A 115,343-nucleotide genomic window follows, 5' to 3' on the forward strand; every position below is an offset into this window, starting at 1 on the left:
GATATTTTTTATAGCACCAGAATAATAGAAGAATACTACTAATAATAAAAATCAAGTTGATCCACCAATGCCCTCCCATTTTTCCAACTGAGAAAACAAACAAAGTTTCAGAAAATGATTTATGGTTGATAGTATTCGCTGTATAGATGATGTTTCCTAAAGAATAAACAGCCTTTGGAAGTAGAATCATCAGACACCAATAAACAATCCAAGTTAGTGGTCCAAAAATTATATTTCCTACCATTGCTCCAATAAAAGCGCTAGAACAAAACATTATTAGCAACAAACAGAAATTACTTAGAACGGAAATAAATAATTGTCCCAAGGTTGCATTCATATAAGGTGCTGGGATAAGGGTGTGAATTAAACAAGCATAGAGTGATTGACCAACTAATATCGAGAGTAGAAAAGGAATAGCCACATAGATAATTTTGCTCTTAAAAAAGTCTTTCCGCGAAAGCGGCAAAGAAAAGAGAAATTGATTGAAGCCTGTTTTTTGGTCAATAAAAAAGAGTAAAAAACCCAATAAAGGAACAATTAGTAATAAAGAAAGGCCGATATAGAACTGTCCTACACTTGAACTGTATGGAATCTTATTAGAATAGTTTTCAGCTTTTGACATCGTTTTGATGCTAAAGTCTGAGTATCCAGAATAGACATTATAAAAAAGTAGTGTAGCATCGTAATACTCTTTATAGGATTTGTATGGAACAAAATCCATTTCGCCTTCATCATAATACGTATACTCGTTTCGATTCGACTCAAAATCAATTCGAGAGGGAGGATTGTTATATAAATTTTTCCACTGATTATTTTGTACAAGAGCGGTACAAACACTCAAGCCAATTACTAGCAAACAAGCGGCAATTAAAGCCTTTTTATAGCGTTCAACAAAAATGGAACGAATCATTTCCTCATCCCCTTTCGATGTGAAGTTAGATTTGCTTCGAAGAGATCTTCTAAAGACAAGGGCAATTCTTCGTAAACCAGAGGGTCATAATATTTTATTGCTTGTTCAAGTTCTGCTGAAAAATTTTCGAAGATAACAGTAACGACACGACCTTGAAAGTCCAGCAGTTTAGAGTTTGTCTTTACTACTGCCGGAACTTTTTTTGTTTTAAAGACAAGCTGGAGCTTCTTGGCCTGTTCTCGCATTTTTTCCAGTCGATAGTCTTTAATGATCGTTTGATTTTTTAGCAGTAGTACGCGATCAATTAGACTTTCAAGTTCTAGTAAATTATGTGAGGAAATTAAAGCTGTACGTGAATGTTCACTTAAATGTTCCATCAACAATCCAATCATTTCCTTTTTTATAATGATATCCAATCCGTCAAAAGGTTCATCTAGCAACAGGTATCGTGCATTGGAGCAGACAGCTAAGATCATTTGGAATAAGCCCTGTTGTCCTTTTGATAGCTGACGGTAGTGTTTATTTAATGAAAATTCATGCTGTTTGATCAAATCCTTAAATAATGGCTGGTCGAATCTGGGATAGGCGAACTGATAGAATTTCGCAATTTTATTCAGGGAGTAGGTCTGTAAAAAGTTTTCTTTTTCGTCAATAAAAAAAATTTCCTGTTTTACTTCGGGATGTTGGTAAACCGATTTTTGATTAATGAGTATCTCTCCATTATCAGGGAGGTAGTGACTAGCAATTACACGAAATAGAGTCGTTTTTCCAGAGCCGTTTCGCCCAACTAAACCAACGATTTCATTATCAAATAATTGAAAGTCGATACTTTTAAGAATGGACTGACCCTCAATCGTTTTAGTTAAATTTTTAATCCTCATAGGGGTTAACCTCCCAAGTTTTTTTCTGATTCTTCAATCCAAGTCAATAATTCTTCTTGGGTAATCTGCAAATGTCGCGCTTCGATGACTAACTCATTCAGAGTGTCTTTCAATTCTTGGACACGGATTTCATCTCTAGGTGTCTCTTCAATCCCTCGTACAAAGGTGCCTTTGCCTTTGACTGTGACTAAAACTTTTTCCGTTTCCAATACCTTATAGGCTTTGCTGATGGTGTTCGGGTTCATTAATAGCTGCTTCGCCATTTCTCTGACAGATGGGATTTTATCTCCGGGCTGTAAAATACCATGTAAGATGTTTTCTTTGATTCCTAATACTAATTGCTCGTAATAAGCACGGCTGCTGTTTTTATCAATATGAACCATACACTCACCTCCATGTATCTACGTGTACTAGTATACATAGTACACTTTAGTTAGGCAATGACTTTTTTTCATTTTCTGGTATACTAAAGGGGAGCGTATGTTCGTTTTTTAAATTTGAAAATAGGAGTGATGCGGATGTATCGGTGTCAATGGTCAGGAAATAATGAAAATATGCAGGTGTATCATGATATGGTATGGGGAACGCCAGAATACGATGATCAACGTCTTTTTCGAAAGTTAGTTTTGGATATGAACCAAGCTGGATTAAGCTGGCAAACGATTTTAAATAAAATGGATAATTTTGACAACGCCTATGAACATTTTGAGATTAAAAAGGTTGCAGAATTTGATGAAGCAAAGATCGAATCGCTAATGCAGGATGCAGGAATTATTCGCAATCGTCGAAAAATCGAAGCGGCGATCAACAATGCGCAAAAGATACTAGCGATGCAAGCTGAGGGAGTCAGCTTTTCTGATTATTTATGGGGCTTTACCGACCATCAAGTGGTAGATAATAAGATAAAAAATGCTTCAGAAGTACCGGCGAGAACAGAGTTGTCTGACCGAATTGCCAAAGATTTAAAGAAACGCGGCTTTAAATTTGTCGGCAGTACAACGATTTATGCATTTTTACAGGCAGTTGGAATTGTAAACGATCATGAGACGGCATGTTTCCGATATGAAGAGCTGAACACTGGGATGAAGCAAAACGACTAAGATAGGCAATAAAGTTGAATTGGTCTTGCCACTTGATAAAATGAATAGAAGAAAGAGGTGGGATTAGATGGCACACGCAGTATTTTACGGAGCAATGAGTTTAGATGGGTATTTAGCGGACAAGGATGATAATTTAGACTGGTTATATCAGCAAGAAGGCGGGGAGCTTGTTCCGTACGAAGCTTTTTATCAGCTGATTGATTATACGATGATGGGGCGAAGAACCTATGAAGTCGTGAAGCGAGATGCGGCGTTAGAAACGATTTATCCAGAGAAGGAAAACTTTGTCTTTAGTCACACGGATTTAGACGTTGATGACAATCTTCAAGTGGTTAATGAAGATCCTATAACGTTTATTCAAAATCTACCATCAGAGAAAACGATTTGGGTTGTTGGCGGCGGTGCCTTGTTGCAGCCAGTGATTGAAGCAGGCTTAATTGAGGAATGGTGGATTCAAATCGTACCAATACTGCTAGGCGAGGGCGTTCCGCTCTTCTTGCCACAAACCAACCAACAAAAACTAAAGTTGATCGAAACAGAACAGTTCGGTCAGTTTGCACAGCTACATTTAAAGCAAGTTTGATCGAAATTTCTTTATAAAATAAAAACGAACGCTCCTATTCCTTTCCAATTGAACCGACCCCCAAAAGTTAGACCAAAAATCTAACTTTTTGGAGGTCGGTATTTTTATGACTGAATATGGCTTTGAAATCAAGCTGAAAGTTGTTCAAGATTATTTGGATGGAAAAGGTGGCTATCGCTATCTAGCGAAAAAGTATGGAGTTAAGAACGCGGATCAAGTAAGAAGCTGGATTAATTCCTATCAACAATTTGGTGAGGAAGGACTCTTTCGAAAACATTATGATAATACTTACTCTGTTCAATTCAAGATGGATGCGATAGAGTTATATCAAACGAGTGAGTTGTCCTATCGTGAAGTTGCCAATAGACTCGGTATGAGGAATCATGCTCTGATTGCCAGTTGGATGCGGAGTTTTCGAGATGATGGTATCAAGGGACTCTCAAAACCGAAAGGACGTCCACCTACCGTGCCTAAGAAAAAAGAAAAGCCAAAGAAAGATTTTGTTAAAGTAACATCGGAAGAACGCGACCGTATTAAAGAATTAGAAAAACAAGTCCGTTCACTTCAGATAGAAAATGCCTTTTTAAAAGAACTGAGGAAGCTGCGAAATCAGGAAGCCCAACAAAGACGAACGAATCAATCGCACGAATCATCCACAGCCTCCGAGGACCCTTCAAATTAGTTGAGCTTCTTGAGACCTTGGACTTTCCTAAAGCAACGTTTATGTACTGGCAAAAACGATTTGACAGAGAAAACCCTGATCAAGAAATTGAAGCCGAAATGCTTCGTATTCGTAAAGAACATAAAAATTATGGCTGTTTACGAATGACGAACGAACTAAAGAATCGTGGATTCCATGTTAATAAAAAGAAAGTCCAACGTTTGATTCGAAAACTAGGAATCGAAGTGCGTTCATACACGCGGAAATCACGGCGCTACAGTTCTTACCGAGGAAAAGTCGGGAAAGTGGCGAAACACCGGATTCGTCGTCACTTTTATACGACTATTTGTCACCAAAAAATTACGACAGATACAACAGAGTTCAAATATCTTGAAGTGGATACCAAAGGCGTGATCCGTCAGAGAAAGTTATATCTGGACCCGTTTATGGATATGTATAATAGCGAGATTCTTTCGTACCGCATCTCGGAAAAGCCAAATGCCTTGGCAATCATGGAAGGCTTAGAAGAAGCCATAGCGATCACGAATGATTGCCCGTATCGTCGCACTTTCCACTCGGATCAAGGCTGGGCCTATCAGATGAAAGCCTACCGTCGAAAACTAAAGAAACAGAAAATTTTTCAAAGTATGTCTCGTAAAGGAAATTGTTTAGATAATTCCATCATGGAGAATTTCTTCAGTCTTCTAAAACAAGAAATTTTTCATGGAGAAACCTATCACAGTTTTGATGAACTAAAAACGGCGATTGATGATTTTATCTATTACTACAACAATCACCGGATGAAACAGAAATTGAACTGGAAAAGCCCTGTTCAGTTTCGAGAAACAGCACAGAAAGCGGCATAATCGCTTAGCTTAAGAAACAAAAAACGGAGTAGATTTCTCTACTCCGAAAAAAGTCTAACATTTGGGGGTCACTTCAAATTGGAAAGAGTAGGAGCGTTTTGCCTTAATACTCATGTTCATCGATTTCGCTTGCAGCTGCTTCAAATTTTGCTTGACAAGGCAATACTTTCTTCTCTTTTTCAGGAAAGGTTTGTTCAAAAGCCTCTAATCCTTGGGGATCAGGATATAGCCCTTCTGAAAAGACAATATGGCCGCTAATAGCATCAAGCGCCCCATCCTTTAGCGGTAAGGCCATAATACCAGTATAAAATTTTCCATCCGGCATGGAGATGTTGTACTTCTTTGTGCCAATAAAACCATATGTATGGTAGTGATAAGGAAAGCCACCCAGTACGATTGCCTCATAGCCTAAGCGTTTTGCTTCATTGATGGAGTGTTCGATCAGCATTCGACCATAGCCTTGTCGATGATACTCTGGTGCGATACTAACGGGACCAAAGGAAATGACTGGATACTCGTTGTTATCAGCATCAACGATTTTAGCTTTACTATAAAAAATACTGCCAATAATGTTTTCATCTAGTTCAATGACAAAGGTCAGCTCTGGAATAAAATCCGGATGCTTGCGAAGTGTGTGTGCAAGGTAATGTTCCTCAGCTCCAGGTAAATATAAATTCCAAAAAGCTTCGCGAGTAATTTCTTCAACCCTGCGATAATCTCGTTCTTCTTCAAGTCTAATAGTAATAGTCAAATGATATCCTCCAATCTAATTCTAAATTGAGTATAGCATAATAAATGCATCAAAAAAGACTGTGGATATTGTTCATTTAATGAACAGTAACCGCAGTCTTCTGGTGAAATTATTTAACTAATTTATTGAAGAATTCGATATATTTATCTGTGATAGTTTTAAAGAATTCAACTGTGCCATCAGCGATATGTCCATCATTGTCCACTAAGTTCATAATGCCGCCGATGTAAGCTTCTGGTTGTTGCAAAGTAGGAACGTCTAAGAAAACTAATGATTGACGTAATGCGTGGTTTGCACCAAAGCCGCCAGGGCCACCAGGGGATACAGTCACGACTAAACCAGGTTTACCACCCCAAACGCTGCTGCCCATTGGACGAGAACCAACATCTAACGCATTTTTCAACGCTGCTGGAACAGAACGATTGTATTCTGGAGTGACGAAGAATAAACCATCGACACTATTTACGTCGTTTCGGAAACGTGTCCAAGCTTCTGGAACAGAGCCTTCCACTTCAAGATCTTCATTGTAAAATGGAAGATCGCCAATTTCAATAAATTTTGCCTCAAAGCCGTCAGGCAGTAATTCTGCAAATTGTTTTGCAACGATCTTATTGTAAGAATCCTTGCGCAGACTGCCGACTAAAATACCGATTGTTTTTGTCATAATAATTCCTCCTAATTCGATCATTACGATCGCTGTTGTTATCTACATTTATTATCTTACAAAAAATAAGTAAAATGCGCAAAGAATATGCTTTGAAAGAAAAATAGACCTGTAAAGAAAAAACTCTTTACAGCTAACTAAAAGCGTGTTAGACTACATCTTGTGATTAATTATATGGAGGTGTAGTTATACAATGGCAGTTAAAATTCGCTTGAAACGTATGGGTTCTAAAAAGAAACCTTTCTATCGTATCGTTGTTGCTGATTCTCGTTCTCCTCGTGATGGACGTTTTATCGAAACTGTGGGTACTTACAATCCTTTGAAAAACCCTGCAGAAGTCGTATTAAAAGAAGAAGATGTTTTAAACTGGTTACAAAAAGGTGCACAACCTTCTGATACCGTTCGTAACATTCTTTCTAAAGAAGGCATCATGCAAAAACACCACGAAGCTAAATTCGCTAAGAAGTAAGGTGATCAATTATGCAAGATTTAACTAACCTTGTGTTGACCATTGTTCACCCTTTGGTGACAAAGCCTGAAGAAGTGAAATTAGAGATTGAAGAATCTAAAGATTTCTTTGAGTATAACCTAGTCGTTGCACCTGAGGATATTGGCAGAATTATCGGAAAACAAGGTCGAGTAGCAAAAGCGATTCGTACGATCGTTTACAGTGTTCGAACGAATGGACCGAAAAAAATTCGTCTCAACATCGTGGATGGTAAATAAAGCAAGAACACTCGAGTCAGTTTGATTCGGGTGTTTTTTCTTTAGAAGTACGATAAACTAGGGATGGAGGTGTCCCATCATGAAAAAATATCTCATTTTATTAGGTACATTGTTTGTTTTATCGGCATGTAATTCTGGAAATAATGATTCAAAAGATAGCTCGACGAAATCAACGGCTGCTACGACTGAGAATACCAGCACAGTGAGTTCGAAAAAAAGTGATTCAAGTAAAAATTCGTCAACCATTTCCAGTACAAAGACAGCAACGAATTCTTCTGGTACAGATTCCACTCACGGCAATCATGGGATGGCGGCAATCGATGAATTAAAGGCAAATTATCCAAATGATAATTTTCCCGACTCGGAAACTGTCAGCAGCGGGAAGGAGATTGGAATCAGCGCTTCTGAAGAGCAAGGTATTTTGAAGATCAATTTTTATATTGTAAATGAAGCAACCCCCTTTAATGATCCATCGTTGAAGAATCAGACACCCGTGGCTTATTTCCAGCGCCAGTCCTTTGACTCAAAGGAAACTGCCAAAAATGAAGTTGGTCAGAATTATGATGCAAATGGTCAACAGGTTGATCTAGGTCATACTATCACAGGTTACCGAAGTGCTGGTGCCGGGTCTAGTTTTGTTATGTGGAAAGAAGGCAATTGGAGCTTGGCTGTACAGGCAAACAATCTTGAACAAGAAGATCCTGTTCCATTAGCCAAACAAACAGTTGAATATTTAGAGGAAGCTTTCTTGCCAGTTCCGTATGATGCTGGTCAAATCTCATTACGTGTGGCTAAAAGTGATTATCAATCCAATCGTGTGGTTTGGCAAAACAATCAAACAGTATATACAATCATGAATAACGATTCAATGAGTGCCTTGAAAATGGCTGTCTCAATGGCAAAATAGATGAAAAGAAAGAGGAAACTACGTGACTAATTATTACAAAGTTGGAAAAATCGTCAATACTCACGGAATTCGCGGTGAAGTCCGCGTGATTTCTACGACTGATTTTACGGAGGAACGTTACCAAGTAGGGGAGCAGCTTTTCTTATTTCGCGAGAAGCAAGATGTTCTTCCACTAACCATCGCAAGTTATCGCCGACATAAAAATTTTGATTTGCTTAGCTTTGAAGGCTATCCAAATATCAATGATGTTGAATCCTTTCGCGACGGCATTCTGAAAATCTCAGAAAAACAGCTGAGTGAATTGGATGAACATGAATATTACTACCATGAGATCATCGGATTAACGGTTGTAGATGAAGACGATAAGGAAATCGGCAAGATTACGGAAATTTTATCTCCTGGAGCCAATGATGTCTGGGTAGTTAAGCGTAAAGGGCAAAAAGATGCATTAATTCCTTACATCGAATCAGTCGTTAAAGACATTGATTTAACGGAAGGAATCGTCCATGTTGAAATACCAGAAGGGTTGTTGGATGATGCGAATTGATGTATTGACACTTTTTCCAAAAATGGTTGAAGGTCCGCTGGGAGAATCAATCATCGGCAAGGCCATTGAGAAAGGGTTACTGGAAATCAATGTCCATGATTTTCGAGCGTATTCGGGGAATAAACATATGCAAGTCGACGATTATCCATATGGCGGAGGCGCAGGTATGCTGCTGAAGGTACAGCCTATCTATGATAATTTAAAGGCGATTGAAGAGGAAACCGGTGAGCAGAAAAAAAGAGTTATTTTACTTGATCCTGCCGGAAAACCTTTCAATCAAAAAATGGCGGAGGAATTTTCACAGGAGGAGCAATTAGTCTTCATTTGCGGACATTATGAAGGCTATGATGAGCGGATTCGCTCGCTAGTAACTGATGAGGTTTCACTAGGCGATTATGTTTTAACCGGCGGTGAACTTGGTGCTGTTGTAATGATCGATGCAACTGTTCGCCTGTTACCAGAAGTGTTAGGCAATCAGATTTCGGCTAAAACAGATTCTCACTCTACAGGTTTGCTGGAGCATCCGCAATATACGCGACCAGCTGAATTTGCGGGGATGAAAGTTCCAGAAGTTTTAATGAACGGCAATCATCGTTTGATTGAGGCATGGCAATTAAAAGAATCACTGCGCCGTACCTATTTGCGTCGACCAGATATGTTGGAAAAATTAGAATTGACTCCTGAGATGGAAAAATTTTTAGCAGAGATTAAACAAGAAGAACAATAGTGTATGTCGAGCCCTTTTATATCAAGGGCTCTTTTAGTGGTTTGATTAAATGCGGTTAAATCAGCTTTGTTACGTTACGTAACTATTTTGCTACAAAGAGTTTCTTCCCATAACCGACTGATTAATTGTATGATTGAATCAGAAAAGGTAGTGGGGGGAAAGCAGATGCTTAGTGGAGAAAAAATTAGACGACTGCGATTAGAGCAAGAGTCATCGCAAAAGGATTTGGCAGAAAAACTAGAGGTATCAAGACAGGCGATTGCCAAATGGGAGACCAACCGCGGAATTCCAGATATCGATAATTTAAAGAGAATTGCCCAGCTTTTTCAAGTGAGCATTGATTATTTAGTTAACGATCAGGAACCAATTGATAATCACTTAATCAAACTAGCAATTGATCGCTCGAATTATACAAAGCCTAAAGGAAATGCTTTGTTGGAAGATCAAATCGTATTAGAAAAATTTCCGAACGCAGAAACAATCTGTGAGTTATACCGTAAAAGAAAAATGTCGAATAAAGAAAAGATTGTCGACTTCTTACTGCTTCCGGGTATCCATGAAGTGGAGGATCATTGGCGTGATCCTAGCAAATACTATTTAATTAAAGAAAAGGGAATCTATTATTTGATCAATATCACTCAAAATGAGCTTCTTACCCGCAGATTGACAATTGATGTTAGTGAAGACAGCTTTGATTTTGCGGAGAATCACTTCATCAAAACACGTCGGAAATTGAAATAATCATCTTCTGACAAGAATTTTATCTTTACAGATAGAAGTTCCTCTGTTAGAATATTCAGGTGAGTGTAAAGCTCATCTATTATACGATATTCCGCTGGGACAGGTGGTCCTATGAATGTTTGGAATAAGGAGAATGATAAAGATGAATCCATTGATTCAAGAACTAACTCAAGAACAATTACGTACTGATATCCCAGCATTCCGTCCTGGGGACACTGTTCGTGTTCACGCGAAAGTTGTCGAAGGAACTCGCGAACGTATTCAGTTATTCGAAGGCGTTGTTATCAAACGTCGTGGAGCTGGCATCAGCGAAACTTACACAGTACGTAAAATCTCTAACGGTGTTGGTGTGGAACGTACTTTCCCACTACACACTCCACGTGTTGCGAAAATCGAAGTTGTTCGTTATGGTAAAGTGCGTCGTGCAAAACTTTACTATCTACGTGCATTACACGGAAAAGCAGCTCGTATCAAAGAAATTAGAAGATAGTCCATTCAGAGATTGTCTGTCGAAGCAAAACTTGCGAAATCCCTTGTATATCAAGGGATTTTTCTTTTACCCTTTTGACTAAAAAATCGTTTTTTAGGTGCTTTTACCCTAGATTGCCTCAAATTGTCCCACTTTGACTACCTATGCAGTCAAAAATGGGGGATTTTTAGGTAGTCAGCTGACTACGAAAGTCATACCTAAAATACCAAAACGATGCTCGAATTGGTTAAGTTTGAAATCTGGTTTAACCAAACCGAGAAAAATACCAAAACAGGTAATGACTATAGTCAAAAGGTACAAAGTCGCAATTTCTATAAATACTTTTATGGAGAGTTTGTTATGACAGTTAAAGACAATCGAATTATGTGGAAGAAAAAAAGTAATCTATTTTTGTTGAACACAATCGAAAATTTCTTGACTAAATATGAAATTAAGACAGTTCGACAATATCAAAAAGAGCTTGGCGAACACCCAAAGGAAGCGCCTAGTCTTTGGTTCATCAACGATACTTTTGGTTCTTGGGACAAGTTGCAATTGGAGTTAGGAAAGAAGCCTTATGACAGATACAGATGGGATAGATTGCCTGACCAAGAACTTTTTAACTTGGTTGAAGATTTCATAATAGAAAATGATATTAAGTCCTATCGACAATATGAGAAATTGAAAGTAAATAGTGATTTACCCTCTATCTCTACTTTAAAAAAACGATTTTTGAATCTTGATATTTTCTTTAAAGCAAAGAGAGAAAAAGAAAATACCCGTAGCGATTTTGAATTGTTGTCAGCATTGAGAGATGAGATTATTCGATTGAAATTAGAGAGTAGCTTATCAAGAACGGCTTTTGAAAAATCTTTTAATCGAAACAATGTTCCAGCACCTCAAGTTCTCATGAGAAGAATGAACAAAACATGGGAGCAGCTATTAAAAGAAATAGGCTTTGATTATCGAGAGGTCAAACTCGATAAGTTATCTAAGAATCTTAAAAATCAAAATTGAATAGGTACTCTATTAAAGGATCAGAAAAACAATCTGGTCCTTTTTTTGTGTTTTGAAGGGAGTAGAGAAATATTCTAGTAAAAATTCGTTTTCCGCCTTAACGACATTTTAATATCAAGGATAAAAAATCGAGAGGAGAAAAAAATGAATACATCAAAAATAAAAAATTGGCGAGTAGCTGTGGTTGTGTTTACGATCATTCAACTACTCGCTTCTTTTGTTTCCCCGATACTTGCTCATGCGGATATTAATCATCCTGAACAAGTATCGATTGAATATGGCGTTGGAACCGACTATCGCTTCAAAGGAAAGAAAGCTAACGGTGAAAACTTTGAAACAATTTCTTCTCCATTAACGGCGGTCAGTGGAGGAAATCGAACACCTGTCTTTTGTATTGAACCAGGTGTTCCAATTAACGGACCATCGAGTGGTGGATACGTGAAGAATCCACTACCGAATATGTCGCAAAAGGCAAAATTAGTTTCTGCTTTATGGAATCAAGCGGGAAACAACACGGATTATCAAATGGCAGCCCAAGCAATGGTTTGGGAAGAAGTGAACCATTATACCACTGCGGAAATTACAGATTTGAGTTCAGGGCGTGTGATTGATTTAAGTGGCATTAAAGCGAAAATCAATCAAGCCATTGCGGATTACCAAAAGAAACCAAGCTTTGATCAAACCACTGCGGAAGTGACTTTAGGCAAATCTATTACATTAACTGACCAAAACAATAGCCAGTTAGCTAGCTTTGACCATGTGGTGAAGAATACTGCCAATGTGAACTATCAGCTAAATGGCAACAACCTCATCATCACACCAAAAGCGGATTCCAATGAAAGTGGCGAATTAGTTTTTGAGAAGTCCATTCATGCCGGTACACCAGTTGCCTATAAGAAAGCGGGTGAACAAACAGTAATGGCTGGTGCGATTGACCAGACGAATCTATACATCGTGAAAATCAAAGTTCAAAAGAATGGTGACTTGAAAATCGTGAAACGAGATAAGGAATCCGGAGCGTTAGTGCCAAACACTGTCTTCCAATTAGATTTTCAAGGAAAGTTGCCAAATAAAGAAGTGACGACAGGTAGTGATGGTTCGGCGACTTTAAAAACCATTCCTCATGGGACAGAAGTCATCATTACTGAAAAATCAGTACCGGCACCTTATGTCATTGATCAAACACCAATGAAAGCCACAATTAAGGCTGGTGAAACCATCGAAGTGACTTCACGAAACCTACGAGCGAAAGGACAAATTATCGTCGATAAAGTCGGCAAAGAGACGGGAACGAATCTCTGGAATGAACACTATTCCTTAGCAGGCAATCAGTTCGAGATTCATAAAGATAAATCAGATGGTGCGATTGTTCAAACGATTGTAACCAACGAAAAAGGTCATGCCGAAACACCCAAATCACAAGGGGAAGCCTTAGAGTTAGGCACCTATTATGTCATTGAAAGTAAAGCCAGTAATGGTTTTGTGAATACTTTTGAACCAATCAAAGTGGACTTAACTTATGAAAACCAAACCGTGCCATTGGTCATCCAATCTGTAAAAGGATCGAATCAAGAAGTAACAGGTGAAGCAATTCTAACTAAAGTCGATAAGGAGACTGAAGAAGAAACACAAGGTTCGGCGACGTTTGAAAGCGCAGAATACACGCTTTATTACGGTGAAGATATCGGAACTCACAAACTAGGTTCGCCAGTGAAATGGATGGATAACTTCAAGCCAACTGTAATAAAAGGAACGAAATCCAAAACGCCAGTTTCAAAAGATGCCGTGACCTTAGTGATTGATAAAAATCGGCAAGTGAGTGTGGGACATCTTGCCGTGGGAAAATATTTCTGGCTAGAAACCAAAGCACCAGTTGGTTATACAGAAGATCAAACCAAACACACCTTTGAAATTAAGAAAAAGGATGATGCCCCGTCAAATGCGATTGTAACCGAAGCTGTCACAGGCAACGAACAAGTCATTCGCTTTGGTTTTGATTTTTTCAAATTCGCTCAGTCAAGTAACGGTTCCGCAGGTAGTGGTTTCAATGACCTAGAGTTTAAGCTAACGCCATTAGAAGGCACGAAGGAAATCACTGGCGCAGAAGATACGGCAACCACTCATTACCATGAAGGACTTGGCTTTGATGGCTATGGGAAATTTGAACAGATTCCGATTGGGGATTATCTCTTTGAAGAAGTTGAAGCACCGAACGGCTTTCAAAAAATTCAACCGCTAGAAATTCATAGTCGCTTTGAGGAAAACAAATCGGATTATCGTAAGAGTCAGTATATCTTCACCATCACGGAAGTGGATCAAAAGGAACCGATTAAGACTGTCAAAGTCCCTTATGAAAAACTAACAGACAAAACCTTTACTGTCAGTCTGAACCGATTGCTGTTGTATGATCTGCCCGAAGAAAAAAATCAAATTACTTCCCTTGCCACATGGGAAGATGGCGAAAAAGTTTTGGAATCCTTGGATAAAACGAAAGCTATGGATACCGTCAGCTACAAGTTAACCCAAACAAAAAAAGATTGGTTCTTAGTTTCCCAAGTGGTAGATGTAGATGCCACACAGAAAGCTTTGGAGAAAGATAAAAAATCGGAACCAGTCCTAATTTCTGAACAATGCCATACACTAGAAAATGAAACCAAAGAAGGCAGTTGGGAAATCAAGCAGGAATTGGAGCCGTCAAAATTAAAAGGAAAAAATTTTGTGCTGTTCAATTTCCTTTATGCTTCTGAAAAAGCCTATAAAGATGGCGAAGACCCTGTCGCACTGGATAATCGTTTAGACAATCAAGCGCAAATGTTAAAGGTGGATTTGAAAAATTCAGTAGCGATTAAAACAAAAGCGCATTTGAAAGATGGGAGCAATACTTTTACCTATGGGGATGTCGTTGATATGTACGATGACGTGGAAATCACTCACAGTGAATTGGATGGCGCCAAAGAAGCATTTGAAACAATTCTAGTGGCGCTATTCCCTGATGGTAAGAGTGAAGAGATTTGGAAGTCTGGACTCATTGATTATGTGGTGGAGGATGACCTCTTCACCAAAACCATCGTGACGGAAAAGGTAGACACTGGAAAATATCCAAAAGGCACCAAGTTCACGTTTAAAGAAATCAATTACGATCAAGAAGGTGAAATCAATGCCAAGCACAACGAGGACTTACAAGAAAAAGATCAAACACTCTATCCCAAAGAAGTTGAACAACCGGAAACTCCCGAAACGCCAGATGTACCACAAGAGAAGTCGTTGCCGCAAACAGGGGAACAAGTAAACTCGTTATTCTTAGTGGTAGGAACGGTTCTGATTTTGGTAGCAGGAATGGTTTATCTGATGAAGAAACCTACTAAGTAAGTGAAGCCAATGAATCAAAATCAGCTGATACGAGCACCAACATGAAGAGTGGAAATCCAATCAACTAAAAAGAAAAGAGGAAATGAAATGGAACTAAAATATGTTGTCCCAAACATGAAAGAAACATTTGGCAATTTAGAATATGCTGGTGAAGGAAAAGTGACCCAACGCCGCATCAATGGTCGTTTAGCCGTGGTGAATCGCAGCTACAATCTCTATTCTGACAAACAGCGAGCAGATGATATCGTGGTGGTCTTACCAGAAAGTGCTGGTGAAAAACATTTCGATTCAGAAACACCTATCAAGTTGATTAATCCACGAATTACGGCAGAAGGCTATAAAATTGCCGAGCGTGGATTTACCAACTATATTCTAAACGCCGATGATATGGTGAAAGCCTAAGAAGGAGGAAATAAGAAATGAGATTAGCAGAAGGTATTGTGATTGATAAAGAGAAAACGTTTGGTGTTTTGAAGTTTTCAGCGCTACGTCGTGAGGTTCGTCAGACCAACGAGGATGGCACAGTCAGTGATATCGTTAAGGAACGAACCTATGATTTGAAATCATTGGGACAAGGGAGAATGATTCAAGTCAGTATTCCAGCCAATGTGCCACTACGAGAATTCGACTATAATGCCATAGTAGAAATCGTTAATCCAGTAGCGGATACAGTTGCCAATGCCACATTCCAAGGGGCAGATGTTGATTGGTATGTGAAGGCTGATGATTTGGTGTTGAAGAAAACAGGAAATCAACAACAAATGCCAAAGCAAAATAATCAACCAAAATAAAACGTCAAAACTGAAAACTAGATGGACTCAAAATCAGAAACCACGATTTTGAGTCTTTTTTTATTGGAGGAAACGTATGTTTAAAAACAAAGGACACCGAATTCGAGCGGGAGATAAACACTTAGTAGTGACCACTTATTCAAGCATCACAATTGGTTTATTCCTCATTCTTTTTTTTGGAATTTATGGGAAATCAATTTTTTATCAAAGCTTTAATGCCATTGTCTTGACTGACAAGAGCCTTTTAATCGCACCGTCCTTTTATCTCTTTCTATTCGTTTGGCTAGTAATCGCACTGTTCGTTTTTTACTGGTTGCGATTCAAACAGATGGATTTCTATAAGCAACTTCTTCATCGGCAAAAAATGGCGCAAATGATTTTAGAGAATCGCTGGTATGAATCTGAATCAGTTTCTGTAGAAGGTTTCTTTAAAGATCTTTCTCCTTCCAAGTCAAAAGAACGGATTCTGTATTTTCCTAAAATTTATTATCGTGTGGAAGATGGGCTGATTCATATCCTAGTGGAAATCTGTATGGGGCAATACCAAGACCAATTGTTAAAGCTAGAGAAAAAATTAGAGAGTGGTTTGTATTGTGAGTTGGTGGATAAGGAACTGAAAGAAGGTTTTGTGGAGTATGTCTTGTTCTACGATATGATTGCCAATCGGTTGTCTATTGAAGAATGCGAGTCTAAGCCAGGTGCCTTACAACTAATGAAAAATATTTGGTGGGCGTACGATCAATTACCTCATATGTTGATTGCTGGTGGGACCGGTAGTGGAAAGTCGTACTTCATTTTGACGTTGATCGAGCATCTTTTAAAAACGGAAGCCACTTTGCATATTCTTGACCCGAAGAACGCCGACTTAGCAGACCTTGCCACTGTCTTACCAGATGTGTATTCCAATAAAGAGGAAATCATGACGTGCATTGATTACTTTTACGAGCGCATGATGGCACGAAATGAAAGTATCAAACAATTACCCAATTATCGCACGGGTGAAAATTATGCCTATGTTGGATTGCATCCGGAGTTCTTGATTTTTGACGAATACGTGGCGTTTATGGAACTTTTGAATACAAAAGAAACCGTTGCAGTATTAAGCAAGCTGAAACAAATTGTCATGTTGGGTCGTCAGTCTGGTTTCTTTTTAATCTTAGCTTGTCAGCGACCGGATGCGAAATATCTTGGGGATGGAATCCGAGATCAATTCAATTTTCGGGTAGCACTAGGACGTATGAGTGAGCTTGGGTACACGATGATGTTTGGTGAGACCAACAAAGATTTTTTCTTAAAACGAATCAAAGGTCGTGGCTATGTGGACGTGGGGACAAGTGTGATTAGTGAGTTTTATACGCCACTTGTACCGAAAGGACATGATTTTTTAGCCGTGATTCATGCGTTGTATCAAGCGAGAAAAGAAGAACAATTCATTGAAATAAATGAAAAGGAAGAAGAACAATGACATTTTTAGATTTATTTGCGGGTATCGGTGGTTTTCGCTTAGGTTTGGAACAGGCAGGTCACGAGTGTCTTGGCTTTTGTGAGATTGATGCCTTTGCCAGAAAAAGCTATAAAGCCATCCATGATACCAGAGGGGAGGTGGAATGGCATGACATCACCACCGTTACAACTGACACTCTTCAACGAATGCGACAGCCCGATATACTCGTTGGTGGGTTTCCGTGCCAAAGTTTCAGCGTTGCGGGAAAAAGACGAGGTTTTGCCGATACTCGAGGAACTTTATTCTTTGAGATTGCACGCTTGGCATCTGTACTCCGACCTCGGCTTCTATTCCTTGAAAATGTCCGAGGACTCCTCCATCACAACCGAGGGGATACGTTCGAGACAATCTTGCGAACCTTGGATGGATTGGGGTATGACTTGGAATGGCAAGTGCTTAACTCTAAAGACTACCTTCCCCAAAATTGAGAGCGGGTTTTCATTATCGGACATGCTCGAGGAACAAGTTTCACCCAAGTATTTCCTTTCCAAAGAGAAGGCAGCAACTTTCTTGATTCAGAAAAAACAGCGTTAGGAATTCAAACGTTAGGAAATATCAATCCATCTGGAAATGGGATGAGTGGCAAAGTCTATCATCCAGAAGCGTTATCGCCAACGCTAATGACAGGCTCAGAAGTAAAAATTGCGATTCCTAATAAGCGTAGTGAGAATGGCTTAATCGTAGCCGGTAGTCTTGAAGGGAAATATGCGCAAAGCAATCGTGTATTTCGCAAAGAGGGGAATGCCCCAACACTAACCACCAAATCAGATGGGGTAAATATTTTAGTGAAGGAAGCCACCAGAAAAGGTTACCAAGAAGCTAAACCGGGGGACTCTATCAATCTTTCCCATCCAACTTCTGAAACTAGGCGAGGCCGCGTGGGAAAACAACTAGCCAATACATTATTAACCAGTGAAGAACAAGCCGTTGTTACAAAGGACCTTCAAATCAGAAGACTCACCGCAAAAGAATGTTGGCGTCTCCAAGGGTTTCCTGATTGGACCTATGAACGAGCAGCCAAAGTCAATTCAGAGCATCAACTATATAAAAAAGCTGGCAATTCTGTAACTGTTCCGGTTATTTATGACATTGCTAGACGTTTAAACTGAAAGAAGGGCTATTTTATGGCGTTTGATGAAGTCATTTACACGATTTCCTCGATCATTCGACAATCGAAGGACGAAGAATTAAAAGAGAATCTGATGACGTTAAATTGGGAAGTGAAAAAGAATGGGATTCCTACGTCTTCAGAGAATGAAACAGAAATCGCACGTTCTCTTTCAACGTTCATTCAAGACCTTGAACGATTGTCAGAACAAGCCAAAGATTATTCTGACCGCATTCATCTTAATGAGTTGAAAGAAGAGTTGTTGTCGGATGGCATCGAAGTATCTTAACACTCAATGGCTCCCTCCGCTGGCGGCTGCGGAGCTAATGCCGTCAGTGGAGGAGAAGCCGATTGGAAAGTGTTCTTTGCTTTCCAATCTTTTGTGCCCCCGTTATCTAACAGGGGGGCACAAAAACAGTAAAAACTACCCACTAAACCGCCTCGATACTAGATGAGAGTAAGGAAACAAGCAATAGAAACAACCTGTCAACTTTTTGTGAAAAGTTGACATCAGATTGGAGGGATAACTTTTGAGTGCAGTCTTTAACTACCAAAGACTAAAAGAAACACGAGTAGACTACGGCATTTCGCAAAATCAATTGGCTGTTACTTGTGGAATTTCACGACAATACCTCAATAGCATTGAAACAGGCCGCAAGATTCCTTCACAGTCTTTAGCGATTTATTTGTACGATACGCTGGAACGATTCAATCCTGATTTACCACTAACCTTACTGATTGACTATGTACGGATTCGTTTTCCAACCACCAACGCTAAGAAAATCATTGAGAAAATCTTGCGCTTGAAATTTAGCTACATGTTAAACGAAGAGTACGCTTTTTATGGCTACCAAGAACAATTTGTTATGGGAGACATTGTTGTGATGCTTTCCAATGATGAAGAGAAGGGAGTCTTGTTAGAACTGAAAGGGCGTGGCTGTCGTCAATTTGAAAGTTTTCTATTAGCACAATCTCGAAGCTGGTATGATTTTTTCATTGATTGTTTGGCGGTCGGTGGTGTGATGAAACGCTTGGACTTAGCCATTAATGATCGAACAGGAATTTTGGACATTCGAGAATTGACGAAAAAATGTCAAAATGAAGAATGTATTTCATTGTTTCGAAGCTTCAAAAGCTATGGCTCTGGTGAATTGGTTCGGAAACAGGAAAAGGAAGGCATGGGGGAAACCCTTTATATCGGAAGTGTGAAAAGCGAAGTGTACTTTTGCCTGTATCAGAAGGATTATGAACAACTGATGAAGTTAGGCATTCCACTAGAAGATGCCGAAATCAAGAATCGGTTCGAAATTCGTTTAAAAAATGAACGGGCGTTGTTTGCGGTACGAGATTTGATTCGTTATCGCGATGTGGAACGAACGGCATTTTCGATTATCAATCGTTACCTTCGCTTTGCGGAAAAAGATGAAACGAAGCGGCGAAGTCAGTGGAAGACCAATGAACGTTGGGCGTGGTTTATTGGAAAAAATCGACAAGAGCTACGCTTAACCACTGAACCAGAACCTTATGCGTTAGAACGAACGATTCGTTGGCTTGGTCGACAAGTCGCACCAACGTTGAAGATGGCGCAAATCTTAGACAAAATCAACGACACGACCATTATTAAGGACATTATCGAGCGAGCAGAATTAAGTAAACGGCACAAAAAAATTATTGAGCAACAAGTCGCAGGGATTGAGAATTTAATTGTTATACCTAACACAAGAGAGGATGGATGCACATGAATTTCGGACAGAATTTGTTTAACTGGTTTACCACCAATGCTCAGTCGCTTGTCTTATTAGCGATTGCGATTATTGGTGTTTTTCTTGGATTCAAACGAGAGTTTTCCAAGTTGATTGGCTTTTTGATTATTGCAGCGATTGCTGTTGGGTTGGTCTTTAATACGGCAGGGGTGAAAGATGTGTTACTACAACTGTTTAATCGGATTATTGGTGCCTAATAAAAAGGAAATTTAGTTATGATATACTCAGATAAAACGCTATCGGAGGGAAATCATGGCTAAATCCAAAAGAAAAAAAGCATCATCGGAAAAAATTATTCCTTTACTTTACAAGAGTATGCTGCAAGAAAAAAATGGTGGAAAATTCAAAAAGACCCTATTTCATATTCACACACCTGCTTCACATGATTATATCTTGATTGATGAGCATACTCAAAAAGAGTTAGGGATAAATAAAGTGGAGTGTTGGACTGAATTTTCTGATGACGAAATGTTAAAAATTCTCAATTATCAGAATGTATCAATTTTTGAAGATCATGATATAACTGATTTTAGTCAAATGCTTACCAAAAAGTTTTTTGACGTAAATGAATTGTTAGCATACCTGATTTTAGGACATTGTTTACTGAAAGAAAAAATTGAATTTTGTATCGTCACCGATCATAATTGTTTAGATGGATTTAATAAATTAGATGAAGCCATTAATATCCTTTTGAGACAACGAGCTGATTATGAAGTGAAAACAAGAATTGAATTAGGGATAGAAATATCTTGTTCGGATAAAAATCATATCGTTGCAATCCTGGATAAACGGAACAAGCAACAAATTAGAAAATTGTCATTCTGGATAGAAGATAATGTTTTGTCCTCAAAGGATGGTACGATGAGAACTTCATTCGATGTTTTCAAGAAAATGAAAGAAATCGGGGCTATTAGTTACATTGCTCACATTAATTCTTCAAATATTTTCGATAAAAATTACCTATCTGGCACCTATAAGAAAGAATTATTCAACTCGAATCTATTTAATATAATTGGAATCACCGATGTTAGGCAAATCGACTCAATTAAAAAGAACTTGACTACCTATACGAAAAGAAAGTTTGATTTCGTTATTGATAACGATGCGCATTGTATTAACGATATAAGAACTAAATTCTTCTATATAAAAGGAGATAAGCTCAATTTTACAACACTCCAATCAGCTTTAAAAGATTTTGCTTTATCTATTTGTTATGAATTGGTTGAAGAACCAAAACAATTTATTAAGGCTCTGTATGTTGATGGAAACGAGTTCCTCCGAGGTAAAGAACAGGATTATTTAATTGTCAATTTTTCGAGTCAAATGAATTCAATTATAGGTGGCAGAGGTACTGGTAAAAGTACTCTTTTGAATGTATTAGGTTTTCTAGCTTCTCAATATGCAGAAACTAAACTTGATTTAGAAAAAATTTTAGCTCAAGGAACAAGTTGTATGGTTTACCATTATGATTATACAGATTATTATGTTTTTCTTCATTCGACAAATGAAGAAAATAATAAAATTTTTGTGGAAAATTACTTTAACCAAACGCAAAATTATCTTCAAAACACAGAAGAGGATGAAGAAAAAACAAGAAAAACAGCGATTAGCGATAGAATTCAAGTATTCACTTATGACGGGAAAACTATCAGAATACCACGTAACCAAACGGAAATTTTGAAGAATATTCTCACTCGTAAATTTACTATTAATGATTTGGTCCGCATCGCTGGCAGTGAGTATGAGCTAACTGAATTTTTTAATAAAATGTTGTTCGAAAATAAGGATATCAGAAACCGACAAAATTATTATAAATATGGGAACGGATTTGAGGGGCTGTTTAAAAAATACTCTCAAAAGGAAGATATATTAACTAGAAGAAAAGAACAGGTCAATAATTTGATTTACCCTTTTAATAAGACTGAGTTAGGCAAATTGCGTGTAACCTTTTCACAAAAAAATATTGACGATAACTATTTTAATTGGACGGCTGCATTAGGCATTACAAGATATGCAAGAAGCAACTATTTTAAAAAGTATGCAGTTCTTTATAGTGATATAGTTGATTACTTGGCTTCTATATCAAAAAAAGTAGGCGGTTCTATTGAACTACTCCGTCTCTTTCATAATGAAGAGTTTGAAAAAATAATCAACATTGTTCCTATCAGAAAGCTTTTTGTTGAAGCAAGCAAAGAAACGACTGATTTAGAGTTGAAGTTCCTCAAAAATGGAGAAGAAATTTTGGAATTTTATCATATTTTGAGAAATGCTCTTATTACTAAAGCTTGTGAAAAATATGCGAAAGATTTTTTAACTAATTACTTCAGGAATAGTGAGAATTTCTCTTTAGAGTTCAATATCAATAATAAAGAATCTATTGAGACTAGAGCCGTTGATTATAGAGATATATCGACTCTCTCTTTGGGACAGAAAGTAGTAGCAGTTTTATCCTTTCTTTTATCTTATAGTGAATATACTAATGATTATTCGCCGTTCATTGTAGATCAACCTGAAGACAATCTAGATAATCCATATATTTACAAAAACTTAGTAACGGACCTCAGAAAACTGAAGGCAAAACGACAAATTATTCTAGCCACGCACAATTCTACAATTGTAATGAATAGTGGAACTGAACAGGTTATTGTTATGGAATCAAATAATAAAAATGGTTGGTGTGAAACGAGTGGCTACGTATCTAACCCAAGAATTGTAAATCATGTTTTAAATATCTTAGAAGGTGGGAAAAAAGCCTTCTCAGATAAATTCTATTTGTATAGAGAAAAACTTTCGAATAACTTACCAGAAATTACTTCTGATTACCTGCCTGCTAGGGATAATGAACAAAATATTTTAGATTGCATTCGTGAAATTCTGTACTCTAATGTTTCTTTGCAAGATCAAGATAAAATAAATGATATATTAGATGAACTAGGGAAATTACTGTGAGGGATAGTTAAAATTACTATCCTTTTTTATTTGGAGGTGAAAAAATGGCAGAAATGCGTGTCTATATCGCAAATCTCAAAAAATACAACGAAGGCGAACTCGTGGGCGCTTGGTTCACGCCACCTATTGATGAAGATGAAATGGCAGAACGAATTGGGCTGAATGAATCCTATGAAGAATATGCCATTCATGATGCAGAGTTACCTTTTGAGGTTAACGAATACACGTCCATTAGTGAACTTAACCGCTTATGTGAAATGGTCATGGAGCTAGAGGGTTCGCCTATCTATGATGAACTCAAAGAAATTCAAGGTATGTGGTTTAGTTCTCTTGAAGATTTACTTGAACATCAAGAGGATATCATCTGTTACTCGGATTGCGATTCGATGGAAGATGTCGCTCGTTATTTCGTAGAAGAAACTGGACAACTTGGAGAAATACCAAGTAATTTACAAAACTATATCGACTACCAAGCACTTGGTCGGGATAGGGAAATTGAGGGGAACTTCCTTGTAACTTCTCATGGGATATTTGAATATATTGGATAAGGAAATCAGGCAGATCAATCATGGTCTGCCTTTTTTCATTTTTAGGAGGAAAACATGTACAACTACATCATCAAAAATCTAGAACGTCTGGAAACAGAAATCGACAACATACTGTCCTTTCAAAATCAGAAAAACTTATTGAAACACACGCTGTTTACAAAAATCATAGAAGATGCCAAAGAAAATGTCGGACAAATCACGCCAGAAAATTTGTTTGACCCACAACGATATGGTGTGTGGTTTCATTCTAAGTCGTACCCAGCTTTTGCTTCAAATACAGCTCGTTACGACACCTATGTTGGCTATTTTTGCCAACTAGCAGATAACCGCAGAGATGTACTCATCACACTAGAATAGGAGGACCTATGAAAAAAATTAGAAGCTATACCAGTATTTGGAATGTAGAAAAAGTCATCTACGCCATTAATGATTTACAGTTACCTTTTCCGATTACCTTTACACAAATGACGTGGTTTGTGTTGACCTTGTTTCTCGTCATTTTCTTAGCCAATGTCCCCCCACTTTCTTTCATCAATGGTGCCTTATTGAAGTATTTAGGCATACCGGGGTTTATCGCGTGGTTTATGTCGCAAAAGTCTTTTGATGGAAAGAAACCAGTTGGCTTTGTCCGTTCGATTTATCGCTACTATACGGAACCAAAAGTCACTTATGCCGAGAAAAAAGTCAGTGAACAGCGAATAATTATCCAACCAAGCATCACGTATGTAAGGAGTGAAGTGCTGTGAAATACCCGATTAAATATATTGAAAACAACTTAGTCTTTAATGAGGACGGGGAATGTTGGGCGTATTACGAATTAATCCCTTACAACTATTCCTTTCTAAGCCCCGATGAAAAACTGAAAGTCCATGATAACTTTCGTCAGTTAGTCGCACAATATCGAGAGGGGAAAATTCATGCGCTACAACTAAGTACCGAATCCAGTATCAAAGAAGTCCAAGAGCGCTCCAAAGCAACCGTCAAAGGAAAATTAAAAGCAGCAGCCATCCAACATATTGACGGGCAGACGGAAGCTTTGGTCGAATTGATTGGCGAACATCAAGTGGATTACCGATTTTTCATTGGGTTTAAATTATTACTGACCGACCACGAAGTCAACTTAAAGACTATTTGGAATGAGTTTGTATTAGGCATTCAAGATTTTGTTCATGGCGTTAATACCAAACTCATGGGAGATTTTGTTCAACTTCCCGCCAGTGAAGTGTCTCGTTTTCAAAAATTGGAACAGCTACTGGAAAACAAATTATTGCGCCGTTTCAACTTCCGTCCATTAACCAAAGATGATTTTGGATATTTGCTCGAACATTTACATGGCAATGATGACATGGCGTATGAAGAGTATTCTTTTCATTTGCCAAGTGAAGAGGTGGAAGGTAATAAACGTATCAAACGCTACGACTTGATTAAACCCACTCGTTGTTTGATTGAACAAAAACAACGTTACTTGAAAATCACCAATGAAGACAAGGAACTCTTTGTGGCTTACTTTACGATTAACTCGATTGTCGGTGAGTTGGAATTCCCTCAAAGTGAACTCTTTTATTACCAGCAACAACAATTTTCTTTTCCTATTGATACCTCCATGAATATTGAAGTCGTCCCGAATCGGAAAGCTTTGACGACAGTTCGCAATAAGAAAAAGGAACTCAAAGATTTAGATAATCACGCATGGGAAAGCGAGAATGAAACGGCAAACAATGTGGTGGAAGCTTTGGATTCCGTCAATGAATTAGAGTCTACGTTAGATCAAACCAAAGAATCCATGTATAAATTAAGCTACGTTATTCGAGTGACAGCACCAAGTTTGGATGAATTGAAAAAGCGGTGCAATGAAGTTCGTGATTTCTACGATGATTTTAACGTGAAGTTGGTCCGTCCATTCGGTGATATGTTGGGATTGCATAGCGAGTTTATCCCTTCTGCCAAACGATTTATGAATGACTATGTTCAGTATGTGACCAGTGATTTTATTTCCTCTCTGGGTTTTGGCGCAACCCAAAATCTTGGCGAACGGGAAGGCATTTATGTCGGCTTCAATGTGGATACAGGGAGAAATGTTTTTATCAAACCCGATTTGGCAGCACAAGGTATCAAAGGTACCACTACCAATGCACTAGCGGCAGCCTTCTTAGGAAGTTTAGGTGGTGGGAAGTCCTTTTCCAATAATCTGTTGGTTTACTATGCGGTACTTTTCGGTGGAAAAGCAGTCATTCTTGATCCAAAGTCGGAGCGAGGAAATTGGCAAGAAGATTTGTTTCATATTGAAGAAGAGGTCAATATTATCAATCTAACTAGTGAGGAAAAGAATCGAGGCTTGCTTGATCCATTCGTCATTTTGAAAAATGTCAAAGATTCGGAAAGTTTAGCGATTGATACCTTAACTTTTCTAACAGGGATTTCTTCTCGTGATGGCGAGCGATTCCCGACTTTACGAAAAGCGATTCGAACCGTGGCGCAATCAGAACAACGAGGCTTACTGCGAGTGATTGATGAACTACGACTGGAAGATTCCGCAATTTCTAATTCTATCGCCGACCATATTGAATCATTTGTGGATTACGATTTCGCTCAACTATTGTTTAGTGATGGCCAAGTTGAGAATACCATCAGCTTGGATAAACTACTAAATGTGATTCAAGTGGCGGATTTAGTTTTGCCAGATGCCAATACCACGATGGAAGAATACACGACAATGGAAATGTTAAGTGTGTCCATGTTAATGGTCATTAGTACCTTCGCTTTGGATTTTATTCACTCAGATACGTCAATTTTTAAAATCGTTGACTTAGATGAAGCTTGGAGTTTCCTTCAAGTTGCGCAAGGAAAAACATTATCGATGAAGTTAGTTCGTGAAGGACGTGCCATGAATGCCGGTGTATACTTCGTGACGCAGAACGCCAATGACCTGTTAGACGAAAAGATGAAAAATAATATCGGCATGAAGTTTGCTTTTCGTTCCACGGATATTAATGAAATCAAAAATACATTGGAATTCTTTAGCTTGGATAAGGAAGATGAAGGGAATCAAAATCGCTTGCGTAATTTGGAAAATGGGCAAGCCCTATTCCAAGATATTTGGGGGCATACAGGAGTGATTCAATTTGATTATATTTTTGAACACTTATTTGAAGCTTTTGATACTCGACCACCGATTCATGCTGGGGGTGATTAAGTTGAATAAGAAGAAAGTCTTTAAGGTACTGATGATTTTAGTCGGTATCTTTTTTCTTTTGTCTGTGCTGTCTACTTCAGTGAATGCGGTGGGTTTGATTGATGAAACGATTGATGCCAGTAAGAACTATTCCAAGTATCCCGTTGATAATTATCAGTTGGACTATTTTGTGGATTCCAGTTGGGATTGGTTACCTTGGAATTGGGGTGATGGCATTGGAAAATCCGTGATGTATGGGATTTACGCCCTTACCAATTTACTCTGGTTGTTTAGTATTTATTTGTCCAACGCCACAGGTTATTTGGTTGGAGAAGCTTATTCCTTAGATTTCATCAGTGACACTACCGAAGCCATTGGGCGAAATATCCAAACACTAGCAGGGATTAATGAACATGGGTTTATGAATCAGGGATTCTATCCGGGTTTGTTGCTTTTGTTGGTTCTGGTCTTAGGAATTTATGTGGCGTACACAGGATTAGTGAAGCGAGAAACTACAAAAGCCGTCAGTGCCGTAGTTAGCTTCTTAACGATTTTTCTATTGTCGTCATCCTTTATTGCCTATTCCACCAGCTACGTTCGGCGAATCAATGAATTTAGTTCGGATATTAGTAATGCGGCATTAACAATTGGCTCAAAAATGACCGTGCAAGATTCAGGAAACAGTAGAAAAAGTAGTGTGGATGCGATTCGAGATTCCTTGTTTGAAATTCAAGTGAAGCAACCATGGATGATTTTACAGTATGGGGATTCTAATCTTGAAGCCGTGGGAAAAGAGAGGGTAGAAGAATTGGAAAAGACAAGTCCTTTTCAAAACAAAGGAAAAGATCGCACGGAAATCATCAAAAAGGAAATCAATGACCTAGAGAATGACAATATGACCATCACTAAGACCGTGACACGAATAGGCGTGACGATTTTTATCATCTTGTTTAATCTCTTCATTTCAATTTTCGTCTTTATTCTGACAGGCATCATGATTTTCTCGCAAGTCCTGTTTATTATCTTTGCGGTGTTTCTGCCGATAAGTTTTCTCTTATCCATGATTCCTACCTTCAATCATCTAATGAAAAAGACGATTATGCGTTTGTTTAATGTCATTATGATGCGAGCGGGAATCACCCTCGTATTGACCTTAGCTTTTTCGCTTTCTGCCATGGTTTATGGTTTAACGGCATCACAACCATTCTTTATCGTGGCGTTTATGCAAATTGTGATTTTCGCAGGTATCTTCTTTAGACTCAATGACTTAATGGGGATGATGGCGTTAACCAGTGCGGATTCACAAAATGTCGGTAGTCGTGTGATGCGCAGACCACGACGGATAGCTAATCGAGCAATGCGGAGAATGACTGTTGGTGGATTGTTGCTAAAAGGCTTGGGACATAATCGTAGTAACTCCAAGAAAACAGGAGGGGACGGTAAGAGTAATTCCGATAATAAACAGACAACCTCTTCAAGCAACCGTCAAAAACAGACGGAAACCAAAGAGGCTACTGAGAAGAATAAGCAGAAACATTTAGACAAACCAAAGGAGAAAAACAATCAGCTTGATCCAAGAAAATCTGATGAAAAGCAACAAAAAAAGAAGAACGAATCCAAACAAAAAAATCCTAGTCAAAAGAAATACGGAACACCTAAGAAAAAGGAAAAGAAACGAAGAGAAACTCGAAAACGAACATTAGGTCAACGGAAGCAATCGGTATTATCGCCAACACCAAAACGACCGAGCCATTCCAACCAAGGAAAGACTTTAAATCATCCACCTAAAAGGCTGATACCAAAAAATCATGAAAATCCTTCGTTCCATCGAAAACAAGAGCGCCAACTTCAAAATGGTGAAACCCTCAATCGAAAACTTTATGCAAAACGAACGATTGAAGAAAAACGACAAGAGAAAAGTAAAGAAGTTAAGGAACTACGTGGCAAAGGAATGAAGCGCCGATGAAGACAATGCTTAAGCTTTCAGCGCCAGTGATTGGCTTATTCGGATTGTTATTCTGTTTCTTATTCGGCGTCATCTTAACAGGAGAAGAAGATCAAAGTGCCTCTTCTTCTGTTGAGGTAGGATTAAATCTTTCCCCAGAAGTGTTGAAGCACCAAGCAATGGTAGAAAAATATTGCAAAGAGTTTGGCATTCCAGAGCATGTCAAAACCATTCTTGCCATTATACAAGTAGAAAGTGGTGGAACGGCAGAAGACGTGATGCAAAGTTCGGAGAGCTTAGGCTTGTCACCCAATTCACTAAGTACCGAAGCTTCCATTAAACAAGGTTGCAAATATTTTTCTGAGTTGATTCAAGGGATTAAGGCACATGGATGTGATGAAAATACTGCGATACAATCCTATAATTTTGGCGGCGGTTTCATCAATTATGTGGCAAGTCATGGCAAAAAATATTCTTATGAACTGGCCGAAAGTTTTTCCAAAGAAAAAGCGGGTGGGAAGAAAGCTGATTATCCCAATCCGATTGCCATTCCTATCAATGGCGGTTGGCGTTATGCTTATGGAAATCAATTTTACGTGAAACTAGTCGAACAATATTTAGCCAGCACACCAACTAAATTTGATGATGAAACTGTGCAAAAAATTATGGATGAAGCGCTGAAATATCAAGGTTTCCCTTATTGTTTTGGTGGCAGTTCGCCGCAGACTTCATTTGATTGTAGTGGGTTGATTCAATGGTGTTTTGCCAAAGTGGGGATTAATTTACCAAGAACAGCACAAGCACAATACAACGTGACCAAACACTTGTCATTAAGTGAAGCCAAACCAGGAGATCTGGTGTTTTTCCATTCCACCTATTCTACGGCGGATTTTGTGACACACATTGGGATTTATGTAGGGAATAATCGTATGTACCATGCCGGATCCCCGATTGGCTATACGGATTTAACCGATTCATATTGGCAAGCTCATTTGATTGGAGCAGGCAGAGTCAACTAACGAAAGGAAATGAGTAAAGAGATGAAAACAAAGAAGATTGGACTACGAAGAAAAACAACAATAGGATTATGGCTGCTTTTGATTGGTAGTGTCCTTTTTGGTGTGTATAAAAATTTTACTGCCATTGACCAACATACCATTCACGAAGAGAAAATCATTGAAACCAAAGTCGAAGATACGCATTTGATGACGAGCTTTGTGGAAGATTTTGTCAAAGTTTATTATAACTGGAAGCCGAATAAGGAACAGTTAGAGAAGCGCAACGAGCAGCTTAAAAACTATTTGCCCGAGCACCTACAACAATTGAACCAAGAGATGATTCGCTCAGATATTCCCACAACATCAACCGTAACTAGTATCAAAATTTTGAATGTAACACCGATTAATGAAACTGATTATTCCGTTGGTTATGCGTTGAAACAAACCATTGAAGAGGACACTGGTAAAAAGAAGGAGAATAGAGAAGTAGCTTCGGCGTTTTCAGTCAACGTACGAACCAATCACAACAATCAGATTAGCATTTTAAGTAATCCTGTGTTTGCGGTATTACCAAAAAAGATGGCGATTAAAGAAGAGCTTGTTCAAGATGATATGAGTATTGATCAAGAAACTAAGGGAGACATTAAAGAATTTCTAAGCACCTTCTTTAAAATCTATCCCACCGCTAAGAAAACGGAGTTGGGTTACTATGTGAAAGACCAAAATATCAAAGAAATCAATAAAGCTTACACCTTTTCGGAAATTCAAACCATTAACTACTTTAAGTCAAAAAATGGTGTCAAAGTCAAAGTCGTCGTGATTTACTTGGATAAAGAAACCAAAGCCATTTTACCACTAGAATATGAGTTGAAATTACAAAAGGTTGAAAATAAATGGCTGATTACGAATGAATTTTAGGCTTACAAAATCATCGTCTTGCGGTAGAATAAATGAACAATTAACAGAAGAAAAGGTGACGTTATGACGTTTCATTTCTATTTTGCATGGCTACTGACAGGACTCATCGCCAGCTTTTTTACCGAAGGCTCCACAAGACACCTAGATGGCTTCTTGCGCCATTGTATTTTGGGTTGTTTGTGCTTTTTGGAGGAATATTTTTGATTGGGTTATGTATTGTGTTTTATGAAATGGTATTGAATTAACTAAAAAAGTAAACCAAGTAGGGGAAGAGGCCAAACCTTTGCTTGGTTTACTTTTTAATAGAATATTACGCCTAGACTTCCATAATTTAAAACATGCTTTCCTAAAATTTTTTATAGGTTCTCAATTATAAAATTCTCACTGCGCATTTACCATTTGAAATTAGGAAAAACTTTAAATAATAAGGAGATTTTTACTTCTGAGTACAAACACCATAATTAAGATAAAATTACTTAGTTCACTATTTTTCTGATCTAACTCTCTATTAGTATAAATTGATTGTTTTTAGTATTAATGAGACTGTATAACAATTACATTGCTGAAATAGCCTTTAATGCCTCTGCTACCCCATCTTCATCATTTGAAGAAATCACATAGGTTGCCATATTCTTAATGGTTTGATGACCATTTCCCATAGCAAAACTAAAATCTGACATTTCAAATAAAGAAAGATCGTTCAAGCTATCACCAATTGCAAACTTTGTGACATTTTTTAATCCATAAATTTTTTCCAAATGACTATATACTAATCCTTTTGACACATTGTAGGGCACAATTTCAAGATTTACTTCTGATGATTCAGTAACAGTAATTCCATGTATTGATTCCAATTCTTTTTTGATCTTGCTTTTCATTTTTCTGTTAGGAATAAAAACAAAGAATTTGTATACCTTTACTCCATCAATGTCAAATATGTCATTAATGTTATTATAGGAAGTTGATTGGATAGATTTTTCGTATTCAAGTTCATAGTTTAATTCATCAATAGAAAATTCGTTTCCTATCTCACTAAAGATTTCTTTCAATCTAGCCTTGTATTCGTTTGATTCATAACTTCCATTATTTGTGTAGATTTTTGTTGGAAATTTTGAAGTCAAAGAACTTATTTTTTTAACACTGGAATGATTAAAATAAAATTCAAATAATTTTTTTTCATAGTCATATCCAACTGCACCGTTTAATCCTATAGCAGGGATAGACAGCTTGTTTTCTTTAAGTATATTTTTTATATCTTCTACCTCTCTTCCAGAACAAATGAAGGGAAAACACTTTTCTGAAATTTCTCCTAGAACTTCTACATTTTTTTTGCTTATTTTTTGTTGTGAGTTTAACAGGGTTCCATCCAAATCAATACCAATTAACTTCATAAATATATCCTCCTTATTTTTAATATATCAAATATTTTAATTGCACACTTATTTACAAATTACCTTCCATTGTTTTACGTCATAATCAGTTGTATTGGATTGAATAAATTCGTAGACATCGTCAGTTTCTACTTTTGAGCGAATATGGATAAAGCCTTTTTTAGAATGGCATTTTCCTCTTTCATGCTAGCCATTTCCTTTTTCATTGCAAGGATTTCTGCTTCAGTCATACCGGTTTCCTCATTTTTGGTGTAAAGCTTGTTCCAACGGTAAATGGTTTGTGTAGCGATCCCATATTCCTCAGCTAACTGTTCCACTGATTGACCAGACTGATAGAGCTCAACGATTGTCTTTTTGAATGGTTCATCCATTTTTTTCTTGGCTTTTGCCATTTTGGACACGTCCTTTTTTTAGTAGTTAAATTCTACCAAATCATGTCCATGAATTCATCCTAACATCAGAAAATCGTTTGCTTGGCGATTTAGAAAGAAAAATATGTTCAATGATAAGTTTGAAGCGAGAGTAAATATGATTTTCATATGTATGACATGGATAAACTCTTACTATACATGAAATTTGATAGAGTTATCCCTCAAATTTGATATGGAATGAAAATAAATACAAGAGTATTATTGATGAAAAGATTTCAGGAGGGATCCAATGTTTTTTAAAGATAAAACAAATAATAGCGTTCAACTTTATAATCCAGTAGATGGTCAAATTATTTTAATTGAAGAAGTAAATGATCCAGTTTTTTCTCAAAAAATGATGGGTGATGGTTTTGCTGTAAAACCATCAAATACTAACCTTTTCTCACCTGTGAAAGGAAAGATAGTATCTATTTTCCCTACCAAACATGCAATAGGTATTCGAACAAAAGAGGGCATAGAAGTATTAGTTCACATGGGAATAAATACTGTTGAATTAAATGGCAAAGGATTCGAAATATTTGTTCAAAAAGAAGAAATAGTAACGGAAGAAACCATGTTAGCCATGATTGATTTGGAATTTCTTAAAAAAGAAGGCTTTGACACTGATATTATTGTTATATCAACCAATTTAGAAGATAAAAAAGTAGTATTAAAGAAAAATGGAATCGTCGCTCACGGAGATCTCGTTGGAAAAATATCTATATAACAAAAAGTAGGAAGTAGGTACTGTCATTACATTAAAATTCAGAATAAAGCTATTAATCATTTCGCTATTGTTGAATAGTATAGGGAACGCTTTGGCAATTTCGGTAGATATGGGGTCAGTTATTTGGATGGCCTCTGGACAAGGGATTGCTGAAATATTAAATATGTCTATTGGCAATGCCTTAATACTATTTGGTTGTTTTGTAGCTATATTAGGATGTTTTTTGAATAAAAAAATCGACGTAAAAAGAAACGTTTATAATATCATTTTTATGATTTTATTCAGCTATCTTGTAGAATTTATGGTATATATATTAACATTTTTCAGAATATGTACTTTTCCTTTTTTAGCAAAATTTATCTTAATGATCTTGTCACTGGTACTTATTTCTATTGCAGTGGCATTATATCAGAAAGCAGATATTGTTTTACATCCTAATGACGAATTAATGCTAATCGTTAGAAACCAATTCACCAAAAATAATGCAACAAAAGCTCAAGCACTAGTTTATATTATCCCAATCGGAGCCAGTTTGCTTGCTCATGCCATTTCTGGCAAATGGATAGGTATCGGAGTAGGAACTGTTATGTCTATTCTATTTCAGGGTCCGATTATTGATTTATGTGATTGTTTACTTTTTTCAAAGAGAAGGCGAAGGAAAACAATCTATACTGACTGAATTGAAGACTACATGTAAAAGAACCGGTCCACTTCTTAAAATTGAAGTGAGTCGGTTCTTAAATTTTTTCTGTTTTCTGAGGGCATTTTCCCAAAGCGCTTTTTATATTTTTTATAAAAATAAGTGCTGTTTGTAAAGCCGCTTTCCTCAGCACATTGCTGAATTGATTTATCAGTATTTTGTAAAAGAGTTTCCACAAGTTCCAACTTTTTATCAAGCACGAGTTGACTAAAATTTTTCCCCGTTTCAGTTTTTAGTAACGTGCTAATATAACTAGAGGTGTAATTAAAATGTTTTGCCAGACTTGAAAGTGTTGTATCCATAAAATTCTTATCAATATATTCTAGGAGAGCAACAATTTGATTCTTACTTCTTTGTTCTTGTTTGTTAGTAACATATTCGAAGTTTCGAACAAGCAATGAGAAAAGTATAGATATAAAACTTTCGATAATTTTATCATTACCAATTTTATTTTCTAAATGTTCATACAAGATTTGATCCATAATCAAACGAAGTTGATCATATTCATTATTCTCAAATACAATGTATTGATTATGGCTTTGTTTTTCAGATAATGCATTCAGAATAAAATCAAAGACGATACTGGAACTATAAGAATTTTGACTAAGTTGCTTAATGAAGTATTCCTTTTTAACTAGAATATTAATAATAATATCTTGTTCAGTAGTATTTTCAATCGAATGGGGAACCGAAGTGTCAATTAAACAAATTTGTCCCTTTTGAAGGACTACTTTCTTATTATCAATAATTTGTGTACAAGAGCCAGAATATATATAGTTCAACTCAATAAAATTATGAATGTGAGGAGGAACTTTCACAAAACGAGTATGCTTCACAATATTGAAATTCCTACCAGAAGGAATCAAATCATCAAAGACATAGACATCTTGATTATTAATTCGTTTTGTAACTAGTTTTTGATAATAATCTTTGGATAATTCACTATTTTCTTTGTAATATTCTTCTCGCTTCGTTAACTGAAAAAGATTTTCGGCAATAAAATTGAAATCCATAATTAAGACCTCCTTTAGCAAAAAGTAGGCAAAGTATTTGAAAAATGCAAACGGTAACTATATAAAAATATGATAGAAAAGAAATCGCTTTCTGACATATTTTTTTTGTTCATTCTTAAGTATATTGTATACATAGCGGTTTAACAAATCAAATCAAAGTTTTAGGTGGAAGAAATGAAAAAGATTAATGAGTTACTAATCAATAAATATGATAATCATATCATGCCATTTCTATGGATGCATGGAGAAAATGAAGTAGTAATCAGAGAGTACATTGAAAAAATATTTGAAAGTGGTATTAAATCGGTATGCATCGAATCACGGCCACATAAGGAGTTTTTGGAAGAAAAATGGTGGAACGATGTTGCAATTATTCTTGACACTTGCGAAAAACTCGGTATGACAGTTTGGATATTAGATGATAAACATTTCCCTACAGGTTATGCGGCTGGTGAAATTAGTAAAAACTACCCCGATTTACAAAAAAAGTTTTTGGATTTTTATCAATTAGATGTAGTTGGACCACAAACTAACGTAGGAACATTAATTAAATGGACAATACAAAAGCGTCCTGACTTTATGAGTGTTGGAACTGAAAAAGCTATAACTGGAATCCAAGAAAATGATTGCGAAGGAAAGATAATTTCTGTTATTGCTTCACCAAAAATTGATTATGAAGTGATAGATGAACGACAGATGATTGATATCACTGAGTATTTGAAAGGGGACATGCTTTACTGGGATATTCCTAAAGGGGAATGGACAATTTTTGTTTGCTTTGAAACAAAAAATGGTGGTGAAGCTGCTACTGAAGGTTATTTAAATCCTTTAGTACCAGAGGCGACAGATATTTTAATAAACACAGTGTACGAAACACATTATGAAAAGTTTGGCAAAAAATTTGGTAATACTATTGAAGGTTTCTTTTCTGATGAACCCCGTTTTGGAAATACAAAAGGGTCGAATGCATCAATTGGAAGAGTTGACATGCCGATGCCATGGAAAAGTGGAATGGAAATTGAGTTGGCAAAACATATGAAAATTGGCGAGAAAGAATTATTAACCAAATTGCCACTTTTAATTAGGGGAGATTCACCTGAAGCACATCATTTCAGATTTAAGTACATGGATTTTATCACAAATCTTTATCGGAAGAATTTTTCTGAAAGAATTGGTACTTGGTGCTCGAAACATGATGTGAAATATATTGGCCACGTTATTGAAGATAACAATGCACATAGCCGTTTGGGATATGGGGCCGGCCACTTTTTCAAGTCAATGGCTGGACAAGATATGGCAGGAATTGATGTTGTTTTACATCAACTATTACCTAATCAAAAGCAGGGATATTTTAAATCAATGACTTCTAATGGTTGGGATGGAGAATTTTTCCATTTTGCCCTAGCTAAGTTAGGGACATCATTAGGCTATCTTGACTCTAACAAAGAAGGCAGAACGATGTGTGAAGTTTTTGGCGCATATGGTTGGGCAGAAGGAACCAAACTTATGAAATGGATAGCTGATCATATGTTGGTAAGAGGAGTAAATTATTTTGTTCCACATGCCTTTACGATGAGTGATTTCCCAGATACTGATTGTCCCCCTCATTTTTATGCTCATGGTAAAAATCCACAGTTTTTCGCCTTCAATATTCTAGTAGAGTATATGAACAAACTAAGTTCCTTGTTTAGCGGAGGAAAACATCGTGCGGATATTTCAGTATTGTATCATGGCGAAGCAGAGTGGTCAGGTAATTACATGCCTATTCAAAAAGTAACTAGAGTTCTTACTGAGAATCAATTTGAGTTTGATATCATTTCTTGTGAGCACTTGCTTGAAAGTATTTGTGATAATCAAATTTTTCAGATTAATGATTTAGCCTATAAGGTGTTAGTTGTTCCATATGCTCAAAGATTGCCAGAAAACATAATCAGAAAAATTCATTCTTTAAGTAATCATGGAATAAAGGTTTTTTTCATCGATGGACTTCCAATGGATGCAAGTGAATCAATAATAGATCAAACAGAATTGGATGTTCTGCTTCAAGAAACAATGCATTTGACCTTAGATAACTTGGTTCATAATTTAGAACTGCTTATGGTCGATCAGTTAAAAACAGATTCTTACAACGAAAATTTACGTTATTTTCATTATCTTCAAGAAGAAAAATCAATTTACATGTTATTTAACGAAAGTATGCTATCAGATTTATCTGTGAGATTTAAAGATCAAAAAGAATTGATTGCTTATGACCCTATGCGTAATCAATTACAAAAACTTGAACAAATTGACGGATTGTATCAAGTGGACTTAGATAAAGGAGAATCTGTGATACTTATCGAGAATGAAGGTACTTATTCGAAATTATCACACCGTTTATCGCGTCACATTGCTGCTGAGTATGAAAATTTAGAGCTTAAAAATTGGCGAATCAGTATTGATGGAGTTGGAGTAGCAAAAGAAAATTCATTCCCGAGAGTTGAGGAAAAATTACCACTTTTAGGTCTAGGAGATGAACTGGATAACTTTAGTGGTACGTTAATCTATGAAACCACTTTTGAAATGTCTGATATGAAAGATATTGCATGGTTGTCAATTGAAAATGCTAATGAGATTGTATCCATTTATTTAAACGATCATTTCATTGATACTCAGATTAGTTATCCTTATATGTTTGACTTATCTGAACAATTAAAAAGCGGGATAAACATATTAAGGATTGAAGTTGTGAACAACTTAGGACGCTATATACGAGATTTTCTGTCTCAATATATCAATTTTGAACCAATCGGATTAATTGGTAAAGCAAGTATCCATTATCACAGTAAAGAAAATTCAAAAAAAGATAGGAAGTAGGTTTTTGTAGTGAAAAAGGAAATTGTACTGGACGAGCCATGGTTTGATAATCATGGCGAGCGTATCCAAGCACATGGTGGTAGCGTTAAGTTTTTTGAGGGAAAATACTATTTTTTTGGTGAAAACAAAACTGATTCTAAAGCAAATTCTGGTATTTGGCATCAAGGTGTTAACTGCTATTCATCTGAGGATTTGATAAATTGGACATTTGAAAACACTATTCTAAAACCCTCTGATGATATTAGCAATCCACTTCATCCAACAAGAATTATGGATCGACCACACATTATCTACAATAAGAAAAATCAAGAATTTGTTATGTGGGTTAAGCTTGTGGGATCAGATGAGAATCCTAGAGATTGGAATCAACAGTTTATGGGAATTGCAACATCGAAATCCATTACTGGTGATTTTGAACTAGTTAATCGCATTGTGCCTTTGGAAATGAGTAGTGGAGATTTTGATTTATTTGTTGATGAGGATGAAAGAGCCTACCTCATTTTTGGGAAAGTTCATACTGAGATTGTTATTGCAGATTTAACTGAGGACTATAAAAATATTACAGGTAAATATTCCACACATTTACACTTTGCTGGCCCACCATTAGCACGAGAGGCCCCAGCAGTATTCAAAAGAGAAGGGGAATATTTCATGATTACCTCTGGAACAACTGCTTATTATCCAAATCCTTCCTTGACCGCTAAAGCAAATAATATTCACGGTCCTTGGTACATCATTGGTGATCCGTGTGTAGATGATTTGGAGAAGAATAGTTTTAATTCTCAAATCAGTAGTGTACTAAAGGTTGAAGGAAAAGATTTGTATATTGCGATTGGTGATCGTTGGGTAGTTGACTTATCCAAGCCTATCGAAAAAAGTTCATGGAAAATCAATACAAGTATTTCTGAATATGTTTGGCTTCCAATACATTTTGAAAAGGGGAATCCCTTGCTTAAATGGCAGAAAAAATGGAAACCAGATTTATTTTAAAAAAAATAAAAAGCAAAAGGAAAGGATAGTCTGATAAAAATTAGACTGAAGGTGAAGAAAAATGAATGATGAAAAACTTGCATCCTCTATTATTGAGAAGGTTGGTGGGAAAGGAAATATTGAGGCCGTTGTACATTGTGCGACTCGGTTAAGATTCACATTGAAAGATGAGTCAGTTGCTCAAGAAGAACAACTAAAAGCAATGAATAAGGTGTTAGGTGTTATCAAGGCTGGTGGACAATTTCAAGTAATTATTGGAAATGAAGTTAGCAAAGTTTATGATGACGTTGAGAGTATTTTACAAAAAACATCAACGACTAAAGTTGTTACTGATAACGGTGTTGAAATGGATGAAGATGTTGCAGAAATTAAAGGGAAATTGGATACGATTCGTAATAAGAATAAAGAAAAACTAATCAATAGAATTTCACGAATGTTAATGAACACGGTTTATCCTTTAGTGCCAACAATGGCAGCTGTAGGGGTGTTTAAAGGATTATTGGCATTATTAGTTTTAGCCGGACTTTTAAAAGAAACTGATGGCACTTATATTATTTTAGCAGCAGCAAATGATGGCTTTCTATATTTTATGCCGATCATGATTGCAATTTCTACAGCTAAATTTATGAAATCAAACCCTTATATTGCAGCAGCTATAGCATCTAGTATGGTTTTACCAGCAATTGCGACTGCATTGAGTGGTGAAGCAGAGGTATTAACTTTTCTAGGGATAACTGTCCCACAGGTTTCTTATGGAAATTCCTTGTTCCCTATGCTTATTGGAACATTGATTGCGGCAAAATTTGAGTTCTTTTTGGATAAATATATCCCACAATTTTTAGAATTTATTAAAATCATGATTGTAGTAGTAGTGATGATTCCTATAATGTTCTTAGCTCTTGGACCTGTATTTACTGAGGTTGGTAAACTTTTAGGGAATGTTGTTATGGGTATGTACGGTTTGAGTCCAATTTTAGCAGGATTATTCTTTGGCGCTTTCTGGCAAGTTTGTGTAATGTTTGGTATTCATTATGCCTTAATTCCAGTTCTGACCGATATCGTACTGAGAGAAGGATCAAGTGCATTTAATCCTATTTTAGGTATGGGTGTTTGGGCACTTGCCGGCGCTTCATTAGGGTTTGCATTGCGTTCAAAAGATAAATCAAAGAAAGCGTTAGGCTTTTCTACCATGACTTCTGCCTTATTCGGAATCACTGAACCAGCAATTTTTGGTGTAGCTTTAGCGTACAGAAAACCATTTATTGCTGCGATGATTTCAGGCGGACTAGCTGGAATGTTATGTACAGTATTAGGCGTGAATCAATACTCTCCAGCTACTGTTGGTGGTGTATTAACTTTTGGAGCTCATATGAATCCAAACGGCAATCCTTCTTCCTTGATTGGTTGGATTACCTGTTTTGTCGTCGCTTTTGGAATCGGTGCAATCTTAACTTTCCTCATAACAAAACCTGAGCAAATCAGTGAAGTTTCTGAGCAAGAGCTACCAAACGATTAGCATAATTATTTTTATTTAGGAAAGGTTTGACTGAAGTGAAGTATCAAGATATAACGTTGTCAAGTTTGGAACGAGCAAGAGATTTATTAGAACGAATGACACTGGCAGAAAAAATAGCACAATTACAATGCTATAATCCAAAAGATAAAAATGGTCCAAATTTGGCAAATGATTTTCCTGAAGGAGTAGGAGCTGTCGCTTTTTTAGCGGCAGCATGGGATGATAGCAAAGAAATAGTAACAAAAAAATTAGCTGATTATCAAAAGCAAGTAATGATGAAAAGTAGATTTGGTATTCCCGCTTTATTTCATATTGAAGCTTTGACTGGTGTGCTGATGCCCGATGCAACAAGCTTTCCTACAGGTATTGGACGTGGTGCAGCGTGGAATGTAAAGTTAGAAGAAAAAGCTGGCAAGATTATTGGACAAGAAATGAGTGCTGTTGGGATCAAACATGCTCTAGCACCAGTTTTAGATGTAAGTCGTGACGCTCGTTTTGGCCGATATGGTGAATGCTACGGTGAAGATCCAATGCTAGTATCTGCGTTAGGGACTGCCTACGTTTCTGGAATACAAAATTCTGGAAAAGAAGATTCTTATAATGTTATGGCGACAAGCAAGCATTTTGTTGGATATCAAGCTGGTCAGGGAGGAATTCATGCAGCAGCAACCAACTTACCAGAAAGAGAGTTACAAGAGACTTTTGCCAGACCTTTCCAAGCTGCGATTTCAAAAGGAAATTTACGTTCAGTCATGAATCACTATGGAGCGATCGATGGTGAACCTGTTGCTGGTTCAAAAAAACTATTGCAAGATTTACTACGAAAAGAAATGGGTTTTGACGGATTATTAGTTTCCGACTACGCATCATTAGAAGAATTATATACACGATTAAAAGTATGTAAGGATAAAGATGAAGCAGCAAAATTATCTCTAGAAGTTGGTTTCGATATGGAATTTCCAACACCTAATGTATTAGGGGATAATGTGATTGAATTGATTAACGAAGGAAACATAGATATTCATTTACTTGACCAAGCAGTTTTAAGAGTCTTAACTGAGAAATTCCAATTAGGTCTATTTGAAAAACCGTTTCCTGAGGATAGTAATGTAATTGATGACGTTTTTAGCTCCAATGAATCTAAGCAAACAAGTTTACAGTATGCAAGAGAATCAATCACACTTTTGAAAAATGATGGGATTTTGCCTGTTGATTTGAAAGGTAAAAAAGTTGCTGTCATAGGTCATTTAGCAAAATCTGTACGAAGTCTATTTGGTGGTTATTCTTATATGAGTGTTTTGGAATTGGCTATGGGCGGAAGGAATACAATGGCTGGAATAGAAAGTACACCAGAAAAGGCCTGGAAATATCAAGAAAAGGACAAGTACAAAGGTTCAATGATTGATATTGAGTTTCCAGAATTAGAACGTGTTGCTAGTTCAGCCTATGCTGATTGTAGAAACGTTTATGAAGAATTAACGAAACAATGTCCTACTGCAAAAATAATGTATGAATATGGCTTTCCATACGTAGGTACAGATGATAGTCATCATGAAGCTGCATTAAAGCTGGCACAAGAATCAGAAGTATCCATAGTAGTTGTTGGTGGTAAATACGGCTGGGGAACTTCTTGTAGTACGGGCGAAGGAATTGATTCAAGTAGCATCAATTTAGCACCTTGTCAGGAAAAATTATTGGAAAAAATGGGGAAAAAGGGGATTAAGTTTATTGTTGTCCATTTAGATGGTAAACCTATATCAAGTGATGCAGCTGATAAATATGCCTCAGCAATTATTGAAGCTTGGAACCCAGGAGAATACGGTAGTCAAGCCATTGTCGAGACACTGATAGGTAGTAATAATCCTAGCGGGAAATTACCAGTCAGCGTAGCGTACAGTTCTGCCCAATCACCACTATTTTACAATCACGGTCGTGGGTCAAGTTATCATGTAGGAACACAATCACCTTTTAGTTCCTACATTGATCTTCCACACGAACCAAGATACTACTTTGGTTTTGGTCTATCTTATGCAAATTTTGAATATAGCAATTTGAAATTAGTGAAAAAAGAGCTGAATGGATACGAAAAATTAGTATTTAGTTTTGACATTCAGAATAGTAGTTCAATTAAAGGTGAAGAAATTGCACAAGTTTATATCAGAGATAAGTATTCATCTGTGATTCGTCCTGAGAGAGAACTCATTGGTTTTTGTCGTGTTTTATTGGAACCTAGTGAAAAGAAAATAATCGAATTTGAAATTGACTTAAGTCAAATTGCCTTTCTTGATCGAGAATATAAATGGAAAATTGAATCTGGAGATTATGAACTTCTTGTGGGTAGCTCATGTAATGATATCCACTTGGAAGATACATTCAACATTTCCTCAAATGAATATGTAACTAGTACGAATCGAGAATTTTATCCTGTATATAAAATTGAATAACTAAAATAGCTGAGGGATTCCTCAGTTATTTTTTAGAAAGGAAAAGCACCATGCAACAAATAAAAAAATATGAGCTTTTTGAACTCTCACTTGATGCTCAAAGCTGTGACGAGTTAATTATATACTGTGGATGTTTTAATAAAGAAAATCGAAAGTTGAAAATTCCAGCATTTAAGAGTGGACCAAATATTTATAAAATTCATTTTATGCCTGATGAACTTGGCGCTTGGGAATATCAAATAATCTGGGAAGGACGAAAATTAAATGGCTTTTTTGAATGCATTGAGTCTGATGAAGATGTTCATGGCCCGGTAAGAGCAGACAGGCTAAACTTCTCCTATGTTGATGGTAAACGATTCATTCCAATTGGAACAACTTGTTATGCATGGACGAGTCAAACTGAGGAATTACAAGAACAAACAATAAAAACATTAGCTAATTCGCCGTTCAATAAGGTGAGGATGTGCATTTTTCCAAAATCATTAGTCTATAATCGTGAAGATCCTGAACTGTTTCCCTTTGAAAAAAATCAAAATGGAAATTGGAATGTTGAAGCTATCAATTATCACTTTTGGGATAACCTTGAAAAACGAATTGCTGCTTTGACAAAGCTAAATATTGAAGCTGACCTAATTTTATTTCATCCGTATGATCGTTGGGGATTTGCAAAGCTCAATCAGAGAGAGTCTATGAAGTATCTAGAATATGTTATTGTTAGATTTTCAGCTTATCGAAATATTTGGTGGAGCTTAGCTAATGAATATGAGATGCTTTACTATAAGACTTGGGAAGATTGGGATGAATACGGCGAGTTTATTCATCGTATGGATCCGTATCATCATTTAATCTCAGTTCATAATATACTGAAAGTATATCCTAAGAGACACTGGTTAACACATTGTTCTATTCAGTCAACAAACATCAACAATATATTAAATTGGCGAAAAGAATATCAGTTACCTATTGTTATGGATGAATGCGGCTATGAAGGAAATATTGATTATATTTGGGGAAATTTGTCGGCCTTTGAAATGGTTCATCGCTTTTGGTGGACAACTTGTCGTGGTGGTTATTGTACGCACGGAGAAACTTTTGATCGAGAAGATGAAGTATTATGGTGGTCCAAAGGCGGCATATTGCATGGTAATAGTCTAAAAAGAATTCAATTTTTAAAGGATATCTTGTATAGCTTACCTAGTGAAGGAGAACCAGTTTATAAAGATATAGTAGACAATCCCAATACCAAAAAGAAAGATAAAGAGCTAAGAGGATATCACCATACTTTTCGTGATGTTGTTGATGAATTACCAAAATGGCAACAAAAAGAGCTTGCTTTTACTGAACCTATGATTCTCAAAGGTGATTCCTACCTATTGCGTTACATGGGAAGAACGGCACAATCGTATGTTGATTTAGAATTGTCCAACGATAAAAACTATACTATTGAAATTTTGGATATTTGGGAAATGACTCGAACACTTGTTAATCAAAATAGTAGCGGAAAAGTGAGAGTAACACTTCCAGAAAAAGAGGGGATAGCAATTCTGGCAAGCGTTTGTGATGCATAATAATAGCAAATATAGAAGGAAACATTGTACGAGTTATACTACATTTATTCGAGATGAATATGAACAGATATTTGTATAGCCAAACTACGATTCCTTATGTCAATTACTTTTTCGATCAAACATATTATATTGTACAGTTTTTAAAATGATTCATCTCAAAAAAATCACTGATTAAGATGAGCTATTGACTTTAGTAATGAGGCATATGATTTACGAAGATATTAATCAGTTAATTCAAAAAAATTGTAATGACTTCTAAAGTGGCGATTCGGCGAATTGTCACTTTTTTATGTATTTTGGTTTCATTTCTATTTTACGAAGTTTACTTATTTATGAAGGTAAGCTATGAAAGGAGATATGAAATTGAACGTATGTGAAGAAAAAGAAATTATTTATAATTTGATGAAAGAAATCATCTCAGAAAGAAGGGAATTAAGTAAGCAATATTATGACCTAAAACATCTTTTAGATGATTTAAAGAAGCCACCTATGAGCTCGGCTATCAAATCCTCAAAGGAAGAAAATGGGAATTGTAAGAAAGAAAATTATACTCCAAGAAAAATTTCTACCCGAACGAAAAAAATGCCATTTGAAAGAATCGCTTTCTACATTATTGAGATACTTAGAAATTCAACGAAACCAGTAAACAATAAAGATATTATCAGTATTTTATCTAGTGAGTACGGAGTTTATTTAAAGTATTCAAATTTAGTTAATGCCTACTGAATAATTACCAAATATTCGTAAAATGTAAAATTCGATGACTTTGACCATGTTTTTCTGAAACTCAAAGACCAACTGAAAATTTGGCGTAAAAAATCTGCCGTCAATTTTGACAGATTCATGGCGATCACACTCAGAGCGATACTGGTAAGCGTCGTGTCCCTGCGTTTTGTTCGGATCAAACCCGCACTAAAACAGCGTTTCATTAGACTGAACCCGCGTTCCACTTCTACTCTGTCCGCGTTGTCTTGGTGTTCGATGGTTTTATCTCGACTCGCATTTTTCTTTGGACGCCCTAGAGCTGGCCCTGAAAGTCGGATCCCTCGGTCTTTACAATACGCCAGATTGTTCCGGTTTCGATAGATCTTATCCGCCAACACTCGTTTCGGATAACAGCCATGTCGATCATGATAGCGACGGATTGCCGATACGAGTACTTCTGATTCGTTATAGGCATCAAAGCTGGTGCACTCAAGTCGGGCGATCCCATTATCCACACTCATATCGAATTTCGCTCCGAACTCAACAGCGGATTTAGCTTTTCCCCGTACAATCGGGCGAATCCAAGGTTGATGGAAACTGACGATTCGATCCCCGACAGAATGGGTGCGGTGGTCATACATGAACTGTTGTTGCTCGTAGATTTTTTGGATCGTCCCCCACCAAATTTGATGCTTATTTGATAACACATAACCTTCATCAAGATACTCTTGAATCATACGGATATCACGTTTGACGAAACCTAACAATTTGCGTATTTGGGCACGCAGCCACTTTTTGTTTTTTTTCTTGCGGCGAACCACATTCAAATAAACCTTACGCGCCATTCTTCGATAAATGCGAGGTTTTTTCAATTGATTTTCTTCGCAGACGGCATCAATAATTATTTCCGAATGCGTACGGGCGTCGTTCAACAGTTCGGTATCTGTAGGGTACTTGATATTTTGTGGCGCACAAGTGGCATCTAAGATCAGTGTGCCAGAATTTGAACCATCGTCATCATGGTCATCTTTATTCGTGCTCATTTTTTCAGCCCTTGTGTTGAAAGCAATGATTTTTTCATTGATTTCAATCAAGGTTGTTTCGTCTAATCGTTTTCGGAAATGCACCATTGAACTCGCGTCAAAAGGTTTTTCGTCTTGATAACCGGGCAAACCGATGAAGAATTGCAGGTACGGATTTTCCTGAATTTGTAGGACAGTTTCTTCATCACTGTAGCCGTATTCCTTTTGAATAAGCAAAGCGCCCAACGCCATACGCAGAGGTTTCGCAACGTTTCCTTTTTTATTGCGAAAATTCTTGGCATAGCTCTTTTCAAGTTCTAGCCAAGGAATTCGTTCCGCTTTTTTGATCCAGCGGTTTTCAGGATTCATTTTTAGTCCGATCGGCTGATTAAAATCTTCGAACGAAAGTTGTGTATGAATGTGTGGTTTATACATCATAGCCCTCCAGAAATAATAAAAGTGCATGGATTTTAGTTTTTCATCGATAAAAGTCTTGCACTTATTTTATCAAAAAGAGACGGATTGTACTGGTATAATCACGAAATTGAACGATTCAGTAGACATTAGTTAGTAATATTTTGCCACGTATGGGCCAATCCAAAGATTTTAAAATTGAAAAAGTTTCAAGGGGTTATTGGCAATATAATGACGGAGGGCAAAAGTGATATGGTCGATGACAAAGGCATAAATTACCGTTTTATTAAATATATCTATCAAGCGATGTTGAATGAAAAGATGAATTATATTCGCTCCTCAAAGAAAAAGGGAATTGTTGTTGTTCATGATGAAACTCTTCTCGAAAATGCTCAGTATCAAAATGAACAGCTTTTAGAACAATTAACAGAAGACCAGGCCTCCAACTTGGAGGAATATGTAAATGATGTTGATTTATCCAACTCTATTGCTAAGCTCACGGATAGAGAAAAATACATTGTGTATAAAAGATTTATTGAAGGAGAAAAAGACCCTGCAATAGCCAAAACACTAGGTATTAGTAGTCAAGCTGTATCAAAACAGCGCAGAAAAATTATGAAAAAACTGAAAGTTTACTTCGAAATGGCTCCATAAAAGCTTTAACAAAAAATAGATCTCCTCCTTATGCTTCAGCCAAAAATAAGCATAGGGAGGAGAACGAATGGAAAACTATAATCTATTACCTTTAATTTCTAAAGCTAAGGATGGTGACAATGAAGCAATGGAAAAACTGCTCGAACAGTTTCAAGGAATGCTAATTAAGCTTTCCAAAAATTACTATGGCTTCATTGATGAAGATTGCTATCAAACGCTTGCTGAACGATTTGTCAAAGCTGTTAGGCAGTTTGATATCAATTACAAACCCCAGCCAAAGAATTAAATCATAATAGAATAGAGTAAGTTTTTTCGAGTAGCAGCTCGTAGAAACTTGCTTTATTTTTTCATAGTTTTCCAAACTCATTTTACTTCATATAGCGGAAAAGTCACGAAAATTCTCTATGTCTGCTAAGAATAGAATGAGCTTCCGTTTTCAAACTCATTTTTCCTTTTCGTTTCTTCTGTATCATATCTGAATTGACGAGCATAATTTTCAATATCGTTCTTCTAGTCAAACCTCCCAAAATTAGTAGTCGTACAACCTTACCACATTTTACAACAAATGAAAAAAATCAGAAGTAGGTTTCATTTTCTGAACCAAATGTTTATTTACTATACGAAAGCTACATCGTTCCTTGAAAACTGAATACAACCTGTTAGACACGTTTAATTCCAAATTGAGCAACAATCAGACTTACGCCACGAAGTTTAAAAAACTGAGCGAAAACTAAGTTACGATTATCTGCGGATTTGCTACCGTAGAAGCGATAACGTTTGGAATGATAATGATACTTCTGTAAAGCTCGGCGTAAATTGCGGAGAGGTGAAAGTCCTATGTTCCCATTTCAGCAGATGGGAAGTCTAGCAGTAGTAGAAACAAAAATGCTTTGTAAAGGAGAATGACTGAATTGTCAGTATTAACCGGCCTATTACTATTTTTCTTTGGAGGATTTATTGGCGTTTGCTTGATGTGCATTATTCAAGTTGGCGCTGCTTCAGAGAAAGAAATCTATGAAGAATCAAAGTTTCCAACAATAAAAAATGGAGAGTAGTTGGTCATAAACATGACACCTCTACTCTCTCCAAATTACAATCTCAGCAGATAAGTTCCTATTGGCATAATCTGTTAATTTGATTGCGTCGGTTAGATTCATTCGTTCGATTGAGCGTTCACCGCTCTTCCACTTTTTTATATTGCTAAGGCTTATTCCAGTATTAGTAGAAAGCTCTTTTGCTGTAGATTGTTCCAAAATTTGTTGAATTTTAGCAATATCTGCAACTCCTTTATTCATGGGCAATTGCACTCCCTCCTACTTTTTACTAATCATACCACTAGAGTGGCATTTTTAAAATAGGAGAGGGTACTAAAGTGGTTTTTTATGATTTTGAGAGATAGTAATAGATTTATGTGTTAGAAACAGTTTCAAAAGTATAGGCAATAAAAAAACAGTAACGTGACGGGAGGAAACCAAGATGAGTATTTTTGGAGGAATTATGCTCTTCTTTTTAGGTGGCCTATTTGGAGTAATAATAATGTGTTTACTTCAAGTCAGTTCCGCAACTGATGAGCAATATTATGAACTTGAACTAAAACGAATTCGAAGTGAAAAAAATGATGAATGAACAACTTGAATTATTTCTAAAAAATGAACTTTATCCCCTGCTTCAAGAGGGTTTAGACAACTACACTGAAAAAATCATTGCTATTCACAAGTTACCTTTAGTCTTAACCAACGAAGATTTAAAAAAGGAATTTCAAATCAGTGAAAGCACATTGAATCGTTTAATGAAGCTAACGGATTTTCCAGAATGTTGGTACGGGATTCGAGGTCACTATTCAAAGGAAAAAGTGTTGCAATGGTATCGAGAAATGAATTATCAAGAGTTTATTGAGAAAAAAAGAGGATTGCGTTCTTTGTAGCGTTTATTTTTCGAAGGGAGCGTATTATAATAGACAGTATAGAATTGCTTCGGCGTCATTTTTTAATGGATTCAGATTTCCTTCGGTAATATTAGGAGGGAAAAATGGAAAAAAAAACAAGATTCAAAAAACAAATAAACTCTTATGGGAAAGTCACATGGTCTTTTCAAGCATTTCGAACAACTAGAAGAGGTTTTAAAACAAAGCGTGAAGCTCAATTAGCTTATCTAGAATTGGAAAAGGTACACCGATCCAGAAAAAATTTGGTCGGCTTTCGAGAAAAATTTTCAGTAGTTGGCGAACAATGGTACAACTACTATCGACTTCTCGATGAACAAAAGGAATCCACATATATTAAGCGTTGGGAAATGCTCCAAATATTAAATAGGTGGATTGGTGATATGGAATTAATCGAACTATCACCAGATTATTTAGAAGAACTTTTTTTTCAACTGAAGAAAAAAGGAATTGACGGGTCTTCTCAAGGCTATGCAAAAAACACGCTTTATAGTATAAGGCAGACATTGAATATGGTTTTAAAGTATTGTCTCAAAAAGAATATGCTCAATGTAAATCCGTTAAGTGGATTGCCAATGCCTAAGTACAAAAAGAGTGTTGATGATTTAAAGCAATCCTTAGAAAGTCTTGATAGCAAGTATCTGACTATTGAAGAGCTACGAACTTTGCTGAATTATTCCACTGTTCATGAAGAATTGCCTTTATCCACTTTGTTTTATGTTCTTTTCTATACAGGCTGTCGGATTAGTGAGGCTTTGGCAATTCAGCCAGAGGATATCGATTTTGAAAAGAATGAAATACTTTTCTATAAGCAAACAGCCACTAAAGGAAAGCAAAGTGATTTCAAGATTTCAACAACTAAGACTGATAGTTCAGCAAGAAGAGTTGTTGTTACCCCTCTAGTTATGGAGAAACTAAAAATCTTGATTGATGCTTTAGAGGACATGAGGAAAAAGGTTAACTTTGATGTAGAGAGAACTTATCTATTTGTTTACTTGGAACCAAACAAAAGAGGGCTTCCTTTCCGAAAAGAGTACGTGAATGACCACATAAAGAATTGTGTAGAACGTTGTGGAATTTCAAAACCTTTTCACACTCATTTAGCAAGGCATACAATGGCTAGTTTAGTTGCACCTCATTGTAGTTGGGATGTGCTGAAAGCCAGATTGGGTCACGCTGATAAATCTACATCAGAAATTTATCGTCATTTGACTGCGGACGAGCGGCTTAAACCATTGAAAGCTTTTGCTGAATTGGAGAGCTAAAATAGCCGATTTTTGCAGTCAAAATGTAGTCAGCTAAATAAAAAGGTTGATATATCAGCCTTAAATCGATTTCGCAAGTATCAAAGAAATCAGAAGATAAGAAAGCAAAAATCTATCTATCGAATTTCGAATATGAAAAGTCCTTGTATATCAAGGGCTTTTTCTATTTCTCTGAATTCCTTAAATTCGTAAAAACAGGTGTTTTTGTCTGTATTTGTCCTAGATTGCCCCAGTTTGACGATACATGTAGTCAGAAGAGGGTTAAATTTACGGTTTAGGTTGACGACAAAAGTCATACGAAAATACCAATACGAAGCTCCCAATTTAGCAAGTCTTGAGGCTGGACTGCTCTTGGGAGAATTGAAGCCGTTGCGTACTTCACGATGGCTAAAAAGGTTGATAGAACTATATTCTCTATAATATAGTCGAAAGGATAGACTGTTATGAAATTAGATGATAAACGAGTAATATGGAAGCAGAAAAGTAATTTAATGTTGATGCAAGCTATACTTGATTTCATCGAAAAGCATCAAATTGAATCTGTTAGAGAATATCAACAAAAAATGAAGGAATATCCTAATGAGGTTCCCAGCGTATGGTTTATCAAAGAACGTTTCGAATCATGGGCTAATTTATTAATTCATTTAGGGAAAAATAGAGTTGAGAGATATTGTTGGTCCAAAATGAATGATAATGAAATCAAAGAAATTGTTGCCAATTTTATTGAATCAGAGTCAATTCGTTCACAAAGAGAATATGAAAGAAAATCCTCCGGAAAAGATGAGGTCCCTTCTTTATATACTTTGAAAAAGAGATTCGATGATGTTAAGCCACTTTTCAGAAGAAAATCGAAAGGCAATATTTCAGATTTTGAACTTCTTTTCGAGTTAAGAAAAGAAATCATTCGATTGGGGTTAGAAAATAATCTATCCATGACTGAATTTAGAAAAAAAGCTGAATCAAAAAAATTGCCATCTGTTGATACAATTATGCGCAGAACAGGTAAAACGTGGGAAGAATTAATGGAAGAAATAGGTTTTGATTATCGAACTATAAAGGTAGCAAAATTGACTAGAAATTTTAAATGAGTAAATAAGAATAAATATGATAGAGGATCAGTTAATTAAAGCTGGTTCTCTTTTTTGTTTACTCGAATAATTTAAATCAATAATAAGTAGGAAGAAGGAAAGAAATTGAAACTAACAAAATTAAAAGTTAAAAAAGAATGGGTAGGAAGAGTCTTCATTCTAGGTACACAATTTAAAGAAGCGCCAAAAGAAGTGAATGGCGTTCTTGGTAGTTATGTAAAATTCTATGGGGATTCTGAAAAACATGGTGCTTTACCAATTGTGGTTGATAAAAGTGCTGCGGCTTTCCCAGAAGGTGAAGTTGAGATTGAATTTGCTGAAGCATACTTGGTTCCTGATAAAGTTCGGATTTCAAGTCGAGAAACGAATGATGATGGTCGAGTGATCAACTCGGTAAATGGCTATTTAGATTTCTCGCTTTATTTATCAAATGCAACAGTAAAGGAAGGTGCGTAAACATGGTTTTAAAATTTAAAGACAATAACAACATTACAGAAGCCTTAGATGTTTCTAGTCTAGGGGCAATTCGCTTTAGTTCACTGGAAGACCCAGTGCTTGGTTTTGACGATGAAACAAGACAAAGCACAGGAGAGATCACGAAAAAGAGGGCTGAACTAGTCTTTGGTGATAAAAAGAAAATTTCAAGTCGGGTCACGTTCCCACCAACGGCTGAGATTGAAACATTTAAATGGCGTGATCCTGTTGAGTTAGTCGATCCAGAATTTCATCTAACTTATATTGCTGCTCAAGATGGAAATCGAGAGTATTATGAGTTAGATATCTACGCTGAGGGATTGAGAAATACTACTGAAAAAGGAACAATCTCAAGGCCAACACAATCGGATGTAAAAATTTCTAAAAGCGGCAAAAACTGATAGTACTTTCAGTTTTTGTCTTAACATATCTCTCAAAAGATCATAGCATGCTATAAGAAATTTGCTTTGATGTTTGAATGGAATACTATTATAATGAATAAGAGTTACTCAAGGGAGGTGTTTTTTATGGCTACTGCAGAACAAATAAAAAGTTTAGTTAAGGCCCATTTAGACGGCAACAATGACAAATTTAAAACTACAGTTTTACAAATTGCTGCTTATGAAGCCAGACAGAATCACACTAAGTTCGCCCGAGAGTTAAAAAAGTTGGTAGAGACACAAAAGGTACCTAAACAAAATGTGATATCTATGAATAAAGTCAATCCTATGTTACAAATGACTTTGCCTGAAAATCACTTAAATGACTTAATTTTGTCCGATGAAATCAAAGAACGAATTATTAGGATTTTGACCGAGTATAAAAATAAGACTAAATTGGAACAATTTGGATTAGAGAATAGAAGAAAAATTTTGATTGAGGGGCCACCAGGGACGGGGAAAACTTTTACAGCTTCTGTTATTGCCTCAGAGCTTTCATTACCCTTGTATACGGTACAGGTTGATAAATTGGTAACAAAATTTATGGGGGAAACCAGTGTAAAATTACGGCAAATTTTTGAATCAATAGAAAATAATGTTGGTGTATACTTTTTTGATGAATTTGATGCTATTGGCACGGATAGAAGTATGGACAATGAAGTTGGAGAAATGAGAAGAATATTGAACTCTTTTCTACAGTTTTTCGAACAGGATTCTTCTCAGAGTATAATAATAGCGGCAACAAATAATCATAAGTTGTTGGATCAAGCTTTATTCAGAAGATTTGATGATGTATTACATTATACATTGCCATCAGGAAGTGAAGTTGAAAGATTGTTCAAATACAGATTGTCTGTATTTCAAAAAGGATTTAAGCCAACGAAAAAGTTAATTGAAAAATCGAAGATACTAAGTCAAGCGGAACTAGTCAAAATTTGTGATGATGCGATTAAGGACTCTATTTTATATGATAGAAAAATCACCGAAGAACAGCTTTTGAACTTAGTAGATGAGAGACGTAGAATCTACTCAAATAAGGAGGCATAATTAGGTGGTTGAAAACAAGAATATTTTTTTAGTTAATACAAAAACCTCAATTGGTTATTCTAGTCGCCCAGGAAATGGAGGAGCTCACTATCCAGTAAGACCTGATAGTGAGAGGCACGCAAAATTTATCCAACAAAAACTTCAGGATAGCTACGAACGCTCTTCTGTCCAAAAGCAAGCAGCAGCCATTAGATATAAAACTGGAACATATTTGGAATTTAGTAGTTCTCCAGGATATGATTTGGCATTGAAAAATTTGGAGAATAATACACATGGAATCAAATTATTAAATGTTAGGGAAGAAACTCTTGTTAGTGACGAAACTGACATTTCAGATGATAATAAAATTGTTAAAGCTACTGTATATGTTCCTAAGGGGAAAGAACCTGTATTTTTAAAAAAGATTGAAGATTTTCTAGATCCTGAAAAAAGAACATCAGGTGGCAACCCTAAAAATAAAGACTTTGTTACAAGTATAGAAGAAATTCATTTAGCTCTGCTTGATTCTTTTTGGATTGGGAATATTGGTGACATGCCGGATGCGGAGCCTGAGTGGTGCGAAGTTTGGCTTAGATATCTAGCATCTAAGAATGAACTCCAAACGAAAGAAAATAAAACTGAAGTAGTTAATGATTTTAATATTTGTTGTGAATCATTGAACATAAAATTTGATGAAAAAGAAATTCTTTTTCCTGAGCGATTAGTAAAGTTGATTTATGTTAACAAAGCACAATTAAAAAATTTGATTGAAATGTGTGATTACATCGCAGAATTTCGTAGAGCACCTGAAAGAGTTCAGTTTTTTGAGGAGCTTTCTGGCGAGGACCAACAGGAATGGATAGATGATTTACTTGAACGTACATCTTTTAATGAAAGTACATCTACAGTTTGTCTTTTGGATACTGGATTAACGGTTAACCATCCGCTTATTTCTCCAGCGATTAGTGAACTTGATACAATTCAAACAGCTGATACGGAATGGGGAGCTAGTGACCATGCTGGACATGGAACTCAAATGGCTGGGGTGGCAATCTATAATGATCTAAAAGAGAAGTTAGTAAGTAATGATCCAATTCAAATTGATCATAAAATTGAATCAGTCAAAATTTTACCTCCTAATGGAGAAAATCAAGTTGAACTATATGGAGCAATTACTGAAAATGCAGTTTATCTTTCAGAAATTGAAAATCCAAAAGCTGATAGAGCAATTTGTATGGCTGTGACATCTTCGGATTATAATACTGAGGATGGGAGTCCCACATCATGGTCAGCAGCTGTGGATAATATTACTTCTGGTGCAGATGGTTCCAATACAAGACGTCTGTTTTTAGTTAGTGCTGGAAATGTTTTTACTGGTGAATTGCAAGATAATCATTATCCGGAGGGGACTATTTCACACAGTGTAGAAAACCCAGGTCAATCATGGAATGCTCTTACAGTTGGAGCGTACTGTAATAATGTTGATTTAGAAAGTCCATATTATCAAGATTATCAACCAATTGCTGACGTTGGAGAGCTGTCTCCATATAGTTCTACATCAGTTTATTGGGGAAATAAGTGGCCAATAAAACCAGAAATACTTCTTGATGGAGGTAATATGATTACTAATGGCGTTGACGTTTCAGAATGTGAAGATTTAGAATTGCTTACTACAAGCAAAGATTTCTTGATAAGACCGTTGACAACTATTGGTGGAACTAGCTCTGCAACTGCTCAGGCATCATGGTTTGCAGCACAAATTTATGGTGAATATCCTGGTGTATGGCCAGAAACAGTACGTGCATTGATGATACATTCAGCAACATGGACTAATAAAATGGTTAACCAATTCTGTATAGATGACAAGAAAACAAAAGGTAGAAATCAATTGTTACGTTCCTGCGGATATGGTATCCCAAATTTGGAAAAAGCAATTGAATGTAAGAATAATTCTGTGAATTTGGTTATTGAATCAGAAATTCAACCTTTTAATAATGCCAAAATGAATGAGATGCACATTCATGAGATTCCTTGGCCAAAAGAAGTTTTGCAGGAATTAGGAGAGATTGAAGCAAAATTGAAAGTGACACTTTCATATTTCATTGAGCCTGGTCCTGGAGAAGTTGGATGGAAAAATAAATATAGATATCCTTCAGCTGGTTTACGCTTTGACGTTATCAGTAGTGATGAAAGCTTAGAAGAATTTGAAAAGCGTATTAATTACAAGATGCGAGATGAAAATACCACTGTTGATACTAAAAGTAGGGATTGGTATCTTGGCACTAATAATCGTGATGTAGGTTCAATTCATTCTGATTTTTGTGAAGCGCCAGCTGTGGCTCTTTGTGACGCCAATTATATTGCAGTGTATCCAGTTATTGGATGGTGGAGAGAACGATCCTATTTAGGGAAAAACAATAGTAAAATGAGATATTCTTTAGTAGTTTCAATTGAGACACCTGAAACAGAGATTGACCTATACACGTCAATTATTACTCAGATTTCTTTAGAGCAAAGTATTGAGATTGATATAGATACGGGAATTTAAAAAGTAAGTTTCTTATTATAAATATTTATGTCGTAACAGCCTTTAATTAGGCTGTTATTTTTTATAGCTCAAATTTAAATGGATCATGCATAAGGATTAATCGAATATACTGTGATTACTGAAAAGTTTACATTGTTCATTAGTGATTGTGTATAGAAATAAAATTACTATAAAGGAGATGAGAAATTGAGAGGTATATTCTCCTATAAAGGAAAGAAAATCCAATTGTACTATCGGTATCTTAATATTTGGTACACGTTTTTCCTTTCGATTCCGACTTTGACTTTGGTAGTTTGGCTGTGTTGGAAAAATTGGACAAATATTGTTTCAGTGATCGCTGGAAATCAAAAGCTTCTGACACAAATAATCATGTTAGGAACACTAGTGTCAGGGCTGCTATTCTTAACGATTGTCTTTTCTCTTTTTCTTATGAAGCGATCCAAAGAAAACGGTGGCTACTTTAGCAGACTTCAACGCTGCCAATGGTTGTTGAAATACCTTATTGAAAATAAATTAGTAGAAATCAAAAAGAAAAAAACTGAAACTGGATCGAAAGAACTGATTCAATTACCAAAGGTGTACTATCAAAAAAAGGATTCGTTGGATTGTTTTACCTTTAAACTCGGAGGGAAAAATCATAAGGAATTTCTGATGATGGGATCGGTATTGGAGGAACTATTTCTTGGTGATCTAGTTGAAATTGATCGAAAGCCAATGCTAGTCACTTACAAGTTACTGCTTGATACCATTGAGCGCCGCTTATCTATCCAAGAGGTCAAAGCCCAAAATGGCTCAATTGAAATCATGGAAGGTGTTTCCTGGGAATACGATAAGATGCCGAACATGCTCATAAGTGGTGGGATTGGCGGTGGGAAAACGTATTTCATTTATACATTGATCAAGGTGTTTATGGAAATCGGCACGGTGAAAATTGCTGATCCGAAGAAATCCGACTTAGGTGTTCTGGCGGATTTGCCCGCGTTCAAAGGGCACGTAGTGATGGAAAAAGAAGAAATTTTTCGCTTGCTGGAAGATAGCTTTGAAATGATGATCAAACGCTACAAGTTTATGCGAGAACACGAAAATTATACAATGGGAAAAAACTATGCTTTTTATGAAATGCCGCCTTACGTTGTGATCATTGATGAATGGGCGGCATTTTTTAGTACCTTGGATTATAAAGAAACAGATCGTGTATTGAAAGTATTGATGCCGTTGATTCTTCAAGGTCGTCAAGCTGGGGTATATATGATCATTGCCTTGCAGCGGCCAGATGCTCAAAGTTTGCCGAATGGTATTCGAGACAATCTACTCGCAAAAGTGTCATTGGGAAGATTGTCTGAGTTGGGCTATAAAATGACCTTCGGCGACGACAACAAAAATAAAAGCTTCGTCAATAAGTCGGGAGTCGGTCGAGGCTATCTGGATATTGGAAAAGGCATTCCTCAAGAATTATACAGTCCTTTTGTTCCATCCGATTTTGACTTTTTAAAAGAGTTTGCCAAATTCGATCAGATGATCGAACTTGATTTTGAAGCTATTCGGATTACTGGAAAAGATCGAGAAATGATGGATGAATGGCATAGTGTGAACGACGAAATGCAGATCAGAAAAATGGTTTCGGAGGAATATCAGAGGAAGCGGCAAGAGAAATTGAATCAGGCTGGTGATATTACCATCGAATAATCTATTTAGCGAGTGAGGTGATGACATGTGAGTGAAAAATACTATCGAGTACGGACGGCCGCAAAATTAATTGATTCGGAATTCTCTTCAAGAACACTGTATTCGTGGATCGCTAAAATTGAAAAACGGACCACCTATCGCTTCTTGCGAAAGGATATTTTGAGGAATGGGATTCTTGTAAGTCAAATTTTACTGACAGAAGAAGATATTTTACTGTTAAAAAAGCTTTATCAATTGAGAAATAGGGAGAGGAAAGAGCTGATGGCTGCGATTTTCGCCACCTTTTTGTCACCGGAAGAGCTTGTGGAACGATTGATGATTGAAGAGAACATTTTTTAAGGAATGATCACCTAAAAATACTGGTGGGGTAACTATGCCCGCATAGCCATGCACTCAGTAGAGCGTGGCGTTTGCACTGGCAGCGGCGCCAGCCGCGTATGGCAAGGGCAAACGCACACGCCAAGTGTGTGCGTGGATGGTTTAGGGCAGGCGCTTGCGCCTGCCCTAAACCGTTACCCCCCAGTATCTAATAGGGGGGTAGAAATAAAATAACGAAACAAAAAAAGCTCAACAAAGATGACTATATAAGGCTTCATCGAAGATGGACTTTTGTGTCCTTTTCAACGATTTTGAAAGGACACAAAAATGAGAGGTCAATCATCCCAAGAGGTAGACGACTCTTTTTTAAGAGACGAAAAAAGTCGATTTCGTTATTTAATTGAGGTGTAGAAAAATTGGAGCCTAAAGAACTGCGAAACTATCGATACAAATTTGGGTTATCCAATGCGAAGACTGGAAAACAAAAGCCAGTTTCTCAACGAAAATTTGCACAAATACTGGACATCTCTTTGTCTTATTACAAAAAAATGGAACAAGGCAAGCGCTCGATTCCAGAAGAGGTGAAACAAAAACTCGAAGAGTATTTTCGTGTTTACATGAAACATGGGATAGAAATGCGCGTCATGATCGATTATTTGCGCTTGTCCTTTTTTGATGCAGCACCTAAAGATATTATCCAACGAGTGTTAGGCATGGATGAGTTAGAGTTTGAAACCCGTTCAACAGGACTCTACATGTTTGACCAAGTATCTGTACGAGGGAATATCTGGGTGTTTTGGCACACAAAAGAAACTACGAAAAATGTATTGATCCAGTTTTCAGGGCAAGGATGCCGTGAATATGAACTGGTATTGAAGGAACGAAAAACAGACTGGCAAGAATACCTATTGCACCTTTGGCAAAAACAAGGAATGCTAGAAAGTTGTTATAGTCGTATGCAATGCAGCAGGATTGATATTGCCATTGATGAAATGTGGATGCGAGAAGATGAAGAATACTTTGATTTGTTTTCCATTTTGGAAAAAGCACACAAAGGACTGATCGAAGACAGCTTTAAATTATTTGAAAACTATGGTGGATATTATACGGAATCAGGGGTAGCTAGAAATAAAGGACTATCCCTTTATTTTGGTTCAAGAAAATCACCAATGTTCTTCAACTTCTATGAAAAACGCTATGAGATCGCCAATCGTGAGCGGATTCCAGTGGAAGATGCCTTACTAAAATACGGCATCTACAACCGCTATGAATTGCGTTGTGCTGCGGAGAAAGCAACCGAGATCATTGATCGTTTTATTACCGGAACAAATTTAGGTGAGATAGGTGCTGGATTGATCAATGATAAATTGACGGTTTATGATTTGCTTGATTCTGAATCAAGAATTGTGAATGAGCGTTGGGCCAAAATGTTTCGGACAGTCAGAGAGTTGAACTTTTCCATGAAGGCAGAAAAGTTTTCAATTGAACGAGCGGAACGTTGGTTTGAAACCCAAGTAGCGCCCACGCTAAAATTGTTAAAAATTGTCGATGAACTTTCCGGCAGAGATTTTGTGAATGCGACGATTGAAAATGTGGAGTTGAGTGAAGATAAAGAAAGCTATCTTACTTGGTTCCAATCATCAGGAGGTGATTTAGTTGGAGGATAACAAGGACTACCTTTTTTCAGGAATTAATTATTGTCAAAAAAAAATCGAAGCGATTAATCAACGGATTCGAGCATTAAGTGTCTTCAATTATTCGATGGATTTGATTGAACGAATTCTCGAACGTGGTGAATTTCAGGATGATCCGGCATGGCGAGAGATTGCACGATTACTGGAAGTACGTAAAGGTTACGAACTCAAGTTTGAAGAGTTAAGTTGGCAGGTGAAGCCAAGTGATTTAAGTCAGATTGAATTTTATTCTTTCAGTGTCCCAAAAAGTGCTTTAATTGCTGTCAAAGTTGGTGTAAAGCCACTGATCGTTTATTCAACCTGTGTAACTGAAGTGTATAACAAAAAAGTCGAATACAGTTCTCTATCAGTTGATGACGTGCAGCAACTATTAAATCAATCTATTTGTGAGGATACTAAGCATGGTATGACGGAAGAGAGCATCCAAGAAGAATTACTTGATCTTGGTCGCTATGCCAATGAACCTTTTTATCAAGGATCGGTTTTACTGATAGAAAATATATTCGTTTAGGTGAGGAGTGTGTCTGATGGAAGCACAAATTTATATTGCCAATTTGTCTAAATATGTTGGTGGAACGATTCAGGGAGGCTGGTTTGATTTGCCAGTGGACTATTCTGATATTGCTACAAAACTAGGTCTAAATGAATCCGAAGAGGAAACCATTATTTTGGATTCAGATGCGCCATTTACTGTGACCCAATACGATAGTCTGGATCGTTTGAATGAATTGTATGAACAATATTCGGAATTACCCAGTGAGGTACGAGACCATGCCAAAGAATTAATTGGAGATTTATTTTCGTCAGAAGAAGACTTGTTGGAGAACGCTGAGGATGTCATGTTTTTTGCAGATGTTGATACAGACGAGAAACTTGGGAGTTACTGGATTGATCAAGGTTTGATTACTGTACCCAAGGAGTTAGAAAACTACATTGATGAAGAAGCTCTTGGGCGGGATATTCGATTGGATGGACAAGTTGTTTATGTTTCGGATGGCTGTTTCATGAAGTAGCTCTTTTTAGATTAGAAAGGTGTTTTTCATACGATGGAGTTGATCAAATATGCAGGTTCCTTTCACCTTGGGAATCAAGATATATTACAGAATATTGAGGAAGGAAAAGCCTTCTTTGGCGAAATTTATTACTGGTACAAAGCGAAATTGACTGAGTATCTTTTGACGATTCCATTTAAAGACTTGAGCTTTGATGATTTGTTCGAACAATTTAGGAATCTATTTTTACGAGAACTGAAATTGTTGAATAGCATAGACTATCCAGTCACTTTTGAGTGGTTAGATGGTCAGTTTAAACGAGTGGTCTATGATCCAGTCTTTGTTCAGATAATTAAGCGAATGGATGAGGCGAATCACGAGCGAACTTACTTTATGAACTATGTCAAAAAAAGACAATGGAATGTGACAGAACAATTTTGGTCATATCTTCAAGGATATGGTGAAGTACGCGTGACAGAAATCAATTCGGATTATGCAGAAAAGCTGATTCCAGACGATTTTGTGAAAAAGTGTCATTTGAAAGTTGTTAAATAGTGATTGTCTAAAATTGAATAAAGTATCGAAAGCAACGTTCTAAGAAGTCCCACTAATAGAACGTTGCTATTTTTTTGTCTAAAAAGGTGGTGAACGCCTTTCATCAGGTAAGAAATCGAAGTCCATAAGTGAACTCGAATGGAAAAATACCAACTATTATTGGAGGAAGTTTATGAAAACGAAAATCAGTAGAATCATAGTTTCACTCGTGCTGATTGTCACGCTGCTGACGCAACTCATTCCAATTCAAGCAATTACGGCTTATGCGGAAAGCACCAGTGCAACTCAAGTACAAAAGAATGAAGAGAAACCGAAGTCCACAGAAGACACGAAAGCTGATTCGGTTGAATCAACCAGTGAATCGAGTCAAGTAACCTCGGAAAGTACCAGCAGCACGGAGTCTTCTGAAAGTACAAAAGAAGAGGGGAATGTGGAATCTGAGGATAAAGAAGATAAACAAAGAGAAGTAGCCTTGGATGGGAGTGTCTATGGGTCTGGAGCTGGTGTTCCTGGTGATCCAGTTCTTTTCCGAAGTGCGAGAGCATTATCGGCAGATTTACCAACCTTTTTCGATATTTCTACAAAAGCAATTAACGCTGAATTGACTGCTCACCAAAATGATTCCTTCTATTTGGGTACTCCTTATCGTGGATTGTACTTAAATCCAGACGAAGGTTATTGTTTAAGTCCAAACGGGGCACCGACAAGCTACGGGCCTGGGATGAACTGTACAGGATTTGTGGCTACGGTTATTCGCAAGGCTGGAGGCGATATTTCACGAATTACGAATAATAGTACGGGATTTGGTGGTGCAGCGAACGCCTATAACTGGCGTGATGTTCTACGTGCGACAACTTATTCGGATACGTACAATACGGTTTCTGAAATGTTAGCGAGTGGCACCATGCGTAAAGGAGATATTATTTATTTTGAACCGGATGTGTCGGTAACTAACTACGATTGTCACATTGGCTTTTTCTGGGGAAATACTCCTAGTGATAATAAATTCTGGCATTCGTATTATCCTGATGGCAATATTATTTCTGATATTAAAACAAAGTCGCCTACTGAAAAAATCTATGTCTTCCATAATGCGAAGGAAGAAGGCTATATTTCACTGAAAAAAGTAAATGATAAAGGCGACAATATGGCTGGCGTTTCTTTCAAACTAACGGTTGATGGAAAATCAACCACCGTAAAAACAGACGCAAATGGGAATTTAAAATCACCAAATTATCCTATCGGTACAGTGGTGGAGTACGAAGAAACAGCAACGATCACTGGTCACTATATTGATTCTGCTACTTCCAAAGGGAAGATCACCATTAAGGAAGGTGCCAATGAAATCAAAGTGACTAATCCTCGATATGCGAACGTTACGCTGAACAAAAAAAATGATGTCGGACTTAATCTTGAAGGTGTTCAATTTAAATTGACTTATAACGGAAAAGATCATACCGTCAAGACCGACAAAAACGGTCAAATTCAAGTGACGAATGAATTGAAAAATAATACGAAAATTGATTGGGAAGAAACGGCAACGATTGCTGGTCACTACATTGATACAGCCAATGCGAAGGGATCGTTGGTGGTGAAATCTGGTTCTAATACGATTAATGTGAGCAATCCACGTTACGCCAATTTAACACTAATTAAACAAGATGATAAAGACGCAAATCTTGAAGGTGTAGAATTCAATCTTCACTACAACGGGAAAGATCATAAAGTGAAGACGGATAAAAATGGGACAATCAAGATCACCAATGACTTGAAGAACAACACAAAAGTCGACTGGGAAGAGCTTAAAACCATCAAAGGTCACTACATTGATCCAGAAAAAGCCAAAGGATCGATCGTAGTGAAATCTGGAGAAAACACGATTAACGTAAATAATCCAACGCTTAATTTTGGGTTGACTTCTCAAGCAAGTAACCAAGACGGGGCACAATTTGTGAATCCAATGATCGGACAAAAGTTGCGGGATGAAGTGATGATCCAGGCGAACCAAGCACCTGCAAATGCGAAACTACGTCTGACTTCTGATTTTGTCGAGTTTGGAACAGGTGAGCAGCTTGGCGAAGAATCCTTGAAACAAGTGAATGAATTCGAAGCGAAACAAGCGCAATTTGTAAAAAATGTGTATTTAGATTTTGATGCTACAGGAATGCATGGTAAAAAGGGTATTTGGATCAATGTCTTAGAATTCTACAATCCATCAACGAATGAGTGGGAAGAAGTCGCTCGTCATGATGATTTGACGAACGAGGCGGAAGCGATTCAATTTGTGACACCAGAAATCCATACGGAGTTTTTCTTCTATGATCAGAACGAAAATGAAACCAAACTCTCTGTTCCATTGGCAAAAGTGAAAGGATTCGATCGGGTATTCTATAAGAACCTTATCTCAGGACAAACCTACAAATTTGACTTAATCATGATGGATCGTGAATCTGAAAAAGAATTCAAAGACCTGAACGGAGACAACGTGACAGGATCAATCACTGTTGTTGCTGGGAAGGATGGCACCGTCACTTCTACTATCAATGCGAGAGAATACTATGAAAATCTCGCCAAAGAAGCGGCTGAAAAAGAAGAATCAAAAGAAAACGATAGCGACAAAGAAAAAGAAGCAACAAAAGATTCGGATCAATCAAAAGAACCGATTCAACCAAAAGCAGCCACGCAAGAAGTTGTTGATACCGAAGAACCAGTAGATGTGGAAGAACAAGAAGAAGCAACTGAATTTTCAACACTGAATGACGTTGAGTTGTTGGAAGGGCATATCGATGTTCCGTTTGAAGCCAATTTATCTGATGCGAAAGGAAAAGTCTTAGTTGCATACGAGCAGCTATCGACAAATGACACGCCGATTGCCGATGAAAAGGAACTTGAGAACGAGAAACAAACCGGGAAAGTAAGAAATCCTAAGATCGGTACGCAAGCTCTCGTGAATGGCAAAGTAGAAGTTACTTCTGATGGCAAAGTGACATTGACTGATAAGATCGCTTTTGAAGACTTAACGCCTAACGTTGAGTACGATCAAAAAGTCACTTGGATGGATACTCGGACAAAACTACCAGTCATGATCGATGGGAAAGAATTGACTTCAACCATCAAGTTCACACCAAAAGAAGAAACAGGAACGGTCACTGTGACAATTGAAGATGTCGCTGTTCAACAATTATTTGGTAAAGACAGTCAAATCCAATTGGTCGCTTTTGAAGAAACGACTTATAACGATGAGCCTGTAGCTTCTGAAAAAGACTTCAATAATAAAGGCCAAACCATTACAATCAATAAACCAGTAAAACCAACTACTTCATCAGGTACGTTGCCTCAAACATCAGGATCATTAGGAAGTCCCTATATTTGGATTCTCTTAGGTCTTGTGTTCGCCGCAAGTGCTCCTTTGATTGTTGTAAACAAGAAACGTCAAAATAAAAAATGAGATAGGTCAACGAAGCGTCCATACTAGGGCGCTTCTATTTTTAGAGGAGGTTGTCGTGAAAAAGCTATGGAAGAAGTTACCATTTCTATGGATCGTTTTAGGGATCGTCATTTCTTGTGCGAGTTACTACGGCTATTACTTGCTATTACAAGCCGATGACCATGCGGAACAAATGACACATCCGATTGAAATAAATCAGAGTAATCGGGACGAACAAAAAAAGAAGCTACAAAAAGCGACTTATTGTCCCCGTCAAATTAAGCCAGTCACACCAGCTGCTTATGCGAAAGCTCAATTGCGGTACACCGAGATCGTGAACCAGTGGGGCGTAGGGGCGTTGTATATTCCCAGCGCTGATATTCATTCGAAAATTCTTGCAGGAATCAACAATCAGAATCTAATGGTTGGGGTCGGAACGTACTATCAGGATCAGCAGTTAGGAAAAGGCAACTATGTTCTCTTGGCTCACAATTTGGTTCAAGGTGGCGGAACGCTAGAAAATTTGCCGAAAACAACCTTGCACCAAGTCTTTTATCTGACTGATTTCACCAATGTTTATGAATATGTGACGATTAAAAATGAGATCGTTGATCAAAGTCGTGGTGACTTGATGGCGATTCCTGCGGGTGATCAGACACCACTTGTGACACTTATTCGTTGTGAAGGTGGACTAAATACCTCCAATCGAGCGATTGTGCAAAGCGAGTTCTTGAAAGATTATCCGGCAAGTGAAGCCAGTAAAGAGGTGAAACTTGGTTTGGGGATAATTGAAGGGCGCTGGATCAATCATGAAAAAATTACGAACCAACAAAGTTCCAGCACTAGTGAAGAATCACCGATTCGAATACGAATGAGTTCGGTTGAAACGTCCAACGAACCGATTTACTCGCTATTCCAAATTGCCTGCATTTATTTGTTTACGCTCTTAAATGAGGTACCTGTTTTAATTGGGGTCGGTTATTTGATTGGGCTTCTAGCTTTGACGCATATAGCTACACGGAAACAGTTTGAATCTTAAAGTGAAAAGGGGAATTGTGTATGTTTTGGATCATCGTAGCCTTTATGATCGGTACGTTCTTTGGCGTGATCATTATGGCAATACTGAGCGCTGGGAAATATGACGATATGGTAAACAACAGAATTGAATGGGAGAGGATGGACTAGATGAAGAAATTTTCGAGAATGATTTCGGCATTGATTTTTACGCTACAAGCATTTCTTTCGACACCAATGGCAGTCTTGGCAAGTGACATGCCCTCAACCAAAGAAGCATCAGAACAAATCCAAAAAGTTACCGATACCACAGAAACAATAGAAAGCAGTACCGACTCTAAAGAAGAGTCTTCTACAAAAGAATCCACCGAAAGCAGCCCTTCAAGCAATGAATCTTCTACGGAATCCTCTAGTAGTGGCACGAAACCTTCGGAATCTTCGACACCGAGTGATCAAGAAATTCCGAAAAAGGAAGAACCAAAAAAAGAAACAGAGAAACCGACAGCGTCAAAAGAAGAATCCACGGCGGAACAATCCAACCAAGTTCTACAAGAAATCCCAGCACCAGAAACGAGTGTTGATCAAGAAGCGACTAGTGATCTCTCTCGAACGGTTCCCTCAAGCACTGTGACACAAGATGGATCGATTCATTTTGAAAAGGATGAATCCGTGGATAGCTTTATTCAAAAAATTGGCGAGTCGGCTCGAAAGATTGGAAAGGAAAAAGACCTGTATGCGTCTGTGATGATCGCTCAAGCAGTGTTGGAATCAGCATCGGGTCAAAGCCAATTAGCTCAGGAACCAAACTATAATCTGTTTGGGATCAAGGGGACGCACAATGGGAAATCTGTCTCACTAGCAACACAAGAAGACTTAGGGAATGGCACGCTTTATGCCACACAAGCAGGTTTTCGGGTGTACGAGAACTATGAAGATGGCTTCAATGATTATGCCACGCTGCTAAAAGAAGGAATCACTGGTGATACCAATTACTATTCAGGTGTTTGGAAATCGAATGCGAAGACATATCAAGAAGCAACAAAGTATTTAACAGGACGATATGCCACAGATACTCAGTACGATCAAAAACTGAATGGTCTTATTGAAACTTATGATTTAACAGACTATGACAAGGAGCTTCAAGGGCCAATTATTAGCAGTTCAGGCTATAAAATTCCTTTGCAAAATTACACCATTTCAAGTGTGTTTGGCAATCGCAATGGCGAGTTTCATCGTGGATTAGATATGGCGGCAGCTCAAGGCGAACGAATTTATGCGGTGAAGTCCGGTAGAGTGATCAAGGCAGAATTCCATACCTCTTGGGGGAATTACGTGGCGATCCAGCACGAAGATGGGACAACCGCTCTATATGCACATCAACAACAATCTATCGTCAAAGTAGGGAATACTGTCTCACAAAGTCAGATAATCGGTTATGTAGGAAACACTGGAAATAGTACAGGTAGCCATTTACATTTTGAGCTTTGTAAGGACAGCAGCCTTTCTCAAGGAATGTTGGTTGATCCGCAAAGCGTTTTGTTTGGGAACTAAAAGTAAATCACTTGAATCCAAGAGACTCGATGGAGCCTCTTTTTTGTGGAGGTGACGCATAAAAAATGGAATTTATTGGAGAACCAATTGTTGAAGAGGAGTTTATTGAGCATTACATGTATCTGTTTGAGTCTTCGATTCGTCAGCTATGTTCAATTGATGAATTCTTGCCAAAGGAAAAAGAATACCTGCAAGCAGAGTATCGTTGTGCTTGGTTGTTGTATCAAAAGTTTGAAGCGGAACAGAAACGTCCGCCGGACTATCGTTTCCTCAGTGATAGTGTGACGAATGCCGTGATCGCTCGTGAGTACCTATTCCAAGAGCGAGAAAAGAACATGATGAATTCGGAACACTTTGCGGAACGGTATATTGTCCTTCTGCGATCCGAGGGGTTACTCACACCAGTTGTATTTGGAGCGGTTGATTTTGCCTTTATCATGGAAAGTGAACGGCACCGAGCAATCAAACGTTATGACGAAGAAGACACCTTTACTGAGGGCTATAAAATGATGCGTATTCAGAATAATCGTTTCCTGCAAAACTATGTGATCCAGCAATTGGCGGATGGGTTTCTTGATCATTATTCGGTGTATATGAAGAAACGGCAGGAGGGATAAGAGAATGCTTCGATTGATCCTATATACAGTGATCGGATTTTTCATAGTAAGTTTTATTTGGCCGTTTTTGGGTGCCAAATTTGAATGGCTACAGAAGAAGGATCGTTTGGCTTGGAAGCAAGGATTTAAACGGAATCGGTATGAGCTATTCCTAACATTTGATGATGGTCGTTTTGCGTGTTACCAGCTATTTGCCAATTATGCAAAGTATCAAGCAGCCGACTTATTGCTCAAGCTTTTTGAAAGTAACCCATTTGTCGGGATTGAAGAGAATGGACGAGTCTTCTATTATCGCTATTCCCAAATTGAAAAGATAGAATCCGAAAAATATCCGCTAAAGCTGAGAAAGAAAGGTCTGTTTTGAGGTATCTGATTTTTTAAACTGGTATGAGCATGATCAGTTTTAAGAGTTTCATCAATTGATCGAGGCTGTTTTAACTACGCTGAAACCCAAAAATGAGCCATTCGTTGGTTTACCAAAAGAAATGAAGGCGAAGTATAAGAATGAACCAGCAATGTACCATCGTTATGTGAAGCAATGAGTACGTTATATCAATGAGAGGGAGCAGCAGCGGCAACGATTTATCAACTGGTGCAGCAAAGAAGTCATAGAACAGTTTACTCAACTCTATCCAGAGGTAGATCGGGTACAAGTCGTATCGGAAACCATTTTTGGATTAAATCAGTTATTTTTAGAACGCTATGAAAGCCTAACTACGTATTCTTTAGAAATAAATTTTTAATGAATGGAGAATGGAACATGAAAAAAAGAATGATCACAACTTTAGCAATTACCAGCGTAACCTTATATGGTCTACAGCTTGGAAGTTCATCAGTACAAGCTGGTGAATTGGATATACCAGTAGGTGAAAATGAGAAAAAAGTTGAACTAGTTTCTACGGCAGATGGCTTGAATGAAGAGTTACCTGGGGAATTACCAACAGACCCGGAGCTTCCGACTGATCCAGAATTACCCGAAACGCCGGAGGTTCCTGAAACACCAGAAGTACCGGAGACACCAGAGGTTCCCGAAACGCCAGAAGTACCGGAAACACCAGAGATTCCCGAAACACCGGAAGTCCCTGAAACGCCAGAGAAACCAGAACAGCCAGAAAAACCTAGTAAGCCAGAAATACCTGCTCGACCAGAACAACCACAGACACCCACACCATCCAATCCAGGGAGCCAACCAGGAACAGATGTTGTATTGAATCCAACAGTTGATGCGCCTGTGGAAACGGCGACTGGAGAACAGATTGTTTCAGTGAAAGACGGTGTCGCCTATAAGCAAACAGCAACTGGATTAAGTCCCATTGAAAGTGAAGTCACTCCATTACCAAATGGAAATATTTCTATAAAGGCAGCGGATGGATCGACAAAAGTTTTACCAAATACAGGGGAAGCGACTACCAGAAGTTTGTCTGCTTTAGGTCTAGGGTTGATTTCAATGGTTGGATTGATCTGGAAGTTTCGATTTTTCAAACGGTAAGATGGCTCAACTAATCAAAAGGAGCTGTCTGTAGGATGAAGGAGCGGCGAATTAGAAAGAAAGAAAAAACAACTAGTGAAAAAATACCGAAAGTACGAAGGATTCAAACTAAAGCAATGAGACGTTTGTTTTGGTTAGGAATTCTTTTTCTAAGTGTTTCAGGAGTATTTGCCTTTCTTCAAACCCAAGGCTTACGAATAAAAGTGAGTTCACTAAATAAAGAAGTCGTCACGATTCAAAAGAAAAATAAAGAAGAGGCAAGTAACTCGGTTGTGCTCACGCCTGAAATTGAATCGTTTATGAACCGCTTTGTCACATTGTACATGGCGGTTTCTGATGATAGTGAGACTCAAAAATTGAGACAAGAAACCCTAATGAACGATTACTTTGCACAAGGAATCAAGGAAAGCAATTCGATCTTTTCAGGAAAGCGGACATTAAAGTCAGCCGCTTTTATCTCGTTGAAAAAAGTATCAGGTGTTTCGACTGCTTCTTACAAAGTCACTTATATTATCGAAACAAAAGGAGAGGATGATCAACCAAAGGAAGTCACGGCCAGTCAGCTATTGAATATTCCTTTCCAAACTTCTAGAGCAGGAAGCCGAGTGATTTCTTATCCGTATTTCACTGCGTTAAAAGAAAACAAAGAGAAGGCGAAAATCTTAGATTTTGATCCGAATGATTTTGAGTCCGTTGATGGACATATCCGTAGAGGAATAATGACGTATATTGAGGAATTTTTAGAGAAGTACGCGAAAAGCTCTTCGAAAGATATGCGCTATATGATGGATGATCCAGAAGGGCTGCAAGGTTCAGCGAGCATTGATGAAGTATCAGGCCAGGTATTCAAAGAAAAAGACCATTTTGTAGTGAAAGCTGCGGTCAAATTTAGAGATAAAGGAACAGAATTGATTTGGCAAGAACATATGTCTTTTGAAGTGGTAAAAAAATCGGGCAAGTATTATGTTCAGAAATTAAACCATACATGGTAGAAATGAGGGAATCGAAAAATGGGATTAAAACAACTGTCTGATTTTATATTGGAACAAGGGAAATATGTGATTATCATGTTAGTTGTCTATTTGGCTTCCAAAAACTTTGCGAAGTCGAAAGTCGTTCAGATTATTTCGGCATTTGTAGGTGGAGCGATCGCTTATTTCTTCTTGAATGATCCAGAAAAAGTATTTGATGGCATGGGTACGATTATTGAGAAGTTGTTTGGTGGTTAATCATGAAATGGGAACCGTACAATTACTCAGCAGCATTTAAAGAACCGTATCGCATACAAGATTTAGGGAATTTAGGTCGTTTGCCTGCGCCAATTGCGGTGGTGAATATTGGCAGCTTCCTTTTTGTATTGGGTTTGATGTGGGGAGTATTTCATGAGCCAATCCAAAGAGGGGCAGAGATTCTACCTTTTTTACCAGCTCTATGTTATATAGGATTCCCTGTAGCAAGTGTGTTGTTGTTAAACAAGGTTCAACCGGACGGGAAGAAGATTCATTACTATATCTTTGATCTGATGATGTATGTTGTAACAATCCAATGGAGAGATGTAGTGTTTTTCCAGGGGAAAGTTTATAATCAATCAGAAGTCGATGAAGAGATCCGTTTTTATTAATAGAATGAAGAGCAAATGAATTCGCTGGATAAGAACCATCGGCAAACCATGAATATATATGTAGATATTTATCCCTCAAAATAAATAATTTGAGAAATGCATCTATTAAACTATAATTCGTTGAGTAACTATAATTGTAGTTAGATTTGTTTCAAAGACTCCTTTTGACATTTAACGCAATAGAATCCTTTTTAAGATTTAATGATTAAAAAACATATCCATATTTGTGGTATTGTGATAACATTAAATCATAAATAGTTTCATTTTGCTGTTAAAGTTGAAAGGAGGGAATCTGATGTCTTATAGATTTGATGAATTTGAGGATAAGGAGAACAGATTTTCAGATGAAGAATTGCGAGGACTTATCTCTCAACGAATTGAGAAATTATCTTCTAAACATTTATGCGAACTAATGAACTTTATTGAACCACTATGCGAAAAAGATATTTTAGAGCCTTATTTGCTAGGGTATGAAATGCCCAATCCAGATTCTCAAGAATATACGTTTCTAAAGTTAGCCAGTAAGTACAAGGGAAATATTATACGAACGCTTATGCTGAAAGAAGATATTAGTAGATACAACTTTCAGTCTTTTGTAGAAAAATATCAGTTGCAGGAAATTACAACAGGATCATACATTTATCCAAACAGTACAATAGATGCGCCATTTATGTTTCAACAAAAATATAGTAAGGCAACGATTGCGGTGGAATCAGCTCTGTACTATTATGGCTATTCTGATGTGATTCCAAAAGAAACGATTATGTATATGCCTAGAACGTACAATCTGAAACAAATTCATTTTGGAGAGCATTCTCTAGTAGAAGTAAAAGATATAACTACTTCTGAAACGAGACAACAACTCAAGATTTTTTACCCAGGCAATGATCCAATCCTGCTAATGAAAAATGTAAAGGCAACGATAAATCAAAGTACCCAAATGACTTTGGAAAATGGCCTACCTATCTTGATTACCCCTCTTGAGCAAACGTTGGTAGACATTGTTAAGCCACAATTTTCAGTAGAAGAAGAAGTTAAAGTTCAGGCATATAAAAAATATATCGAGAAAAATCAAAAAATGCTGCCAAAACTTCAACACCGTGCTTCAATCGATGGGGTTTTGAATAAAGTTAATTACTATTTAGAAAGAAGGTTGCATTGATTGAATTCCCAACGACTTAAAGATTTGATCAAGAACATGCCTGACAGTGTAAGTTTTGAAGAGTATTATGTTCGTTTTGCGACTGAACGATTTCTTGCTAGACTGCAAAAGACGGCATATCTAGATAAATTTGTTATCAAAGGTGGCTTTCTATTAGAAACGATTTATGATATTCAACAACGTACTACTCAAGATTTAGATACGTTAGTTCGGAATATCTCTAATGAAAAAGAAGAACTTTTGGTTATTCTAGAGACAATCGCTGCGGTTGATCTGAACGATAATGTTACGATTGAAGTATCAAGTATTGAAACCATCCAGGAGCAAAAGAAATACGCAGGGATCAGAACAAAGATGATTTTAAGATTTCTTGATGCGAACTCATTCTATAATTTTACCTTGGATATTGGAGTGGGCGATGTGATTACACCTAAGCCGTACTTGCGTGAGATTCCTTTGTTATTCAATGATACAAAGCATGAAAGTAAATCTATCAAGATTTATTCTTATCCAGTTGAAACGATCCTTGCTGAGAAGACGGAAACGATTCTCACATTAAGTACAAATAATTCTCGTATGAAGGATTTTTACGATATTTACCTAATTTTATCTGATTCAGGGCTTCCGTCAATCGAAGCCTGTTACTCAGCATTCTCGAATACATGGACTTATCGTAGTGGGTTGCCTTTAGATGCAGAACTATTTGAAGTATGGCTATTCGTTATTGATCAGATAAAACAGGATACACTTATCCAAAAAAAGTATTGGCCCAATTATGTAGCCAAACGTTCATACGCTAAAAGTTTGAAATTAGAAGATATTTTATTGTTGTTTGAAAGATATATCAAACAACTGCAACAAGAATATTTGAGACAGAATAGCTAAAGGAGTGACTAAGATGACAGAGGATGAATATCTTGCGCATATTGCTGAAATACTTAAACAAGAAAATGTAGAGCTACACGTGCAACGACAATTATTAGATGCAGTATCAGAATTATTGAAATATTATAGCTTAGAATATGTACGTGAATTGTTACCGTCGTTGTTGAAAACATAATTAGAGAGGATAGGCTTCTGTATGTCAATTGTAAAAAGTCCTATTTGGGCATTAAAAGGAAATCTATTGTTAACAAGTGATAACGACATTTGGGCATACTACCAAGTATCGCCAAAAACGATTTCGCAAAATAATCCCAAAGCGATTCAAGAAAACAAGGAACAGATGGCTAACTTGATGCAACTCTTGGCACCTTATGAAGATGTGGAATTGATCATGTTTCCTAGAACTATGAATTTATCCAGTCGATTCACAAAATTATCTGAAGGTTTTGATCAAAATAATTCTAAGTTGGGCGAATATTATTCCCTAGAAACAGTCAATTTATTGGAAAGAGAAGGTACGGTTTATCGACCTTCTTTTTTGTTGGGAATAAAGATAAAAGATCAATATATTACTGAAAGTTTGAAGGAGGCATTTAAGAAAATATCCAATGAATTAGCGGATGAAGTTTTAGGATTCGCTGGGTATGAACGAACTGACGGTGAAACGATCCTCGAACAAATTACCTCAGTTTCAAACGAAGTTTCTCAATTGTTGTATTCTTTTTCGATTCGTCCTTTAGCAAAAGAAGAAATGATTTACGTGAATCGTCTGCAATATATCAGAGGGATGCCTCATAAAATTGAAGATGAAAATCATTGGCAAGATATTGAAGATATTCAATCAGCGATCATTCGTCCGATAAAGCAAGGGAAAGGCATATTGAAGATCGAGGATGAACTTGGAGAAAGCTATTTATCCATTCTTCCGATCGGATCTTTTCCAGAAAATATGAGTAATATGAATATTTTTCAGTTTGCTCAAGATTTGAGTTTTCCCATAGAATTTCGGATGAAGCTTCATTATCCAGAACTGGGTGGCTCACAAGGACTTCAAATGCGAGTAGGTTGGTTAAACAATAGGTTCAAGGATGAACAAACTGATCAAGAAAAGCATGGAGATGAATCCACAGATCGTGTTTTGACCATTCGCTATTTGTTAAAACACATGCGAGAGCGTATGAACAACAATGAACCAATCATTGACTGGTTAGGTTGCTTTGTTGTGTATGGGAATACGAAAGAAGAAGTTCGGCATCGTAGTTTATCCATTATCAAATTATTGAGTCAAAGCGTCCGAGTCTGTCGTGGGAAGAATGACCAAGTGAAACTATTCTATAAATTACTCATGGGTCAGCCATTAGGAGGTCAGATGCATTGGAAGCAGCGTACAAATGTAGATGCCATTGCAGAATTACTTTTTGGAACGATCTCAGAATTAGGGATGGATTCGGGATGGTACATTGGTCGTCAAGATGTTGTTGGATTGAATGGTTCCAAAGGCGAAAAAACGGAGCTGGAAGAATTGATCTATGCTTCAAATAAGTATGTTTTTTTGAATCCTTTAGCGATTGCCGAAGGAATTAGAGGGGCTCTTTATGATGCGCCACACATGGCGGTAACGGGGAAAACTGGCAAAGGGAAAACCTTTCTTGTGGGATTAATTTTCCTCTATAGTTCTTTTTTAGAAGCTCAAAGTCTTTTTATCGATCCAAAAGGTGAAAAGAAAAAATGGTTCAAGAAGCTCGTGAATAATCCCTATTACCAACACAATTATCCATTATTTGTGCAGCACTTGAATAGCATTAACTACGTGACGTTGGATGTAAACAAAGAAGAAAACTATGGTGTGTTAGACCCATTTGTGTATCTGGATCGAATTGATGCTAAACAAGTAGCCCAAGATATGATCAATGAACTCAGTCCACTAGGAAAGGATCATAAGCTAAAAGGGGCAGTGCTCGAAGGCATTCAAAACGTATTGGCTAAACGAGAAGAAGGTGAGCTTGTGGGATTAATGCATGTGGTTGATTGGTTGGAAGAACATACGGATGAAAAAATTCATGAATATGGTCGATTCCTGCATTTAACGATCACTGATTCAATCTTGCGCTTAGGTTTTAGTTATGGCGAAAATAATGGACTGGATTTCAAAGAGAAAACAACCGTACTAGAAATCCAAGATTTGTCTCTACCTAAAGATGATATATCCCCTGAACTATACTCAGATGCCGATAGAAAAGCGTTATGCCTAATGATTAGTTTGGGACGTTTTTGTGAGATGTTTGGGAAACGTAACATTGAACAAAAAACAGCCGTCTACTTCACGGAAGCTTGGGTCTGTGCGAAACGTTTGTAGTTGAAAAGACTGCGCACGCTCTAGTAATTTGTCGCTTAGAAAACAATAAGCGAGAAAACTAATTTAAAAGAGCGGAGAACTCTTAACTTGAGAAGTGGAATGATAGAGTAACGTCTTGAAACGCTTCCTCTAATCCCCCGACATGCAATGATTTCGTGCAAAAAGTTATTGTATGAAGCTCGGTAAGGTCGGCAGAAGGTTACCGTAATGAAGACTTATCTTTATCGAAATTGTCCTAGAGGTAGGATATGTAACGGATATGCCGGGAGTCACAAAAAGTTGAATATGGTGAGAATGTCCCGTTCGGGACTGACGAACTGGCGAATGTACGCTCCAAACGCTAACGTATAGAAATATACGAACAATTGAATTGAGGATGAGTAAGAATAGATCCTATGAAAATCCTTGATGTGTTACAGGCACATGATAATTCAGTGGGGTAAAGTCAGCACCTAAGTTCAGCATTGATAGAGTTAAGGGAACGTTGAAAGCTAAAGACGTGGAGGGATGCACAACCAATGAAACGTAGAAAAGGAAATCATAACTTTTCATCATCTTTAGTGAGAGTAGTGGCATGACCAAAGAAGATTCTGTAATGGAATTGGAGGAATAGCCACAAGTCATTTATTTATTGAATAAAACTTAATCACTACTCATGGATTCTGGTAAGACTCAAAAGGTCACGAATCTGACGAGAGGAGTGATAAACCATGAAACAAACAGTAAGAGAAGAAGTTATCTTAAAAGATAACAAGCTGCGTTATGCAGAATATTACGGAATGACGGAGACTTTTGATGAATTATATGGAAAAAGTTGCAATGGAAATACTTTCCATCATCTTATGGATATTATTACCTCCGATGAAAATATTCAACTTGCTTATCGAACAATCAAAAGTAATAAAGGTAGCAGAACCAAAGGTATTGATGGTGTAACGATTAGAGATATCGAAAAACTCCGCTACGCAACTTTTCTGGATATTGTGAAAAAAAGATTCAAAAATTATTCACCAAGAAAAGTTCGTAGAGTAGAAATTCCGAAACCAAATGGTGGGAAACGCCCATTGGGGATCCCCTCAATTTGGGATCGAATTGCTCAACAATGTATTTTACAGGTAATAGAACCAATTTGCGAAGCAAAGTTTTACAAGCGTAGCTATGGATTTCGACCGCAACGTTCTACGGAGAACGCTCTAGCTATGTGTCTACATCGAATAAATAAAGTTCATATGAGTTATGTAGTAGATATTGATATTAAAGGATTCTTTGACCATGTTCATCATGGGAAACTAATGCGCCAAATTTGGACATTAGGTATCCGAGATAAACAATTATTGGTTATTCTTCGGAAAATGTTAAAAGCACCAATCGTTTTTCCTGATGGAAATATTAAAATTCCTACCCTCGGAACCCCCCAGGGAGGCATTCTAAGTCCATTGTTAGCAAATATCAATTTAAACGAATTTGATTGGTGGATTGGCAAGCAGTGGGAAGAACGTACGTGTCGGGAACTTAAACCTTATTTTAGCAAAGAGGGTCATTTAAACAAAGGGTATTGTTTTACTAAATTACGTAAAACAACTACTTTAAAGGAAATGTATATTGTTAGATATTGTGACGACTTCAAAATCTTTTGTAGAAACAGATCAGATGCACATAAAATATTCCACGCTGTTAAATTGTGGCTAAAGGAACGATTAAAGCTTTCTATCTCAGAAGAAAAATCGAAGATCACCAATCTAGAAAAAGAACCAAGTGAATTTCTTGGTTTCACACTTAAACTTGTTTCAAAAGGAGGCAGGAAAATCTGTCATTCCCATATTTCGCCAAAAGCACTAAAGCGTATTAAATTGGGCCTCAAGAAACAAATGAGAAAAATTGAAAAGGTTGGAACACGGTCATATATCGTCAAAGAAATTCAGAAATACAATTCTATGATAATTGGTATTCACCAATACTACAGCATGGCAACTCATATAAATATCGACGTTATGCCAATCAATTATCAATTAATGGTTAGCTTTTACAACCGTTTCCATCTCCATGGGCTAACAAAAATTGGTGTATATAAAGGTCATGACAAAGGAATCAAGAGATATCTAAAGTCAAAGCAAGTAAGATACCTACAAGAATATCCTATCTTACCTTTAGGCTATGTTCAAATGCGAATACCTATGCTAAAGAAACATGCCTACAATAAATATACGCCAGAAGGGCGACGTTCGATACACAAAGAACAACAGTCTGTTCCAGCTTGGAAAATACACTGGTTGCGTCAACATCCTGTGATAAATAAGAGAGCAAGTATTGAACTCAATGATAATCGCATTTCACTATTTGTCGCACAAAAAGGAAGATGCGCAATAACAGGAAAAGAACTGTTTCTGGATGACTTCCACTGTCATCATAAAAAAACTTGGAAAGAGACAAAAAACGATTCCTATCGGAACCTAGTTCTTGTAACAAAAGAAGTCCATATGCTTATTCATGCAACAAAAGGTGAAATAATCAGACGATTGTTGAAGCAATTAGCATTGCCATCAGACCAATTGGAAAGACTAAATAAGCTTCGCGAATTAGTAAATAATCCTGAAATACCAATACCCAATGAAATAGTAATGAGCAATTGACTCTTCTTTTAACTGATTCAAAGATTAAGAAAAATGAATTCAATAAATAAACGATAGAGCGCCGTATGAGGTGAGAGTCTCACGTACGGTGTGGAGCGGGGGAAAATCTGAAGATAACTTCAAAGGATTACCTATCGCTATTTAACAAATCAAATTCTGGCCGAGCAATTATTTCATCGATGGCTCGTGTGGGACGTTCTCAAATGAATCAATTAGTGTTAGATACTCAGTTTATTGATGATCTAGGTACTGAGGACGAAAAAGGAAACTATGGGATTGTCTTTGCTTTTGATGAAGATAGCGAACGAGACAAAATTCTCACTCACTTAGGTCTTGAATGCAATGAAGAGAATCGAAAAGAAATGAAACGCATGATCAAGGGCCAATGTTGGATGCGTGATATTTATGGTCGTGTTGGAAAATTAAATGTTCATAGTTTGTTTGAAGAATTCACGGAAGCATTGAAAACAACGGAGAAAACTAGTAACAGTGAAGCCGAAGAACAAATAAATTAGAATTACTATTAGACCATAGACAAACCAAAAGTTAAATTGTTATACTTTTAGTTATATTTTAACAAAAGGATGATGATAAATGAAAAGAATAAGTGTTGTTGGGATTTTGATTATGATGGGAATCGTTTTAAGTGGATGTAGCGGGAATAAACTTAGCGGAAAATGGGTTAGTTATTCAAGCCACTCTGAAAAATCTAAAATGGTCTGGGAGATTGACAAAGAACAAAAGAAAATAACCGAAACGGATTATTCTAATGGGGAAAAAGATGATGTTACAGTAGTTAATATTGAGGTTGATGATGAAAAAGAGCTGATGACTGTTTCCTTAGGTGGGTTAACTGAAACACTTCCTTACACGTTGAAAGATGATAAGTTAACAGTAGATGATGAAGAATTCTTCAAAGAAGGTTCGAAAGCAGAAGAACAAGCAAAAGAGAAAGCTAAAAATAGTCGCCTAGAATCTGAAAAAGAAGAAAGTGTAGAAAAAGCTAAAGAAGCAAAACTTGCGAAAAAGGAAAAGGCTTATAACAAAACGGTTGAAGCTCTGGAAAAAAGATTAAACGAAGAGTTCAAGAAAAACTATCAAGGTAATTGGTATTTAGGTGAAGGGATTGATACTGAGTCGTATTTCCCTTCAACAAGTGTTACCAAATTAACGTTTGCGGATGATAAGATATCTGAACAGAGTTCCCAAGTTAAAGCTCCAAAAGATGATCCTAGAGAAGTAAAAAAAGGTGATGTAACACACTATACTTTCTCAGGAATAAGATTACCGAAGAAGTCCGATTATACTGAGGACGATTCTGATTATGTTTCATACAACGAGTATGAACTTCCAGAAACAGAAAAGGAAATAGAAGCCATCAAGACACTCCAAGATTTTGCAAATTACGAAAAGGAACACAATGTTAGAAAAATCGTTTTCGTTTATCAATCGAATGGAGGAAGCATGTCCGATTCAGAAATGGTTCTGAATGTTAATGATTTATCGAACATTATCCCTGGCAGTAGCTTTTCTGATGACACTTACAAAAAAGAGTTACCTTCTGGTATTCAGGAGAACGATTTCGATATTTAATCAGAAAATCAATCCATGTTTTTTTAAGAGTCTGGAAACGGGCTCTTTTTTATGTTCAAAATTTAAAAGGGGGCTGATCTGGTATTGATGAAAAAGAACAAGCAAAGATCCATGTTTGCCTTACTCGCCATCCTTATGTTTCTATTTTTATCTATATCAGCTTATGCTAAGTCAGATAATAACGAACTCTATACGGTTGGGAAATATCATTTAGATACGTTTTCTTCATATATAAGTGATACAGACTATTCGCTTGGAAAAATGTTATTCGGAAAAAACGGTACGGACTTTATCCAGATGATTACCAACATGTCCTTTAGTTCGAATAAAATTGTCTGGCAAGTGTTTGATTTCATCATTGAAAAGCTTTATAAAGGTGCGGCAATGGATGGACTTATCCATACCTTTTTCCAATTTTCTAAAAATATTTACGATAAGCTTTTTAATGTAGTTGGATTAGGATTAACTGGAGGATATGTCGTTTATATTTTTTATTTGTATGTTTGTAAAAGTGGGAACCAAGCAAAACGAGCGTTGACCCGTTTTTTATGTGTGATTGGATTTTCAATTCTATGGTTTGGAAATGGCACAGTGGAAAGTCAGGGAGAAAAATTGACGAAGGATTTAAATACTTGGTCAACTGCTGTAGAAGGCTTGATCTTTGAAGCGACCAATGGAATTGATGGTCTGAGTGTTGCGACAACCAGCGAGGATGCGATCAAACAAATAAGAAAAATGTACTATCAAAAGACGGTTGTCGATCCGTATCTATTGTTGAATTATGGAACGACGGATATTGAAGAATTGGCGAAAGCGGGAATTGATCCGACAGAGTTTTTGTCCGAAAGCATCAAAAGTGAAAACTTGGAAAATATTTCGGATGTTGTGAGAGAGGCAGCAAAAGAAGATGATGAAAAAGCAGAATCTTATCGTGCGTTCATTCAACCAACAAAGAGTATTTATAAGATGATCGTTGGGTTAATGAGTCCAAGTTTAAATGTATCTGTTGGGATTCCTATCTTGATGATCGGAATGGTTCGTTTCTTGTTCCAGTTAGGCGTGCTGTTGATGCTGCTGGCAATCGCTTTTATGTTGATCGTTTCCTTTTTCCCAGGCATGGACTATATGATTTTTCGTGGGTTAAAAACGTTTGTCGGTTTTGTCTTTCAAAAATCGATTTATAGTGTGTTGATTCTAGTGGCTTTCCTTGTTTTCAATATTATTGATGATTTGATCCTAATGAATACCATTGCTGGGTTTATCGGTAATATGTTTGTTCGAGGGATTGTTTCACTGATTGTATTCGTAAAACGGAAAGATATTTTAGCAAAGCTGGGATTAGGACAAGCGGATCATACATTATCCAAGACAAAATCCAACGCAAAGAATACGACAAGAGAAGTTAGTAGAACCATTCATAGAGGAAAAGATTTAACGGAACGAGCGATTTTAAGAGGGGCGAATGTTGCTGGGAAGATCCATCCAGGCATATTAGCGGCAAGTCAGTTGTTTAAACGGACAAAACAGCAACAAACAACGCCAGTAAAACAATCGAATGCCAAGCCTTCGGAAATTGCTTATGGTAGAAGAAAGCAATTACCATTTGAAGGAGAGAAACTACTTGTAAACAACCAACCAATCATTGGAAGTCCGCCTGCAAAAATGCCACGTCCACGAAAAACGGTAGAACCAATGAATGTACAAGTACCAACTCCAATTGGTGATTCCATTCCATTACCTGTTTCTGCTTTGCAAATCGATCAATTGATTCATACTGGTAAAGTCGCTGGAAAACCCAACCGAAAAATGAGCTTGGCACAACCATCAAAAAACTATATTGGTCAGTCAGTACCGTTAACTCAGAAAACACCAAGGTTAATTGCGAATGATTCATTAACACAACAAATTGCTCAATTGAAGCAATCTCGATCAATGATTACTAATCAAAACTCGTTGCAATTGATGCAACAAATAAGTGGTCACACTCAAAATGATCGAACAACAAAAATGACGGGAAGCTCAAAAAAGCAGATTACTATCGATCCAGGTTCAAGTGACCACTCGAAACCAATTGTACCCGATCAAACGATTGAAGCAAAACTAGGGAAAGATTTTACTTTGCCGGAAGGCAGAAGCCCGCAAATTTAACATGTACGTTCAACCCTAGAGAAAATCAGTCTCTAGGGATTTTTCTTTTTGGAGAGGATTGCTGGGATGGAAGAAACCAGAAAAAAACGAGGCTGCGGATGCGGTTGCCTAGGCTGTCTGATTCCAGTATTGATCGTTGCCTTTTTGTTCATCTTAGGAATGTACATTATGGGTGTAGACGATGAAGACCTTTGTGAGGATAGACCTAGTGCAATATCTATTGATATTGATAATGCTGGATCAGAAGAAAATGCAAAAGCCATTTATGATTTTTTTATAACAGAATTGGAGGCAACACCACAAGGAGCGGCAGGACCAATGGGATGTATGGATTTTGAAAGCGGCGGATTCAATCCAGCCATTGAAAATCCATTAAGTGGCGCTTTCGGTTTAGCGCAATGGTTAGGTTCCCGGAAAGAAGCGTTACGATCGTTTGCGGCAGAAAAAGGGAAAGAAATGTCGAATCTGGGTATCCAGTTGGAATTTCTGAAAAAGGAACTAGAGAATCCCTATTATGCTAAAGCGAAAGCTGCATTACAATTAACCGATGTTCATGAAGCTCAACAACAATGGCTGCTTTGGTTTGAAGGACTCAGCCAGGATTCCTCTCAGTGGCATTCAGAAGAACGGAATGCTAGGGCAGACAAATGGTTTGCGAAGTTTGGTAGCAGTGATCCCATTTCTGGGGTGGCTATGGAAAATGCAGCGAAAGGTCAGTTGGAAAGTTTAGCGGCAGAATGTGCGTCAGTCAGCACAGGGGATGGCGGTGATATCCTTGAAACCGCAAAGGATTTATTGGGCTACTTCAGTTATTCTCAAGAAAGACGGACTCAATTTGGGACAGTCGAGAAACCTGATAAAAATGGTTTTACAGATTGTTCCAGCTTTGTTTGGTTTGTGCTGACGAAGGCTGGATATGAAACACCTCAAGTACCATGGGCAACACCTTCCATGACAACAGATGCACGAGGATCAAAACAATATCTTCAAGAAATCCAAGAAAGTAAAGCGAAAGCAGGGGACATTATTGTTGTGAACCTTGGAGGTGGATTCGGTAATGATGGACATACCGCAATTCTAGCTGAAAACTATCACGGTACGAGTACAAAGATCATTGAAATGGGTGGATACGGTGCCGATTCAGTCCATGAAGGGCAAATTGACACGTCATTCGGTTATCTTTTAGCAGGTGATATTTGTTTTACGAGAGTAGTGGATGAACCAAAAAATATTTGAGATAGAATTTTTACACAATGTAACTAACTAAATAAACTAACGATTTTCAAAAAAAATTTTGTTAGTGAAGGATACTAGAACTACTAAGAAGTATTCTGTATGAAATGGAGCCATTTATGAAAAAAAGTCGAATAATTGAGTTAATGCTATTAATAGTAATTCTTGGGATTGGTTATTGGAATGTGAAGCAGCAACAAAAAATACTTTATCTGAGAAATTCAGTAGAGAGTTTAGTAGATGATAACAAAAAGCTAAAAGTGAAGCAAAAAGGACTTATATCCGAAAAAGACCGATTAAAAAAAGCAGCGGAATCTTCCTCCAAATATCTGAAAAGAATTCAAAAGGAAATCACTAATACAGGTGTTAATATTGATTTAAATGATGAGTTCGTTGCATTCGTCTCAAAACTGTTCGAAGCTAATTTAAATTTTTCACCTAAGAACTATATTGACAAAAAGAAGACAGTTTCGAGCTATCTGTCTGATGAGTTAGTTAAGGAATACTTTGGTCAAGGTAGAAATACTTATCAAGAATTCAATCATACCACTTCAAAGCTAGAGTCAATAGAGGTTTACCCTAAAGAGATTAAAAATACTAAATTAAGCGGTTTAGTAGTGGTTTACTACAAAAGTAAGCAAGTTGATCAATATTGGATTAAGGGAATGAATATCTTTAAAGTGACATATGATAGTCATACTAAGAAGGTTACTGAAATAGAAAATTTAGGTAGTGGTTTTTCTGAAAAAGAGGAATGACAACTTATCTAGTCAATGATTTTCAAAATTGAAGACAAGAAAAGTTTCAAATTTCTTTATTTATAGTTAGGATAAATGGATCCTTACAAAGAAGATTTATAATATAAAAAAGAGGTTTAAGCTCATATTGCGAGATGAAACCTCTTTTTAACTTCCTCAATTCAACTTTTGAGAATCCATAACATGAATGGTAAATTCGAGTATTCATGGAAATAAAAGAGTTGGAATAATACTAAGAGCATTTTTCATATACAAGCTAGATAATTCTAATTTATACATTGAATATCCGCTTAATCTATTTGGACAAGCTAAGAATAAACCTGAGCCTGATGACTTGATAATAAAATAGAAAGAGCAGCTTCATTCTTCCATCATACTTTAATTTTATAGAAAAAGCAGTCTAATAAAGTAGAATTCTTCCAACAACTAACAATTATTATCACATAAAAATAGACCAATCGGTTGCTGAAGCCAATGGGTCTATTTTCTTTCTCATCAAAAAAAGTCTTTATTGTCTCTTTAAAAAAACTACATACGATTAATACTAGGCTTCGGGTGTTGTATAACCATACCCGAAAATTCTATAAGTAACTATCACATCATTTGTTTCTATTTTCCCATTAATATTATCAGGGTAGTCTTCGTAATTTTCCCAATAGCATATTCCAGTAAAAACCCCATCTTCACCAGGTGAAGCAATATAATCAACCAAAGTATCCTTATCATCATAAATAGTAAATCGCATCTTTGCAGGAAGAGAGTAGGATTCACCAATTTTGGTTGGGATAACAATATCATCTACTGGTTTTCCTTGATCATATCGTATGTCTTTGTAATCCAATTTCATATAATATTTTTCTAAATTTGGATAGAACGGATTGTAGGATCCATTATTTTCTGTCGTTAAATCAGGTAATACAAATGGTTCTCCATTTCCGTCTACAAATTTAATAGTAATAGTCGCTTCAATATTCTCTTTACAATAAATATAGTTGACTGTTTGCTTTTCTGAAGTAAATTTTCCAGAAGCATTTTCAGGAGTTACAGTCAATTTATAGCCTGGAATATCTTGAACGTTTGTTTGGTAATTTTCTCCAATAGTCCCTGTTAATATTATCGGATCAATCAATGCTGCTCCAGAATCATCCAGATAATTTACTATAACTTCACTTTTTTGAGGAATAACTTTGTAAATAAAGCTGACTGTTTGCTTCTTTTCAGTGAATTTTCCTTTAGAATTGATAGGTATCTCCGTTAATATATAACCGGGTATTTCTTTAGCCTCACTCTGATAGTTGTCCCCAATATTTCCACTAAGTTCTATTGCTGGACTAAGTTCTTTATTATTTTCATCTACATATGATACTTCGACAATTCCTTTGCTTTTAGTAGGAGGAGTATCTTTGTTTTTAGAGCCACGGATGTATCCAATATAGTCGTAATCCTTTATTGTTTGGAGTTGATTTGAGTAGGCGGAACCTAACTCAAGTGATTCGGTCTTACTAGGTAATAAGTCTACTGCACTTGCCTTCACTGTTTCAAGTAATCCTATATTCCCGATGATGATTGAAAATAAAAGAAACTTTTTTAAGAATCTTCTCTTGAATAGAAAAACTAATAAAATAGTTATAAATAATAGACAACCTACTAATGGAAAAACTATATTTGCTTGATCCCCAGTTTTTGGAAAAGTTTTTATTATTGTTGAAGGAGAACTTGTATAATTTTTAGAAGTTGATTTATCAGATGTTGATTTCAGCATATTTTGACTATCATCCTTTAGTAATGAAATAGGACGATAGACTAAAATGACTTCTTCTTGGTCATGCTGAATCTTAAAATTAGGTTTAGAATAAATTATTGTCTTTTGCTGATCAGATGTTAGATTATTTATATCTGTGTAGCTAGTTTTTACAGTACTTGTACTAGCAGCAAAACCAGTGATAGCGCTCATAAAAATAGCGTGAAAAAGAATAAATAAAAGAGAAATCGATTTAATAATATTTTTTTTAAAAGTGACCATCCGTACACACCTTTTGGTTAATTTTATTTTACATTTAGTATTATACTTAATTTCTATTGATAAATAAAGTGAAGATAGCATATATGTTATGTTATTTTTTTGTATCATAACGAAAAAAGTACTAAACAGCTATAAGAAGCTGATTAGTACTTAAGGTTGAATACGGTATTTTAAATCATCGGAACCGACCATCTACGTGCGATGATAAGTTAAGCCCATTTGGATACACACACGCAAATCATCCATTGGTAGTGGCTGAGTAGGATCAAGAATGATTGCTCTATTTTTAGAAAATTCTAAATCTCCTTGAAACATTTCGCGAAATTGTTCAATAAGATGAGTTTGGCAATGAAAGAAAAGGGCAATCTTATCCTCACCAAAAGTATCTAAGCGGATAGGTGTTCCCTTTTTCACGGCATAGGAAGGTTGATTCCACTTCAAACTTTCTATGATGCTTCCATCAGAGGATAGTTCTCTAACAATATCAAAAATCAACTGGCGGATTTCTAGTAAAGCTTCTCTTTTAACGGATGGGTATCCATCAAATTTTCTTTTTACGTTAAGGTCAGAAAAAGATTCCATTTGTGTTACCTCCTTTTGACAGGTATCCATAATTCACTTCGGTATGAGTCAGCAGTCATATCTCCTTGAAAATAAATTTCGAAACGAGGGAGTGGTAATTGCTGAAATTCAGAGTTTGGCAACCAGTTATAAATAATTTCTTTTTTTAAATCCATCATAGCATTCGGAATAGGACCTGTACACTCGAATTTAAGCCATTCAGCTTCAGGAAAATCAATGTGGTCCAATCCTTCTTGTGCATCTACCTTACTAGTTGTTCCAATAACGTAGTTAAAGTTTCCCTCCCCACATTCATCAGAAACACCTAAAAAGCCATTCACTTCACCGTCAGAAACGGATAGTAGCTGAGACATTTTTTCTGGAGTCAAAGCCGCCCACATAGAAGCGATCTCTTCAAAATTTTCTTTATTATCAATAACTGAAAATTGGTTTTTAAAACCGAGTACTTTAAATGCTGATCTTTTTTGTAAATGTCGATTCATTAAATATCGCCGCCTTTTCTTTTATATTGATAGTATGCACTATCAATAGTGACAGCTATATGTCATCATTTAGAGAATTATTTATTTTTTGTATGATTCGTGTGTATTCTTGCTTCAATTCATCTGGTTCTAAAATAACCACATTTCCATGGAATCGAAGAAGGTAGGTGGCAGTTTCTTCAATGGATGAAGAGGAGAAATGTACACGTATTTTATCTTCAAAAATTTGCAGTTCATCATCCAAATAGTAGTCATACAATTTGCCTAACATTACTTTTTTGAATTCCAACTTAATTTGAAATTCTTTGGAAGGAGTAAGGTCGACTTTGTCATCAATTCTCAGATTAAATTTTTCAGAGGTCAAAGCAAAGGATATAATTCTAGTTACTTTAAAAAAACGAAAAGCTTGTCGCTTCTCACAATAGGCGCGTAGAAACCAGCTTCCGTTGAAGAGTCCCAACTCGTGAGGTTCGACTGTCCGAGTTGTTTGTTCACCTTGTCCATCTATGTATGTGATTACTGCTTTTAGTTTTTGATTCATTGCTTGGCGAATTTGTTTATTTATAGCATAGATATGATGTTCAATCGCTGCGCGATGAACAGTGGGAGAGCCCAGCGACAATGACTGATCTTCTAGAGAAACATTTGCTAACAGTCGAACCTTTTCTTTCAAAACACTTGGTTCAATAGTTTCACCAATTATTTTTTCGTTGATCACTAAGGAATCTAAAATGAGTTTCTTTTCAACCTCGGTAAAGCTTAATGATCGTAGCTTGAAGGAATCAATAAGAGAGATGCCGCCATTTCGACCATAGCTGGAGCTGATCGGAAAGCCGGCATTTTCAATTGTTTGAATATCTCGAAAAATAGTTCTTTTAGATACATCGAATTTTTCCGCTAACTCCGAAGTAGTGATAACGTCATTTTCTAAAAGCAGCACAATAATTGCCAGTATTCGTTCTATTTTTTTCATTTAGTTCACCATTGTCCTGGAGTGAGAGTGCGATCCGTTATTATGAATTTGCATTCCTTTTGAATTTTCATAGATAGTCTTCAGCCATTCTGGAGAAACCGCTGACAAAATGATACTCCTGTTTTTAGTAGATTTTACGATCCAACCCTGTTGTAAAAAGGTTGAACAAATCTCTAAACCTAAAGGCCCCGCAAGATGGAATCTTCGTTCACTCCAATCCATACAAAGCTTTCCATTTAAGGATTCCGGCGCTTTTATACCAATCCTTCTGAAAAAGTCAGCGCCTGCTTCAGTCATACTAACCTCATGATTTTTCTTTTCTAAATAATGCTTTTCTAGCATGAAATCAAATAACCCTACTCCGAATTCACCTGCTAAATGAGAATAACAGGTGCGTGCTTCTTTTATTTCCAAGTACTCTTTCTTTTGATTATAGGAATTGATTTTTTTGGGTGCGGAGATTGTCATTAATAATTCTATGATGTTGGCAATAGAATCGTTAATCAGTCCATAGTAGACATTTTTTCCTTGCTTATAGGTGTCGATCCATCCCATGTTAGACAATTTTTTTAAATGGTAGGATGTCGTACTGAGAGAGACGTGCGTTCTTTTTGAAAGCTCAGTGACTGTATAATAGCGATTATCAATCAGAACTGTCAGTAATTCTATTCTTGTAGGATCACCAATAAGCTGGATTGTTTCGGGAAGATTTGGTGTGCCATCCATTCGTTTCATCTCTTTTCTATACTTCGACCGCCATCAAAGTATCTTTATGGTAATTTTTAATCATCATATCAGAAGAGAGAAGTGAATAGAATGATTATTACTCAAAATCAGAAAGACAAGGCAGCTCAATTTCAAGAAATGCACAAGCGAGAGGGAGTATTCGTGTTGCCAAATATTTGGGATACTGGTGGAGCGCGGATTTTTCAAGATAGGGGCTTTGAAGCCCTTGCGACTACTAGTGCGGGAATTGCTTTTGCGAATGGTTTTTCCGATGGTGAAGAATTACCACTTAACATTCTACTGGAAACTGTTAGGAGAATTACGAACAGAATTACCATTCCGCTATCTGTCGATTTTGAAAGAGGCTATGGGGAAAATGATAGCGAGATCTACGAAAACACGAAACAATTACTATTTGCCGGAGCGGTCGGCCTCAACATTGAAGACGGATTGCCCAATAAAAAAATTTCTGATACGCAAGTCATGAAGAATAAGCTTGATTGTATGAACGAATTGAAAAAAGAGCTAGGCCTTAATTTTTTGATCAATGGGCGAACAGATATCTATTGGAATGAGATTGGTGATCAAAGGAGACGATTAGCTGCGACGATCGAACGGGCGAATAATTATTTTTCTTGGGGAGCCGATTGCGTATTCGTTCCAGGAAATATTTCATTCAATGAGTTAGAAAAATTGGTGAAAGAGGTAAATGGACCAATAAATGTTTTATTAAGTAAGAATTTAAAAAATATAGCTCAATTACATGCGTTAGGAGTAAAAAGAGTGAGTTTAGGCTCTTCATTAAGCAGAAATAGTATCCATAACTTATTCAACGAAAGTGAAAAGATAAGAGAAAATGCGTTTGAGTCGTTGTTGACTGACACACTGTCTTATGACTTTGTGAACCAGTTCTACGAAATGAATGAAGGAGGAGAATAGATGAAATACCTAGCAAACTATAAATCTTCCTTTATCCTTCTGATAAGTATTGCTATAGGGGGAGCCGTTGGGGTTATTTATCCTGAGAGTTCAGTAATTACGTATCCAATAGGAAGCAGCTATCTCAATTATCTCTATGTTTTAGTGGCACCATTGATCTTCTTTAGTATTGTTTCAGCCATTATCTCAACTAAAACAATGAAAAAGGCGCAACATATTCTGTTTCTAGGTATGGGCACTTTTTTACTGCTATCTTTAGCAGCAAGTCTCATTGCATTACTACTAGGAATGTCGTTTCCCTCTATGATTGACACTGACAACAGCTTGATTTTAAAAACACTGCCGAAAGTAAATGATAACGTGGATTTTTCAGAAAAAATAATTGGTATGATTTCTGTTAAAAATCTCCCAGAACTGTTTCATTCAGAGAATATGATACCCTTGTTGCTTTTTTCAGCCTTGTTAGCCGTTTCAATTCGGAAACTGGGAAGCAAAGCTCAACCTATAAATGCCTTCTTTTCGTTAACTACCGACCTTTTATACACAATGATGTCAGTAGTAATGAAATTTGCTCCTATTGGTTTTGGTTGCTATTTTTCATATAGTCTTAGCCAAACTGGGGCAACAATAGTAAAGAGCTATGCGAAGATTTTTGTACTCTTTCTTTTGTTTTCTTTTTTGTTTTATGGCATTTTCTACAGTATAGTAATCTTTTTTTCGGGAGGTTTAACTAAGCTAAAGCAGTTTTGGCAATTTAGTACTGTACCAGTATTGACAGCTATCGCTACGGCATCAAGTTCAGCATGTATTCCAGCTAATCTAAAGGCCTGTGACCAATTGGAAATTGATCAGGATGTCTCTAGAACAATCATACCTTTAGGGGCGAATATCCATAAAGATGGTGCAACAGGGGCAAGTGTTTTAAAAATTTTGTTAGTTTTAAGTCTTTGCAATATTAATTATATGGACTTACCTACATTAGCCTTAGTAATTTTTACTGCAATCTTATCAGGAATCGTAATGGGTACTGTACCTGGTGGAGGGGTTTCTGCAGCACTATTGATGATCTCAATTTTCAATTTGCCTAATGAAATGATGGCGATCGTTATTCTATTAAGTACGGTGTTCGATATACCAGCAACAGTATTAAATTCTGTGGGTAACATTCCTAGTGCAATTATTGTTGACAGACTTCTATTAAACAGAAAGTGAAAATTATAAAGAGAGGTATATCATCAATTGATTTCAATAAAACAGTCTTTTGAAAACAACAGAGAGCATTGCATAGCAACTAAATCTGGAACAATTTAAAGAATAAAAGGCTACATTACCAAATGTAGTCTTTTATAATGCGGAAATTAACAATAAAGACTTTCAGATTTTTCAACAGTATAGATTAAAAATTCACTATTGGTTAATAATATTAATTGCTTAAATGAATTAACTTAAAAATGTAATTATTTGTGAAGTGACCAATTTTTTTATCGTAGGATTAAAAAAATGGACACGTACATTTAAAAAAATATACAATTAATACATGATATGATATTATTTTAAACTGTAGCAAGAAAATAAGTGATTCATATTATTATTATATTTAGTTTTAATTAAATTATGTTGAGGAGGAATTCTAATTATGGAAATTTTGCTACTAACAGAAAACATTCTTGCTGAGGAAAAATTACAAAGTAAAATACAATTATTAGGCCATGAAGTTTTTGTAAATAAAAGTTTTCTTACTAACGTTAATGATATTTTTCATATTAATTTTGATGTGTATATCGTAAGCAATACTATTCCGAAAAGCAAAGAGGAAGAAATAAAATCACATGCTACAAAAAGGGCGATAGGAATAATCTTTGTATGTGATTCTCTTTTAGGTAAAGAGAGCACCTCGCTTTTAGAAAAAATTTATATAACGAGAGACGAAGCTTTAGAAGATCTAAAAGAGAAGCTTGAAGTATCAAGTAAAGAAGCAAGGATTAGGATGCATCAAATGGATTCTAATAAAGAGAAAGAACATCATATGGTAAATACGGATCTTCAACTAAGTACAAATGAACAAAGAGTGTTTTCACTTCTAACTGAACATGAAGACGATGTTCTATCACGTGAGGAGATATGTAGATATGTTTGGGACAGTGACTATACGGATTCTCGTAAATCTCAACTTTCTTCACTTATTAAAAGAATTAACATCAAAATGAAAACCAGTTCAATGTCGTCACATGAAATTAAAACTTTGTGGGGAAGAGGGTACGCGTTTAGCAAGGTTAGTTAAACGGTGCCAAAAACAATAAATGAATAACTTAGGGAGGAACGAAAAAGATAATGAAAATTCTTATACTCACCAAAAATATTTTAGCTGAAAAGAGCAAACAACAAAAGCTCCAAACTCTAGGCCATGAAGTATTCGTTAGTAGCAAATACTTGAAGGATTATCTAGAACATGATCCTGATAGAAAAATAATCAACCAATTCAATGTATGCGTAATAAGTAAAACGATTTCTGATAGAGAAACAAATGAACTCTTTTCTAAGTTTCATGATCAAACATACAATTTTCTTCGTGAAGTAGAAGAAATACCTGAGGTACTAATAGGTGAGTCTCATAAATATGTTTTAGACAATGCTTCTTTGGTCGAACTGCGTGAAGCAATAGCCTATTTAGTGGAAAAAGTGGGTTGATTTATTTTCAAAATTTTATAGTTAAGGAGAGTTTAGATGAAGAAAAAATCAATTACAATTATAGGTACGGCAATAATTGCATTCAATCCTGTAATTCAGCCTGTAGTGGGACTTGCTGAACAAACACAAACATCAGTCGCTGATCAGGAGGATAATGAAACCGCTAAAACTAATCTTAAATCAGAACTTGAAACAGACATTCTCAATTCAACGAATCAACCTTTAAATGAAACTACCGATTCGGAAGAACCAGAAAATGAAGTTACTGAAGAGGAACAAGAAGCCGACTCTAACACTTCTATAGAAAAAGATACAGATTCAGAAACCGAAGGAAGTTCGATCGAAGAAGATCAAGAAAAAAAAGCAACGAAAGCTGAAAAAAGTTCTCTTCAAACAGATGGTATTAAGGTCGGAATCAATGCGCCTACAAAATTCCAAACTTATACGGATCCTGTTTCAGGGGTAAAACCAACAGAATTGACTGTCGCATTAGCAGTATCAATTAGCCAAGCAGGTGTTGAAGGTGCAACGATCGAAGTACCCTATGGTTTTACACCAGATAAATCAAATCCGACTTTTGAGCATTTCACAATGACAGATGCAATTTTTAGCTTTGTTGATCCTGGAACACCTAGTGAGGATTCAATTGTGGAGTCTTATGAAGAAAAATTAGATGAAAACAAATTAATTATTCATTTAAAGAAAACAACCACAACAGTTGAAACGTTGAATTTACGGTTTAAGTTCAATGAAGATTACAACGCGAAAATACCTGCTGATCAAGTTATTTGGGAAGGATTAAAGGCTACTACTTATGATTCAGAAAGAACAGAAATGGGCAGTACAAATGTAATAAATGTTGAATCAAACGCTGTGGATGGTTTTTCGGTTACAGTGGAAAGATTTAGTCCAACTGATGAAAAATATAATAGTGGACCAATTAGTACTCGTGGATACCTTTTCAATCGGTTTAATCAGTATAGTTTGTTAGATATGTCAAATGAGGATATCAATCAAATGTGGGTACAAGTACCTACAGGTTCAACTATGAATTCTGTTTACACTAATGTTTTTGGAAAAGATGGGAAAACATCTGCTGATAATCCAGATATTCCGACAGGGTATACACGTTATTCAACCAAAATGAAAGATAATTCTACTAGTTTCCCCGTATGGGCATATGCAGGAAACATCAATGACAACCGAAGAATGGTAGACGCCGAGTTTACACCACCAGCTAGTATTAATGAGGGTGACACCTTCAATATAACACTAGGAATGACCTACAAAAAAATAAACGGAAAAGTCACTACTGTAAAGGAAGCTAAAGAATATATAAAGTCAGACTTAGATGAGTGGAACTTATACATTCCTGCTACCAATAATACTGGTGGTAGTGCACAAGCATTAGTTGCACTTGGAGATCCTTTGTCTGTAAGTAGGTCGATGAATACGGGATATAACTATACTCATAATCAAACAACTAAAAATACTGGAAAAAAACCGATAAAAAATACAAAATTTACACTTTATCAAGATGAAACGGTTAGTCAAAAACTTAATTATGAATCAGTTGTATTAGCTGGTGTAATTGATCCGAATGATAGTGAGGCTGTACAGGGTCACTATCGAACCGAGGTTATTATAAAAAATGCAAAAACAGGCGATACCCGAACGGTTGACGGTGGGGCAGGTACTACAAAAGTAGAGATTGCCTTACCTAACCTGAACGAAAGCGAGTTTATCAGTGAAATTGTAGTAATACCCATGGGGACAGATGGAAATACGGAAGGGGAACTTCCTTCAAAAAACGGATTCAAAATCAGTTATACAGCAAAAAACTGGGATACAGATACATGGCCTGATGGAAAAAAAATAGCAACGAATACAGTTACCAAAACCACTACTTATTGGACATTAGATTATGACGATGAGAAGGATGGTAAGGCACCAATACCTACACAACAAAAATCTCAAATAGGAAATATCTATTATACACCTGCATTTATGACTGATGCAAAAGTAGCTGTGACTAGCAGTGACTCTACCGATAAAAAACCAGGTGAGACTGTTAACTATAATATTCTAGGATACAATCTAGCAAGTGCTGTAGGTGATTGGGTTAATCCAGAGATTCGAGTTAGTATCCCTAAAGAGCTACAACTTCAGGATCCAACCTCTTATAAAGACTATACTGATTTAATTTCTGGTACAAACTACTCTGATTCAGTAAAAGTATCATTAATTTCATCAGATGAAAAATATAATTATTATAAATTTGAGACAAATAATACTGCTAAACAAAATGGAAATACCCCTAGTTTTTCTATACCTTTAAAATTTAAAGTAGCACCGGGTACAAAAGTTGGAACATACAATGTTTTATATGCTACGGCTAGTCATAATATCCCTTCATTTGCACAATTTGGAGGAACTAATAATCTAAGTGACGCTGTAGCAAAATCTTTTGGCTTCGACAATTCAATTCCTAGTTCTTACACAGGTTTTAGTGGTAACACACCATTAACTGTCGTTTATGCAACAAAATTAAACGGTGGAACTGCCGGAAGAAAAGCTTCTTCTGACGATTGGTCAAATATCACCAATTTTGCTGTAGAAAAAGGTGGTTCTCCTCAGATGAAAGCCTCGGTTCAAAATACGGGGAATACGAACTTTAGCAGTGTTCGACTTTACGATATCTTGCCTTCTTCAGACGATGGGCGTGGCTCGACGGGGAATGTTTCCTTTGATGGTCTAGAAAGTGTCGATGGTGCGACTGTTTATTACACGACAAAACCTGTTTCTGATTTACCCAATTATGAGTCTAACTTACAGGAATGGGATGCAGCAAAAATTGCCTCTTATGGCTTTACTACATCAAAACCAGCGGAGGTATCTGATGTAACAGCAGTCTTCATTGATTTTGGTTCAAAAGTTGTTGCACCAAATAATAGTTTGGATACAGTTTTGAATTTCTTAATCCCTAATGCAGATAATCAAAAAGCGGTCAATCAATTCCAATATTCCGCAAAAGAGGAAGGCTCAGGAACAACATTAAATGCGAAGAGCGATTCAATTGTCTTTAGTACGGAAGTTGCACAAATTAATTTTGATCAAAACTTACCAGCTTATTTGCCTGAAGGCGTTGAGAATGCGACAGATATTCCTGAAAGTCAAAGTGATTTACTTGATGTCAATGGGGACGGTTCTGTAACAATTCCAGATACCATACCTACATTGACAGGATACGAATTCGTTAAATGGGTTGATAAGGATGATGCGAAGAAAGAATATCAACCCGGAACTACGATTAACTTTACAAGTAGTAGTTCAAAAACCACAATTGACTTGAAGGCTACTTGGAAAGCGAAAGCAGTCCATGTCACCTACAATGAAAACTTTGGCAGTAAGCCGAATGAAGTGAAAAAAGAGTATAGTTTTGGTGATACAGTAGATTTATCCGCAGTAACTACACCAAAACGTACCGGCTATGAATTTGTTGGATGGAGCAGTTCAAATGTAGCGACTGAAGAAGACTTTAAGGATGGTTCGAAAATCAGCTTTACTTCGGACAAAACAGTCTATGCTATTTGGAAAGCAAATACGTATACAATTTCATTTGATGCCAACGATGGTACTGGCACAATGGCTGATCTACCGATGACATATGATGTGGAGAAGACACTTCCTGAGAATACATTTAGTCGAAAGAACTACATTTTCCAAGGCTGGTCAACGAAGGATTCCGGTGCAGTAGAAGTTAAGAACAAAGCGGCTGTCAAAAATCTGACAGACAAGGCAAAAGGCTCTGTAACACTTTATGCCGTTTGGAAGCTTGATCAAACAGAAATTCTTGTTAAAGATTCAACGATTTACTTAGGAAATACTTGGAATCCTGAAGACAACTTTGTAAGTGCAAAGGATGAAGACGGAAAACCAGTCACGTTTGATAAAGTAACGGCACCGACTGCTGATAAAGTGAATACTGCGGTAGCAGGGGATTACGAAGTTACTTACAGCTATAACGGAAAAGAAGCCAAAGCGACGATTCATGTAGTAATTAGTCAAGAAACATTAAAGGCAAAAGATGTAACAATCTACGAAGGCGATTCATGGACTGCTGAGGACAATTTTGTTTCGGCAACGGATAAAGATGGTAAATCAATAGCATTTTCTTCAGTAAAAGTTTCTGGGGTTGATGACGTAGACACTACAAAAGAAGGAACCTACAAAGTAACCTACACTTACGGAAAACAAACGGCTGTCGGAAATGTAATTGTTCTAAAAAATCAAACAAGTATTACAACGAAAGATTCAACGATTTATGTTGGAAGTACATGGAATCCTGAAGATAACTTTGTTTCGGCAACAGATAAAGATGGATCACCAGTAGATTTCAGTAAAATTACCGCACCTGCCAAAAATGCTGTGGATGTTTCTAAAGTTGATGATTACGAAGTGACGTACTCGTTTAACGGCAAAACAACGAAGGCCACGATTCATGTAGTAGCGAATCAAGAGACCTTAGTGGTTAAGGACGTGACAATTTATGAAGGAGAGACTTGGACTGCGACAGATAACTTTGTGAGTGCAACGACGAAAGATGGCTCAAAGGTAGAATACAAAGATATCACTGTAACTGGAGATAACGCGGTAAACGTAAATCAAGAAGGTAATTACAACGTGACTTACGTTTATGGCGATCAAACAGCTATTGGAAAAGTAACGGTTCTGAAAAATCAAACAAGTATTGTTGTGAAAGATTCAACGATTTATATCAACAGCTCATGGAAGCCAGAAGATAATTTTGTCAGTGCAACAGATAAGACTGGCGCATCTGTTGAATTCAGTCAAGTGACCGGACCAGCTAGTAATGCAGTTGATGTGGCAAAAGTTGGTGATTATGAAGTTACTTATAAATACAACGGAAAAGAAGCAAAAGCAACAATCCATGTAGTTGCCAACCAAGAAACCCTAACCGTGAAAGATATTACAATTTATGAAGGTGAAACTTGGAAAGCAGAGGACAACTTTGTAAATGCTACAACGAAAGATGGCGATGCGGTTGACTTTAAAGATGTCAAAGTAACGAATACTGATACAGTAAACACAGCGGCAGCTGGAGTCTATGAAGTAACGTATGCTTATGGCGATCAAACAACGATTGGGAAAGTTACCGTATTGAAGAACCATACAAGTATTGTTGCAAAGGATTCAACGATTTATGAAGGCAGCACATGGAACCCAGAAGACAACTTTGTCAGTGCAACAGACAAAACTGGTGCTTCGGTAGATTTCAGTCAAGTAACATCGCCTACTAGTGATGCCGTCAATGTATCAAAGATTGGGAAATACGAAATCACCTACAGCTATAATGGAAAAGAAACGAAAGTTACTGTTCATGTGGTGAAAAATCAGGAAACATTAACTGTTAAGGATGTCACAATTTATGAAGGTGATGCTTGGAAGGTCGAGGACAATTTCGTTAATGCGACTGGAAAAGATGGAGCTACGATTGATTTTTCAGATGTTAAAACTACGGGAGATGACACAGTAGATGCTTCAAAAGAAGGTATCTATGAAGTGATCTATGAATATGGTAATCAACAAGTTATTGGTAAAGTGACTGTCTTAAAAAATCAATCAAGTATAGCGGCGAAAGATTCTACAATCTACGTAGGCGGCAAATGGAAGCCAGAAGATAACTTTGTTGGAGCAACAGATAAAGCAGGAACAGCAGTAGCCTTTGATCAAGTGACTGGTCCATCAGCTGATGCAGTCAACGTGAGTGAAATTGGAGATTACGATATTACTTATAGTTTCAACGGGAAAGAAGCAAAGGTGACAGTCCATGTGATTGAGAATCAGGAAACATTGACAGTCAAAGATGTCACCATCTATGAAGGCGATGCTTGGAAAGCAGAAGATAACTTTATCAGCGCAACAACAAAAGACGGCGATGAAGTTGCTTTTAAGGATATCAAAGTAACTGGCGTAGAGAACGTCGATACGAAAAAAGCAGGCACTTACAAATTGATCTTTACACAAGGAGAAGTTAGTCAAACAGCCAATGTTATTGTCTTGAAAGATAAAGCAAGTATTACAGTAAAAGACACAGTTGTTTATATCGGAGAAACTTGGGAAGCAAAAGATAATTTTGTATCTGCAACAGATCGCTACGGAAATGGCTTAGAACTCAGTGATTTAACTGTTTCTGGTAAAGTCGATATGAACAAAGTTGGAACCTATGAAGTCACCTATTCATTGGAAACACCGAAAAAAGAAAGTCGAACTGGCGGGACGGAATTGCCTAGCTCATTAGCAGCAATTGCCAAAATTCAGGTGTTAGATAAGAAAAAAGATACATCAACTGACACTTCGAACAGTTCAACTCCTAATAAGACAACAGGTAAATCGGGAAATACAGGATCATACATTAGAACAAATACACTACCAGATACAACAAGTCGTACAGTAACTTCAAGTCAAAAGAGCTATCCTCAAACAGGTGAGAAAAATTCACTTGTGCCAATTGTTTCAGGCGCTTCACTCATTAGTGTAGCTTCGATAATTGCTTGGTTCAGAAGTAAACGAAGAAGAGGATAATCTGAAGTTGTAAGAAACTGTGCCAAGATTTTTTGGCACAGTTTTTCTGAGTAAGAAGATAGGAGCATCTCTCATGAAAGGGAAAAAATTTTTAAAAGTATTATTTACATTATCTTTCCTAATTCTGATTCTAGAAAGTACTGAAAATCAAGTATTTGCTATTGATGAGAACCCTGCTCAAGGAAAAGCTAGAATTATTGTCAAAAAAGATTTATCTCAAATAAATGTAAGAGATATAAAAATCGATACTCATTCAAAGTGGGAGGCAAAAGATTGTTTTATTGATGCTTTTGACCGAGATGGATATCCACTTGATTTTGAAGAGATTACGGTTTCCTCTGATGTAGATGTAAACAAAGCTGGAACCTATCAAGTACATTTTGAATATAAAAATAGAATCGCAATTGCAACAGTTAAAGTAGAAGATTCTCCTATGCAAAAACTTGAATCCAAAATATTGTCCGAAAAATCCAGATATCAATATGCTCCAATTGTTTTAAATGAAGATTTATTTAAAAAGCCAGAACCAGAATTTGAACCAGAAAAATTAGCCAGCGGGGGAGCTAGGCATCTTAACAGAATGGTTTTAGGTTACTATTTGTCGGGCACTTTACTATTTGGACAAAGGAGAATAGAAAAATGTTAGACAAGCTTATTAGTGAAAGAAGTCAGTCAAAACTAATTCTATTCCGATATTTAGAAAAACATCTAGGGGCCACTATTAAACTTGTTAAGCTTGAAAAGGATTTAGGATACACTAATTACTTGATTAAAAGTCTTATTGGAGAATTAAATGAGGATGCTCTTCACCTTCCGATGGATAATAGTTTTCATATAACAATTGACAAGGATCAAGTAGAGTTTCAGCAACAGTATTATGTAAGTTCGAACATATTAGAAGAAGAATATTTGAGTCAGTCTCAAGAATTCTTACTGCTGAAAAGTATTTTCTTCAATAAATTTGGTTCAAAAAAATCTTACTCTGAAAAAAACTATCTTAGTCGAACGAGTGTTCATCGGTTGTTTGATCGAGTCAATCAGCAGCTAAAGGAATTTGACCTTTCACTTGATAGCAAGGGAAATATCCAGGGAGATGAGATGCTGATTCGTCAGTTTTTCTCAGCATTGTTTTATAAGGTATGTAAGGACAACTTTTCCATTTATTCGTTTGCTTCTCAGACTGATTTGGTACATTTAGAAACGGAATTAAAAAAATCTATTCCTCACTATTCAAGTTCAAGTCGATTTAAACACTATGTTTTTGTGAGCCTTGTTCGCATTCAATGTAGTAGAAAATATTTACTAAGTAAAACGTATTACCCTATAAGTATTAATAATGACCAATTGGTAGAAATCTGTACTGATTGGTTGAATAAAGTGGGGGTAGCAATAGACGATGAAGAACAAGAAATCGTTGGATTAATCGGAAACATTCGAGAGATTGACTGTAAAACCTATGGAATAATGAGAGATTTCGAACAGTGTAAAAAGTATGGGGATGCTTTATATAAGGAACTTCAGTCGTCAATTAGTTCACCACTTAATAGTGAACTGATTGGCAACGAGAAGCTGTATAATACAATCTTTGATTATTTATATATCGATAAATTCAAAGATATTTTTGTAAGGGATATTGATCTGACTTATTTCCAAGAAAATTTTCCGGAATATTTTTATAGCTGCCTTACTTTTATAAAAAAAAATATAGCGGAAGAACAGTTTATTAGATATAACAAGGTCTCGTTTTTCTTTGATTTACTGTTGTCAATTGTGAACATTATGCCTTATAGCACAATTGGATCGGAGATAAATATTTTCGTGAATTTTATTCACGGCGATGAGTACAACGAATTCATCAAACAAAACATCGCCACTTTCTCTAATTTTAACTTTAAGTTTCATACTCATTTAAGACCAGATACGGATCTAATTCTTTCAGATCACATAGTGAGTCAAGAATCACTGGATAAAACGATCATTTGGTTATCGCCACCACGAGCAAAAGATTGGGAGATATTCGGCGATCATGTGATTACTATCTCGCATAGTAAATATGACGCTCAAAAGAAAAAATAACAGCATTAAAAAATCTATTTTATGTCGGGAGATCATGTATGAAGAAAAAATATTTTGTTAGATTAGCAACTACCGTTGTACTAAGCAGCCTTTTAGTAGATTCGGTTCCCAGTATCGCTATTGCGGAACAAGTAGAAGAATCTTCCAGTGTTTCTCAAGAGCTTCCAACAACTAGCTCTTCTTTTGAAAATCTTCAAACAAAAAATACACTAGAAGTTGATGAAAACGAAACGACACAAGAGAGCTCAACAGTCTCAAGTGAAGCAACGCAAGAATCACAAGAACCAGCTGAGACAACTTCTTCTAGTCAAGAACAAACGAAAGCGCCAATGGCAGCAACCAATATTGATTCGTGGATGCCGGACAAAGCGTTGCAGCAGGCTATTTCTGACAGATTAGGAATCATTGTCGCAGATTTGAAGCAAGAAGATCTTGTGAACTTGAAGACCTTGAATGCAGGGTATAAAGGTATTAACTCCCTTGAAGGGATTCAGTACGCAACAAACTTAATCGAATTAATTATTGGTGGTAATAATGTAGTTGATATTACACCTTTAACTGGGTTAACAAAATTAGAAGATTTGAATATTTCTTCGAATAAAGTCAAAGACATAAGTGTGATTTCAACGCTGCCGAAGTTAAAAATTATTTCCGCTGCGAGTAATCAAATTACTGTTCTACCTGATTTGTCAAACTGTTCTAATCTGGTTGGAATGGTATTATCAAGAAATTATATTTCTGATATCTCTCCGGTAATGACGTTAGGCCATGCCGCTAGTTTTAATTTCGACAATCAGTTATTAGGGAATTCTGGGACTTTTGTTGTAGGCTTTGATCAGTTACCTGTTTCTGTTCCTTTACCTGTTACAGGTTTAGATGGAAATAAGTTAGGCCCATCTGGCGGATATGACAAAGAAGCGATTGAATTTACAAATACTGATATGATTCTAAAAAAAGAGGGAACATTCGTAGTGGATTTCAATCCCTCTAATATCCCAGAACATCCTGGAGCATACCCCTTGTATAATATTTCAGGGAACATTGTTTTAACCTATGTTGTCAAACAAACTTATAACAATGTAAAGGTTCAATATTTAGATGAAAACAATAATCCAGTACATGAACCAAAGAATATTCCTGGTTTTGATGGAGATGCTTTTGATGCGACAACATCAGAATATAAATTAGATATTCCTGATTATTATATTGATGAAACAAGATTACCTACTAATGCAGTTGGAACCATTGATAAGGACACTCCGCAAACGATTACCTACTATTATAAGAAGAATCAATCGGCTATCAATGTTCATGATTCGACGATTTATGTGGGGGATTCATGGAATGCAAAAGATAATTTTGACGAATTATTGGATAAGGCCGGTGTGGCGACTAATTATGCTGATTTTATCGCCAAAGGCGGAGTTGTAACTGGTTCGGTAAACACCTCGAAGTCAGGAATTTATAAGGTAGATTATGAAGTAGATGGTTTGAAAGCGACGGCAACGATTACGGTGAAGGATCGTCAAACAGCAGTCAATGTTCATGATTCGACGATTTATGTAGGCGATGCTTGGACAGCTGAAGACAATTTTGATAGCGCCTTGGATAAAGATGGAAAATCTGTTGCTTTTGACAAGATAATCGTTGATGACAGCAAAATGAACAATAAAAAAGCCGGTATTTATACTGTTACTTATACAAATGATGGAGTAACAGCGACAGCGACAATTACGGTGAAGGATCGTCTGACAGCGGTCAACGTTCATGATTCTACAATTTATGTAGGCGATGCTTGGATAGCTGAAGACAATTTTGATAGTGCCTTAGATAAGAATGGAAAGTCCCTCACTTTTGATCAGCTCACCATTGATGATAGTAAAATGAATAACCAAAAGGCTGGCGTTTATCAAGTACTTTACACGTATGACGGTGTGACAGCAACAGCAACGATTACCGTTAAACCAAGATTGACAGCAGTCAATGTACACGATTCAACGATCTATGTCAATGATCCATGGCAAGCAAAAGACAATTTTGACAGTGCCTTGGATAAGGATGGGAACTCGGTTTCTTTTGATAAACTGACCGTTGATGCTAGCAAAATGAATAATACAACTCCTGGTGTGTATGAAGTAAATTATACGAATGATGGAGTGACGGCAACAGCAAAAATCACAGTAAAGGCAAAACAAACAGGTGTGAATGTGCATGATTCTACAATTTATGTAGGCGATGCTTGGACAGCTGAAGACAATTTTGATAGTGCGATGGATATTGATGGAAATCCTGTTGCTTTCGATAAAATCACTGTTGACGATAGTAAGATGAATAATAAAAAAGCCGGCACATATGAAGTTACCTATACGAACGATGGTATCAAAGCTATCGCAACAATTACCGTCAAAGAACGCAAAACAGCGATCAATGTTCATGACTCAACGATTTATGTAAATGACCCATGGGATGCTAAAGATAATTTTGACAGTGCGTTAGATAAGGCCGGTAATTCAGTTTCTTTCAAAGAAATCACCGTTGACGATAGTCAAATGAACAATAAAAAGGCTGGCGTCTATGAAGTTGTTTATACGAATGACGGTGTAACAGCCATTGCGAAAATCACAGTCAAAGATCGTAAGACAGCAATCAACGTTCACGACTCAACGATCTATGTCGGAGATACTTGGACAGCAAAAGATAACTTCGATACAGCTTTAGATAAAGCTGGAAACCCAGTGACTTTTGATAAGATTACTGTCGATGATAGCAAAATGGATAATCAAAAAGCTGGAATATACGAAGTGATCTACACAAATGATGGTGTATCTGCTATCGCAAAAATTACCGTCAAAGCCAAACAAACAGCAGTGACTGTTCATGATTCGACCATCTATGTCGAAGATGCTTGGACAGCTGAGGATAATTTTGATGGCGCGGTAGACATTGATGGAAACATTGTTGATTTTGATAAAATCACAGTGGATGACAGCAAAATGGACAACAAAAAAGCTGGTGTCTATGAAGTTACTTACACGAATGATGGTGTAACAGCGACGGCAAAAATTACAGTCAAAGATCGAATGACAGCAGTCAACGTCCATGATTCGACCATCTATGTTGGAGATACTTGGACAGCGGAAGATAACTTTGATAGTGCTCTAGATAAAAGTGGTAGCTTAGTAAGCTTCGATAAGATAACCGTCGATGACAGTAAAATGGACAACATGAAACCAGGTATTTACGAAGTAACCTATACGAATGATGGCTTAACCGCAGTTGCGAAAATTACAGTTAAGGAAAAACAGACTGGCGTCAATGTCCATGACTCGACCATCTATGTCGGAGATGCTTGGACAGCTGAGGATAATTTTGATAGTGCAGTAGACATTGATGGAAACATTGTTGATTTTGATAAAATCACAGTGGATGACAGTAAAATGGACAACAAAAAAGCTGGTGTCTACGAAGTTACCTACACGAATGAGGATGTAACAGCAACAGCAAAAATTACGGTCAAAGATCGAATGACAGCAGTCAATGTTCATGATTCGACCATCTATGTCGGAGATGCTTGGACAGCGGAAGATAACTTTGATAGTGCAGTAGATAAGGATGGAAATGAAGTAAGTTTTGATCAGCTAACAGTGGATGACAGTAAAATGGATAATACTAAAGTTGGCGTATATGAAGTGACGTATTCGTATGATGCCTCAGCAGAATCTGCTGCTGTAACCGTGAAGAATCGGTTAAGTGTCAATGATGAAGGAACCGTGAGTATTAGTTACTTAGATACTGACAATAAAGAAATCAGTAAATCTGAGCAATTGACTGGTAAAATTGGCGAAACGTATGAAACTAAGGCCAAAACCATCGAAAATTATGAGCTAATCGAAACACCGAAGAACGAAAAAGGAAAATTTGAAAAAGAAAATATTCAAGTAACCTACAAATATAAAAAGACAGCAAAAAATGTTCTTTTAGATAAAACAACTTCGGGAAATGGAACAAACTTCAGAAATTCTGGAACAACTTCCTATGGCTCTAGCCAGAGGAAGAAATCACTTCCAAAAACGAATGATTCGGTTAATCCATTCTTAAATTTAGCCGGGATGATGCTACTACTTGCCAGCCTTACATTGGGTTATCGAAAGAAAAAGAAGGATCAAAGTAATCATATTTAGCAAATAAAAAAGAGAATTGTAGCTGGTGCTGCTAGTACAAGTGCATTATTGCAGCATCAGTTTCTTTTGTACCAAATCATTTGAATAAGTAGATGAAAGTGAGGGAATCTATGAACTATAGTTTTTTTGATAAGATTAAGTTTATTTTTCAATATAACGATAGTTTTTTTCATAACCTATTTCTGACATTACTAATACTTGTTTTCATTTTCTGCGTAGTCAGTATTTTGAAAAATTTTCTACTTAAAAACAAAGTTTTACCAAACCGCAAAGCTGGAAAATCGGTCTTGGTTATACTTCCTTCGTTTTTATTTCCAGCCATCCTCTATACAGTTATTTCATTTGCGTTAATGGATGCTAGCTCGGTTGGAATCGTTGATCAACTAGTAGTAGGAAACGATTTTTATTCCTTACAAACTGTTAGTGATGCAATAAGTACAGGAGAAATAAATAGAGTTAGAATAAGTACCCACATCAGTAAGATATCTTTAACTAATCCAAAAGAAAATTGGCGAAAGAAGATTCATAGTGGGTCGAGCGTATCGGGACTATTTTTAGGAGAAACAGAGACAGGTGTGTATTACCGATCGGCAGATGAGTTAGAAGGGATAGACAAAAAGACGGGAGAAAAGATCTTAACCTCCGAGAGTTTAGTCAAGAAAAATCCCCAACTAAAAGGTGCTCTTTCTTCAGATGGGACAAAGTATCGTTTATTTCCAGAGAAAAATCAATTGACCTTTGAAACGAATATCGGTGATCAGTATCGGCTTGATTTAAAAAATCTAAAGGCACAAAAACTAGCAGATGATAGTATTAATTTTAATGATCAAAAGGGTTCAGCAGTTAATCAGGCAATGCTAGCAGCTAACATGACCCCGTCATTAGAGTATACAACGACTGTAGCTTCTGCGGACCAACGTTTCCCTTATTTGAGCTTTCTTTCAAGTAAAACCATCAAGGAAGCAAAAACAATCAAAGATTTTTCTACTACAGGCCCCGAATTGGACAGTATGGATTTTTTTGAGAAAACGCCAAAATATTTGTACGGATTTGGTTACTCGGATGAGACATCACAACTTTCTTTTACCAAAATAGGAAATCAAAAATGGATTGATCCGAAATTTATTTTAGTCGATGCATCCAATCAAGAAACAAATAGGTACTCGATTACCGAGCCCTTATCAAAGAAAGGTGGGCTTGACAAGACCAGTGAACAAATCATTTCGGTTCCGCAAGATGACTTCTTTGGTTCTATGGCCTATTCTTTTGCTGCAAACCTTTTATCGATGAAGGTTCCGACGAATCCCTTGTTATTAGATGACAAAAATTTGTTTATTCTTCATTCTGAAACAGTTGAACGAGACAGTAACCAATTGATCAGCATGTGGGATACAAAAAAAAATGAAGCGAGATGGACAATAAAGACTAATAGTTCGACATTGAATGATTATTCTTTTTCTGATAACTTGTTGATCTTTACGGTTAACAGTGAACACGGGTCTGATCAGATCATTATGATAGATATTAAAACTGGAAGTGGAACAGGTTACGACTTGAAATACAATGATGTTTTTGAAGTAACTAAAGTATAAATAGGTGAGCAAAGGAGAACCCTAAGGTATTGATAGTACGAATTGAACTGCTGAACAGATTAAAAGAATTTTATGGAGAAGCGGATATGCTCTGCTGCTATGCACAGTCACAAGGAGTTTCGGCAATTACACAAAATGTGGTTTTGTTAGTGAATCGTGAAAAAGTCGTGATTTTGTTCGTTAGCTTTTTTAGGAATCACTTCGTTCATAAAATTGAGTTTGCTAAAAATGAGCTTTCGGATCGTAAGATAAAATTCGGTAGGTTACTTGATGATATTTGGCAATTTACTGCTAGGGGGCAGAAATGGTCTTTTAGAATTCAGCGGAAAATTTTTACTTTAGGAAACAGACAGGGTGAATTTTTGGATTATTTAAAAGAAAATCAATTTGATTGTTAGTCAAATGAACAATCGTTTAAGGAGAGAAAAAAAATGAGTAGAGTGTTAGCAAGAATAGTAACAAAATATGGATTTGGAACGTTAATTTTTTGGGGAATAATAATCGTTGGGGGTATCATAGGAGCAATTGCTTTGTATTGGGTTTATTACAAATTGGTATTAGAAAAGAAATTTGATCAATTTGGCGAACAAAACCTAGCGCCGGAAAAAAAGCAAAAATACTTAGCGGCAACCGCTGTGTATTCAGTTGATCCCTATTCAACAATGTTTTGTTTGAAATCTTATGCACTGCGAAGCAAAAGTGCGGTTGAACAGCAGAAGCAGATTTTCCTGCAAGATTGGAATATTTATAATAATGACTCTGCCATCCATAAACTAGAACACTTGATAAAATCGGGACATCGAGAAGAATTAGATGCTGTTCTTAGTCTAGATCAACTGCATTCCAGAGAGGTTAGCGATCCTAGACTCTTGAAATTAGTTGAGAATGCTAAGAGAATCACTGTCCTGAATCAAAATGGAGACGAAGTCGAAATAGATGAAAATGCGATCTACAAGTGTCCTGGTATCCAAGCGTGGGATTATTTCCGTGGTGCTCATGTGGCTCGAGTATGTTACAACTTAGGTTTTTTATCAGAAGAAGAAACCTGGCACTATTTAGAATATTTTTCTAAACAATTGAAATCAGAGTTCCGAAATTGGGAAGAAGCCAGTTTCTCCTTTTTACTAGGGCGTTATCTTTGGTCTGGAGATGAAGATCAAGAAATCTTTATTGATCGAATCAAACGTCAATTCACGAATTACACTAAGAAAGAACGATCAAAAGGAAAAGTTACCTTGTGGCAAAAATTCTCCTTGAACTCAATGTAAATTAGTAGAGGCTTTAACCAAATCGTAAACATAATAGAAATTTCAAATACTGGTAATTAGAGGGAGAAATATGATTTTATTTTTAATTGGCTTGCTGCTCGGTGGCATCCTAAGTACAGTTTTAATGGCCTGCCTAGTAGCAGGAAAATACGATGATATGAGCTCTGGAAGATATTAGAGAGGTTCAGTGATTAATGGATACTCTATTACTGATAGCTTTTTCAATCTTTTTAGTGGGGGCTATTTATCTTTTTTCTTGGATGACAATAGATGGAAATTACCTAAATTTTATTGATAAGAAAAGCAAAATTTATGATGGCATATTAACAGATTTTGAAGGGGCTGCTAACACGTCGAGAGGCGGTCAAGTAATTCTTCTATATGTCAAAGTGTCTATAGATGATTCCATGAAAAGGTTAGTCCTCCGAGAATCCCATGATATCACCTACATTTCGAAATTATATATTGGAAAATCCGTACGGGTGAGATATTCGCCAAAATTTGGGATAGCTAGTACCGTACGCAACAGTCTGTAAAAGTGAGTGTCGATGAAAATGGTGGTGGGGATTCTTTGAATCAGCGTGGGAAAGACTCCAATAATTTAAAAGCCATTGCCTTCTTAGTAGAGCTCCTTAAATTTTTTCCCACATACAATAAAAATATACAGATATATGTGTGAAGCTGAGAAGCATGTATGGTCAAGTCCTTCATGATTGTGACTACAATGTATTTGTCCGTTCTATTGTAAAAATACGCTTCAGCTACCTTCGATAGATTTTGAAATTTTAAAGAGAATAAGGAGGCACATGTATGAGTGAATTTAGTTCATTTTATTTGCAAGTAAAGATTAAGAAAGAAGATTTGGACATAGCATTTTCAGAAAAAACCAATAATATCGAGGACTATCTAGACTGGAAAGAATGGTTTTTAATGAATCAAAGAATGATTGGAGATCCAATCAAATTACTCGAAAACTTTGGATATCGTTTTACAGATACTATTAATAATAGATTAGATAAGATGATTGCACATGTAACATATAATGAAGAGCAACAGTTGCTTATTTTAGATAATATTAATATAGGATCAAGCTTTGAAGTTTTTATGCAATATCTGATTGTCTTTCGAGGCCTTGCGAAATATGTTATTCCTAAAACAGTAGGAAATTTTATGGTAATTTATCCTTATTGGTGGGGTGACAGGGAAGAAGTGAATAATTTTGCAAATGCCTATTGTGAGTTTGTTGAAGAAGAAAGCTACTTAAAAAATGAGATCAATGCTCAGAATATTAATACAGCGACAGAATATTTTGATGCACATGCAGATGAATTCGCTAGAGAGCATTATGAAAAATACGGTTGTTTTTAAGATAGAGTATTAGTATTTTATTTTAAGCTGTATGCTGTTAATTAAATGAATTGATAAGAAATATTGGTTAAAAAATCAAATAGAAAGACTTTTAAGGACATTGATAGCGAAAATAAGATATTAAAATGAATCTTTCCCCACTGATTAAATGCATCCAATCTGCAATCAAAAAAACATTACGAAAGGATGCTACTAGTTGACTGATTTCCAAAATCTATGGCTCTGATCTCAGCCCATACTGAGTATTTTCATCTAAACCATGAAAGAGGCCTCTATCATGAGTAAAACTTTTAAGATTGGTATTCGAAACACTTCTTTGTGATCGTTCGATGATTCTCATAAACTGTTAACACTGGCTTAAAGTATAGGATTTTTGAAAAGCCGAAAAGTAAGCGTCGATTAAAAATGGGGGGCAATCTTTGGATTTGAGCGGGAAAATGTCAAAAAAGCCTTAAGGTTCTCAAAAAATTTTAGGTATTTTTAGATTGTCAGCTCGCTTTTTTCTGAAGGTTATTTATAAAGCGTGATAATATAATGTAACTGAAATTCAAAAAACGATTAAGTAGGATCAAAGTCTATTCTTTGCACCTGCTTAATCGTTTTTTTATCAACTTCTTTTACTAAACTGAATAATTAAGTTTAGTAGATGTAGAAAACAAATTGAGACAGAATCCGAGAGATAATACACCAGTTTCAAAAGGATCATCTATTAACTCTAACACTCAGTAATATACCTATTGGATTAGAAAAGTCAAATTATTTTTTCTTGTTTTTAGTAGAAACAAGAATTGTATAAAAAAACGGCAAATTATTTTCAATTTTCCGTTAACAATTTCATTATAAAGAACGTTATATGAAAAATCAATCTTTTTTTATATTGGGTTTCAAAACTGATTCCATTAATTTTCTTACGGTTTCTATACCCGTCAAAATAATCGTCAGAATAAAAAAATAAAGGGGCATTTCATAATGAGTCGTCGAGGAGAAAATATATACAAAAGAAAAGATGGTCGTTGGGAAGGTAGATACATAAAATCTCGGACCACTAGTGGTAAAATTAAGTATGGCTATATTTACGATAAGACCTATCGAGAAGTTAAGAAAAAGCTTTACGAAAAACAAGTTGCTTATCAACACACGAGAAAAATCACTTCAACTAAAATGATGTCTCTTCAGCAGTGGGGCCAACAATGTATAGCTAAATTAAAGAATGAACTATCGATAGCCACTCAGTCTTCGTATATTTACAAGTTAGAAAAATATATCTATCCTTTTTTAGGTTGGATTCCTTTAAATGAAATAACTAAGGAGATTGGCAAAGAGTTTGTTGATTATTTAATTGGATTAGGATTATCCGAGTCATCTATTCGTATCATTTTCAAATTATTTAATCGACTAATAAACTTAGCAGTGAAAGAAGAATTACTTGATAGAAATCCTTTAACAAAGGTCAATCTACCTAAAATTAAAAAGCAAAGAGTTCGTTCCTTATCAAGAAAAGAACAACTACTGCTAGAAGCAACGGCATTGGAGACAACTAATCCCTTGATTATTATTCCTTTGTTTCTTTCTTTACACGCGGGTTTAAGAATTGGGGAAGTAGCGGCATTGACTTGGGACAACATAGACTTTGAGAAGAAGGTGATTGAAGTAACCGGGACGCTACAACGAATACGAACAAACTCTTCCCATAATAAAACGGCCATCATTCACTCAAAAACAAAATCTGTCAATTCTACACGAATGATACCTATGACCACAGAAATAAATCGTCTATTGTCTAAATACTACAAACAAAAGGAATCAGACTATGTTCTTTCTAAGAATAACAAGCCTTATGAACCAAGAAATATTACGTATTCCTTTCACAAATTATTAAAATTATCTGGGCTAGAGTCGATACATTTTCATCAGTTGAGACATACTTTCGCAACAAGGTGTATTGAAACGAATGGGGACATATCTTCAGTTAGTGCACTACTCGGTCATGCCTCTACTCAAATGACCCTAGATATCTATGCAGATACAATGATGGAGCAGCGCTCGCAGGTTATTTTAAACATGGAGAAAGCATTAAGTTTGTGAAAAAACAATAGATATCAAATTAATATTTTTTAAGGAATGAAATTTTTTCATTCCTTTTTTTTGACCGTCAAACTCCGTCAGTGCCTCCGATAAAAGCTTAATAAATCAATACTTTTATACAATTCTTGTTTCTACTAAAAACAAGAAAATTTTCAAACAGGTGGTGGTTCATGGGGAATTCTACAAAAGCAATTTATCACGGCAAAAGAGCAATGATGACTAAGGAGGGTTAAAGTTGAAAAAGAGGGTTACCTCTATTATTACTGGGATATTTATCATGGCAACCATTTTTTCTTCTCTCAGCTTAACAATTAGGCCTATAAGAGCAGAAGAGTCTTCCTCCTCTGAAGAAACGTCAGATCTATTTTTTTCAAAAATTTCAGAGGATTTTCCTATTAACACACCCATTACAAGCGAATTAAATGAATCTATTTCGTTGGCTATCAATAGAACAAATAATTCTTTTAAAGAAGCACAGTTCCAGATTTCACCAGATATGGAACTGGATATGGCTGGAACAAAAAAATTGATAAATGAAATGTACCCAAGTCTCGACGATCCTGGAGCAGTACTTAGACAAAAACAGGATCAAATCATGGTCGATTTCGATCTCGGAAAAAATCTTCTTAATAAAGTTCCGTTTATTATTGTACCAAAAAAAGAAGGAGAAATGAAATTCAATGCATTCTCGAACGTAAATAATCATATTTACAAATCTGCGAGTCTATCAATTCGTATCAAGGAGAATCAACTTGAAGATATCGAAAACAAAGATACAGTTTCCTCTACTACAGAAGAAACCACAAAAATAAGTCCACGATCAGGAACTATTGCTGCTGACTTAGATATCTCTCCTGTAAATGAAAATGTTTTGAGTGGAGATGATGCATTATATAAATTAGTGTTCAAAGTCACTGGTGCATCAACTAGATATAAAAATGGAGTCATTTCAGTACAAATTCCAACAGATTATCAATTATCCTCGGAATTATCGGATTTGAAAATCATGGACATTGTGCCAACTTTAGAACCTGGAAATACTTTGATTTATAAGATAGGCGATGTAGAACCGGGAAAAACTTATGAAACGATCATTAAAGTGAAGACAGAAAATGGAACGACGATAAACGGCACAAAAGTTACATTAAATTCAGAATTTACAGCTGATCAATTTGAAGGGAAGGCTAAAGATGATGCCACTGTAAATATTATCTCATCAACAACGTTATCGAGTTCAAAAAGTTATATGAAAACACAAGACAAATCTGGAAGCACAATTGACACAATTCCTACAGCAACAAATATAGGGATATGGCAAGTTAAAGTTTCTGCACAAAACAAGTTGTCTGGTTTGGCATTTTTGAAACCTGGACAAAAAATAAAAATTATAGACACAATTCCATCTGGTTTGACTTATATAGATGATGACTCAGGCGGTGTCTATGATTCGAAAACGAGGACCATAACTTGGGAGATAGATACACCAACTCTTGCAATGCAAAAGAACGCTGTAGATTCTTTGTTTGATCAAACTATTAATATTCGCTTGCAATTCGATTCTGATATTTCAAATTTCGCATCGTTTACGAATACAATTCATTCAGAAACGATTAATATTAGTGATCAAACTATAAGTAGTGATGCAGAAAGTACTGTAACTACTGGAATAAGCGATCCATCAGGTGTCGATGAATCTCCTGGCTATGTTTGGTCACCAAACCACTCAGGACCAATAAATGGTCGAGGACAAACTGGTATTGGCAACGCAGATCCTCTAGTGTATGACTCTGCAGATTTATCCTTTGGAGTCTATGTTGTTCCATTTGTTGCAGCAAGTTTGACCAAAGATTTTACTAAATATGAGTTAACATATAATGTTGATCCTAACATGAACGTAGAAACAATCAATGTGCCTAATTTTAAATACAGTCCATTATCTACTATTGATAACGGACGTTTTCCAGAAGATAAACAACCTAAATTAGATGTTTATTTAACAATAAATGGATTGGAGAAAAAGTATATAACAAATGCTAAACCAGGAAAACATTATGACAAAAAAGACCTTGGTTTGACTGATGGGACACACGTGCAAAAAATCCGGATCAATTTTACGTATGCTCCCGCAGGAATGTTAGCCGAAAATGGTGGTTTTTTCTTCCATTTCTCAATAAAGAAAGGTTTTGTCGGGACAGTAAAAAACACAGTGGAATATGACGTTTCAGGTTATAAATTAAATGGAGAAGTATCACAATGGAATAATTATTCAGATATGAACGAGGTCACTAAATATACTGGTTATCGGACAGCTGAAGTTGTGGCTACTCCACCGGACACCATTCCAATCGCACGGACAACAATCGGGTTAGATAAAGCTCCTGGGGGGATTGTCCAACAGGGTGAAAATAGGATAACCGGTAAATTTGGAGCAGTCTCAAGTTCTATAACAGCTTTAAATAAACCTTTCGAAGGAGCTATCTTACTTCCTAAAGACATCAAAGTAAACGAATCTAATCCAGAATATCAATTAAAAAATATCTATGAGTGGGATAGTAAAACAATTGATGGCAACAATGAAAACGGAACAATTAGAATTGTATCTAATAATTTTAATAATACAGGAAGACAGTTGGTTAGAATTGCATGGGATGACAGCATAAATCCACCTGGAAAAGTGATGTCTTATGCTTTTAATGTGATTATTGGTAGTTCAGTGTCTAACCCTATTCAATTAGATACCTATGGCTATTCTGGAAATCCTAAAATTGGAGTTCCTTCTGGTGCAGGAACTCTCACCGATTCTTATATTGAAAAAGATACCAATGACTTAAACCAGAATGGAAAGACAGACGACTTACGCGTGAAATCGTCTAATAAGTATACACTACTTAAAAATAATATGTTGGAAACGAAAAAACAAGTCAAAGGCTCTTTAGACAGCACCTTTTCGGACTTTGGCCACACAACTCCTGGTGGAGAAATAACGTACAATGTGGAACTTACCAAACGTAATGCTGAAGATACAATTAACAAGTTCACTTTGATCGATGTTTTACCATCTATCAACGATTTAGGTATAACAGATGGTGTCTCCCGAGGTTCTCAATTTGAACCTGTACTAACAGGACCGTTAGTACTTTCTTGGCAAACAGATGTAGATATTCTTTATTCAGAAAGCAGAAATCCTTCTCGTGAAGATTTAACAAAAAACGTTGTTTATCCAGAAACGACTACCCATTTGGTTGACCCTAAAGATGCAGAAAATCCTAATTGGAAAACAGAGGAACAGATTACAGATTGGACTAAGATTCATAGCTACATGATCAGGTTAAAGGATGGAGTCGAATGGAAGGGCCTAAGTAATTTAGTTTATAGTTTCAAAATGCAGGCTCCGCTAAAAGATCAAATAACAGATCCTAATCTATTGGATCCAACTGTTAACGATTATGACCGTGCTGCTTGGAATTCATTTGCTTACCAGGAGAACACGTCTCAAGTAATTGAACCGCTTAAAGTTGGGGTTGTTATGACGGATACTTATAAGTTGGAGCTAAAAAAAGTAGATCAAGACAATCAAAAAACAGGACTAGCTGGAGCGGAGTATCAATTGATGGACAGTGAAGGTAAAGAAATAGCAAGAAAATTGACCAATGAAAGTGGAGAAATCAATTTCGGAACAATCTTACCAGGTAAATATACGCTAAAAGAAACAAAAGCACCAACAGGATATCAACTAGCAACAAAAGTGTATGAACTCACAATTGATGGCTTAGGAAACTTATATGTAATGAATAAAGATGGGTCCGTGATTTCTCAAGGAAAAGCAGATGCATCGGGTATCATCCAATTAGTGTTAGGCGATAGGAGAAAAAATATGTTGCCAGAAACTGGTAGCAAACTTCTAATCAGCTTTATTAGTATTGGTGGTTTACTTATCCTGACAAGTTTAGGATATGTTGGCTATAAAAAAAGAGATGAACGAGGAGTGTAAAAAAGTGATGAAGAATAACACAAAAACAAGCAAGTATAAAAAAATGATGGTGACATTAGCAGCGACTGCTGCTTTAGCACCATTGGCAGTGTTACCAAGTAGTTTCCATCAGGAAATTGCTTCTGCGTATGCAGCGGAACAGGCAGCACCGGCAACATCTAATTTAATTGTTCATAAAGTTCAATACACGGGGGAGAAACCACAAATTACGAATGATGGTAGTGAA

General features: G+C 36.5%; 102 protein-coding genes and 1 pseudogene (2 of these 103 only partly in view). 88 read left to right on the forward strand and 15 right to left on the reverse strand.

Annotated features, from left to right (window positions below):
- The 3 genes in view from IGI52_RS01460 to IGI52_RS01470 are tightly spaced (at most 5 nt apart) and all read right to left on the reverse strand, a layout consistent with a single transcriptional unit that may run on beyond the window.
- Nucleotides 1-910, reverse strand: partial view of an ABC transporter permease gene (locus tag IGI52_RS01460; RefSeq protein WP_438780201.1) — the 5' portion only. 302 nt of this gene lie to the left of the window's left edge; only the first 910 of its 1,212 coding nucleotides appear in the window; the start codon lies at nt 908-910; the stop codon falls past the left edge of the window.
- Nucleotides 907-1,791, reverse strand: coding sequence for an ATP-binding cassette domain-containing protein (locus tag IGI52_RS01465; RefSeq protein ID WP_438780202.1), 885 nt, complete (start codon nt 1,789-1,791; stop codon nt 907-909). Before IGI52_RS01465 ends, IGI52_RS01460 begins: the two co-directional genes overlap by 4 nt.
- 5 nt (nt 1,792-1,796) lie before the next feature.
- Nucleotides 1,797-2,174, reverse strand: a complete 378-nt coding sequence (locus IGI52_RS01470; RefSeq protein WP_438780203.1) for a GntR family transcriptional regulator — start codon at nt 2,172-2,174, stop codon at nt 1,797-1,799.
- A 135-nt stretch (nt 2,175-2,309) separates the two neighbouring features.
- Here IGI52_RS01470 and IGI52_RS01475 point away from each other — a divergent pair, with 135 nt between their 5' ends.
- The 3 genes from IGI52_RS01475 (at nt 2,310) to IGI52_RS01485 (ending at nt 5,001) form a co-directional block, all read left to right on the forward strand.
- On the forward strand, nt 2,310-2,891 hold the full coding sequence (locus tag IGI52_RS01475) for a DNA-3-methyladenine glycosylase I (protein ID WP_438780204.1): 582 nt from the start codon (nt 2,310-2,312) through the stop codon (nt 2,889-2,891).
- Between the two features lie 67 nt (nt 2,892-2,958).
- Nucleotides 2,959-3,474 carry a dihydrofolate reductase family protein gene (locus IGI52_RS01480; protein WP_438780205.1) on the forward strand — a complete coding sequence of 172 codons (516 nt, stop codon included), beginning with the start codon at nt 2,959-2,961 and terminating at the stop codon, nt 3,472-3,474.
- A gap of 106 nt (nt 3,475-3,580) precedes the next feature.
- Nucleotides 3,581-5,001, forward strand: a protein-coding gene (locus IGI52_RS01485; RefSeq protein WP_225844229.1) for an IS3 family transposase whose coding sequence is annotated in 2 segments (ribosomal slippage) — nt 3,581-4,058 and nt 4,058-5,001 — 1,422 coding nt in all. Because the reading frame shifts where the segments join, the coding sequence is not laid out codon by codon here.
- Nucleotides 5,002-5,104: 103 nt separating this feature from the next.
- Here the strand turns inward: IGI52_RS01485 and IGI52_RS01490 are convergent.
- Entirely contained in the window at nt 5,105-5,752 is a 648-nt protein-coding gene (locus tag IGI52_RS01490) for a GNAT family N-acetyltransferase (RefSeq protein ID WP_438780206.1), read from the reverse strand.
- A gap of 109 nt (nt 5,753-5,861) precedes the next feature.
- Nucleotides 5,862-6,416: an NADPH-dependent FMN reductase gene (locus IGI52_RS01495; RefSeq protein WP_016180740.1), complete on the reverse strand. Its 555-nt coding sequence runs from the start codon at nt 6,414-6,416 to the stop codon at nt 5,862-5,864.
- 193 nt (nt 6,417-6,609) lie between these two features.
- Here IGI52_RS01495 and rpsP point away from each other — a divergent pair, with 193 nt between their 5' ends.
- The 24 genes and pseudogenes from rpsP to IGI52_RS01615 all read left to right on the forward strand — a co-directional run bounded on the left by rpsP (nt 6,610) and on the right by IGI52_RS01615 (nt 30,615).
- Nucleotides 6,610-6,885 carry a 30S ribosomal protein S16 gene (gene rpsP, locus IGI52_RS01500; RefSeq protein ID WP_016180741.1) on the forward strand — a complete coding sequence of 92 codons (276 nt, stop codon included), beginning with the start codon at nt 6,610-6,612 and terminating at the stop codon, nt 6,883-6,885.
- 11 nt (nt 6,886-6,896) lie between these two features.
- Nucleotides 6,897-7,142, forward strand: coding sequence for a KH domain-containing protein (locus IGI52_RS01505; protein ID WP_438780207.1), 246 nt, complete (start codon nt 6,897-6,899; stop codon nt 7,140-7,142).
- 79 nt (nt 7,143-7,221) lie between these two features.
- Nucleotides 7,222-8,049, forward strand: coding sequence for a membrane lipoprotein lipid attachment site-containing protein (locus tag IGI52_RS01510; RefSeq protein WP_438780208.1), 828 nt, complete (start codon nt 7,222-7,224; stop codon nt 8,047-8,049).
- Nucleotides 8,050-8,071: 22 nt separating this feature from the next.
- Nucleotides 8,072-8,596: a ribosome maturation factor RimM gene (gene rimM, locus IGI52_RS01515; RefSeq protein WP_271817799.1), complete on the forward strand. Its 525-nt coding sequence runs from the start codon at nt 8,072-8,074 to the stop codon at nt 8,594-8,596.
- Entirely contained in the window at nt 8,583-9,323 is a 741-nt protein-coding gene (gene trmD / locus IGI52_RS01520; protein ID WP_102872674.1) for a tRNA (guanosine(37)-N1)-methyltransferase TrmD, read from the forward strand. The genes rimM and trmD overlap by 14 nt, the downstream gene beginning before the upstream one ends.
- Before the next feature lie 165 nt (nt 9,324-9,488).
- Nucleotides 9,489-10,064: a helix-turn-helix domain-containing protein gene (locus IGI52_RS01525; protein WP_438780209.1), complete on the forward strand. Its 576-nt coding sequence runs from the start codon at nt 9,489-9,491 to the stop codon at nt 10,062-10,064.
- Between the two features lie 142 nt (nt 10,065-10,206).
- On the forward strand, nt 10,207-10,554 hold the full coding sequence (gene rplS / locus IGI52_RS01530; protein WP_010746105.1) for a 50S ribosomal protein L19: 348 nt from the start codon (nt 10,207-10,209) through the stop codon (nt 10,552-10,554).
- 339 nt (nt 10,555-10,893) lie between these two features.
- Complete coding sequence (locus IGI52_RS01535) at nt 10,894-11,550, forward strand: hypothetical protein (protein ID WP_438780210.1); 657 nt, start codon at nt 10,894-10,896, stop codon at nt 11,548-11,550.
- 144 nt (nt 11,551-11,694) lie between these two features.
- Nucleotides 11,695-14,919 carry an MSCRAMM family collagen-binding adhesin EcbA gene (ecbA, locus tag IGI52_RS01540; RefSeq protein WP_438780211.1) on the forward strand — a complete coding sequence of 1,075 codons (3,225 nt, stop codon included), beginning with the start codon at nt 11,695-11,697 and terminating at the stop codon, nt 14,917-14,919.
- Nucleotides 14,920-15,006: 87 nt separating this feature from the next.
- Complete coding sequence (locus tag IGI52_RS01545; protein ID WP_438780212.1) at nt 15,007-15,321, forward strand: YdcP family protein; 315 nt, start codon at nt 15,007-15,009, stop codon at nt 15,319-15,321.
- A 17-nt stretch (nt 15,322-15,338) separates the two neighbouring features.
- A complete protein-coding gene (locus tag IGI52_RS01550; protein WP_438780213.1) occupies nt 15,339-15,710 on the forward strand; it encodes a YdcP family protein in 372 nt (123 codons plus the stop codon).
- Between the two features lie 76 nt (nt 15,711-15,786).
- A complete protein-coding gene (locus IGI52_RS01555) occupies nt 15,787-17,175 on the forward strand; it encodes an FtsK/SpoIIIE domain-containing protein (RefSeq protein WP_438780214.1) in 1,389 nt (462 codons plus the stop codon).
- Nucleotides 17,172-18,323: pseudogene (locus tag IGI52_RS01560) on the forward strand (DNA cytosine methyltransferase). Before IGI52_RS01555 ends, IGI52_RS01560 begins: the two are co-directional and overlap by 4 nt.
- A 15-nt stretch (nt 18,324-18,338) precedes the next feature.
- Nucleotides 18,339-18,611: a hypothetical protein gene (locus IGI52_RS01565; RefSeq protein ID WP_438780215.1), complete on the forward strand. Its 273-nt coding sequence runs from the start codon at nt 18,339-18,341 to the stop codon at nt 18,609-18,611.
- A 241-nt stretch (nt 18,612-18,852) separates the two neighbouring features.
- On the forward strand, nt 18,853-20,064 hold the full coding sequence (gene mobT / locus IGI52_RS01570) for a MobT family relaxase (protein ID WP_438780216.1): 1,212 nt from the start codon (nt 18,853-18,855) through the stop codon (nt 20,062-20,064).
- Nucleotides 20,061-20,282 (forward strand): hypothetical protein, encoded by a 222-nt coding sequence (locus tag IGI52_RS01575; protein WP_002333934.1) that lies wholly within the window; start codon nt 20,061-20,063, stop codon nt 20,280-20,282. The genes mobT and IGI52_RS01575 overlap by 4 nt, the downstream gene beginning before the upstream one ends.
- A gap of 55 nt (nt 20,283-20,337) precedes the next feature.
- Nucleotides 20,338-23,034 carry a Spaf_1101 family AAA-like ATPase gene (locus IGI52_RS01580; RefSeq protein WP_438780217.1) on the forward strand — a complete coding sequence of 899 codons (2,697 nt, stop codon included), beginning with the start codon at nt 20,338-20,340 and terminating at the stop codon, nt 23,032-23,034.
- A 44-nt stretch (nt 23,035-23,078) separates the two neighbouring features.
- Nucleotides 23,079-23,582: an antirestriction protein ArdA gene (locus IGI52_RS01585; protein ID WP_438780218.1), complete on the forward strand. Its 504-nt coding sequence runs from the start codon at nt 23,079-23,081 to the stop codon at nt 23,580-23,582.
- 54 nt (nt 23,583-23,636) lie between these two features.
- Nucleotides 23,637-23,939 (forward strand): hypothetical protein, encoded by a 303-nt coding sequence (locus tag IGI52_RS01590; RefSeq protein WP_438780219.1) that lies wholly within the window; start codon nt 23,637-23,639, stop codon nt 23,937-23,939.
- Between the two features lie 8 nt (nt 23,940-23,947).
- A complete protein-coding gene (locus IGI52_RS01595) occupies nt 23,948-24,328 on the forward strand; it encodes a conjugal transfer protein (protein ID WP_438780220.1) in 381 nt (126 codons plus the stop codon).
- Entirely contained in the window at nt 24,325-26,775 is a 2,451-nt protein-coding gene (locus tag IGI52_RS01600; protein WP_438780221.1) for an ATP-binding protein, read from the forward strand. The genes IGI52_RS01595 and IGI52_RS01600 overlap by 4 nt, the downstream gene beginning before the upstream one ends.
- Nucleotides 26,768-28,720: a CD3337/EF1877 family mobilome membrane protein gene (locus IGI52_RS01605; protein WP_438782208.1), complete on the forward strand. Its 1,953-nt coding sequence runs from the start codon at nt 26,768-26,770 to the stop codon at nt 28,718-28,720. Before IGI52_RS01600 ends, IGI52_RS01605 begins: the two co-directional genes overlap by 8 nt.
- The gene (locus tag IGI52_RS01610) at nt 28,717-29,718 is read left to right on the forward strand and encodes a bifunctional lytic transglycosylase/C40 family peptidase (RefSeq protein WP_438780222.1); all 1,002 of its coding nucleotides are present in this window, start codon (nt 28,717-28,719) and stop codon (nt 29,716-29,718) included. The genes IGI52_RS01605 and IGI52_RS01610 overlap by 4 nt, the downstream gene beginning before the upstream one ends.
- A gap of 21 nt (nt 29,719-29,739) precedes the next feature.
- Nucleotides 29,740-30,615, forward strand: a complete 876-nt coding sequence (locus IGI52_RS01615) for a conjugal transfer protein (protein ID WP_438780223.1) — start codon at nt 29,740-29,742, stop codon at nt 30,613-30,615.
- 554 nt (nt 30,616-31,169) lie between these two features.
- On the opposite strand, the gene IGI52_RS01620 is transcribed toward IGI52_RS01615, so the two are convergent.
- Nucleotides 31,170-32,006, reverse strand: coding sequence for an HAD family hydrolase (locus IGI52_RS01620; RefSeq protein WP_438780224.1), 837 nt, complete (start codon nt 32,004-32,006; stop codon nt 31,170-31,172).
- 128 nt (nt 32,007-32,134) lie between these two features.
- The gene (locus IGI52_RS01625; RefSeq protein WP_438780225.1) at nt 32,135-32,398 is read right to left on the reverse strand and encodes a transposase; all 264 of its coding nucleotides are present in this window, start codon (nt 32,396-32,398) and stop codon (nt 32,135-32,137) included.
- Between the two features lie 268 nt (nt 32,399-32,666).
- Between IGI52_RS01625 and IGI52_RS01630 the strand changes: the two genes are divergently transcribed.
- Complete coding sequence (locus tag IGI52_RS01630) at nt 32,667-33,143, forward strand: PTS sugar transporter subunit IIA (RefSeq protein ID WP_438780226.1); 477 nt, start codon at nt 32,667-32,669, stop codon at nt 33,141-33,143.
- Nucleotides 33,144-33,234: 91 nt separating this feature from the next.
- Nucleotides 33,235-33,822 (forward strand): hypothetical protein, encoded by a 588-nt coding sequence (locus tag IGI52_RS01635; protein ID WP_438780227.1) that lies wholly within the window; start codon nt 33,235-33,237, stop codon nt 33,820-33,822.
- 35 nt (nt 33,823-33,857) lie between these two features.
- On the opposite strand, the gene IGI52_RS01640 is transcribed toward IGI52_RS01635, so the two are convergent.
- Complete coding sequence (locus IGI52_RS01640) at nt 33,858-34,856, reverse strand: AraC family transcriptional regulator (RefSeq protein WP_438780228.1); 999 nt, start codon at nt 34,854-34,856, stop codon at nt 33,858-33,860.
- A 174-nt stretch (nt 34,857-35,030) separates the two neighbouring features.
- On the opposite strand from IGI52_RS01640, the gene IGI52_RS01645 reads away from it, so the two are divergent.
- The 6 genes from IGI52_RS01645 (at nt 35,031) to IGI52_RS01670 (ending at nt 44,956) form a co-directional block, all read left to right on the forward strand.
- Nucleotides 35,031-37,712, forward strand: a complete 2,682-nt coding sequence (locus IGI52_RS01645; RefSeq protein WP_438780229.1) for a glycosyl hydrolase — start codon at nt 35,031-35,033, stop codon at nt 37,710-37,712.
- Between the two features lie 9 nt (nt 37,713-37,721).
- Nucleotides 37,722-38,702: a family 43 glycosylhydrolase gene (locus tag IGI52_RS01650; protein WP_438780230.1), complete on the forward strand. Its 981-nt coding sequence runs from the start codon at nt 37,722-37,724 to the stop codon at nt 38,700-38,702.
- A 61-nt stretch (nt 38,703-38,763) separates the two neighbouring features.
- Complete coding sequence (locus tag IGI52_RS01655; protein WP_438780231.1) at nt 38,764-40,218, forward strand: PTS transporter subunit EIIC; 1,455 nt, start codon at nt 38,764-38,766, stop codon at nt 40,216-40,218.
- A gap of 35 nt (nt 40,219-40,253) precedes the next feature.
- Nucleotides 40,254-42,662: a glycoside hydrolase family 3 N-terminal domain-containing protein gene (locus tag IGI52_RS01660; protein WP_438780232.1), complete on the forward strand. Its 2,409-nt coding sequence runs from the start codon at nt 40,254-40,256 to the stop codon at nt 42,660-42,662.
- Between the two features lie 50 nt (nt 42,663-42,712).
- Nucleotides 42,713-44,230, forward strand: a complete 1,518-nt coding sequence (locus tag IGI52_RS01665; protein ID WP_438780233.1) for a DUF5605 domain-containing protein — start codon at nt 42,713-42,715, stop codon at nt 44,228-44,230.
- A gap of 345 nt (nt 44,231-44,575) precedes the next feature.
- Complete coding sequence (locus IGI52_RS01670) at nt 44,576-44,956, forward strand: hypothetical protein (RefSeq protein WP_438780234.1); 381 nt, start codon at nt 44,576-44,578, stop codon at nt 44,954-44,956.
- Here IGI52_RS01670 and IGI52_RS01675 read toward each other — a convergent pair.
- A complete protein-coding gene (locus IGI52_RS01675; protein ID WP_438780235.1) occupies nt 44,950-46,392 on the reverse strand; it encodes an IS5 family transposase in 1,443 nt (480 codons plus the stop codon). The two genes, IGI52_RS01670 and IGI52_RS01675, sit on opposite strands and share 7 nt — an antisense overlap.
- A gap of 177 nt (nt 46,393-46,569) precedes the next feature.
- Between IGI52_RS01675 and IGI52_RS01680 the strand changes: the two genes are divergently transcribed.
- From IGI52_RS01680 to IGI52_RS01690, 3 genes are all read left to right on the forward strand, one after another.
- Nucleotides 46,570-47,025 carry a sigma-70 family RNA polymerase sigma factor gene (locus tag IGI52_RS01680; RefSeq protein ID WP_438780236.1) on the forward strand — a complete coding sequence of 152 codons (456 nt, stop codon included), beginning with the start codon at nt 46,570-46,572 and terminating at the stop codon, nt 47,023-47,025.
- A 67-nt stretch (nt 47,026-47,092) separates the two neighbouring features.
- Entirely contained in the window at nt 47,093-47,311 is a 219-nt protein-coding gene (locus IGI52_RS01685) for a helix-turn-helix domain-containing protein (RefSeq protein ID WP_438780237.1), read from the forward strand.
- A 616-nt stretch (nt 47,312-47,927) separates the two neighbouring features.
- Nucleotides 47,928-48,080, forward strand: coding sequence for a DUF3789 domain-containing protein (locus tag IGI52_RS01690; protein ID WP_438780238.1), 153 nt, complete (start codon nt 47,928-47,930; stop codon nt 48,078-48,080).
- Between the two features lie 21 nt (nt 48,081-48,101).
- On the opposite strand, the gene IGI52_RS01695 is transcribed toward IGI52_RS01690, so the two are convergent.
- Nucleotides 48,102-48,320 carry a hypothetical protein gene (locus tag IGI52_RS01695; RefSeq protein WP_438780239.1) on the reverse strand — a complete coding sequence of 73 codons (219 nt, stop codon included), beginning with the start codon at nt 48,318-48,320 and terminating at the stop codon, nt 48,102-48,104.
- A gap of 181 nt (nt 48,321-48,501) precedes the next feature.
- Between IGI52_RS01695 and IGI52_RS01700 the strand changes: the two genes are divergently transcribed.
- The 35 genes from IGI52_RS01700 to IGI52_RS01870 all read left to right on the forward strand — a co-directional run bounded on the left by IGI52_RS01700 (nt 48,502) and on the right by IGI52_RS01870 (nt 83,537).
- Nucleotides 48,502-48,651: a DUF3789 domain-containing protein gene (locus tag IGI52_RS01700; protein ID WP_123874666.1), complete on the forward strand. Its 150-nt coding sequence runs from the start codon at nt 48,502-48,504 to the stop codon at nt 48,649-48,651.
- Entirely contained in the window at nt 48,641-48,949 is a 309-nt protein-coding gene (locus tag IGI52_RS01705; RefSeq protein ID WP_438780240.1) for a DNA-binding protein, read from the forward strand. The genes IGI52_RS01700 and IGI52_RS01705 overlap by 11 nt, the downstream gene beginning before the upstream one ends.
- Before the next feature lie 104 nt (nt 48,950-49,053).
- Nucleotides 49,054-50,232, forward strand: coding sequence for a tyrosine-type recombinase/integrase (locus IGI52_RS01710; protein ID WP_438780241.1), 1,179 nt, complete (start codon nt 49,054-49,056; stop codon nt 50,230-50,232).
- A gap of 443 nt (nt 50,233-50,675) precedes the next feature.
- On the forward strand, nt 50,676-51,320 hold the full coding sequence (locus tag IGI52_RS01715; RefSeq protein WP_438780242.1) for a hypothetical protein: 645 nt from the start codon (nt 50,676-50,678) through the stop codon (nt 51,318-51,320).
- Nucleotides 51,321-51,425: 105 nt separating this feature from the next.
- Entirely contained in the window at nt 51,426-51,776 is a 351-nt protein-coding gene (locus IGI52_RS01720) for a hypothetical protein (RefSeq protein ID WP_438780243.1), read from the forward strand.
- Nucleotides 51,777-51,778: 2 nt separating this feature from the next.
- Nucleotides 51,779-52,195, forward strand: coding sequence for a DUF961 domain-containing protein (locus IGI52_RS01725; protein WP_438780244.1), 417 nt, complete (start codon nt 51,779-51,781; stop codon nt 52,193-52,195).
- 126 nt (nt 52,196-52,321) lie between these two features.
- Nucleotides 52,322-53,281 (forward strand): AAA family ATPase, encoded by a 960-nt coding sequence (locus IGI52_RS01730; protein WP_438780245.1) that lies wholly within the window; start codon nt 52,322-52,324, stop codon nt 53,279-53,281.
- A gap of 4 nt (nt 53,282-53,285) precedes the next feature.
- Nucleotides 53,286-55,808: a S8 family peptidase gene (locus IGI52_RS01735; RefSeq protein WP_438780246.1), complete on the forward strand. Its 2,523-nt coding sequence runs from the start codon at nt 53,286-53,288 to the stop codon at nt 55,806-55,808.
- Between the two features lie 186 nt (nt 55,809-55,994).
- Complete coding sequence (locus tag IGI52_RS01740; protein ID WP_438780247.1) at nt 55,995-57,494, forward strand: FtsK/SpoIIIE domain-containing protein; 1,500 nt, start codon at nt 55,995-55,997, stop codon at nt 57,492-57,494.
- Nucleotides 57,495-57,521: 27 nt separating this feature from the next.
- Complete coding sequence (locus IGI52_RS01745; RefSeq protein ID WP_438780248.1) at nt 57,522-57,833, forward strand: hypothetical protein; 312 nt, start codon at nt 57,522-57,524, stop codon at nt 57,831-57,833.
- Nucleotides 57,834-58,228: 395 nt separating this feature from the next.
- The gene (locus IGI52_RS01750) at nt 58,229-59,479 is read left to right on the forward strand and encodes a replication initiation factor domain-containing protein (RefSeq protein WP_304570041.1); all 1,251 of its coding nucleotides are present in this window, start codon (nt 58,229-58,231) and stop codon (nt 59,477-59,479) included.
- Entirely contained in the window at nt 59,469-60,017 is a 549-nt protein-coding gene (locus IGI52_RS01755) for a hypothetical protein (protein WP_304570040.1), read from the forward strand. The genes IGI52_RS01750 and IGI52_RS01755 overlap by 11 nt, the downstream gene beginning before the upstream one ends.
- Nucleotides 60,018-60,033: 16 nt before the next feature.
- Nucleotides 60,034-60,519 (forward strand): antirestriction protein ArdA, encoded by a 486-nt coding sequence (locus IGI52_RS01760; RefSeq protein WP_304570039.1) that lies wholly within the window; start codon nt 60,034-60,036, stop codon nt 60,517-60,519.
- A 33-nt stretch (nt 60,520-60,552) separates the two neighbouring features.
- Nucleotides 60,553-61,053 (forward strand): hypothetical protein, encoded by a 501-nt coding sequence (locus IGI52_RS01765; RefSeq protein WP_304570038.1) that lies wholly within the window; start codon nt 60,553-60,555, stop codon nt 61,051-61,053.
- A gap of 172 nt (nt 61,054-61,225) precedes the next feature.
- On the forward strand, nt 61,226-64,501 hold the full coding sequence (locus tag IGI52_RS01770; protein WP_438780249.1) for a VaFE repeat-containing surface-anchored protein: 3,276 nt from the start codon (nt 61,226-61,228) through the stop codon (nt 64,499-64,501).
- Between the two features lie 55 nt (nt 64,502-64,556).
- Nucleotides 64,557-65,519 carry a class A sortase gene (locus IGI52_RS01775; RefSeq protein WP_438780250.1) on the forward strand — a complete coding sequence of 321 codons (963 nt, stop codon included), beginning with the start codon at nt 64,557-64,559 and terminating at the stop codon, nt 65,517-65,519.
- Between the two features lie 20 nt (nt 65,520-65,539).
- Nucleotides 65,540-65,665, forward strand: coding sequence for a hypothetical protein (locus IGI52_RS01780; RefSeq protein ID WP_438780251.1), 126 nt, complete (start codon nt 65,540-65,542; stop codon nt 65,663-65,665).
- Entirely contained in the window at nt 65,666-67,045 is a 1,380-nt protein-coding gene (locus tag IGI52_RS01785) for a glucosaminidase domain-containing protein (protein ID WP_438780252.1), read from the forward strand. It begins immediately after the preceding gene.
- 65 nt (nt 67,046-67,110) lie between these two features.
- Nucleotides 67,111-67,662, forward strand: a complete 552-nt coding sequence (locus IGI52_RS01790; RefSeq protein ID WP_438780253.1) for a hypothetical protein — start codon at nt 67,111-67,113, stop codon at nt 67,660-67,662.
- Between the two features lie 4 nt (nt 67,663-67,666).
- Entirely contained in the window at nt 67,667-68,026 is a 360-nt protein-coding gene (locus tag IGI52_RS01795; protein ID WP_304570033.1) for a hypothetical protein, read from the forward strand.
- Nucleotides 68,027-68,081: 55 nt separating this feature from the next.
- Entirely contained in the window at nt 68,082-68,204 is a 123-nt protein-coding gene (locus tag IGI52_RS01800; protein WP_304570032.1) for a hypothetical protein, read from the forward strand.
- Nucleotides 68,205-68,422: 218 nt separating this feature from the next.
- The gene (locus tag IGI52_RS01805; RefSeq protein WP_438780254.1) at nt 68,423-69,151 is read left to right on the forward strand and encodes an LPXTG cell wall anchor domain-containing protein; all 729 of its coding nucleotides are present in this window, start codon (nt 68,423-68,425) and stop codon (nt 69,149-69,151) included.
- 35 nt (nt 69,152-69,186) lie between these two features.
- Entirely contained in the window at nt 69,187-70,143 is a 957-nt protein-coding gene (locus IGI52_RS01810) for a conjugal transfer protein (RefSeq protein ID WP_438780255.1), read from the forward strand.
- A gap of 18 nt (nt 70,144-70,161) precedes the next feature.
- Nucleotides 70,162-70,380: a TcpD family membrane protein gene (locus IGI52_RS01815; RefSeq protein WP_304570029.1), complete on the forward strand. Its 219-nt coding sequence runs from the start codon at nt 70,162-70,164 to the stop codon at nt 70,378-70,380.
- Nucleotides 70,381-70,382: 2 nt separating this feature from the next.
- Nucleotides 70,383-70,772 (forward strand): TcpE family conjugal transfer membrane protein, encoded by a 390-nt coding sequence (locus tag IGI52_RS01820; RefSeq protein ID WP_438780256.1) that lies wholly within the window; start codon nt 70,383-70,385, stop codon nt 70,770-70,772.
- Between the two features lie 295 nt (nt 70,773-71,067).
- Nucleotides 71,068-71,934, forward strand: coding sequence for a hypothetical protein (locus IGI52_RS01825; protein ID WP_438780257.1), 867 nt, complete (start codon nt 71,068-71,070; stop codon nt 71,932-71,934).
- The gene (locus tag IGI52_RS01830) at nt 71,935-72,819 is read left to right on the forward strand and encodes a nucleotidyl transferase AbiEii/AbiGii toxin family protein (RefSeq protein WP_438780258.1); all 885 of its coding nucleotides are present in this window, start codon (nt 71,935-71,937) and stop codon (nt 72,817-72,819) included.
- Nucleotides 72,820-72,832: 13 nt separating this feature from the next.
- Nucleotides 72,833-72,994: a hypothetical protein gene (locus IGI52_RS01835; protein WP_438780259.1), complete on the forward strand. Its 162-nt coding sequence runs from the start codon at nt 72,833-72,835 to the stop codon at nt 72,992-72,994.
- A gap of 21 nt (nt 72,995-73,015) precedes the next feature.
- Nucleotides 73,016-75,175 (forward strand): ATP-binding protein, encoded by a 2,160-nt coding sequence (locus tag IGI52_RS01840; protein WP_438780260.1) that lies wholly within the window; start codon nt 73,016-73,018, stop codon nt 75,173-75,175.
- A gap of 710 nt (nt 75,176-75,885) precedes the next feature.
- Nucleotides 75,886-77,805: a group II intron reverse transcriptase/maturase gene (gene ltrA / locus IGI52_RS01845; protein WP_438780261.1), complete on the forward strand. Its 1,920-nt coding sequence runs from the start codon at nt 75,886-75,888 to the stop codon at nt 77,803-77,805.
- Between the two features lie 107 nt (nt 77,806-77,912).
- Nucleotides 77,913-78,320 carry an ATP-binding protein gene (locus IGI52_RS01850; RefSeq protein WP_438782209.1) on the forward strand — a complete coding sequence of 136 codons (408 nt, stop codon included), beginning with the start codon at nt 77,913-77,915 and terminating at the stop codon, nt 78,318-78,320.
- 79 nt (nt 78,321-78,399) lie between these two features.
- Nucleotides 78,400-79,398, forward strand: coding sequence for a hypothetical protein (locus tag IGI52_RS01855; protein ID WP_438780262.1), 999 nt, complete (start codon nt 78,400-78,402; stop codon nt 79,396-79,398).
- Nucleotides 79,399-79,485: 87 nt separating this feature from the next.
- Nucleotides 79,486-81,546, forward strand: coding sequence for a CD3337/EF1877 family mobilome membrane protein (locus IGI52_RS01860; RefSeq protein ID WP_438780263.1), 2,061 nt, complete (start codon nt 79,486-79,488; stop codon nt 81,544-81,546).
- 66 nt (nt 81,547-81,612) lie between these two features.
- Nucleotides 81,613-82,782, forward strand: a complete 1,170-nt coding sequence (locus tag IGI52_RS01865; RefSeq protein ID WP_438780264.1) for a phage tail tip lysozyme — start codon at nt 81,613-81,615, stop codon at nt 82,780-82,782.
- A 116-nt stretch (nt 82,783-82,898) separates the two neighbouring features.
- Nucleotides 82,899-83,537 (forward strand): hypothetical protein, encoded by a 639-nt coding sequence (locus IGI52_RS01870; protein ID WP_438780265.1) that lies wholly within the window; start codon nt 82,899-82,901, stop codon nt 83,535-83,537.
- 544 nt (nt 83,538-84,081) lie between these two features.
- Here the strand turns inward: IGI52_RS01870 and IGI52_RS01875 are convergent.
- From IGI52_RS01875 to IGI52_RS01895, 5 genes are all read right to left on the reverse strand, one after another.
- Nucleotides 84,082-85,560: a MucBP domain-containing protein gene (locus tag IGI52_RS01875; RefSeq protein WP_438780266.1), complete on the reverse strand. Its 1,479-nt coding sequence runs from the start codon at nt 85,558-85,560 to the stop codon at nt 84,082-84,084.
- A gap of 192 nt (nt 85,561-85,752) precedes the next feature.
- Nucleotides 85,753-86,142, reverse strand: coding sequence for a DUF1801 domain-containing protein (locus IGI52_RS01880; RefSeq protein WP_438780267.1), 390 nt, complete (start codon nt 86,140-86,142; stop codon nt 85,753-85,755).
- 5 nt (nt 86,143-86,147) lie between these two features.
- On the reverse strand, nt 86,148-86,624 hold the full coding sequence (locus IGI52_RS01885) for a GyrI-like domain-containing protein (RefSeq protein WP_438780268.1): 477 nt from the start codon (nt 86,622-86,624) through the stop codon (nt 86,148-86,150).
- Nucleotides 86,625-86,679: 55 nt separating this feature from the next.
- A complete protein-coding gene (locus IGI52_RS01890; RefSeq protein WP_438780269.1) occupies nt 86,680-87,597 on the reverse strand; it encodes a helix-turn-helix transcriptional regulator in 918 nt (305 codons plus the stop codon).
- A complete protein-coding gene (locus IGI52_RS01895) occupies nt 87,598-88,323 on the reverse strand; it encodes an ArsR/SmtB family transcription factor (RefSeq protein ID WP_438780270.1) in 726 nt (241 codons plus the stop codon).
- 90 nt (nt 88,324-88,413) lie between these two features.
- On the opposite strand from IGI52_RS01895, the gene IGI52_RS01900 reads away from it, so the two are divergent.
- The 15 genes from IGI52_RS01900 to IGI52_RS01970 form a co-directional block, all read left to right on the forward strand.
- Entirely contained in the window at nt 88,414-89,262 is an 849-nt protein-coding gene (locus tag IGI52_RS01900) for an isocitrate lyase/PEP mutase family protein (RefSeq protein WP_438780271.1), read from the forward strand.
- Nucleotides 89,263-90,474, forward strand: coding sequence for a dicarboxylate/amino acid:cation symporter (locus tag IGI52_RS01905; protein WP_438780272.1), 1,212 nt, complete (start codon nt 89,263-89,265; stop codon nt 90,472-90,474).
- A 424-nt stretch (nt 90,475-90,898) separates the two neighbouring features.
- Complete coding sequence (locus IGI52_RS01910) at nt 90,899-91,543, forward strand: winged helix-turn-helix domain-containing protein (RefSeq protein WP_438780273.1); 645 nt, start codon at nt 90,899-90,901, stop codon at nt 91,541-91,543.
- Between the two features lie 50 nt (nt 91,544-91,593).
- Nucleotides 91,594-91,950, forward strand: a complete 357-nt coding sequence (locus IGI52_RS01915) for a hypothetical protein (protein ID WP_438780274.1) — start codon at nt 91,594-91,596, stop codon at nt 91,948-91,950.
- A gap of 36 nt (nt 91,951-91,986) precedes the next feature.
- A complete protein-coding gene (locus tag IGI52_RS01920) occupies nt 91,987-98,556 on the forward strand; it encodes a bacterial Ig-like domain-containing protein (RefSeq protein ID WP_438780275.1) in 6,570 nt (2,189 codons plus the stop codon).
- A 73-nt stretch (nt 98,557-98,629) separates the two neighbouring features.
- Nucleotides 98,630-99,202, forward strand: a complete 573-nt coding sequence (locus tag IGI52_RS01925) for a bacterial Ig-like domain-containing protein (protein ID WP_438780276.1) — start codon at nt 98,630-98,632, stop codon at nt 99,200-99,202.
- Nucleotides 99,196-100,632 (forward strand): helix-turn-helix domain-containing protein, encoded by a 1,437-nt coding sequence (locus IGI52_RS01930; RefSeq protein ID WP_438780277.1) that lies wholly within the window; start codon nt 99,196-99,198, stop codon nt 100,630-100,632. The genes IGI52_RS01925 and IGI52_RS01930 overlap by 7 nt, the downstream gene beginning before the upstream one ends.
- Nucleotides 100,633-100,670: 38 nt before the next feature.
- Nucleotides 100,671-104,813, forward strand: coding sequence for a bacterial Ig-like domain-containing protein (locus tag IGI52_RS01935; protein WP_438780278.1), 4,143 nt, complete (start codon nt 100,671-100,673; stop codon nt 104,811-104,813).
- A 110-nt stretch (nt 104,814-104,923) separates the two neighbouring features.
- Entirely contained in the window at nt 104,924-106,405 is a 1,482-nt protein-coding gene (locus IGI52_RS01940; protein WP_438780279.1) for a PA2928 family protein, read from the forward strand.
- Nucleotides 106,406-106,434: 29 nt separating this feature from the next.
- The gene (locus tag IGI52_RS01945; protein ID WP_438780280.1) at nt 106,435-106,803 is read left to right on the forward strand and encodes a hypothetical protein; all 369 of its coding nucleotides are present in this window, start codon (nt 106,435-106,437) and stop codon (nt 106,801-106,803) included.
- 33 nt (nt 106,804-106,836) lie between these two features.
- Nucleotides 106,837-107,673: a DUF1266 domain-containing protein gene (locus tag IGI52_RS01950; RefSeq protein ID WP_438780281.1), complete on the forward strand. Its 837-nt coding sequence runs from the start codon at nt 106,837-106,839 to the stop codon at nt 107,671-107,673.
- Nucleotides 107,674-108,483: 810 nt separating this feature from the next.
- On the forward strand, nt 108,484-109,041 hold the full coding sequence (locus IGI52_RS01955) for a hypothetical protein (protein ID WP_438780282.1): 558 nt from the start codon (nt 108,484-108,486) through the stop codon (nt 109,039-109,041).
- A 969-nt stretch (nt 109,042-110,010) separates the two neighbouring features.
- A complete protein-coding gene (locus tag IGI52_RS01960) occupies nt 110,011-111,126 on the forward strand; it encodes a tyrosine-type recombinase/integrase (protein ID WP_438780283.1) in 1,116 nt (371 codons plus the stop codon).
- Between the two features lie 235 nt (nt 111,127-111,361).
- Complete coding sequence (locus IGI52_RS01965; protein ID WP_438780284.1) at nt 111,362-115,117, forward strand: MSCRAMM family protein; 3,756 nt, start codon at nt 111,362-111,364, stop codon at nt 115,115-115,117.
- Between the two features lie 7 nt (nt 115,118-115,124).
- A protein-coding gene (locus IGI52_RS01970) for a SpaA isopeptide-forming pilin-related protein (RefSeq protein WP_438782210.1) crosses the window boundary here: on the forward strand, nt 115,125-115,343 show its start. Its footprint extends 1,719 nt past the window's final position; the window shows 219 of its 1,938 coding nt (coding positions 1-219); its start codon is at nt 115,125-115,127; the stop codon falls past the right edge of the window.

The organism is Enterococcus sp. DIV0187 (genome assembly GCF_051713785.1).
Classification (GTDB): domain Bacteria; phylum Bacillota; class Bacilli; order Lactobacillales; family Enterococcaceae; genus Enterococcus_A; species Enterococcus_A avium.

What these genes read in the sequence shown, in the direction of transcription:
- IGI52_RS01465 (WP_438780202.1), bottom strand. Translation starts at nt 1,791, where the DNA reads ATGAGGATTAAAAATTTAACTAAAACGATTGAGGGTCAGTCCATTCTT.
- IGI52_RS01470 (WP_438780203.1), bottom strand. Translation starts at nt 2,174, where the DNA reads ATGGTTCATATTGATAAAAACAGCAGCCGTGCTTATTACGAGCAATTA.
- IGI52_RS01475 (WP_438780204.1), top strand. Translation starts at nt 2,310, where the DNA reads ATGTATCGGTGTCAATGGTCAGGAAATAATGAAAATATGCAGGTGTAT.
- IGI52_RS01480 (WP_438780205.1), top strand. Translation starts at nt 2,959, where the DNA reads ATGGCACACGCAGTATTTTACGGAGCAATGAGTTTAGATGGGTATTTA.
- IGI52_RS01495 (WP_016180740.1), bottom strand. Translation starts at nt 6,416, where the DNA reads ATGACAAAAACAATCGGTATTTTAGTCGGCAGTCTGCGCAAGGATTCT.
- rpsP (WP_016180741.1), top strand. Translation starts at nt 6,610, where the DNA reads ATGGCAGTTAAAATTCGCTTGAAACGTATGGGTTCTAAAAAGAAACCT.
- IGI52_RS01505 (WP_438780207.1), top strand. Translation starts at nt 6,897, where the DNA reads ATGCAAGATTTAACTAACCTTGTGTTGACCATTGTTCACCCTTTGGTG.
- IGI52_RS01510 (WP_438780208.1), top strand. Translation starts at nt 7,222, where the DNA reads ATGAAAAAATATCTCATTTTATTAGGTACATTGTTTGTTTTATCGGCA.
- trmD (WP_102872674.1), top strand. Translation starts at nt 8,583, where the DNA reads ATGATGCGAATTGATGTATTGACACTTTTTCCAAAAATGGTTGAAGGT.
- IGI52_RS01525 (WP_438780209.1), top strand. Translation starts at nt 9,489, where the DNA reads ATGCTTAGTGGAGAAAAAATTAGACGACTGCGATTAGAGCAAGAGTCA.
- rplS (WP_010746105.1), top strand. Translation starts at nt 10,207, where the DNA reads ATGAATCCATTGATTCAAGAACTAACTCAAGAACAATTACGTACTGAT.
- IGI52_RS01535 (WP_438780210.1), top strand. Translation starts at nt 10,894, where the DNA reads ATGACAGTTAAAGACAATCGAATTATGTGGAAGAAAAAAAGTAATCTA.
- ecbA (WP_438780211.1), top strand. Translation starts at nt 11,695, where the DNA reads ATGAATACATCAAAAATAAAAAATTGGCGAGTAGCTGTGGTTGTGTTT.
- IGI52_RS01545 (WP_438780212.1), top strand. Translation starts at nt 15,007, where the DNA reads ATGGAACTAAAATATGTTGTCCCAAACATGAAAGAAACATTTGGCAAT.
- IGI52_RS01550 (WP_438780213.1), top strand. Translation starts at nt 15,339, where the DNA reads ATGAGATTAGCAGAAGGTATTGTGATTGATAAAGAGAAAACGTTTGGT.
- IGI52_RS01555 (WP_438780214.1), top strand. Translation starts at nt 15,787, where the DNA reads ATGTTTAAAAACAAAGGACACCGAATTCGAGCGGGAGATAAACACTTA.
- IGI52_RS01565 (WP_438780215.1), top strand. Translation starts at nt 18,339, where the DNA reads ATGGCGTTTGATGAAGTCATTTACACGATTTCCTCGATCATTCGACAA.
- IGI52_RS01575 (WP_002333934.1), top strand. Translation starts at nt 20,061, where the DNA reads ATGAATTTCGGACAGAATTTGTTTAACTGGTTTACCACCAATGCTCAG.
- IGI52_RS01580 (WP_438780217.1), top strand. Translation starts at nt 20,338, where the DNA reads ATGGCTAAATCCAAAAGAAAAAAAGCATCATCGGAAAAAATTATTCCT.
- IGI52_RS01585 (WP_438780218.1), top strand. Translation starts at nt 23,079, where the DNA reads ATGGCAGAAATGCGTGTCTATATCGCAAATCTCAAAAAATACAACGAA.
- IGI52_RS01590 (WP_438780219.1), top strand. Translation starts at nt 23,637, where the DNA reads ATGTACAACTACATCATCAAAAATCTAGAACGTCTGGAAACAGAAATC.
- IGI52_RS01595 (WP_438780220.1), top strand. Translation starts at nt 23,948, where the DNA reads ATGAAAAAAATTAGAAGCTATACCAGTATTTGGAATGTAGAAAAAGTC.
- IGI52_RS01610 (WP_438780222.1), top strand. Translation starts at nt 28,717, where the DNA reads ATGAAGACAATGCTTAAGCTTTCAGCGCCAGTGATTGGCTTATTCGGA.
- IGI52_RS01615 (WP_438780223.1), top strand. Translation starts at nt 29,740, where the DNA reads ATGAAAACAAAGAAGATTGGACTACGAAGAAAAACAACAATAGGATTA.
- IGI52_RS01620 (WP_438780224.1), bottom strand. Translation starts at nt 32,006, where the DNA reads ATGAAGTTAATTGGTATTGATTTGGATGGAACCCTGTTAAACTCACAA.
- IGI52_RS01625 (WP_438780225.1), bottom strand. Translation starts at nt 32,398, where the DNA reads ATGGCAAAAGCCAAGAAAAAAATGGATGAACCATTCAAAAAGACAATC.
- IGI52_RS01630 (WP_438780226.1), top strand. Translation starts at nt 32,667, where the DNA reads ATGTTTTTTAAAGATAAAACAAATAATAGCGTTCAACTTTATAATCCA.
- IGI52_RS01640 (WP_438780228.1), bottom strand. Translation starts at nt 34,856, where the DNA reads ATGGATTTCAATTTTATTGCCGAAAATCTTTTTCAGTTAACGAAGCGA.
- IGI52_RS01645 (WP_438780229.1), top strand. Translation starts at nt 35,031, where the DNA reads ATGAAAAAGATTAATGAGTTACTAATCAATAAATATGATAATCATATC.
- IGI52_RS01655 (WP_438780231.1), top strand. Translation starts at nt 38,764, where the DNA reads ATGAATGATGAAAAACTTGCATCCTCTATTATTGAGAAGGTTGGTGGG.
- IGI52_RS01665 (WP_438780233.1), top strand. Translation starts at nt 42,713, where the DNA reads ATGCAACAAATAAAAAAATATGAGCTTTTTGAACTCTCACTTGATGCT.
- IGI52_RS01670 (WP_438780234.1), top strand. Translation starts at nt 44,576, where the DNA reads ATGAAAGGAGATATGAAATTGAACGTATGTGAAGAAAAAGAAATTATT.
- IGI52_RS01675 (WP_438780235.1), bottom strand. Translation starts at nt 46,392, where the DNA reads ATGTATAAACCACACATTCATACACAACTTTCGTTCGAAGATTTTAAT.
- IGI52_RS01685 (WP_438780237.1), top strand. Translation starts at nt 47,093, where the DNA reads ATGGAAAACTATAATCTATTACCTTTAATTTCTAAAGCTAAGGATGGT.
- IGI52_RS01690 (WP_438780238.1), top strand. Translation starts at nt 47,928, where the DNA reads ATGACTGAATTGTCAGTATTAACCGGCCTATTACTATTTTTCTTTGGA.
- IGI52_RS01695 (WP_438780239.1), bottom strand. Translation starts at nt 48,320, where the DNA reads ATGAATAAAGGAGTTGCAGATATTGCTAAAATTCAACAAATTTTGGAA.
- IGI52_RS01700 (WP_123874666.1), top strand. Translation starts at nt 48,502, where the DNA reads ATGAGTATTTTTGGAGGAATTATGCTCTTCTTTTTAGGTGGCCTATTT.
- IGI52_RS01705 (WP_438780240.1), top strand. Translation starts at nt 48,641, where the DNA reads ATGATGAATGAACAACTTGAATTATTTCTAAAAAATGAACTTTATCCC.
- IGI52_RS01710 (WP_438780241.1), top strand. Translation starts at nt 49,054, where the DNA reads ATGGAAAAAAAAACAAGATTCAAAAAACAAATAAACTCTTATGGGAAA.
- IGI52_RS01715 (WP_438780242.1), top strand. Translation starts at nt 50,676, where the DNA reads ATGAAATTAGATGATAAACGAGTAATATGGAAGCAGAAAAGTAATTTA.
- IGI52_RS01725 (WP_438780244.1), top strand. Translation starts at nt 51,779, where the DNA reads ATGGTTTTAAAATTTAAAGACAATAACAACATTACAGAAGCCTTAGAT.
- IGI52_RS01730 (WP_438780245.1), top strand. Translation starts at nt 52,322, where the DNA reads ATGGCTACTGCAGAACAAATAAAAAGTTTAGTTAAGGCCCATTTAGAC.
- IGI52_RS01760 (WP_304570039.1), top strand. Translation starts at nt 60,034, where the DNA reads ATGGAAGCACAAATTTATATTGCCAATTTGTCTAAATATGTTGGTGGA.
- IGI52_RS01765 (WP_304570038.1), top strand. Translation starts at nt 60,553, where the DNA reads ATGGAGTTGATCAAATATGCAGGTTCCTTTCACCTTGGGAATCAAGAT.
- IGI52_RS01770 (WP_438780249.1), top strand. Translation starts at nt 61,226, where the DNA reads ATGAAAACGAAAATCAGTAGAATCATAGTTTCACTCGTGCTGATTGTC.
- IGI52_RS01780 (WP_438780251.1), top strand. Translation starts at nt 65,540, where the DNA reads ATGTTTTGGATCATCGTAGCCTTTATGATCGGTACGTTCTTTGGCGTG.
- IGI52_RS01785 (WP_438780252.1), top strand. Translation starts at nt 65,666, where the DNA reads ATGAAGAAATTTTCGAGAATGATTTCGGCATTGATTTTTACGCTACAA.
- IGI52_RS01790 (WP_438780253.1), top strand. Translation starts at nt 67,111, where the DNA reads ATGGAATTTATTGGAGAACCAATTGTTGAAGAGGAGTTTATTGAGCAT.
- IGI52_RS01795 (WP_304570033.1), top strand. Translation starts at nt 67,667, where the DNA reads ATGCTTCGATTGATCCTATATACAGTGATCGGATTTTTCATAGTAAGT.
- IGI52_RS01805 (WP_438780254.1), top strand. Translation starts at nt 68,423, where the DNA reads ATGAAAAAAAGAATGATCACAACTTTAGCAATTACCAGCGTAACCTTA.
- IGI52_RS01810 (WP_438780255.1), top strand. Translation starts at nt 69,187, where the DNA reads ATGAAGGAGCGGCGAATTAGAAAGAAAGAAAAAACAACTAGTGAAAAA.
- IGI52_RS01815 (WP_304570029.1), top strand. Translation starts at nt 70,162, where the DNA reads ATGGGATTAAAACAACTGTCTGATTTTATATTGGAACAAGGGAAATAT.
- IGI52_RS01820 (WP_438780256.1), top strand. Translation starts at nt 70,383, where the DNA reads ATGAAATGGGAACCGTACAATTACTCAGCAGCATTTAAAGAACCGTAT.
- IGI52_RS01825 (WP_438780257.1), top strand. Translation starts at nt 71,068, where the DNA reads ATGTCTTATAGATTTGATGAATTTGAGGATAAGGAGAACAGATTTTCA.
- IGI52_RS01835 (WP_438780259.1), top strand. Translation starts at nt 72,833, where the DNA reads ATGACAGAGGATGAATATCTTGCGCATATTGCTGAAATACTTAAACAA.
- IGI52_RS01840 (WP_438780260.1), top strand. Translation starts at nt 73,016, where the DNA reads ATGTCAATTGTAAAAAGTCCTATTTGGGCATTAAAAGGAAATCTATTG.
- ltrA (WP_438780261.1), top strand. Translation starts at nt 75,886, where the DNA reads ATGAAACAAACAGTAAGAGAAGAAGTTATCTTAAAAGATAACAAGCTG.
- IGI52_RS01855 (WP_438780262.1), top strand. Translation starts at nt 78,400, where the DNA reads ATGAAAAGAATAAGTGTTGTTGGGATTTTGATTATGATGGGAATCGTT.
- IGI52_RS01860 (WP_438780263.1), top strand. Translation starts at nt 79,486, where the DNA reads ATGAAAAAGAACAAGCAAAGATCCATGTTTGCCTTACTCGCCATCCTT.
- IGI52_RS01865 (WP_438780264.1), top strand. Translation starts at nt 81,613, where the DNA reads ATGGAAGAAACCAGAAAAAAACGAGGCTGCGGATGCGGTTGCCTAGGC.
- IGI52_RS01870 (WP_438780265.1), top strand. Translation starts at nt 82,899, where the DNA reads ATGAAAAAAAGTCGAATAATTGAGTTAATGCTATTAATAGTAATTCTT.
- IGI52_RS01875 (WP_438780266.1), bottom strand. Translation starts at nt 85,560, where the DNA reads ATGGTCACTTTTAAAAAAAATATTATTAAATCGATTTCTCTTTTATTT.
- IGI52_RS01880 (WP_438780267.1), bottom strand. Translation starts at nt 86,142, where the DNA reads ATGGAATCTTTTTCTGACCTTAACGTAAAAAGAAAATTTGATGGATAC.
- IGI52_RS01885 (WP_438780268.1), bottom strand. Translation starts at nt 86,624, where the DNA reads ATGAATCGACATTTACAAAAAAGATCAGCATTTAAAGTACTCGGTTTT.
- IGI52_RS01890 (WP_438780269.1), bottom strand. Translation starts at nt 87,597, where the DNA reads ATGAAAAAAATAGAACGAATACTGGCAATTATTGTGCTGCTTTTAGAA.
- IGI52_RS01895 (WP_438780270.1), bottom strand. Translation starts at nt 88,323, where the DNA reads ATGGATGGCACACCAAATCTTCCCGAAACAATCCAGCTTATTGGTGAT.
- IGI52_RS01900 (WP_438780271.1), top strand. Translation starts at nt 88,414, where the DNA reads ATGATTATTACTCAAAATCAGAAAGACAAGGCAGCTCAATTTCAAGAA.
- IGI52_RS01905 (WP_438780272.1), top strand. Translation starts at nt 89,263, where the DNA reads ATGAAATACCTAGCAAACTATAAATCTTCCTTTATCCTTCTGATAAGT.
- IGI52_RS01910 (WP_438780273.1), top strand. Translation starts at nt 90,899, where the DNA reads ATGGAAATTTTGCTACTAACAGAAAACATTCTTGCTGAGGAAAAATTA.
- IGI52_RS01915 (WP_438780274.1), top strand. Translation starts at nt 91,594, where the DNA reads ATGAAAATTCTTATACTCACCAAAAATATTTTAGCTGAAAAGAGCAAA.
- IGI52_RS01920 (WP_438780275.1), top strand. Translation starts at nt 91,987, where the DNA reads ATGAAGAAAAAATCAATTACAATTATAGGTACGGCAATAATTGCATTC.
- IGI52_RS01925 (WP_438780276.1), top strand. Translation starts at nt 98,630, where the DNA reads ATGAAAGGGAAAAAATTTTTAAAAGTATTATTTACATTATCTTTCCTA.
- IGI52_RS01930 (WP_438780277.1), top strand. Translation starts at nt 99,196, where the DNA reads ATGTTAGACAAGCTTATTAGTGAAAGAAGTCAGTCAAAACTAATTCTA.
- IGI52_RS01935 (WP_438780278.1), top strand. Translation starts at nt 100,671, where the DNA reads ATGAAGAAAAAATATTTTGTTAGATTAGCAACTACCGTTGTACTAAGC.
- IGI52_RS01940 (WP_438780279.1), top strand. Translation starts at nt 104,924, where the DNA reads ATGAACTATAGTTTTTTTGATAAGATTAAGTTTATTTTTCAATATAAC.
- IGI52_RS01950 (WP_438780281.1), top strand. Translation starts at nt 106,837, where the DNA reads ATGAGTAGAGTGTTAGCAAGAATAGTAACAAAATATGGATTTGGAACG.
- IGI52_RS01955 (WP_438780282.1), top strand. Translation starts at nt 108,484, where the DNA reads ATGAGTGAATTTAGTTCATTTTATTTGCAAGTAAAGATTAAGAAAGAA.
- IGI52_RS01960 (WP_438780283.1), top strand. Translation starts at nt 110,011, where the DNA reads ATGAGTCGTCGAGGAGAAAATATATACAAAAGAAAAGATGGTCGTTGG.